This window comes from Kitasatospora sp. NPDC048239 (assembly GCF_043202015.1).
Taxonomy (GTDB): domain Bacteria; phylum Actinomycetota; class Actinomycetes; order Streptomycetales; family Streptomycetaceae; genus Kitasatospora.
Genome location: NZ_JBICZP010000012.1, coordinates 85,471 through 197,239, shown reverse-complemented (window position 1 = coordinate 197,239; position 111,769 = coordinate 85,471). Strand labels below are relative to the sequence as shown.

The following is a 111,769-nucleotide window of genomic DNA, read 5'->3' as shown; positions in this document are numbered from 1 at the left end:
GGACGAGCTGCGCCACGTGCTCACCCGGGCCGGCTTCGAGCCCGGACAGATCCGCCACTGCGCCTACCGGCAGGGCCTGCGCGCCGACGTCGCCGACCTCGACACGGCCCTGCGCACCGACGAGACCATCTACGTCGAGGCCGACCGCTGACCCTCCGGCCTCCGCCGCCGACCGTCCGGTGCCCACCGCCGGCACCCCGCACCGATGGGACCTTCATGCCACTGCACCCCCAGGCGGAGGCGCTGCGCGCGCAGCGCGCCCGCGCGGGCACACCCCCGCTCTACACCCTCGGCCTCGCCGAGGCCCGCGCCGCCGACCTCGCCGACATCCAGGCCGCCGCCGGCAACCCCGAGCCGGTCGGCGCGGTCGAGGAGCACCGCATCCCCGGCCCCGGCGGCGAACTCACCGTGCGGATCTACCGCCCCGCCGGAGCGGCCGGCCGACTCCCCGCGCTGCTCTACCTGTTCGGCGGCGGCTGGACCCTCGGCTCGCCCGACACCAGCGACGCCATCTGCCGCAGCCTGACCAACGCCGTCGGCTGCGTCACCGCCTCCGTCGGCTACCGGCTCGCCCCCGAACACCCCTTCCCCGCCGCCGTCCACGACTGCCGCGCCGCCGCCCGGTGGCTGGTCGAACAGGCCGACAGCCTCGGCATCGACCCCGCACGGCTCGCCGTCGGCGGCGACAGCGCGGGCGGCAACCTCACCGCCGCCCTCACCCTGATCGCCCGCGACGAGGGCGGCCCGGCCCTGCGCCACCAACTGCTCGTCTACCCCAACACCGACCACCGCGCCGACACCGCCTCACTGCGCGAGCACGACGACCCGGCGCTGTTCAACCGCCGCTCGGTCGCCTGGTACTGGGGCCACTACCTGGCCGACCCCGCCGACGGCGACCACCCGCACGCCTCCCCGCTGCGCGCCGCCGACCTGTCCGGCCTGCCGCCCGCCACCGTGATCACCGCCGAGTACGACCCGCTGCGCGACGAGGGCGAGCAGTACGCAGAGGCCCTGCGCGCCGCGGGCGTGCCCGTCGAGGCCCGCCGCTACGCGGGCATGCCGCACGGCTTCTTCGCCATGGCCGGAGTGCTGGACGCCGGGGGCGAGGCCCACGAGTACGCCGCGCAGCGGCTGCGCGAGGCCCTCCGGTGAGCCCGGCGGACCCGCACGCACCGGTGCACCCGCACGCGTCGGCGGACCCGCACGCGCCGGCGGACCGGCCCGCGTCGGCGGATCGCCACGCACCCGGGGAGCCGTTGCGGCTCGGCGACCTGCACGCCTCCCTCGCCGACCCGCTGCTCGACGCGATGACCTTCCTCAACGAGGTCACCACCCGCTACCCCGGCGCCCTCTCCTTCGCCCCCGGCCGCCCCTACGAGGGCTTCTTCGAGCCCGAGGACGTCCACCGGCACCTGGACGCCTACCTCGCCCACCTCGCCGAGCGCGGCCTCGACCGCGACGCCGCGCGCACCACCCTGTTCCAGTACGGGCCGACCAAGGGCATCATCGCCGACCTGGTCGCCCGCACCCTGGCGAACGACGAGGGACTCGACGTCGCCCCCGAGGCCCTGGTGCTCACCGTCGGCGCGCAGGAGGGCATGCTGCTCGCGCTGCGCGCCCTGTGCGCCACCCGGGACGACGTCCTGCTGGTCAGCTCGCCCTGCTACGTCGGCGTCACCGGCGCCGCCCGGCTGCTGGACCTGACCACCGTCCCCGTTCCCGAGGGCCCCGACGGCGGGCCGGACCCGCAGGCCGTCCGGGCCGCCGCCCGCGCCGTCCGGGCCCAGGGCCGCCGCCCGCGCGCGCTCTACGTCGTCCCCGACTTCGCCAACCCCTCCGGCACCAGCATGCCGGTGGGCGCCCGCTCCCGGCTGCTGGACACCGCCGCCGAGGAGGGCCTGCTGGTCATCGAGGACAACCCGTACGGCTTCTTCGCCCGCGACCCCGGCGAGCGGCCGACCCTCAAGGCGCTCGACCGCCGCCGCCAGGTCGTCTACCTGGGGTCCTTCGCCAAGACCTGCTTCCCCGGCGCCCGGCTCGGCTACGTGGTCGCGGACCAGGAGGTGGCCGGGCCCGGCGGCCGGCGCACCCTGCTGGCGGACGAGCTGGCGAAGCTCAAGAGCATGACGACCGTCAACACGCCCGCGCTCAGCCAGGCCGTCATCGGCGGCATGCTGCTGCGCGGCGACTGCCGGCTGCGGGCCGCCAACGCCGGTGCGACGGCCTACTACGCGGCCAACATGGAAGCCCTGCTGGAGGAGTTGGAGCGGCACTTCCCGGCCGCCGAGCGCCGACTCCTTGGCCTGTCCTGGAACCGGCCGGAGGGCGGCTTCTTCGCCGTGCTGACGGTGCCGTTCACGGCGGACGAGGCGGCCATGGAGCGCTGCGCGGGCGAGCACGGGGTGCTCTGGACGCCGATGGCGCCGTTCTATCCGGGCGGCGGCGGGGAGCAGCGGCTGCGGCTGTCGGTGAGCTCCCTGAGCGGACCGCAGATCAGGGACGGCGTCGAGCGGCTCGCCGCGTTCGTGAGGGCGGAGTGCGCCGCGGCCACGGTCGCCGAGCCCGAGCCCGAGCCCGCGGGTGCGGGCGCGCGGGGCGCGTAGCCCCTGCGCCGGGCCTCCCCGGCAGCGCCGCCACCGCGGCGCCGAACGGCCGATGGCGGCCGGTCCCCGTTTCCCGGGACCGGCCGCCATCGTCATCTGGGCGTCCGCGGCTGTCTGTTGCGGCTTCGTGCGGGGGAGGACGCCGGGTGTCGGTCCTCAGGTGCTGCAGTGCTCAGCGGGAGGCACCCGGCCGCGGGTCCGCGGCGGCGGCCTTCATCGGGGGCTTGGCGGCGACGACCTTCATGGGCGGCTTCGCGGCGACCTTCATGGGCGGCTTGGCAGCGACCACCTTCATCGGGGGCTTGGCAGCGACCACCTTCATCGGGGGCTTGGCGGCGACGACCTTCATGGGCGGCTTCGCCGCGACGACCTTGGCCGGCGGCTTCGCCGCGACGACCTTGGCCGGCGGCTTGGCCGCCACGCTGGCGCTGACCGCGACGGGCTCGGCGGAGGCCGACCCGGCGGCGAGGAGACCGACCACCGGCAGCGCCGCGACCGCCCCGCCCGCCAGGGCTAGCCGCGCACGGCGGCGTCGGGCGGGTGCGACGTCACTGCCGCCGGTGGCGGTCTCGTTCCCGGAGCGCGGACTCATAGCGGTTCCTCTCGGCAGGCCTGGACGTGCACCGTCGACGACGATAGGTCCTGGCAGGCCGACCGGCAAGCAACTCTCGTGTCAGCGGCAAGAGTTGACAAGTGCCCGAGCGGACCGGGCCGACCCGCCCGAGCGGGCCGCGAGCCCTGCCCGGAAGGCCCGGCCCGGAGCGCCCTGGCGGGCACGCTTCAGCGGACCCGGGTGGAGAACAGCCGGGCCGAGAAGTACACCGAGACGACGGTCATCACACCCACGACCAGCAGCCCCTGCCACACCGCGTTGTCCCCGGCGTGGCCCGAGAACAGCGCCCGCATGCCCTCCACGGCCCAGTAGAAGGGGTTCCACTTGGCCATGGACTGCAGCCACATCGGCGCGAGCGCCAGCGGCAGCAGCACCCCGGAGAGCAGTCCGATCGGCTGCGCGATGGTGTTCACCACCGGGGCCATCGCCTCGGGGGCCGGCAGCACCAGCGCGATGCCGTAGGAGATCGCCGAGGTCATCAGGGCCAGCAGGCCGAGCAGCAGATAGGCCAGCAGGAGGTCCCCCACGCCCACCCGCAGCCCGAAGGGCAGCGCGATCAGCGTGATGATGACGGCCTGCACCAGCAGCGCCACGGTCTCGCGCAGGGCCCGGCCGAGCAGCAGGGCCAGCCGGCTCACCGGCGTCACCCGGGACCGTTCGATGATGCCGGCCTTCAGCTCGCCGAGCAGGCTGAACCCGGTGTACAGGCCGCCGAAGATGCACAGCACCGCCAACAGGCCGGGCACGTAGATCTGGTAGGCCTCGGCGTAGGTGGTCGCGCCCATCGGCGCCAGCACCTTCTTGAGCAGCGGAGCGAACAACAGCAGATAGAAGACCGGCTGGATCACCCCGACGGCGATCCAGATCGGTGTCCGCCACATGAGCAGCAGCTGCCGCTGGAAGACCAGCCAGGTGTCGCGGGCGAGCTTCATCAGGGCCCTTCGGGATCGCGGATGGTCAGGACTGCTCGATCGAGCGGCCCGTGCGGGCCAGGAACACGTCGTCCAGGCTGGGCCGTTGCAGCTGGACGGTGCCGGGTACGACGCCCGCCGCGTCCAGGGCGCGCAGCAGCCGCGGTATCGCGGCGGCCCCGTCGTCCAGGTAGAGCCGCAGGCCGTCCTCGCCCTGGACCTCCACCCGGTGGAGGTAGGTCTGCTCCTGCAGGGCCTTGGCCGCGCGTTCGGCCTCCCCGGCCGCGAGGCCGACCAGGACGACGTCGCCGGAGATCTCCCGCTTCAGCGTCTCGGCGGTGCCCTCGGCGACGATCTCGCCGTGGTCGACGATCGCCACCCGGTCGCAGAGCGCGTCGGCCTCCTCCAGGTAGTGCGTGGTCACCACCACGGTCATCCCCTCGGTGCGCAGGCGGCGGATCTCCGCCCACACGTGGCCCCGGCTGGCCGGGTCGAGGCCCACCGTGGGCTCGTCCAGGAACAGCACGCGGGGCGAGTGGATGACGCCGAGTGCGATGTCCAGCCGGCGGCGCTGGCCGCCGGAGTAGGTACGGCACGGGCGGTCGCCGAACTCGGTGAGCTCGAAGGCCTGCAGGGCCTGCTCGGCGCGTTGGAGCGCCTCGGCCTTGCCGGTGCCGTGCATCCGCGCCTGGAGCACCAGCTCCTCGCGGGCGGTGACGGTGTCGGTGGTGCCGCCGCCCTGGGCGACGTAGCCGATGCGCCGCCGCACCTCGGCCGGGTCGGCGCGCAGGTCGGCGCCGGCGATCAGGGCGTCGCCGCCGTCGGGCCGGATGAGCGTGGCGAGCATGCGCATGGTGGTCGTCTTGCCGGCGCCGTTGGGGCCGAGGAAGCCGAAGATCTCACCTGCAGCCACGTCCAGGTCGATGCCGCGTACGGCGTCGACAGCGGCCTGGCCGCGCTTTTTGGACGGATAGGACTTGCGAAGTCCCTTGGTCTCGATCAAGCCAGAACTCCCGTACGGGGATGGGCTGCCGGAGCGCCTGGGAAAGTGGTGCCGTTCGCCACCCTAGGGTCTCCGGCACCCCGGAAACAATGGCCTAGACCAATGGATTCACGTGTTGTTCCCCTGCTGTGACCAGCGCCTCAAGCCGATCGGCGGCCGCGACCGCCCCGCCGCCCGCCCGCAGTGCGGCCCCCGTCCGAACCGCCGCCTCCCGGTGGGCGTCTGACTCCAGAACGGTCCGCAGCGCGGCCGCCAGCCGATCCGGCGTCACCCGCGCGAACGGCACCCGCAGGCCCGCGCCGGTCGCCGCGAGCTGCGCCGCCACGAACGGCTGGTCGTGCCGGATCGGCGCGGTGACCAGCGGAATCCCGTGGGCGAGGGATTCGCCGACGGTGTTCATCCCGCCGTGGCAGAGCACCGCGTCCAACGCGCCGCGCCGCATCAGCTCCAGCACCGGCACCCGCGCCGCGGCCACCGTGTCCGGCGCCAGAGGCGGCAGCAGCTCGGGCGGCGCGGCGACCACCGCCTGCACGTCGCGGCCGCACAGCTCCAGCGCCCGGACGGCCCTGGCGAGGAAGTCCGCACCGAGCTCCCCGGCCAGCGTGCCCATGGTGACCAGCACCCGCCGCCGCCCGGGCTCCAGCCGCTCCCAGGGGAAGGCCGGGTCGGCCGGACGCTCCGCCAGAACCGGCCCCACCAGGGCGTAGTGCTCCGGGAACGGCGTCGCGCCGGTCAGCGCCGGACCGGTCAGTGCCAGCACCAGCCGCGGCGAGAACCGCGGGTCGGTGTACTCCTCCTCGGGCAGCCCGGCCCGCCGCCACAGCCCCTGCAGCAGCCCGGTCATCCAGGCCTCCACCTGCGGCAGCGCCCGCAGCGGCCGCCCCAGCTCCATCGCACCCGGGGCCAGGCTCGCCCACGGCAGCCCGTGCCGGTGCGCGACGAGCGCGCCCGCCGGCGTGTGCTGGTCGACCAGCAGGGCGTCCGGCCGGTACTCCCGCACCGCCGCGTCCAGCGGCTTCGCGGTGAACCGCGCGTACGGGACGATGAACCCCTCCCAGAGCGAGCGCAGGGCCGCCAGCCCGTGCCCGCCCTGCGCGCGGAACGCCCGGGTGCCCGTCCCGAGCACCTGCGCCCCGGGGGCGAGCAGCGGGCGCAGCACGGACTCCGTCCCGGTCCAGGCCACCTCGTGCCCGCGCGCCCGGAGCTCCCGCGCGATCCCCACGGTCGGATTGACGTGCCCGGTCAGCGGCGGCACCACCAGCAGGAAGCGGCTCATCCCCGCACCTCCTCAAGCAGTCGCTGGACCCGTTCCACCGTCAGTTCCTCCAGGCCGGCCAGGTCCAGTCCGGCGCGCAGCGCACCGAGATCGGCCGCCGGGCCGAACCGTTCGCGCAACAGCTCCGCGAGTTGTTCGAGTTCGATTTCGTCCAGCAGCAGGTCACCGTCCAGGCGGGCCCGCGGGGTCACCAGCGCCGCCCACTCGGGAGGCGCCTCGGCCGCTCTGACCAGCAGTTCCACCAGTTCAGGGGACACCGCGTCAGGAAAATCCGGAGGTATACGATCGGTCATCAGGAGAGCTCCACCTGCTCGACGGCACGGGGGCGGATGAGGTGCGCAACGGCCCGAGATCACTTGTGCGACCCGTCGGGCGTCGGAATACTAGCCCGGGTGACAGCACTGGAGGCAGTGGCCGTTCACCTTCCCCACCAGACCGTGCCCATTGAGGCGGTGGGCGAACGCATCGGCCTGACCCCACGTCAACTTCGACTCTTCCGCCGCTTCCACGGCCTGGACCAGCTGCGCCTGGACCCGGACGGGACGCTGCTCGACCTGCTCGGCTCCGCCGTCGAGGCCCTGCCGGAGCTGCGCGGACGCGAGCACCACGTACGGTTCGTGGTGCACGCGCGCAGCATGCCGGTGGCCGAGCCCTATCCGTTCAACCCCCTGCACCAACTGCTCGACCGGTACGGGCTGGCCCACGCCCGGGCCTTCACCGTGACCCACCACGCCTGCGCGGTGGGCCTGCTGGCCGTCGACGTGGCCGGCCGACTGCTTGCCGCCGATCCGGACCCGCAGGCGCTGGCCCTGGTCCTGGCCGGGGAGAAGACCTTCACCAAGGACGCCCAGGTGGTGCCCGAGACGGGGATCTTCGCCGAGGGCGCTGCCGCCTGTCTGGTGAGCGCCGCCGGCGAGCGCAACCGCGTGCTCTCCTACGCCGTCCGCCACCGGCCAGAGTTCGACGGCCGGCTGGCCGAGGATCCGGATCTGCTCGCCCGCTACCAGCGGGAGTACCCGGCGGTGATGATCGAGGCCGTCGAGGCCGCCCTCGACCAGGCAGGTCTGGACCTCTCGGACCTCGCCGCGATCCTTCCGCACAACGTCAACCAGGCCTCCTGGCGGATGATCTCCAAGCGGATCGGCTTCCCGCTGGAGAAGGTCGTGCTGGACAACGTGGCCGCGGTCGGGCACAGTTTCGCTGCAGACAGCCTGATCAATCTTCACACCGCCACCACGCGGGGGCTGCTCCAGCCCGGCGACCGCTACCTGATCGCCGCCGCCGGCATCGGGGCCACCTTCTCCGCCATGGCCGTCGAACACTGACGCACCGCCGGACCGGACGGCCCCCGAGGGCGATCGCCGCCGCCTGCCGCACCCAGCCACTTCCTTCGCACGACGGGACGGGACACCCATGTCAGACCCCGCGGTCCAGACCACTGATGTCGAACTTCGGGACCGGATCCTCCGGAGCATCGGCGAGCTGTTGCCGCGCGTACTGAAGCGCGAGCTCCCCGAGATCCCCGAGAACGCCTGCCTCTTCGACGACCTCGGACTCACCTCGGCCGGCACCATCGAGCTGATCCTGGAGATCGAGGAGTCCCTGGACATCCAGGTCGACGTCGAGCAGATCGGCGAGGACGACCTGCGCTCGGTGACGAGGCTGGCCGACTTCGTCGCCGCGCACATCATCCCCGAGGACTGACCGGGGTGCCCGCCGGTCTGCGCATCGCCAAGGCCGTGACCCGCTACGTCGACGGCAGATCCGAGACCTCCCTCGACCCGGACCTGCGGGTGTTCGTCTCGGACCTGGTCCGCCCGCACGGGCTGCCGCTGCGCGAGGACCTGCTCGACGAGGGTGTCGGACACTCCTACGGCGAGATGGCCGAGGGCCCGCTGCGCGAGGCGGTGGCCGACGGCAAGCCCGTCGACCTGCTGATCCTGGCCTTCGACTCGCCCGACGTCCGACCCGGGGCGCCCGCCTCGATCCACCTGAGCCGCTTCTGCCCGGGCTCGCCGCTGGCCTTCGCCGTCTGCGACGAGGGCACGGCGGCGGCCTTCACCGCACTTCAGCTCGCCGCCGACTTCACGTCCGGCGGGAGCGGCTTCGACCGGGTGGTGGTGGTCCTCGCCGAGCAGACCGCGCTGCACTACCGGCCGGCCGAGCCGGTCGACCTGCCCGACCGGCACTGCGTGGTCGTCCTGGTCTGTGAGAAGGATCCGGACTGCGAACTGACGATCCGTCAAACAAAGCCCGCCGACGAGGAGTCCGCCTCGAAGCAGCTCGCCGCCGAGGCCGGGGAGCTCGGCTCCGGGACGCTCGTCCTGGTCGGCCCGGGCCTGCCGGACGTCGCCGGTGCGCAGCCTCCGATCGCCGGGCAGCCCTTCACCGGGGTGTGGACGCAACTCGCCGAGCACCTGTCCGACCGGTCGCCGCAGCCGCCAAAGTCGCAGCCGCCGCAGCCCGATCCGCCGCAGCCCGATCCGACGCGGTCCGATCCGCCACGGCCGGGCCCCGTCCTGGTCGCCGCCCTCGACCGCCGGCTCGGACTGTTGAGCACCCTGACCCTCCGGGCCGGGCCATGACCCCGGACCAGGTGGATCTCTGGGTCATCCCGACCGACCAGCCCGACCCCGTGGTCCACCGACTGCGGACCGTGCTCGACCCCGGCGAACGCGCCCGCGCGGACAAGGACGTGCTGATCGGGCGCCGTTTCACCGTGGTCCACGGCGTGGTACGGCTGATCGCCGCCGAACGACTCGGCCTGCACCCCGCCGAACTCGCCTGGCGGTACGGCCCGCACGGAAAACCCGAACCGGCCGTCGACAACGGCCCGCTCCAGCTGAGCTACTCGGCCTCCGGCGCCCTTGCCGTCCTGGCGATCGCCGACGGGCGCCAGGTCGGCGCGGACGTCGAGGAGCTCCGCGACGAACGGGTCGCGGCCCGCATCGCCAACCGCTACTTCCCGCGCGCCGAAGCCGAGTTCATCGCCCGGGCCGCCACGCCGAGCGCCCGCGCCGCACGCTTCACCCGGCTGTGGAGCCGGCGCGAAGCCTGCGTCAAGGCCTACGGCGGACGGCTCGTCCAGGGCTTCGGCCTGCCGCTGGCCGGCCCGGCGCCACTGCGCCTGGACACGGTGGGCGCACTGGGGGAGGGGCCGTGCTGGGTGCGGGACATCCCCGTCCCCGGACCCTTCCACGCCGCCGTGGCCGCCGTCGGCGACCGCCCGTTCGAAGTCCGGCGGCGGTACTGGTCGGCGCACCTGGTGCCCGAACTGACGCCTCTCGCACCCTGATTGATGACCAATCAACTGATGGCCCGTCAATCGGCGAACCATCGGCAACAGGGCTTCACGCCCCCCGTTCCATCCCAGCTTTCTGGCGTAGACCAATCTTCCGGGCCGCCGGTAGCGTCCGGACCGGATCCACCGCACCCCGCTCAGGCCCGGCGACCCGAAGGACGCGTGCCACGTGACAGACCCCCGACGGATCACGGTCCGGTTCGGCGGCGCGAGCAGCGGCTCAGGACCGCTCACGCTCGGCCAGGACAACATGATCCGCTGCATCCGGAGCGACGCCCCCGAGCAGATCAACAAGGAATCCGTCTGGCCCGTGCCCGACGGCACCACCCTCCCCGCGGCCCTCGACGCCCTGCGCGCCCTCGCCGAGCGCCACGAGTCGCTGCGCACCGTCTTCCCGCCCGGCCCCGACGGCTTCCCCGACCGCCAGGAGGTCCGCGGCGAGGGCGAGTTCACCGTCACCGCGATCGACGCCGGCTCCCGTGAGGGTGCCGAACTCGATCAGCTCGCGGACGAGTTGGCGCGCGCGGACGTCGCCGTCCCGTTCGACCTCACCACCGGTGTCCGGCTGCGCTTCACCCTGCTGACCCAGGCCGACCTCGTCCTACGACTGATCGTGGTGGTCTGCCACGCCGGGGCGGACGGCGCCGCCGCCACCCTGCTGATCCAGGACTGGACGGACCTCGCCGCGGGCAAGGAGCTGCCGCCCTCCACCGCCCGCACCCCGCTGGAGGTCGCCGCCCAGGAGGCGACCGCCCAGGGCCGGCGCAAGGCCGCCGCCTCCCTCCAGCACTGGGAGCGGCTGCTCACCACCGGACCGCAGGCGGTCTTCGCCGACTCCCGCATCACCGGGCCGGCCGAGGCCGTCGGCGTCGCCCTGCTGCGCTCCCGGTCGGCCGCCGAGGACCTCGCCGCGGCCTCCGTGCGCACCGGCAGCAGCCCGTCCGTGGTGCTGCTCGCCGCCTTCTCCGCCCTGGTGGCGCAGCGGGCCGGCCGGTCCGACCTGCTGTTCGCCGCACTCTCGGCCAACCGCCAGCGCTCCGTGATGGCCGACCACATCGGTACCCTCGCCCAGGACGCGCTGATCGCCCTGGACACGGATGCCACCGACCTGGACGAGCTGATCGGCCGGGCCAAGGCCGCCTCCTTCACCGGCTACTGGCACAGCACCCTCGACGCCGGCAAGGTCTGGCAGCTGATCGAGGACGTCGCCCACCGGCGCGGCGCCCGCTTCGCCCGCCAGGTGGTGGTGAACGACCTCAGCCTGACCATCCCCGAGGCCGTCTCGGAGTCCCGCCCGGCCCCGCAGAGCGACCCCGAGCTGTTCTGGCTGCCCGACCAGCGGATCCCGGTCCGGATCATGTTCAACATCCTGCGGATCGCCGGCCGGCTGGAGTTCGTGCTGGTCGCCTGCCCGCAGGTGCTCGACCGGGCGGAGGCCGAACAGTTCGCCCACGGGCTCCTGGCCGTGCTGAAGGCCGCCGCGCTCGGCCCGGTGCCGCTCGCGGAGCTGCCCGCGCTGACCGGGCTGCGGCCGGTCGGCCGGGACGGTGACTGGCACCGGATCGACGGCTGCTGGATCGACCTGGCCGCCGTCCGCGCGCTGGTCGGTGACGCCCTCGGCCCGGGCGTCGCCGTGCAGGTGACGGTGGCCGACGGGCGCCTGACCGCCCGTCTCGCCACCGCGGACCCGGCGCTGACGCCGGCCGCCGCGCACCGCGCGGTGATCGCCGAACTCCCCGGCCACGACACCGCGATGGCCCCGCACCACTACCTCGTCCACCGCGCCCCGGCCGGCACCCCGCAGCCCGGGGAGGCACCTTCCTGGGACGCGCTGCCGCCGGCCGCCGAAGGCGACGGCCGCGAGACCGAAGCCGGCTGACCCGGGTCGGACCGGCGGCCGGCAGGCCGGCCGGGGGAGCGGAGCGGGCTCACCTGAAAGAGGGGCGCGGCCCGCTCCCCGGGCGGTTCACCCCGCCGGGTCCCAGGAACAACCGGAGGTCGTATCCGAGGTGAGGTCCCACGGGCAGGGCACCTCGTCCTCCGGCGCACCCCGGTCGTCCGCACCTCCGCCACCGTGGTCGTCGCCCGCACCGCCGCCACCGTCCTCGCCGTCACCGACCGGCAGCCGGTCGATCACCTCCACCAGGGCCGGGGGCAGTTGCGGCGCCAGCCCCCGGTGGCAGCGGGAGAGGATGTCACGGCGCACGTCGTCCGGCAGCAGCGGCGGACCGACCCGAAGCGGGCGCAGGCCCGGCGGACGGGCGGTCGCGGCGAGCTGGTCCGACCACGCCCGCCAGTAGTCGGCGTCGTCCGCCTCGCCGAGCTTGAGGTGGTACAGGTGCAGGCAGTACGCGGCGGTCCGACTGCCGGAGCCGGCCGCGAACCGCCACCAGAACTCGGCGCCGTCGGCGCGCCCTGTCGCGTACAGCAGCGCGCCGAACACCTCGGCGCCCTCGGGCTGGATCCGACGCGCGTTGACCAGCAGGTCCAGGCCCCGGGAGGCGTCCGGCGCACCCAGTACCAGGGCGACCACCAGGCCCAGCTCGAACGCCGCCTGCTCGTGTTCGGAGGGCAGATGCGCGGGGGCCGCGGTGAGCCGCGCCCGGCGCAGCGCCGCGATCCGCAGGGCGTGCGCGCGCTCCGGTCGCGGGACCCGCAGCGGGGCAAGGCCGTCGCCCGGCGGCCGCTCCCGAACCGCTCCCGCCTCAGCCTCCGCCTCGGCCTCAGTAGGCGCGGGAGCCGCCAGGATCTCGGGCGGGTTTCCCGGGATCACGGCGCGCCCCCGTGGTCCGGCAGGTCCGGGACGCCGAGCCGCCGGCCCAGCCGCTCCCGGGCGTGCCGGAGGTTGGAGTGGACGGTCGCCACCGGCCGGTCCAGATAGGCGCCGATCACCTTGACGTGCAGGCCCAGCAGATAGCGGAGGATGACCACATCCCGCTGTCGGTCCGGTAGTTCGAGAATCGCCGCGTAGAGCCTGACCTCGTCCGCCTCGTTGCGGAGCAGGCCCTTGGCGACGTCCTTGAAGGCGCCGATCACCGCGGCGAAGGTGACGGCCTCCACCTCCACCGGCTCCGACCCGGCCACCCGGTCGGCTACCTGACGGTTCGCCAGTCGCCAGGCGTAGGCGGCGGGTTCCTCGAACCGCAGCACATGCGCCCAGGAACGGGCGAGGTCGTCCTTGACCGCCTCGACGACCGCCGTCACGTCCGCCCGGTTGCCTATCCGGGTCAGTGCCAGCGACCGCCAGGCCGGTTCATGGGTCTCGCAGAACGCCGTGTACGCCAACCCCATCCGGACGGCCTCGGCCTGCTCGCCGTTGTCCTCCACCGCCGGGCCTCCCCGGCGCCCGTAGGAGTGGGCACCCCTGTCGATCGTCATCGGGCCTGCTTTCTGCGACCGCCGGCTGTGCGCCGGGCCGCGTGGGCGGGAGCTGTGTGCCCCCCATCCTCAGTCCCCCCGTCCTGTCACTCCAGGCTTCCTTCCGAATACAGATTGTCATCTCATCCGGTGCTGCTACCGGCCTGCGACCAGAACTGGCCGGAGACGAACGGTGATTGGCTCACCGGTACCGTGGGCAGCAATCGAGGGGTGCGCGGGGCGGGAGGGGCAAGGATGAACGAGTACGACGGGGTGGACCTCCGCCTGAACGTTCCGCACTCGGCGCGGATGTACGACTACTTCCTCGGCGGCTTCACCAACTTCGCCGCCGACCGCGAGGCCGCCGGCCAGGCACTCGCCGTCGTCCCCTGGATCCGCGCCGCCGCCCGGGCCAACCGGGCCTTCATGCACCGCTCCACCCGGGCCCTCGCCCTCGCCGGCATCGACCAGTTCCTCGACATCGGCACCGGCATCCCCACCTCGCCCAACCTCCACGAGATCGCCCAGCGCATCAACCCGCGCGCCCGGGTCGTCTACGCCGACAACGACCCGATCGTGCTCGCACACGCCCAGGCCCTGCTCACCGGCACCCCCGAGGGCCGCACCGCCTACGTGGAGGCCGACGCCACCGATCCGGCCGCCCTGCTCGCCTCCCCCCGGCTGCGCGACACCCTCGACCTGGACCGCCCCGTCGGCCTCTCGCTCAACGCCCTGCTGCACTTCGTCCCCGACGCGCGCGGCGCCTACGAGCTGGTCGACCACCTCAAGTCCGCACTCGTCCCCGGCAGCGCCCTGGTGATGTCCCACGCCACCGCCGACTTCGCGCCCGGCCGGATCGCCCGACTGGTGAGCATCTACGAAGCGGCCGGCACCGCCCTGCGGGTCCGCAGCCGACACGACTTCACCCGCTTCTTCACCGGCTGGGACGTCATCGCCCCCGGGCTCGTCCCCACCCCCCGCTGGCGCCCGGACCACCCCGACGACACCGCCGTCACCGACATCGAGTCCTCCGCCTACGCGGCCGCCGCCCTCAAACCCTGACCCCCGGCCCGGGGGCACCCCGGGTGCCGTCGTGCCGTCGTGCCGTCGTGCCGTCGTGCCTCCGTGCCTCCGTGCCTCCGTGCCTCCGTGCCGTCGCGCCGCCGTGCCGCCGGGCAGAGACTGGTGGTGGATCCTGCCCCCGAGGCTGGGAGAGCCATGCTGCTCGGACTCACCACCGCGCTGGTCGCGACCGCCTGCTTCGGCTTCGGGTCGGTCCTCCAGGCACGCGGTGCCCGGTCCGCCCCCCGAGCGGACCGGGTGCAGGTCGGCCTCCTGGCCGCGCTCCTGCGGTCCTGGCAGTTCCTGCTCGGCACCGCCCTGGACATCGGCGGGTTCGCGCTGAGCATCGTCGCACTGCGCAGGCTGCCGCTCTTCCTGGTCCAGGCCGTCACCAACGCCAGCCTCGCGGTGACCGCCCTCGCCGCCGTCTGGCTGCTCGGCGCCCGGCTGCGCCGCGGTGACCTGCTCGGGATCGCCGCCGTTGTCGTCGGCCTCACCCTGCTCGCACTGGGCTCCGGCCACGAGGGCCGCGAACAGGCCGGTCCGGTGTTCCACTGGGCGCTGCTCGCGACCACGGTCCTGATGCTGCTGCTCACCGTCCTGCTCGCCCGCCGGGCCGGCAACGCCGCGGCGGCCGGCCTCGGTCTGCTCGCCGGGGTCGGCTTCGGCGTGACCAGCCTGGCCGTCCGGGTCCTCGACATCGCCGGGCCCGCCGACCTGTTCACCGACCCCGCCGCGTACGCCCTCGCTCTCGGCGGCCTCGGCGGCTACCTGGCGTACGCGCTGGCCCTGCAACGCGGCACGGTGACGGCGGCGACGGCCGCCGGGACGGTCACCGAGACCTTCGGTCCGGCGCTGGTCGGCGTGGCCGCACTCGGTGACGCGGCCCGGCCCGGGTACGCCTGGTCGGCACTCACCGGCTTCGCCGTCGCAGTGGGCGGGACGTTCGTACTCGCCCGCTTCGGCGAGGTGGAGGCCGAGGTGGCACCGGACCCCCGGCAGCCGCTGGCGGCGGCCACCGAGGCGGCGGCCCGGCCCCGGTAGCCCGGCCACCAGAGCCATGGGATGGTGACATTCCGGAGGAAACCACCCGGACGGCACGGCTCCGATCAGGCGCCCTACACCGGGGACCTCGGACCGTTCCAGACCGGGAACCCCGGACAGATCGTGCCGGACGGCCCGTCCCCGACCCCGTGGACGGCGAGGCGCCCGGAGAGCGGTAGGAGACCATGGCGGACGAAGCCCCTCAACGGTCCCGGCGGTCGGCACACCCGCAACCGCCGGTCGCCCTCGTCACCGGAGCCTCCTCAGGCATCGGCGCGACCACCTCGGACCGTCTCGCGGCAGCCGGCTGGCGGCTCCTGCTCTCCGGCACCGACCGCGGCCGCCTCGACGACGTCGCCGCCCGCACCGGCGGCCACCCGCTGCCCGAGGACCTCGCCAAACCGGACGGCGCGCAACGCCTCGCCGAGGCCGCCCTCGCCACCGCAGGCCGGGTCGACGCACTGGTCGCCAGCGCCGGCCTCGGCTGGCGCGGGCCCTTCGCCGAAACCCCGTCCGACGCCCTGGACCGGATGCTGGAGGTCAACCTGGCAGCCCCGCTGCGCCTGGTCCGGCTCCTGCTGCCCGGCATGCTGGAGCGCCGGCGCGGGCGGATCGTCCTGCTCGGCTCGGTGGCCGGCCAGGTCGGCGTGCGCGACGAGGCCGCCTACGCCGCCACCAAGGCCGGGCTGGCGATGTTCGCCGAGAGCCTCTGGTACGAGCTGCGCGGCACCGGCGTGGGCGTGCGGATCGTCCTGCCCGGCCCGGTGGACACCCCGTTCTTCGCCCGCCGAGGCACCCCCTACCAGCGCGAACGCCCGCGCCCGGTCGCCGTCGAGCGGGTCGCGGACGCCGTCCTCGCGACCATCACCACCTCCTGCGACCGGCCCTTCGTCCCGCGCTGGCTCGGCCTCCCCGCCCGCATCCACGGCGCCGCACCGGGGGTGTTCCGGCGGATGGCGTCCAGGTTCGGCTGATGGACCGGGAGCGCGCAGCCTGCTCTCCCGGCCGCCCTACCGCCCGTCCTCTCAGCCGCCCTCCCGCCCTCCGCGGCGCACTACGGGCCACCGGGTGGGCCGCCACGGCCGGGGCGGCGGTCCAACTGCTCCACCTCGCCCCGGCCGCCGTCCGGCTGGACCTCGTCCGCCACACGGTCGCCCGGCGCACCGCCGGCTACGGATCGGCCCCGCACCACGTCGCCCTGACCTTCGACGACGGACCCGACCCGCGCAGCACCCCGTCCGTGCTGGACGCCCTGGACGCGCTCGGCGTGCGGGCCACCTTCTTCCTGCTCGGCGACATGCTGGAGCGTTCCCCCGCCCTCGGCCGCGAGCTGGTGGACCGCGGCCACGAGGTCGCCGTCCACGGCTGGCGACACCGCGAGCAGTGGTACCCGGCCCCCGCCCGCGATCTGCGTGAACTGCGCCGCACCGCCGAGGCCGTCACCGAGCTGTGCGGCGCCCGCCCGCTCTGGTACCGCCCTCCCTACGGCGTCCTGACCGCCGGGCTCGCCCACGCCGCCCACCGTCTGGGCCTGCGCACCGTCCTGTGGACCGCCTGGGGCCGGGACTGGACGGCGGACGCCTCGCCGGACTCCGTCCTCGCCACCGCCCGCCCCGGCCTCACCGCCGGCGGCACGCTGCTCCTGCACGACTCCGACTGCACCTCGGCCCCCGACTCCTGGCGTTCCACCCTCGGCGCCCTCCCCCTCATCACGGCCCACTGCCGCGACCGCGGCCTCGTCCTCGGCCCCCTGCACGAGCACGACGTGCCACTTCGGCACGGCGCGCCACCGCGCACGGACGTGGCACGTCGTGCCGAGACGGCACATCGTGCCTGACCTGCCGTGCCCGGGAAGCCTGCGCGACACACCAGGCCTGGCGCGCCATGCCATCAGGGCACGTCATGCCACCGAGGCGCGACGTGCCAGGCATGACGTGCCAGGCGCGACACGCAGACACAGCGCGCCAGGCACGTCATGCCGGAGCGACCTGACGCGCCACCCGGACGCGACGCGCCACGCCGACACGACATGCCACCCCGACACGACGTGCCAAGCAGCGGACCCCGGCTCCGCGGTCAGGCGCCCACGTAGTCCGCGAGGTGCTCGCCGGTGAGCGTCGACCGGGCGGCGACGAGCTCGGCGGGCGTGCCCTCGAACACCACCCGGCCACCGTCGTGGCCGGCCCCCGGGCCGAGGTCGATGATCCAGTCGGCATGCGCCATCACCGCCTGGTGGTGCTCGACCACGATGACCGACTTCCCCGAGTCGACGAGCCGGTCGAGCAGACCGAGCAACTGCTCCACATCGGCGAGGTGCAGGCCCGTGGTCGGCTCGTCGAGGACGTAGACGCCCCCCTTCTCCGCCATGTGGGTGGCCAGCTTGAGCCGCTGGCGCTCACCACCGGACAGCGTCGTGAGCGGCTGCCCGAGGCTGACATAGCCGAGCCCGACATCGGCCAGCCGCCGGAGGACGGCGTGCGCGGCCGGCGTCTTCGCCTCCCCGGAGCCGAAGAACTCCTCGGCCTCGGTCACCGACATCGCGAGCACCTCGCTGATGTCGCGCCCGCCGAGGCGGTACTCCAGCACCGACGCCTCGAACCGCTTCCCCTCGCACTCCTCGCAGGTGGTGGCGACACCGGCCATCATCCCCAGGTCGGTGTAGACGACCCCGGCACCGTTGCAGGTGGGACACGCACCCTCGGAATTGGCACTGAACAGGGCCGGCTTCACGCCGTTGGCCTTCGCGAACGCCTTGCGGATCGGATCGAGCAGGCCGCTGTACGTCGCCGGATTGCTCCGCCGCGAGCCGCGGATCGCGCCCTGGTCGATCGACACCACACCCGTCCCCGCCGCCCCCGAGCCCTTCACCAGCGACCCGTGCACGAGCGAGCTCTTCCCGGAGCCCGCCACCCCGGTGACGACCACCAGCACCCCGAGCGGGATGTCGACATCGACCTTGCGCAGATTGTGCGCCGTCGCGCCACGGATCTCCAGCGCACCGGCCGGCGTGCGCACCTCCGCCTTGACACCCGCCCGGTCGTCGAGATGACGGCCGGTGATGGTGCCGCTGGCCCGCAGCCCCTCCACGGTCCCCTCGAAGCAGATGGTGCCGCCCCCGGTACCGGCAGCCGGGCCGAGGTCGACGACGTGGTCGGCGATCGCGATCGTCAACGGCTTGTGCTCCACGACCAGCACCGTGTTGCCCTTGTCCCGCAACCGCAGCAGCAGGTCGTTCATCCGCTGGATGTCATGGGGGTGCAGACCGATGGTCGGCTCGTCGAAGACGTACGTGATGTCGGTGAGCGCGGACCCGAGATGACGGATCATCTTGACGCGCTGCGCCTCGCCACCCGACAGCGTCCCGGACGGCCGGTCCAACGAGAGGTAGCCCAGCCCGATCTCCACGAACGAGTCGAGGGTCTGCTCCAGCGCGGCGAGCAGCGGTGCCACCGACGGCTCGTCCAGGCCGCGGACCCACTCGGCCAGGTCGGTTATCTGCATCGCGCAGGCGTCGGCGATGCTGATCCGCTTGATCTTCGACGACCGGGCCCCCTCGCTGAGCCTGGTGCCCTCGCACTCCGGGCAGGTGGTGAAGGTGACCGCCCGCTCCACGAACGCGCGGATGTGCGGCTGCAGCGCCTCCTTGTCCTTGGACAGGAACGACTTCTGGATCTTGGGGATCAGCCCCTCGTAGGTGAGGTTCACACCCTCGACCTTCACCTTGGTCGGCTCCCGGTAGAGGAAGTCGTGCATCTCCTTCTTGGTGAACCTGCAGATCGGCTTGTTCGGATCGAGGAACCCCGACTCGGCGTAGACCCGCACGGTCCAGAAGCTGTCGGACTTCCACCCGGGGATGGTGAACGCGCCCTCGGCGAGCGACTTGGAGGCGTCGTAGAGCTGGGTGAGGTCGATGTCGGAGACGGAGCCCCGGCCCTCGCAGCGCGTACACATGCCGCCGGTGCGGCTGAAGGTCGCCTTGACCGCCTTCTTGGCACCGCGCTCGACGGTGATCGCACCGGTCGCCTGGACGGAGGGGACGTTGAAGGCGTACGCGCCGGGCGGACCGATGTGCGGCTCGCCCAGCCGGCTGAACAGGATGCGCAGCATCGCGTTGGCGTCGGTGGCGGTGCCGACCGTGGACCGCGGGTCGCCACCCAGCCGCTGCTGGTCGACGGTGATCACGGTGGTCAACCCGTCGAGGACGTCGACCTCGGGCCGCGCCAGCGTCGGCATGAAACCCTGCACGAAGGCGCTGTAGGTCTCGTTGATCAGCCGCTGGGACTCCGCGGCGATCGTGTCGAACACCAGCGAGCTCTTGCCCGAGCCGGAGACGCCGGTGAACACCGTCAACCGGCGCTTCGGGATCTCGACGCTGACGTCCTTGAGGTTGTTGACCCGCGCGCCGTGCACCCGGATCATCTCGTGGCTGTCGGCGGCGTGCGGCACAGGCGACGGCGAGTCCGTCCTCGTGGCCTTGCTCATCGTGTCTCCATCTGTCGGGCGGGGCCGCCCTCGCGGCCTCCGTCGGTGTCGCCTCGCCTGATCATCCGACCGGCCTCGGTCGGTACGTCCGGTACCGCTCCGCCGGTGCGACCCCACAGACGCCCGCCGGGGTCGCACTCAACGCGGCTCTGCTGCCGTCCGCGCCCGCCAGGCGGCTCAGCGCACCTCGTTGATGCGGATCAGGTTGCCCGCAGGGTCGCGGAAGGCACAGTCGCGCACCCCGTACGGCTGGTCGGTCGGCTCCTGGACGACCTCGGCGCCCTTGGCCACCAGCTGCTCGAAGGTGCCGTCGAGGTCGGCGGTGGCCAGGACCAGACGGGCGTAGGTGCCCTTGGCCATCATCTCGGTGACGGTGTGGCGCTCGTCGTCGGTGATGCCCGGGTCCGCGGCCGGCGGCTCCAGGACGATGCACGTACCGGGCTGGTCGACGGGGCCGACCGTGATCCAGTGCAGCCCGCCGTACCCGACGTCCTTGCGGACCTCGAAGCCGAGGATGTCGCGGTAGAACGCCAGCGAGGCGTCCGCGTCGTCGTGCGGGAGGAACGTGGTGTGAATGGTGAGATCCATGACGATCACGCTAGCCGCGGCCAGCAGGGGGCGCTTCTCGATTCCTGACCGGTCTGGTCACCTGCTTCACCACGCACGACGGCATCCCCTCCGTCACGCCCCCCGCCTGCTGCCGGTACACGCTGGGCGGCATGCCGACGAGCTCCGTGAAACGCGTGCTGAACGTGCCCAACGACGAGCAACCGACCGCGAAACAGACCTCGGTGACACTGAGGTCGCCACGGCGCAGCAGCGCCATCGCCCGCTCGATGCGCCGCGTCATCAGGTACCCGTAGACCGACTCGCCGTACGCGGCCCGGAACGCGCGGCTGAGGTGCCCGGCCGACATGTGCGCGCCGCGGGCCAGCGCCTCGACGTCCAGCGGCTGTTCGTACTCCCGGTCGATCCGGTCACGGACACGGCGCAGCCGCGCGAGATCGTTCAGCCGCTGCGATTCACTGGCTCTGCTGGTCACCTGCGGATCGTGCCACACGGCACCGACAGCCGCGAGCGTGGCCTGGGGTCTCTCCTTCGGATCTCGCCCGCGCCGACCGGACGGCGCCTCCCAGGATCACACCGGCCGAACACCCCGAGCCCCGTCCCGAGACTCCCCCTGACCCACAGGAACCGCAACCGGCAAGGGAGTTCGGCCCGCGGACGCAACCCGGTGCCACCCGCGACCCGACGCCCCTACCCCTGCACTTCGCCCGCCGTCCCCAGGCCGACCCGATCCAGCGCCGCCGCGAAACCCGTCCGCCACCCCAGCGGGGACGCGCCCGCCGACAGACCGGGCGGCGGCCGGTGCAGAGCGGCCAGCGCATTGCGGACCACCTCCTCCGGGCGGGCGGAGGTGACGTCGGCGTGGCCCAGCTCCAGTTCGTGCTGCAGGTTGTCCCGGCCATGGCCCTGGACCACGTCCAGCAGCAGCAGACGCCGACCCAGCGCGCGCGCCTCGCTACAGGTGTCCCCGGAACTGGTCACCACCAGGTCCGCCGCCGCCATCAGCGCCGGGATCCGCTCGGTGTAACCGAAGGGGTGCAACCGCGGCCGGCTCCCCGCCGCGTGCCGCAGACGGCGCTCCAACTCCCGGTTGCGCCCCGCGACAGCCAGCACGTGCGGCCCGGCATCCGCCAAGGCCGCCGCCGTCCGGGCGAGCGGGCCGAGCCCCCAGGACCCGGACATCAGCAGCACGCACCGCGCACCCCCCGGCACCCCCAGCTCCGCCCGGGCCTGCGCCCGCCCCGGCGGCCGGTAGAACGGAGCCCGCAGCGGGGCGGGCACCACGGCGATCGGCGCATCCGGCCGATAGCGCCGCACCGCACAGGCCGCCACCTGGGAGGTGACCAGGAACAGATCGGTACCGTCCTGCACCCAGAGCCGGTGCGGTGTCACGTCCGTACAGAGCACGAGATGCCGGAAGTCCCGCGCCCGCAGCCCGTTCACCGCCGAGGTGGCGGTCGCGAACACCGACACCACCAGCTGCGGCCGCTGCGCCGCCACCAGCTCCCGCAGGGCCGGGCCGAGCCGCCGCCGCGCGGCCGCGTCCGCGAGCAGCGCGAGCCGCGCGCCGGGCCGCAGCGCCGAGAAGTGGAAGGCGTCGTAGACCCCGGGCAGGTCCAGCAGGTGCCGGAAGACGGCCTCCCCGGCCGCGCCGGCCCGCTGCCCCAGCAGGGCCATCGCGTCCACCGTCGAGGTGGTCCAGCCCCGCTCCTGCAACGAGTCCGCGCAGGCCCGGGCCATCACATCGTGCCCCTGGCCGAGCGAACCGGACACCAGCAGTGCATGCGGCACGACGGGTCCCGGCCGCTCAGGACCCGCCGGACGGGCGGCCGGAAGCGGCCCGGTACCAGTCCGCGTACCGGCTCACCCCGTCCGCGAAGTTGGTGTGCGGGGACCAGCCGAGCAGCCGCTTCGCCTGTGCGTGCGAGATGCGGCGCCCGGCGTAGTCGGCGGCGCGGGCCTTGATGTGTTCGATGGTCACCGGGCCGAGCAGCCGGTCGACGGTGTCGGCGATGTCCCGGACGGAGACGGCGGTCGAGCCCTCCAACGCGAAGGTCTGGTCCTCGGCGGCGGGGGACAGCGCCCGGACGTGGGCGTCCGCCAGGTCCTCCACGTAGACGAAGTTGCGGCTCTGCCGGCCGTCGCCCGCGATGGTGATCGGCCGCCCGTCGAGGGCCGCCTGGACGAATCGGGCGACCACCAGCTCGTCGCGCATCCGCGGCCCGTACGGGATTCCGTAGCGCAGGATGGTGAAGTGCCGCCCGTACAGCTCCCGGTAGCTGTGGACCAGCATCTCGGCGGCGAGCTTGGTGGCGACGTACAGGTGGCCGCTGTGGTCGAGATCGATCGGGACGTGCTCGTCGAGCTCCTGCTCCTCGCCGTCCAGGTGGTTCTCGGCGAGCGCGGCGCCGTACACCCAGACGGTGCTGGCCAGCACCGTCCGGCTCAGGCCGCTGCGCCGGGCCGCCTCCAGGACGGTCTCGGTGCCGTCGATGTTCAGCCGTACGGCCCGGACCGGGTCGGCGGCGACCTGTTCGACGTCGGCCATCGCGGCGAGGTGGAAGACCACCTCGCTGCCGTCGAGGGCGGAGGTCAGCGCGGGCAGGTCGAGGATGTCGATCCGGGCGTGCTCGGCGTCGGTGTTGAGGTACTTGTCGGTGGTGTCCACCACGAGCACCTCGTGCCCGGCGGCCAGCAGCCGGTCCACGACGTGTGAGCCGATGAATCCGCACCCCCCGGTGACGGCTACGCGCACGTTCTCACTCCTTCTCCGGAGCCCCGGGTCGGGGCTGCTCTCTGGTCGGGGCCGCCGTCCGGTCGGGGCTTGCGGTGACCCTTCTTGCCGTGGCTCCTCGCCGGGGCCGCCCGTTTGCAGCGACCCTCTGCAGCGACCTCTCTGCAGTGACCGCCTGCTGCAGTGACCGCTTGCCACGACTTTGCAAACAGTGACTTTGCAAAGTCACCAGGCCGGCGGCCCTTGTACGGCTGGCTTGCCGAATCGATCCGCCACCGCTACCGCTGCGCGCCCTCCGACTTTGCAAAGTCACTGTTTGCAAAGTCGGAGGGGGGCGGCGCGGCCGTCCGGCAGGCTCAGCCGGCGAGTCGGCCGTGGACGGCCGACACCGCCGAGATCACCTGGTCGGTCTCGTCCTCGGTCATGTCGGAGTGCACCGGCAGACAGACCTGCCGCGCGCAGACGTCCTCGGCCACCGGCAGCGGCGCGCCGCGGTACGGGCCGAACACGGGCTGGTGGTGCAGCGGCAGGTCGTACACCTCGCCGGACAGCCGTACGCCGAACTCCTCCGCCACGGCGCGCTTGAACGCGGCGCGGTCGACACCCGGGGGCAGCAGCGCGACGTACTTGTAGTAGTTGCTGCGGCAGCCCGCCGGTTCGAGGACGGGCCGCATGCCGTCGAGGCCGACGAGCGCGGCGTCGTACCGCTGGGCGACCCGGCGCCTGGTCTCGACGAACTCCTTCAGCCGCCGCAGGTGCACGGTGCCGACGGCGGCGTTCAGCTCGCTCATCCGCCAGGACGCCCCGAACCGGACGTGGTGGTTGGTGGTGAAGGAGCCCTTGCCCTGGTCGCGGTAGATCCTGGCCTCGTCGCGGAGCTCGGCCGACTCGGTGAGGATCATGCCGCCCTCGCCACTGGTGGTGACCTTGGTCGGGTAGAACGAGAACGCGCCGGCCAGGCCGAACGAGCCCGCCGTGCGGCCCTGGTAGCCGCTCCCGTGGGCGTGGGCGGCGTCCTCGACCAGCGGGATCCCCCGGCGGTCGCAGACCGCGCGCAGCCCGTCCACATCGGGGGTGATCAGGCCCCCGATGTGGACCAGCACCACGGCGGCGGTGTCCGGGGTGAGCGCCGCCTCCAGCGTCTGCGGGCTGAGCGCGAGGGTCTCCGGATCGACGTCCGCCAGGACGGGCCGGCCGCCGGCGTGCAGGACGGCGCCGGCCGTCGCGTAGAAGGTGACGGCCGGTACGACCACATCGCGGTCCCGGACGCCGACGGTGCGCAGCACGATCTCCAGGGCGGCCGTGCCGCTGGCGACGGCGACCGCGTGCGAAGCGCCGTGCTCGGCGGCGAAGGCCTGCTCGAAGCGCTCCGTCCACGGGCCGAGCGTCAGCGCACCGGTGGTGAGCATCTCCGTCACGGCGTCCGCGACGGCCGTACGGTCACTCTCGTCGAACACGATGCGAGCGGCTGGAACCCCCATCGGCCACCTCCGGCTGCGGGATGAACAAGTCATCTCTGGCGATACCCGTCCAAAGCGGTCGGGTCAGGCACATCACGCTACTTCCCCGGACCGCCCCCGGCCCGTCGTCGCCACCGCCCGGGTGACCCGCCTGCTCGGGGCTCCGCGCCCGGCGCCCGGCCCGGCGGCCATGGCCGCGGCGGCAGAGGCCCGCGCCTAGGGCTGCGGCGGAAGGGGAAGCGGGATGACGACCAGCTGGTCGGCGTGGTGGTCGGCCACGTACGCGCGGGTGCCGTCCGGGGCGATCGCCAGGGCGCTGGCATCACCCGACCAGCGGACGGGGGACTCGGCGACCCGGTCGGTCGCGGTGTCGATCGCGATCAGGTTCTGCGCGGCGCTCTCCCCCTGCCGCTGGGTGACGTAGGCCCGGCGTCCGTCCGGCGCCATCGCCACATCCGTGGTGAGGCCCGTCGTCTCGGCGGCGCCGGCGGCCTGGAGGGTGGCGAGGTCCACCGCGAACACGTCCGTGTTGTCGGTGCGGACGACGTACGCCCGGGCGCCGTCGGCGGTGACGGCCGTCCTGAACTCGCTGGAGAACGGGAACCCGAGGCGGCGGGTGACGGTGCGGGTGGAGAGGTCGACCTCGACGCCGTCGTCGCCGGAGATGCTGACGTAGGCGCGGCGCCCGTCCGGGGTGACCGTGATGCCGAAGGGGTCGAGGCCCACGGCGATCCGGTCGGCCACCGTCCCGGTCGCGGTGTCGACCACATGGAGGGCGCCCGAGGACCGGCCGGGCCCGGGGACCGTCACCACGTAGGCGAGCGCCCCGTCCGGGGACAGGGCCACGCCCGTCGGCGGGGTGGTGTGGCGGCCCAGGACGACCCTGGCGACGACGGTGTCGGTCGCGGTGTCGATCGTGTTCAGCACGCTCTCGCCGCGGAGCGGGTCGACGGAGGGCACGTAGACCCGGCCGCCGTCCGGGGAGATCGCGATCCCGCGGGGGTTTCGGCCCAGGTCAAGGGTCGCGGTCACGGTGTCGGTGGCGGTCTCGACGACGGTCACGCCGCCGAAGTCGAGGCCGTCCGGGTGGAGGTCGAGCACGGTCAGGTAGACCCGGCTCCCGTCCGGGGTGACCGCCACCCCGGTGGGCCGGTGGGCCAACGCGACCATCGTCAGGTCGGCGGTATTGGTCCGCTCCGCCCCGCTCCCGGTACTCGGTTCGGTCTCTCCGGACACGGTGCACTCCCATGGCTGGCGGGTCCGCCTCGCAGGCGGGCCGGGACGGTCGACGGCTTTCCACCATCCTGCTCGCGGCGGATCCCCTCCCGCCCGCCCGGTGCCGCCGGATGGCCGGTGCCCGGCAGCATCGCGGCACCGCATAGTGGTCTGGACCACTATGCGGAATGCTGGTGACAGCGCCCGGCCCCGCATGTGATCGTTTCCCGCATGCCGACCTTCCCCTCGTACGACAGCAGCCGGATCTGGTACGAACTCGCCGGGGACGGCGAGCCGTTGGTCGTCCTCCCCGGCGGCCCGGGGATGGACGTGCGGTACCTGGGAGACCTCGGCGGACTCGGCCGACGACGCCGACTGGTACTGGTGGACGCGCGGGCCGCCGGCCGGTCGGCGGTACCCGAGGACCGCGCCACCGTCTCCTTCGTCGAACAGGCCCGGGACCTGGAGGCCCTGCGCCGCCATCTGGGGCTGGAGCGGTTCGACCTGCTCGCCCACTCGGCGGGCTGCCTGACGGCCCAGGAGTACCTGGCTGCCCGGCCGGGACGGGTGCGGCGGGCGGTGCTGGTCGCACCCGTCGGCCGGGCCGGCCGCGAGCCCGACCTGGCCGAGCTGGCCGCCCTCCGGGCCGCGCGCTCCGGCGAGCCCTGGTACCGGGACGCCGCCGAGGCCGACCGGCTGCTCACCGGAGGAGGCGCCGGCGGCACCGGGTCGGCGGCGCTCCAGCAGCGGATCCTGCCGTTCTTCTGGCACACCTGGACCGAGCAGCGCCGGGCCGAGTACCGGCCCGAACACGCCACCGCCCTGCCGTGGTTGCGCGAGGCCTTCTACGCGGGCTCGGCCGAACCGGCGACGCTCGCGCACCGGATCGCCCGGCTGGGTGCCGCCGCCACCCCCGTCCTGGTCCTGGCCGGAGCGGCGGACGGCATGATCGGCACCTCCCCGGCCCGAGCGGTGGCCGCCTGCCAGCCCGGCGGCCGCCTGGAGGTGATGGCCCGGTCCGGGCACCGGCCGTGGGTGGAGGAGCCGGAGCGGTTCGTGGACCTGGTGGACGGGTTCCTGTCAGCCGACTGACCAACCCGCTCCGGCTCCGCGCACCGGTTCGGCTCCGCGGGTCACTCCGTCTCCGCGGGTCACTCTGGTGACGCGAGCCGCTCCCGCTACCCCGGCTCGCGGGCGGCCGAGGCCTCCTCCGCCGGATCCGGCCCGACGCCGAGCGCGGTCAGCAACTCCGTGCGCAGGGCGGTGTGCGAGGCGGCGCGCTCGTCGGAGGCGTGCCGCGCCGGTCGCAGATCGTGTGAGATCCGGCCGTCGGTGAGCACCAGGACGCGGTCGGCCAGCGCGAGCGCCTCGTCGATGTCGTGGGTGACCAGCAGCACGCACGGCCGGTGCCGCGCGCACACCTGCCGCAGCAGGGCGTGCATCCGGGTCCGGGTCAGCGCATCCAACGCTCCGAACGGCTCGTCCAGCAGCAGCAGTTCGGGCTCCCGCACGAGCGCCCGGGCCAGCGCCGCACGCTGCGCCTCGCCGCCCGAGAGGTCGCGGGCCAGTCCCGCTCCTGGGCCGCCAGGCCGACCTCGGCCAGGGCGGCGCGGCCGGTCTCCCGGGCGTCGGACCCGCGGAGCCCGAGCAGACGTCAGGCCGACGGGCGTCACGTCAGCAGACGTCGGGCCGGCGGAGGTCAGGCCGGAGTGCGGCGCCATGCCAGCGCCCTCCTTTCGAGCAGGCGGACCAGGGTGTCGGAGAACAGGCCCAGCAGCCCGTAGACGACCAGGCCGACCAAGACGACATCGGTCCTCCCGAAGGTGCGGGCCTGGGTCATCAGGTAGCCGATGCCGCCGGAGGCGTTGATCTGCTCGCTGACCACCAGGACCAGCCAGGAGATGGTCACGGACATCCGCAGTCCGGTGAGCGTTCGCCGGCGGCTCCGCCGGTGTTGAGGGCGGTGTCGGCAGGGGCGAGGACAACCCGCGAGGCGTGCGTCAGGGCGGGCGATTCGGTAACCGCTGGCCCATTCCCCAGGGGCGGGGTGACGGCGGGCGGGGGATTCGCTGCGGGGGTGGTGGCCGCGATCGTGCCTGGGACGCGGATGCGGTGTGGACGGGCAGCAGGCCGGCGAGGGCGCGAAGGGGCTGATGGCACCGGGGCGTTGGCGCGGGCATGGACGGAGGTCCTCCCTGGGGCAGGCTCCACTTGCGTGCCCGCCGGGTCACGGGCGGGCGGGGGAGCCGTCGGGATGTCGGCCCGCGTCTGCGTCCGTGCCCGGCCGCACCGCTGCGAGCGCGCCGCGCACCTGGCCGCCGGCCGCCGCCAGTGCGGACCGGGCCGCCTCGGGGGTGGCGCCGGAGAGCAACACCACCAGCGCGGGCTTCAGTTCACCACCGGCCGCGTCAAGTGCGGCCCGGCAGGCGGCCGGTTCGGCGCCGGAGGCCTGGCCGAGCAGCGTGAGCGTTCGTGCGACCAGCTTCCGGTTCCCGGCGGCCACATCGGACATCAGATTGGAGTACGTGCGGCCCAGCCGGACCATCACCGCGGTCGAGAAGCCGTGCAGGACGAGCTTCTGTGCGGTGCCGGCCTTCATCCGGGTCGAGCCGGTCACCACCTCGGGACCGGTCGGCACGCAGACGTGCAGATCGGCGAGCGCCGCCAGCGGAGCCTGCGGATCGGCGCTGACCAGGACGGTCACGGCCCCGGCGGTGCGGGCGGCGGCCAGCGCGCCCGCCACGTACGGGGTGCGCCCGCTGGCCGCCAGCCCGACCACGACGTCCCCCGCCGCCACGTCGGCGAGCGCCTCCCGGCCGGCCTGCTCGTGGTCCTCGGCACCCTCGGCCGCACGGGTCAGCGCGTCCGGGCCGCCGGCGAGATGGGCCCGGAAGCGGCCCGGTTCGAGCCCGTACGTGGGCGGGAGCTCGGCCGCGTCCAGGACGGCGTAGCGGCCCGAGGACCCGGCGCCGACGTAGTGCACGGTCCCGCCGGCCCGTAGCGCGTCCACCGCCGCGTCCACGGCGCGGGCCAGGACGGGCAGCGCGGCGGCGACGACGGCGGGGACGGTGGCGTCCTCGGCGTTGACGAGGCGCAGGATGCCCAGCGAGTCCAGCCGGTCGATGTCGGTGCTGCGCGGATTGCGGCCCTCGGTCGGTGGCAGATGGTGCACGGGTCCTCCCCGGGGTGTGGTGCGGATGGTCCTGGTGACGGCTTGGTGCAGCGGCGTCGGCGTGATGCGGCTCGGCTCGGGCACAGGCACGGGTGCGCACCTTCCGGTGGTCCGGTCCCTCCTACCGGTGGTTTCGGCCGCGCACGGCAGACGGTCGGGACCTGCAGCCCTCGGCGGCAGTTACGGCAGAATCCGGCCCGCATCGCCCGCCGCGGCATCGAGTCCTCCCCACGCCTCGGCCGCCGCCGACGGGCGATCGAGCGCACCGTCGCCTGGCTCGGCGGTTCCCGCCGGCTCCAACGCCGTTACGAACGCAGGGCCGACCACTTCGCCGCCTTCGCCGGCATCGCCGCAGCCCTCATCTGTCACCGCAGACTCTGCGAATGCGAAGCTGTCCCCGGGCGTGCTCGGCGAATCAGGGCGGTAGCCGTCGTAGTCGTTCCATCCTGAGGATCGGGCAAGTTCTCTCCACGTCGGCCAGACGCGGCCGGTCACCTGGCGGACGAGCTCGCCTGGCATCGTGAAGAGCGGTGCCTTGTGCGGCTTGGCCAGTGCCTGGCCGACAATGCTGTCGTGGAGGACCGCTGCCGCGTGCAGACGGGGCAGCACCCGGTGGATGCGTTCCGCGTAGCCGTCCGGGAGCGTGCTCGGGTCACCGCCCAGATCGAAACCCGCGCCGAGGGCGACCAGCGCGATCTCCGGCCGCTTCCGCAGGGCAATCTCACGGTCCACGTGCAGGGCGATCGCGTCCCACACGACTTCCGTTCGGTCCGGTGACACTCCCTGCTCGGTCAGAAAGCCGACCGCCAGGTCAGCACCGTCCAGCTCGAACCGCTGGTCACCGTTGCCCTCGATACTGAGCCCGCAGTCGTGCAGGACGCATCCCAGGAAGAGTAGTTCGTCATCGTAGTCGCGGTCCGGCTGCAGACCACGCCGTTCACCGAGAAGGCGTCCGTAGAGGTAGGTGCGCAGGCTGTGATTGAAGATCGCGGCTGGGACCAGAGCCTGAGTGTGGCGCACCGTGTCGCGCGCAAGCTCGGTGGTCGGGAAGACCGGCTCGCCGTCCTCGTTGTTCACGAGGCGGTCCGCACTCGTCCGTTTGGGTGCGGCCGGGGAAAGTCGTGCTTCCGCAACCCGTCGGGCGCCAAGCATTCGGTGATGATCACACCTTCGAGGCTATCAAGGGGCCACATGAGATGACCTCCAACTCCTTCTCGGCGCGGCGATGGCACACTTCGGACACACCCGAGGTTGACACCCGTCGGGATGTCGAGGGTTCCCGCACAGAACTCCTCCGAGATCATTCGATGTGAAGAGCGATATGAAGGCATCGCGCGGGGCTCGGTCGGGTCGTCGCGCCCGGGCGCCAGGTCGGCGCAAGGCCCGTGGGAGGGGGACGCTGTGGACGGGACATCGGCCCAGGCCTTGATCGTCCGACTGAGGGGCACGCTGCCGCCCCGGTCACCGGTGCAACGGGCGTTCGCCGGTCGGGAGAGCGATCTGCGGGCGGGTGCCACCGTCAGCCGGACCGCCCGACTCGCCGTCGTGGACTGCCTGTACGTCGGTCTGGCCCAACGGCTGGAGGATCGCGCCGTCCAGGCTCTGCACCGCACCCGGCAGGCCGTGAGCGGGCGCGACGTGCGGGCGTCGGACCCGGCGGCCGGCGGGCGGTCCCGACATGTCTGACGACACCTGGGTGGTCGGAATCGACGTCGGCGGCAGCGGCATCCGGCTGGCGCTCGCCCCCGAGGCCTGGCCGACGGACCTGGCGTACGCGCACACCGTCGAACTCGCCGCCCCGGCAAGGATCTCCGGCAGCGGCCACGACGCGGACGCCCTGCTCGACCGGCTGCTGCCCGCACTCGACTCGTTGGCCGCCGCGCTGCCGCCGCGCGGCCGGATCGGCGCGGTCGCCGTCGGCGCCACGGGCATGGCCCTGCTCGGCCACGACCTCGCGGCCAGGCTGCCGACCCCGCTGGTCCGCCGCACCGGCGCTGTCCGCCTGGTGCTGGCCGGTGATGCGATCGCCGCCTACGTCGGCGCACTCGGGACCGGGCCGGGGGTGGCCGTCGCCGCCGGGACCGGGCTGGTGGCGATCGGGTACCACCCGGAGCGCGGCTGGCAACGGGCGGACGGTTGGGGCCAGTTGCTCGGCGACTGCGGAGGCGGCAGCTGGCTCGGCCGGGCCGGCCTGGAGGCCGCGCTACGCGCCCACGACGGCCGCAGCGGCGGCTCGACCGCCCTGCTCGACCTGGCCGAGCGGCACTACGGCCCGGTCACCGGCCTGCCCGCCGCCCTTCAGCCCCGCCCGGACCGTGCCGCCCTCCTGGCCGCCTTCGCCCCCGCCGTCGCCGGGGCGGCCGCGGACGGCTGCCCGGTGGCGGCCGGGATCATCCGCCGGGCCGGCACGGAGATCGTGGCGAGCGCGGCCGCCGCAGCGGCGTCCGCCGGACTGGACCGCCCCGATCTCGCCCTGACCGGTGGCCTGTTCAACCTCGCCCCGCTCCGCGAGGCGGTGCACGCGGCCGTGGCCGCCGACCTCCCGACCGCGCGCCTCACACCGCCCGACGGCCCGCCGCTGCTCGGCGCCCTGCGCCTCGCGGCCGCGGCGGCCGCCCCGCCCTGGCCCGTCGACCCGCCGTTGCTGGCCGTGTACGAGTGGCCCGCACCTGCTGCCGACGGGCCGCCGCCAGCAACAGGCTGACCGGGGCCGAAGCCCCCTCCGGTCAGGCGTTCTTGACGGTGATGCGGCCGTTGGAGGTGGTGAGGTCGAGCTGGTAGCGGCCGGCGGGGTCGTTGGTGACGCCGATCTCCTTGCGGCCGTTGCCGGTCTGGGCGGCGACCTTGTAGGTGGCGGCCGGGACGGTGAGGGAGATGGCGCCGTTGGAGGTCTTGGCCCTGACGTCCTGGGCCTTGGCGGGGGTGAGGTCGATCTGGCCGTTGCTGGTCTGGGCCTGGATGCGGTCGCCGTTCAGGCCGGTGCCCCTGATGGCGCCGTTGGTGGTCTGCACCTCGACCGGTCCGGCGACGCCGTCCAGGGCGATGCCGCCGGAGTGGGTGGTGACCTTGACCGGGCCGACCCGGGTGAGGCTGACCGCGCCGGAGGAGGTCTGGCCGTCGACGGGGAGCCCGGCGGGGACCTCCAGGGTGTAGTTGACCGAGCAGTGCTGTCCGCAGCCGCCGAGCACCAGTACGCCGTTCTCCACGCGGGTGGTGGTGCCGGGCCGGTCGTCCTGGTAGTCGATCGAGCGGTGCACGGAGATCCTCCCCGCGCCCTCCCGGCCGTTGATGGTGACGCCGCCGGAGCTGCTGTCCAGGCGCACCGAGGTGACCTTCTCCGACACCTCGGCGTCGTCCTGCGCGTTCGTCCCCGGCGTGCAGGCGCTGAGCCCCCCGGCGGCGATCCCGGCGATTCCGACGAGCGCAAGCGCCCGGACGTACTGGCGTGGCTGGCGCATCTCATGACCCCACATCTGAGAACGTCGCTGGTGGCAGGCCCGTGGTCGGAGCCTGCCTGACGACGCTATCCGCGCCGCGGTCGCGCCTGCCATGGGGCTAACCCCCCGATCCCCACGGGGGCACGCCGCCGTCCGGGCCTCGCACCACAGGGCCTGCGCACGTCGGAACCGGCGGAACAGCCGGCCGTCAGCCGTCAGCCGCTGAGTCGGCGTCCGCCTGGGCGGCGGCGCTCTCGGCGGCGTCCAGCTTCTGCTGCATGTCCTGCACCTGGCCCGGGGCGCTGTCCGGCGCGCCGCCGCTTCCGGCCTGGCCGGAGCCCGGGCCGCAGGAGGTGAGCAGGGCCGCCGCGGCCAGAGCGAGGGCCGCGACGACCGCGCGGGCCGGGGCCGGGCGGCGGGTCACTTGGTGGACCCCTGGTTGTTCGCGGCGCACCAGGTCGCGACGGCCTTGAGGTCGCTCTGGCGGGTCTGGAGGGTGGCCAGGAGATTCCTGCGGGCGGTCAGCCGGTCGTTCAAGTAGGTCGCGATCGGGGTGTGCCCGGCGGTCTTGGCGTCGGTGGCGCGCTGCTGGAGACGGGCGATGGAACCGACCACGCCCGCATCGCCGTTGAGCCGGTCCACAGCCTTGGCCACCCGCTCCTCGGTCTTGGGCAGCCGCTTGCAGATCCCCTTCGCGCCGTCGCCCTTCGGGGTCTGCCGGGCCGACGGCGCCGCGGAGGCCGCCGCGGACGGTGAGCCGGTACCGTCGGCGGCCTGCGCGGGCGCGGCGGCGAACAGCGAGCCGGCGACGGCGAGGGCGCCGAGTGCGGCGGCGGCCCGGCGGCTCACGGTCGGGTTGACGGTCATGATGCGTCCCTTCTCCGGTGGGGCCGGGCAGGGCACCTCGGGAGCACGGCCCGCCCTGGCCCCCTCTGGCCTGGTCGACAGGGAGCGTAGGGCGGCTTCTTGTGGATTCCCTGTGGGCGTCCCACAGCCTGCCGCACTCCCACAGCGGCCGTCTCCCGGCCCGTGAACCCCGGATGGAAACACGGGCCGGACACGGCGGGCGGCCTTCCGGAGTGGGTGAGCGCAGAGCCCGAAAGCGGGGGACCGCGCGAGCCGCCGATCAGGCGGGGACGGCGCGGCGCTCCGGCTCCGCGCGGATGCTCCACCAGACCGACCCGAGCAGTAGGGCGCCCGGGGCGATGCCAGCCACCGCCGCGATCGGGGCGACGGGCGAGCCGCAGGCGGCCAGAACCAGCCCGGCGGCGCCGCAGGCGGACATGGCCGCGGCCAGCAGGCGCAGCGATGCCATCCGCCAGACGACCGCCAGCCCGAAGAAGTGCAGTCCGACCACCAGGGTGATCCAGGGGGCGGTGGCACGCGGGGCGTGCAGGAGGTTGTTGATGACCAGGATTCCGGCCAGACCGACCGTCACCTCGACGGCCACCACGAGGCGGTAGCCCCGGCCGAAGGTCCTCGGCGCAGGGCCGTCGGCAGGAGCGGCCGCCTGCGGCGTGCGGCTCCGGCGCAGTGCCATGAACAGCCGGAGGAACGAGGCGATCGCGAGCACACGCAGGGGGATGCCGACGGCCGGGGGCAGGGTGCCGGCGTTCGCCAGGACGAAGGCGAGCCCGAATATGGCGCCGATGAGTCGGCCTGTCTGGTTCGATGTCACGGCGCACGGTCTCATCGATGATGATCATTGGGCAAATGACGGGCACTCACCACGAACGGGACGGCGGTCCGGGAGCAATCCACCCCCCGCCTCACTCGTGGTGCCGGGTCAGCGGGCGTGCGGGCCCCGGCGCGAGGAGCCGACCGCAGGCGCGCGGCTGCACCGCATCCGGTTGGGGGGACGAGCCCGGGACGATGATCGCCACCCCATGCGGCGGGGACGGACCCGCAGTGGACAATTTCGCCATGCACACCTTCGAGATCGACGAGAGCCTGGTCCGGTCCCTCCTGCACGACCAGCACCCGGACCTCGCGGGACTGCCGCTCCGTCAGGTGGCCGCCGGGTGGGACAACCGGGTGTGGCGCCTGGGGGACGAGTTGGCGGTGCGTCTGCCGCGAACCACGCGCGGTCCGGCCCTGCTGCGCAACGAGCAGCGGTGGCTGCCGGTCCTCGCCCCGCGCCTTCCGCTGCCGGTACCGACTCCGGTGCGGATCGGCGAACCCTCCGACCGCTTCCCCAGGCCCTGGAGCATCGCGACCTGGGTCCCCGGCGAGCCGGCCGACCGCACCCCGATCAGCCGTGGCGATCATGCGGCCGACACGCTGGCGGGGTTCCTCGGGGCGCTCCACCAGGAGGCGCCCGCCGGGGCTCCGGTCAGTACGCACCGCGGGATTCCCCTCCAACTGCTCGCGGAGGAGTTCGAGCCGCGCATTGACGAGCTCGTCCCCGGCAGCGCCGCCGCCGACGTCCGGACCGTCTGGGCCGACGCCGTCGCCGCTCCCACGTGGCAGGGCCCGTCGATCTGGCTTCACGCGGACCTGCACCCCGCGAACGTCGTCGTCTCGGAGGGGACGCTCTTCGGCGTGATCGACTTCGGCGATCTCTGCGTCGGCGATCCGGCGACGGACCTCGCGGCCGCGTGGCTGCTCCTTCCCGCAGGTGCCGCATCGAGGTTCCTCGACGCCTACGCGACCGTGGGCGTGGCGGTGGACCCGGCCATGGTCCGACGGGCCCGAGGATGGGCCGTCCTGCGCGCCGTCGGCCTCATCGCCATCGGCAGGGCCTGGGACCGCGGCCTGCCCGGCGGCCAGCCCACCTGGGGAGCCGCCGGCCGCGCGGCGCTCGACCGCGCACTGGCATTCGGCTAGGCCCTGTCCGGTCGATCATGTGTGTGGCTGTGTTGGGCTTCGGGTGGGGGCCGTACACGGTGTGGGTCCTGACGTGGGACCGCCCCGCCGGCTTTGTGGGTTCGGCGGGGCGGCGGCTGTGTGGCAGGGCAGGTCAGAGACCGGCGGTGTACAGCAGCGCGTTGGGGCTGGACTTGCTGACCTTGGTCAGGACGTCCTTGGTTGCTTCGGTGTCGAGCCACTCGTTGATGTCGGCGGGGGTGGCGTCCGGGTGGCCGGCGAGGTAGAGGGCGACGGTGCCGGTAACGTGCGGGGCGCTGAAGGAGGAGCCGTCCAGGGTGGCGCTGCCACCGCCGAGCTTGGCGGAGGTGATGCCTTCGCCGGGCGCGTAGAGGGACAGGCAGGGGCCGAAGTTGCTGAAGCTGGTCTCCTCGTCCCACTTGTTGGAGGCGCCGACGGTGAGGACGCGTTGGGCGGCGGCGGGGGAGATGAAGCAGGCGTCCTTGGCGCTGTTGCCGCCGGCGACGACGGGCAGGACGCCCGAGTCGGAGAGCGCGGTGGCGGCCTTGTCCAGCGCGTCGTTCCTGTCCCCGCCGAGGGAGAGGTTGGCGATGGCGGGCTTCTTGGCGTTGGCGGTGACCCAGTCGATACCGGCGATGAGCTGCTCGAAGGTGCCTGTGCCGTCGCAGCCCAGGACGCGCACGCTCACCAGGTTCACCTTCCGGGCGATGCCGTAGGTCTTGCCGCCGACGGTGCCGGCGGCGTGGGTGCCCTGGCCCTGGCAGTCGGCCCCGTCCTTGCCGTCGCCGACGGTGTCGGTGCCGAAGGTGGCGCGGCCCTCGAACTCGTCGTGGCCGTACTCGATGCCGGTGCCGATCATGTAGGCGGTCACACCGGTACCGTCACCCTTGACGTTGAACTCCCCGTCGCCCTTGCCGTTGACCGGGTCCCATGTCTGCTGGTCGATGCGGTCCAGGCCCCAGCTGGTGGCCGCCTCCCGGTGCTTGGAGGCGGGCGTCGTGGTGGCGTCCGGCGCGCTCACGACGCCGTTCTCCTCCACGGTCTCCACCCCGGGCAGGGCGCGCACCTGCTCCAGCTGGGCGGCGTCCAGGCGGGCGGAGAACCCGTTCAGGGCGTGCCGGTAGGTGTGCAGCGGCTCGACGCCCCCGACCCTGGCTGCCACCTGGGCCGGATCCAGACCCTTGTCCACCGTGACGATGTACTCGCCGGGCACAGCCGAAGCCGTCCTGTGCAGGGGGGCCGGAACGGCCCGCCCGGACGGGCCGTCGGCTGCCGCACCCTGCGTGGCGACCAGCGGAATGAGAAGGATGAGAGCGGCGGACGCGCAGCGCGCGGACAGTCGCATCAGATCTCCGTTCACGAAAAGGGACCGCCCCGGGGCAGGGACAGCCCCGCGCATGACGGTCACCTGATGCTTCGTCCGCCTGCGCACGTTCCTTGAGTCCGGCGCGCCGGAGGAGCTTGTCCGGTTTCCGGTTGGCGGAGTGGTCGTTGATCCGGCCGTGGAGGACAGGGGCAGGGACGATCTCACGGATGCGCAGTGGGAGCGGCTTCGGCCGTGCCTGCCGGCGGGCACCGGGCGGTGCGGCAGGTGGCGTGACCACCGGCAGGTGATCAACGGGGTGCTGCACCGGATTCGGACCGGGGTGCCGTGGCGTGACCTGCCGCGCCGCTACGGGCCGTGGAAGACCGTTTCTGAGCGGCATCGGCGGTGGTCGGCGGGCGGTAACCGGGCTCTGGTGCTCCGTCGGCTCCAGGCCGAGGCCGATGCGGAAGGCGACATCGACTGGGAGATCGCGGTCGACTCCACATCCGTGCGCGCCCACCAGCACGCCGCTGGTGCCCACCGTGCTGTGCTGATGCCATTTCCGTACGGGTGTTCGAGGCGGTGATGAGCGGCATCCGGGTTCCTCGCACCGGTGCTGGCCGGCCTCGGAGCACCCCGTCGAGCGTCAGCGCGGACAAGACACCCTCCGGGGACCTGTCCGCGGATCACGCGGCCGGTGCTCCGCGCGGAGCACCGCGGATCCCGTAGATAGATCAACGCCTCGGCAGCACCGCCCCGATGAGGGACTCGGACGCTCTCGGGGCGGTGCCGCCGAGCAGAGTCCATCTGACCGGGGAAGGCGGCGGGACTGTCAGCGTTGCCTCGATCCGGCTCCGGTCCGGCTCCGTGGATGGATCAAGTATCCCAATGTCCGGACGTGTCTGTCACCGTCCTCTGGAAGGAGATTTTGAGGTGATTTGCACACCTAGAGTTTGCGGATGACCAGCGAGAACCTCGATCTGACTTGGAGTTGGGATGGCATCCGACGTTGCCGCAGTGGCCAGGGAGCTCACCGACATGGCGGCGGCAGATCACCAGGCCGCGCGCCACGCGAACAGCGATGACCCGGCGGAGCGTTTGGCGTGGCGCCGCTTGACCGCGCAGCACGCGGACCGTCTCGGCGAGATCATGGACGCGCACGGATGGCCGACCGCGGAACTGCTCGGTGAGGACGCGGCCCGGGCCGCATGGCTGATCGCGCAACACGCCGACCGACAGCTCGACGTTCAGCGGCGAGCGCTGCGGCTGATGGAGCAGGCGGTGGCCAACGGCGCCGCCAGCCCGCGAGACCTTGCCTTCCTGCGGGATCGCACCCTTGTGAACGAAGGTCGGAAGCAGATCTACGGCACACAGATCGCCGGGGTGAAGGACGCCTCGCCTATCCCGTGGCCCTGTGAGGACCCCGAGCGCATGGACGAGCGCCGCGCGGAGGTTGGCATCCCGCCGTTCGACGAATACGTCGCTCAGTTCTCGCAGGCCTGACTCGTCCGGGTATCCGGTCAGGCCCCCAAAGCCCCAGGGGCCTGTCCGGCCGATCAGGCACGGAGTCGGCTGACGAGGGCCGCTGCGCTGTTGGCGGGTCGCTACCGCTCCGGCGTGCGTGAGCCGCGCCGGCGCCCTCCGGCCCGCACCAAGAGCAGATTCCGTCGGCCACAGCGCCTGTCAGGCCGCCGAACTCGGCGAGTCGAAGGGCGGGCCTTCCAAGGCGCCGGCAACGGCGGCCGAGCTGTACACGGCCGCAGTGGCCGTGTTCCAGCCGCCGCCGGTGTCGAAGAGGACGCCGCGCCGCGCCCGTCAGCGGCCGCCTGAGATCCAGTCCCGCCGGGCCGGCAGTTCGACGGTCGGCGCGTCCGGCTGCGGCAGCGGCAGGCGGACCTCGACCCGGCAGCCGACGCCGTTCGGAGGGGTGGCGATCCCGACGGTGCCGCGGTGGAGTGCGGCCTGCTGGGCGACCAGGGTCAGCCCGAGCCCGGAGCCCGGGCTGTCGCGACGGCGATGGAAGCGGCCGAAGACCGCCGCCCGCTCGGTGGGCGCGATACCCGGCCCCTCGTCGTCCACGGTGAGCAGGGCCGCCCCGCCCTCCGTCGTCAGCCGTACGGTGATCCGTGCCTGATCCGCGGTTCCTTGGCCGCGGCCGTGGACGGCGGCGTTGCCCAGCAGGTTGGCCAGTACGATCCGCAGCCCCGGCTCCCAGCCGAACACCCTCAGCTCCTCGGGTACGTCGGCCTCGATCACCGCCTGCCGGTGTCGCCGCCGCGCTTCGGTGACCGTCGAGTCGACCAGGTCGGCGAGGTCCACCGGGCCGAAGGACTCCACCTCGACCAGGTCACCGCGTGCCAGCGTGCTGAGCGCGGTCAGCAGGTCGAGCAGCCGGGTGTGGTCCTCCCGCAACTCCGTCACGACCTCGGCCCGTTCGTCGGGCGCGAGGTCCGGATGGGCGGCCAGTACGTCCAGATTGGTCCGCAGGCTCATCAGCGGCGTGCGCAGCTCGTGCGAGGCCGCGGAGGAGAACGAGCGCGCGGTGTCCAGGGCCTGGGCGGTGCGCCGGGCCTGTTCGTCGTAGCGGGAGAGCAGCAGGGCGAGGGCGGCGGAGAGCTCGTCCACCTCGGCGGTGCCGGTGCGGCCAGGAGAGAAAGGCGTGCTGCCCGCGTCGGCCGGGTCGAGTTCGGCGGCACGGCGGCCGAGCCTGCGCAGCGGTGCGGTGGCGTGCTCCGCGAGGGCGAAGGCGATCAGCGCGGAGCCGGGTGCGGCGATCGCCGCCACCAGCAGGACCCGTCGGCGGACCGCCTTGACCTGGCCGTCGGCCTCCCCGGCGGGTGTGACCACCCACAGCGTGCCGCTGCCCGCGTTCGCCCCGTTTCCGTTGACCCGGACGGTGAGGATCCGCCACGCCGCGCCCTGCTCGCGGACGGTGACCGGCCCGCCCGGTTCGGCGGGGAACAGCCGGTCGGCGGCGGGCTGCGGACCGACGGTCAGCAGAACGGAGCCGTCCTGGGCGGCGACCCGTACGCCCGCGTCGAGCGCGGAGTCCAGCACCTTGCGCTGCTGGTTCTGTTCGACCTTGGGCCGACCCCGGCTGTCGGCCGCGACCAGTGCGCGGACGCCGGGCAGGACGGCGGCGGCCCGGTCGTTGAGCCGGGTGTCCTGCTGGTGGCGCAGATCCCGCCCGACCAGCGGGAGCAGCAGCAGTCCGGCCAGTACCACCAGCAGCGGCACCAGGACGGCGGCGCCGACGGCGATCCGGGTGGAGAGCTTCATCGGGCGCGCTGCCCGTCCTCGTCCCACCGGGGCGGGGTCGTGATCGAGGTCGTGATCGGGGTCGTGATCGGGGCCGGGGCCGTGGGAGACGCCGGGGCCGTGGCCTGCGGCAGCCGCAGGATGAAGCCGACGCCCCGGACGGTGTGGAGCAGCCGCGGCCGCCCGTCGGCCTCCAGCTTTCGGCGCAGATAGCTGACGAAGGTGTCGACGGCGTCGCTGCGCACCTCGAAGTCGTACCCCCACACCCGCTCCAGCAGCAGCTCGCGGGAGAGCACGATTCCGGCGTTCCGGGCGAACTGGGCGAGCAGTTCGAACTCGCGCCGGGTGAGGCGGAGCTCGCCGCCGTCCAGGTACGCCTGGCGGGTGGACGCGTCGAGCACCAGCGGGCCGGCCACCACGCGGTCCGTCGACTGCGGGGGGCGGCGGCGCAGCAGCGCGCGCAGCCGCAGCACGAGCTCCTCCAGGGCGAACGGCTTCACCAGGTAGTCGTCCGCTCCGGCCTGTAGCCCGGCGACCCGGTCGGCGGGCTCGTCGAGGGCGGAGAGCATCAGGACGGGTATGTCGTCGCCGCGCGCCCGCAGCGTCCGACACACTTCGGCGCCGCCGATCCCCGGCATCGACACGTCGAGCACCAGCACGTCGGGCGCCGGCGGCGGGGGAGTGGCGGAGGCCGCCGGGAGCAGCCGGCCGAGCGCCGCCTCGCCGTCCTCGGCGAGGGACACGCTGAAGCCGCTCAGCCGCAGCCCGCGCTCCAGGGTGCGCCGGATCGCCGCGTCGTCGTCCACCACCAGGACCCGACCGCCGGTGCTGCCGTTGCCCCCGCTCGTGAGCCCGGCTCCGGTTCCCGACCCGCTCCCGTACATCGGCGCCTCCTCGCATTCGGGCCGCCGACTCTCTCACACCCGCACCGGGCACCCGGCAGAGGGGCGCCGGCTGGCGCGGGTGGCCGGAGCGACGGCCGGGGCGGTGGCCGACCCTGGCCCCCGACCGACCCGCTGACCGCAGGCCGCCGTGCCGCCCGGCCGCCGACCCGCTCAGCCCTTGCGCGCCACGGCGCCGTACATGCTGACCCGCTCCGCGCCCGGGCCGGGCGCGTCCTCGGGCCGCCAGAGCGGGACGGTCACCACGCCGGGCTCCAGGACCTCCAACCCGTCCAGGAACGCCCGCACCTGCTCCCGGCTGCGTCCCACCAGCGGGGCGGTGGCCCTGTTGTACACCCCGGTGACCCGGTCGCGGACCTCGGCGGGGATGAAGTCGGCGGTGCCGTGCGACAGGATCAGGTGACTGCCGGGCGCCAGCGCGTCGAGCAGCGTGTTCAGCACCTCGTACGGCTTGTCCTCGTCCGGCAGGAAGTGCAGGACGGCGGCGAGCACCAGGGCCACCGGACGGTCGAAGTCGAGCAGCCTCTCGGCCTCGGCTGCGTCGAGGACGCCGGCCGGGTCGCGCAGGTCGGCCTGGAGGACGGTGGTGCGGCCGAAGCCCGTCCCGGCCATCAGGGCGCGGGCGTGGGTCAGCACGATCGGGTCGTTGTCGACGTAGACGACCCGCGCGTGCGGATTGACGGCCTGCGCGATCTCGTGGGTATTGCCGGCGGTGGGGATGCCGGTGCCGATGTCAAGGAACTGGTCGATGCCGAGGTCTGCCACGAACCGGACCGCCCGGTGCAGGAAGGCCCGGTTGGCCCGCGCGGTCGACCGGAACTCGGGGTTCGCCGCCAGCGCCCGCTCGGCCGCGGCCCGGTCGGCGGGAAAGTTGTCCTTTCCCCCCAGGTAGTAGTCGTACATCCGCGCCGGGTGCGGTATCTCGGGGCGGAGGTCGGCGGGAACGCCGGCATCCCCGGGCTCCCACATGCTGTCGTAGCCCACCGCTGCCTCCGCCTGCCTATGATCCGATGATCTATTGGCGGACAGCCTAGGCGCTCATTACCGCTGTTGTAGACGGGTGGTCAGTTCGCCCCCTGATGACTGGAATAGAGAGGTTCCTCGTGGCTGACGCACCTTCGGCGGCCTTCAGCGGCGTCGGTTTCCGTTCCGTTCACGCTCCCGAAGGTCCTCGGAGCGGTCCCGGCCAATCTGGACCGTCAGGGCGCCCGCACCGGGGCGCCGGGCCGCAAGGTGGCACAGCCGTCGGCGGGCGGGAACCCGAAGGCCCGGTAGAGGGGTGATCCCTCCTCGCCGACCCGGAGCCCGATGCTCCGACAGCCATGCCGGCGCAGGGCGACTGCCGGGCGGACGGTCGGGGCGGTGCTGACCGAAGTGATGCCACGGGTGGTCCTCCCTGTTGATCCGGATGCGTGTTCGGGTGACTCAAGGTAGCCCGATGCTCGCACTGTGCGCACGCGATTTTTCCGCTTTCACCCGATCCGGTGAACGGGGCCCATCGGGCGGGCCGGGCCCACCGGTCGCAGGATGGAGATGCTCGCGGCACATGTGGACACGGCATCTGCGGACACCGCACCCGTGGATACGCCACCTGTGGCCGCGGCACCCCTGGACACGACAGCCGGACATTGGGAGGTCGCGGTGATCGCTTCCGCTGACATCAGGGAGTGGCGGGGCCAGTCCGTGGTCGACGAGAAGGGCCACCGGATCGGCTCGCTGGAGGCCGTCTACGTGGAGACCGCCAGCGACGAGCCGTTCTTCGCCACCGTCACGGTCGGCCTGCCCTTCCAGCACCGCCTGGTGTTCGTGCCGCTCGACGGCGCGGTGGTCGGGCCCGGCTATGTGAAGGTGCCCTTCCCCAAGGGCCAGGTCAAACAGGCACCGTCGATCGGCACCGACGACATCCTCCCCGCCGAGGACGAACCGGCGGTGTTCGCCCACTACGCCCTCACCTACGCCGTGGGTTCCGGCGGCGAGCGCAGGCTCGCCCGGCGCTGACGGCCACCGGACCCGCGGGCCGCTCGGACCCCACGCCGCCCGGACCCTGCACCGCCGGAAACCGTCACCGCCGGAAACCCTCACCCCACCCCTGTGCGGCCATTCGGGTGAACCCGCCTCGCATCGACATCCGCACGCCCTTGGCCTCCGAAGAGCCGGTGTCCGCCACCCGGCGCTGTGGGAGGCGCCGAGGCGGGCGCGGGGCGGGAGCGCACCCCCTTGTGTCGGCGTCCCCGCCCCTCCCCGCCCCCCCGCCGCGCCGAACCGCACCCGCCGACGCGACCGCGCCCGAGCCAAGACCCACCTCCAGCTCCGCTCCCCTCACACCCATCCGTACCGTCCGCAGCTCCGAACACCCCCGGACCGCGCCGACGGCCACGCGCCGACCCGGCGCGCCGCACGCCCGCGCAGCGCTCCGAAATGGGAGGCTCACCCCTTCCGTCAGCCGCCGATCCGCCGTTGCCGCCCCCTCCAGAGCCGCCACCACAACCGCCACCACAACCACCGGGCCACCACTGATGACCGTTGCCATCGCCCTGCTCACCCAGGACCTGCGCCTGCACGACAACCCCGTACTGAGGGCCGCCGCCGACGCCGCAGACCAGGTCGTGCCGCTCTTCGTCCTCGACCCGGACGTCGCCGCCACCGGCTTCGCCCCGCCCAACCGCGCCGCCTTCCTCGCCGACTGCCTCACCGACCTGGACACCGCACTACGCGCCCTCGGTAGCCGACTGATCCTCCGCCCCGGACCGGCCCCCACCGCCACCGCCCGCCTCGCCGCCGAGGTCGACGCCGTCTCGGTGCACGTCGCGGCCGGCGTGAGCGCCTTCGCCCACCGCCGCGAACAGGCACTGCGCGAGCTCCTCGGCGCCCGCCTGCACGTCCACGACGGCTCGCTCACCGTGGCGGTGCCCGGCGCCGTCACCCCCGCCGGCAAGGACCACTACGCCGTCTTCACCCCGTACTTCCGCGCCTGGCAGCAGGCCCCGCGCCGGACCGTCCAGCGCGCCCCCCGAGCGCTGCACACCCCCGAGGGCATCGCCGGCGAACCCGTTCCCACCGCCGCCCCCGACTCACCGGCCCTACCGAAGGGCGGCGAGCGCATCGGCCGTCGGCTCTGGAAGGGCTACGCCCTCGACCAGTACGACGAACTCCACGACGACCTCGCCGCCGACGGCACGTCACGTCTCTCCCCCTACCTGCACTTCGGCTGCCTCTCCGCCGCCGAGCTGGTCGCCTCCGCCGAACGGCACGGCGGCAGCGGCGCCGAGGCGTTCGTCCGACAACTGGCCTGGCGGGACTTCCACCACCAGGTGCTCGCCGCCCGCCCGGAGGCGGCCCACCACGACTACCGCCCCCGCGGCGACCACTGGTCCGCCGCACCCGGGGGCGAACCGCCGCTCGAACCCCCGGACGACGAGGAGTGCGAGGCCTGGCGCCAGGGCCGCACCGGGTTCCCGCTGGTGGACGCGGGCATGCGACAACTCGCCCACGAGGGCTGGATGCACAACCGCGCCCGGCTGGTGACCGCCTCCTTCCTCGCCAAGTCCCTGTACAAGGACTGGCGGATCGGAGCCCGCCACTTCCTGCACCTGCTGGTCGACGGCGACCTGGCCAACAACCAGCTGAACTGGCAGTGGGTGGCCGGCACCGGCACCGACACCCGGCCGAACCGGGTCCTCAACCCGCTCACCCAGGCCGACCGGCTCGACCCGGACGGCGCCTACGTACGCCGCTGGGTCCCCGAACTCGCCGACCTCCCGGGCCGCACCGCCCACCGCCCCTGGCGCCTGGACCGCACGCCCCCCGACTACCCGGCCCCGATCATCGACCCCGACACGATCTCCACCCGGCTGCGCCGCGGCCGCGGCCTCGACTGAATCCCGCCCGGTTGACCGGCCGCGTGATCCGGCACGGCGACTCAGCCCGCAGAGACGACCCGCTCGACAAGCCGGACGGACGGCCACATCCGAGCCCGCAACCAAACTGCTCGACCCAGTCGCCGGATCTACGAGGGGAGTCCACTCAGAGCCGCATGAGACCAGCGGCGGTCGGCCGGAAGCCGCACTGGCCGTAGAAGGACTCCAGGTGCGGCTCGTAGTCGACGTGCAACCACTCGGCACCACGCGCCTTCGCCTCGTCGGCGGCCGCCTGCACCAGCCGGATCCCGAGTCCCTTGCGGCGCTCCTCCGGGTGCACGGTCGTGTCCAGAATGAAGGCGTGCGCGCCCCCGTCGCCGACGACGTTGACGAACCCGACCAACCGGCTCCCTCGACGCGCTGCGATCCACGCCAGACTCCGCGACAACATCGGCGCGAACGAGGTCGGACGATGCGTCGGCCACGACGCACTGAACAACTCGTTGAGCTCGGCGTCCGTCAGATCAGGACACGCCACCAAAACCTCGTCGCCGACCTGCGACGAACTACTGATCACCATGCCTGACAGCCTGCCATGCACCCACGGCTGTGATCATCCCCCCACCACGATTTCCAGCGGAGCGGCGCTAGGGTCCGTTGCGAAAGTGGATCAAGGTCTTCCTTCGGGAAGTGCCCGATCCGTCCAACCTCGTGACAGCCCGAGAAGGCCTGACCGCAAGACCTCGCGCTGGTTGGCAATCCAAAGCTCCACCTGGTCGGTGGAGTCCGCGACGGACCGGTCCGTGGTGTCAATCAGATGGGTGGACCATCGTCGGTCACCGACGGTCCAGTCGGTCCAGCGGTTCCAGACCATCTCGGACCAGCTGCCGTCGGTGATGGCATCCGGCCGGTACCGGGGGTCCTGGGCGTGCTTGCGGTGCCAGTCGGCCCAGCCCAAGAAGGCTTCGACGGCTGGCGTGTCCCACCGGCCCGGATCGCGTTCGGTGAGTCTGCGGCCCCGGATCCCGTCGGACACGTCGACCAGACATACCGCGATTCCCTCCAGTAGCGGTGCCGACGGAACGGCCAGAACCTCACCGAGCGGAGACTGGCCGGTGAGCAGCAAATCGAGTCCGCGCCGCTGGTAGTCCAGTGCACGGCGCACCCACATCTCGGTCGTTCGGTTCCGCCAGATCCGGTCCGCGTCGTCCGGAACGCCGAGTTCGTCGAAGTCGTGCACGACGATCCCGCCGATCCGTTCACCGATGGCACGGGCGATGGTGGTCTTCCCCGAGCAGCTGGAACCCGTCAGTTTGAGCAGCACCCGGCCAGAGTGGCAGGTCACCGCGGGACATTCCATGGGTGTTTCCCGGCTCCGCACCGTCCTGCTCACAGCCATTCGTTGATGACCGCGACCAGGACCGTCGCCTCGTAGCGCACGGCGAGCTTGTCGTACCGGGTGGGTGCGCCACGAGGCGCTATGGAGTCGAGTGAGGTGAGAGACCTGCACTGCCGGGTTGTCGCAGCAACCCGGTTGAAGCTGGGGGCAGCCGTCGACCAACTGCCGACGCGTCCACGTACGCGGCCTCCCCGGCTTCTTCCCTATCGGCAGCAACGGCTCCGGCCGAGCCCACTGCCGGTCCGTCAGACCCCCTCGCGCCACACCATGATCATCGCAACTCGAGATCCACTTTCGCAACAGGCCCTAGTCTGCTGCGATGACGAACAACGAGTTGGTCGTTGACCTCCGAGGCCGACCGGTCGAATCACTCGACGACTTCTGGGACGCGGTCGCCGGGCCGTGCGGGCTGCCGACCTGGTTCGGCCGGAACCTGGACGCGTGGGCGGACACGATCGGGGCCCGTGGCATCTCGGAGGTGATCGACAGCCACGAGCTCCTGGTCGTGCACGTCGACGAACGGGGGCTCTTCGCGGGGAGCCGCCCGGAGGCCCGGGCCCTGGCCGACACCTTCGACGGTGAGCGGAACCGGCTCGTCGTCCACGCGGTGGCCTGACGCGCCCGTTCGACGCCCACCGTCTGCGGCGGCTCAGCCGGACGCGGGCACCTGGTCCAGCACCGCCAGCCGGGCGTTCGCCGTCCGGATGCTGCCGCAGACCACCTGTGCGCCGCCGATCCGGTACTCGTCACCGCCGCCGGTGGCCTTGAGCACCGCGCCCTGCAGCGAGGTGTGTGACTTGTCCGCCAGGTCGGTCTTCCGCAGGTCGCGGACCACGATCAGCCGGCGCAACAGGTCGCTTGCGCCCGCCTGGGTGCCGAGCGCCTTCCGCTGCTCCTCCGGCAGCTTGGCGAAGGCCGCGTCGTTCGGCGTGAAGACGGTGACGTTGTCCATCAAGTCGAAGAGGTCCTTGGCCTTCGCCGTCTTGATCAGCGCGGACATCGTGGTGAGGTCCTTGGTCTGGTCGATCGCGGACAGCACCGGGATGCCGCCGATCGCGCTCAGACTGCCGGAGCCGTCGGGGCGGTCAGCGGCGGCCCCGGCGGAGCGTCACCAGCACGCCGCCCGCGGCGAGCAGCAGGAGGGCCGTCAGACCTGCCGGCGGCATGGCCGTCGATCCTGTGTGCGGCAACGGGCCGCCGGTGTGACTGGGCGAGGGCTTGGGTGACGGCTTGGGTGACGGGCTGGGCGGGTACGACCTCACCGGGCGCACCGGCGCCTTCTCTCGCGACCACGCGTCAACACACGTGCGCGACCAGGAATAGCCCGGGCAAAAGCCACTTAACGATCAACAGGCCACAGCCCGCGGATTTGCTCCGCGAATTCCCCGCGTTCGGCCCAGTGTCGGGAGTGTGCGAATCTCCGGAGCCGCCGGCCCGCGGGTGCGCAGGAGGCGCAACCCGCAGGCCGGCGGCCGTCGCGGCGGTGGTACGGCTACGGTCGCCGGGAAGACCGGGCCGTCAGGGGCTCGCGGCCCGGGCCGCTACGCCTCCGACGGGTCCGGCGGCGGCTGGTGGGAGTCCAGGCGCTGGACGAGCTCGCGGAGCGCCCGCAGCTCCCGGTCCAGGGCCTGGGCGCCCGGGGCGGTGAGGGTGACCCAGGTCCGCGGGCGGCGGCCGGCGTAGCCCTTGGCGACCGCGATCAGGCCCGAGTCCTCCAGCACCTTCAGGTGGCGGGAGAGGTTGCCGTCGGTGACGCCGAGCTGGCCCTTCAGGAAGCCGAACTCCACGCGGTCGGCCTCCCGGGCGATGGTCAGGACTCCGAGCCGCACCCGCTGGTGGACGGTGTCGTCCAGCTCCTGGGTCGGGTGTCGGCCCGCACTCCCGTCCTCGTCCTCTGCGCCGCCCCGTCCCTCGGGCGCGTCCACTGCGTTCATGCGCCGACCGTACTCGACGCGCCGGGGCGCACCGCCGCCCGGCGGCGGGCCGCCGCCAGCTGGGCCAGCCCGGCGGACAGCAGGATCGCGGCGAGCAGCAACGCCTTCAGCTGCGGGCCCGCCGACCACCCGGTGCCGGCCGCCTGCACCCACGGGATCCAGCCGCTGTCCCAGGAGGCCCCCAGGTAGGCGGAGAGCAGCGCGGTGTGGGCGAGTGCCGCGCCCGCGACGACCGGGTCGCGCTCGACCAGCCCGAGGACCAGCAGTCCGATGCCCACCACGTACCACGGTGAGGCGTAGGAGTTCTCCAGCAGGGTGATCGTGAACGGCTGGTCCCGCAGGACGAGCAGGGCGAGCAGCCCCAGCGCGATCACGGCGGAGGCGCCGAGGGCGGCGGCGATCCAGGACGTGCGGCGGGGCACGATGCCCCGGTCCTCGCCGCGCAGCCGGTACCAGCGGGCGAGGGCGAGCCAGGCCAGCGGGAGCACCGCGAACCAGATCCCCCAGCCGGCGAAGCGGAGCGTCGCCCCGTCGAACTCGCCTGCCAGGCACGGGGCGTCCGGCGCGTGCGGGACGCAGAGGCCGGTCAGTTCGGCGTAGGCGAAGGCCGGGTAGGAGCCGATGCTGCGCGCGTTGGCCCCGAAGTTGAACGCCTGGTGGGCGAAGGGTGCGGCGGCCAGCCCGAGCAGGCCGAAGGCCAGCAGGGGCACCCCCGAACCCCCGAGCCGGGTGCGGGCCCGGGCGCGGAGCCCCTGCGCGTCGGCCAGCAGCCGTGCCGGATCGGCCTGGCCGCCGGGCCCTGTGGTGATGCTCGTCTCGGACGTTCCCATGACCCACCCCTTGCCTGTCGCGCCAGGGGTGCCGTCCGCGACGCCGTCCGGGGCCGCGCCCCCGACAGCGTCTGGAACGGCACCCCGAACGACAAGCTGAACAGCGCCCGGAACGGCGCCGAGAAGACGGGCGCTCCCCGGCGCCCGGGTTAACTTTGCATCGCAAAGTACATGGCGGTCAAGAGCTGATGGTGCGGCAAAGTCCATCCGGGACGGGCAGTTGCGCCAGCAGGGACTCCGGGCGCACCGGAAGCTCGCGCACCCGTACACCGGTGGCGTGGTGGACGGCGTTGGCGATGGCGGCGGCGGTGCCGACGATGCCGATCTCGCCGATCCCCTTGGCGCCCATGGGGTTGAGCCGGGTGTCGTGCTCCTCGATCCAGTACGCCTCCACGGCGGGCACGTCCGCCTGGACGGCCACGTGGTACGAGGCCAGGTCGCGTTCCGCGTGATCCCCGAACTCCGGGTCCAGAGTGCTGTGTTCGAGCAGCGCCATGGAGAGCCCCATGATCATCCCGCCGACGAGCTGCGAGCGCGCGGTGCGGGCGTTGAGGATCCGGCCGGCCGCGAACACCCCGAGCAGTCGGCGCACCCGCACCTCCCCGGTGTCCACGTCCACCGCCACCTCGGCGAACTGGGCGCCGAACGCGTGCCGGGCGTACTCCCGCCCGGCCCGGACGGCCTCGGCGGTGTCCGCCCGGTGGCACAGCCCCTCGGGCGGGAGCGGACCGCCGCCCCGGCCGGCCAGCTCGGCCCGCAGCCCGGTGCAGGCCTCGTGCACCGCCCAGCCCCAGGAGGCCGTCCCGGCCGAACCGCCCGCCATCGGGGCCCGCGGCAGGTCGCTGCGCCCGATCTCGACGGCGACCCGGTCGAGCGGTACGGCCAGCGCCTCGGCGGCGACCTGCGCCAGCACGGTTCGGGCACCGGTGCCGATGTCGGTGGCGTTGGTGCGCAGCAGGAAGGTGCCGTCGGGGCGGGCGATCGCCTCGGCGCTGGACGGGCCGACGAGGACGGGATAGGTCGAGGCGGCGACCCCGGTGCCGAGCAGCCGTCGGCCGTCCCGGCCCCGGGCGCGGGGGTGCCGCCAGTCGAAGCGGCGGGCGCCCTCGCGCAGGCACTCCACCAGGTGGCGGCTGCTGAACGGGCGGCCGCTGTCCGGTTCGGCGGGCGGCTCGTTGCGGATCCGCAGCGCGACCGGGTCCACGCCGCAGGCCTCGGCGAGTTCGTCCATCGCGCACTCCAGGGCGAACATGCCCGGGGCCTCGCCGGGGGCCCGCATCCAGGACGGGGTCGGCACGTCCTGGCGCACCACCCGGTGGGCGGTGCGGCTGTGCGGCGAGGCGTACATGACGCGGGCGGGCACCGCGGCCTGCTCGACGAACTCCCGGAGGGTCGAGGAGCGGGTGGTCACCTCGTGGGACAGGGCGGCGAGTTCGCCGCCGGCGGCGGCGCCGAGGCGGACCCGGTGCACGGTCGGCGCCCGGTGTCCGGTGAGGGCGGACAGCTGCGAGCGGGGGAGCGCGAGGCGTACGGGCAGGCCGGTCTCGCGGGCGGCCATCGCGGCCAGGACGACGTGCGGGCGGGCGGTGCCCTTGCTGCCGAAGCCGCCGCCGACGTGCTCGCTGACCACGAGGACGTCCGCGAGGTCGAGTCCGAAGAGCGCGGCCAGGGACTCCTGGACGGTGGTGGTGCCCTGGCTGGAGTCGTGCACGGTCAGCCGCCCGTCGGCCCACTGCGCGGTCGCGGTGTGCGGTTCCATCGGGTGGTTGTGCAGCGGTCCGACCCGGTAGGTGCGGTCGATCCGGACGACGGCCCGGCGGTAGGCGGTGTCGAAGTCGCCGCGCTCGCGGACGGCCGGGTGGCCGCCGTTGGCCAGCTCGGGCGTGTACAGGCCGGGGTGGTCGTCGGTCAGGACGACGTCGTGCGGCTCGGCGGCGTAGCCGATCCCGACCGCCTCGGCGCCGGCCCGGGCGTCCTGCGGGGTCCGGGCCACCACCAGGGCGGCGATCTGGCCGCGGTGCGCGATCCGGGGGGACTGCAGCACGGCCAGCGTCGGGTCGCCGTCCTCGGGGAGGCGCAGGACGGGGGCGTTGCGGTGGGTGAGCACCGCGAGGACGCCGGGGAGCGCCAGGGCGGCCTCGACGCGGACGGCGGTGATGTCGCCGCGGGCGATGGTGGCCGGGACGGGCCAGGCGTGGGCCAGCCCGTCGGGCAGGTGGTCGCCGGCGTAGCGGGCCGCGCCGGTGACCTTCTCCCAGGCCTCCAGCCGGACCGGGGCGGCGGCGAGGGCGGCGCCCGGTTCGGCGCCGGTGCCGGTCTCGCTGCCGGTCTCGCTGCCGGTTGCGGAGTCGGTCGCGGAGTCGGTGCTCATCGGGTCTCCTGGGCGTCGGTGAGCCGGACCAGCTCGCGCACCGCCAGCCGGCGGGCCAGCGGCAGCTTGAACGCGTTGTCGCGCAGTGGTCGGGCGGCGGCCAGCTCGGCGTCCAGCGCGAGGCCGAAGGCCTCCTCGTCGGCCGGGCCGCCACGCAGCGCGGCCTCGGCGGTCAGGGCCCGCCACGGTTTGGGAGCCAGCGCGCCGAAGGCGAGCCGGACCGTCTCGACCCGGCCGTCCCGCACCGCCAGCAGTGCCGCGAGCGAGGTGGTGGCGAAGGCGAAGGAGGCTCGGTCGCGGACCTTGCGGTAGACCGAGCGGACGGCCGGCGGCGGCGGGGGCAGCTCGACGGCGGTGATCAGTTCCGCGGGCGCCAGCTCGGTGTCGAGGTCGGGGGTGTCGCCGGGCAGCCGGTGGAAGGAGGTGAGCGGCAGCGTGCGGTCCCCGTCGGGGCCGGTCAGGTGCAGGACGGCGTCCAGCGCCACCAGCGCCACCGCGAGGTCGGACGGGTGCGTGGCGACACAGTGCTCGGAGGTGCCCAGTACGGCGAGGTCCCGGTGGACGCCGGTGCGGGCGGGGCAGCCGGAGCCCGGGCGGCGCTTGTTGCACGGCTTGGTGACGTCCTGGAAGTACAGGCAGCGGGTGCGCTGGAGCAGGTTGCCGCCGGTGGTGGCCACGTTGCGGAGCTGGCCGCTGGCCCCGGCGAGCACGGCCTGGGAGAGCACCGGGTAGCGGTCGCGGACCAGCGGGTGGGCGGCGAGGTCGCTGTTGCGGACGGTCGCGCCGATCCGCAGACCGCCGCCGGGCGTGGGCTCGATCCGGTCGAGCGGCAGGCGGGCGATGTCCACCAGCAGCGTCGGCCGCTCGACGCCCAGCTTCATCAGGTCGACCAGGTTGGTCCCGCCGGCCAGGGCCCGGGCGTCCGGCGCGGCGGCGAGCAGGGCGACGGCGGTCGCCACGTCGGTGGCCCTGGTGTAGCCGAGCGGCCTCATCCGGCGGCCCCCGCCCGGCCGTCCTGCACCTGTCGGACGGCCCGGACGATTCCGCCGTACGCCCCGCAGCGGCAGATGTTGCCGCTGAGCAGTTCGCGGATCGCCGCCTCGTGGGCGGCCCCGTCGGCCGCGTCAGGGCCTGGACTCCCGTCCCGGCGGACGGTGCCCCCGTCCGTGCCCGCCTCGGCGAGTTCCGCCAGCAGGCCGACCGCCGAGCAGAGCTGGCCCGGTGTGCAGAAGCCGCACTGGAAGGCGTCCTGTTCGACGAACGCCCGTTGCAGCGGGTGCGGCCCGTCCGGCCCGGCCAGCCCCTCCACGGTGGTGACCGCGGCGCCGTCCTGGGCGACGGCCGGCAGCAGGCAGCTGTTGACCCGCCGCCCCTCCACCAGCACGGTGCAGGCGCCGCACTGGCCGTGGTCGCAGCCCTTCTTGGCGCCGGTCAGGCCGAGCTGTTCGCGCAGGACGTCCAACAGGGTGGACCGGTGGTCCACGGTCAGGGTGTGCGGCCGGTCGTTGACCGTCAGCGCGATGGCGCTGCTGGTCGGCACGGTGTCGGTGGCGTTCATGCGCCCACGCATTCCACCCCGGGCCCGCCCGGACACCCGGGGGCCGGGAGGACCACCGTTTGGCCGCAGACCCGACCGGGCCGTGGCATCGACCGGATCGCAGACCCGACCGGGCCGTGGCACCGGCCGGATCGTGGGACCGGTAGGGCCCCGCCCCCGGGGTGACCGGAGGCGGGGCCCGTGGTGGCCCGTGGAGGCTCGTGGCCCCGGAAGGCCATGGCGGGCCGGTGACCCGGTCGCCCGCCCCGGCGTCCGGATCACCGCCCCCGGGGTCAGGCGGCGGAGTACACCAGCCGCCCGCCCACGTAGGTCTGCTCGACCCCGGCCGACGCGATCTCCGCGGCCGGCGCGGCGAAGAGGTCGCGGTCGAGCACCACCAGGTCGGCGAGGTTCCCGACCCGCAGGCTGCCCGCGTCGTCGAAGCCGTTCACATGGGCCGAGCCGGCGGTGTAGGCGGCGATGGCGGTGGCCAGGTCCAACCGCTGCTCGGGCAGGAACACCCGGCCGTCGGTCGCCTCGGGCTCCATGCGGTTGACGGCCACGTGGATGCCCGCGAGCGGGTCCGGGCTGCTGACCGGCCAGTCGCTGCCCGCCGCGAGGGTGGCCCCGGCGCGCAGCAGGTCGCCGAATGGATACTGCCAGGCGGCCCGCTCGGGCCCGAGGAAGGGGATGGTGAGCTCGTCCATCTGCGGCTCGTGGGCGGCCCAGAGCGGCTGGATGTTGGCGATCGCGCCGAGCCGGGCGAAGCGCGGCAGATCGCTCGGGTGGACGACCTGGAGGTGGGCCAGGTGGTGCCGGGTGCCGCGGTGGCCGTTGGCGGCGCGGGCGGCCTCGACGGCGTCCAGCGCCTCGCGCACCGCGCGGTCGCCCAGCGCGTGGAAGTGCACCTGGAAGTCCAGCGCGTCCAGCTCGGTGACGAAGCCGCGCAGGGCGTCCGGGTCGACGAAGCTCAGGCCGCTGTTGGCGGTGGCGCAGCCGCAGCCGTCCAGGTAGGGGGTGGTGAGCGCGGCCGTGAAGTTCTCGGCGATCCCGTCCTGCATGATCTTCACCGCGCCGGCCCGGAACCGGCCTGCGTTCAACTCCTCCCTCCGGGCGACGAGTTCGGGGATCTGCTCGGCGCCGCGGGAGCGGTCCCACCAGAGCGCCCCGATGACCCGGGCGGTCAGCGTGCCGGCCCGGGCGGCCGCGAGGTAGGCGTCGGACGGGTCCGGCTGGCCGTTGAACTCGCCGAGCAGGGCGTCCTGCCAGCCGGTGACGCCGAGCGAGTGCAGCAGGTGCTGCGCCCGGAGCAGCCCGGCCAGCCGGTCGGCGGCGCTGGTCGGCGGGACGAGCCGGGAGACCAGCGCTGTGGCGCCCTCCTGCAGCATCCCGCTCGGGGTGCCGTCCGGCTCGCGCTCGATCCGGCCGTCGGCGGGGTCGGGGGTCTCCCGGGTGAGGCCGGCGAGCTCCAGGGCGCGGGTGTTCGCCCAGGCGCCGTGGTGGTCGCGGTTGACCAGGTAGACCGGGCGGTCGGCGACCACCGAGTCGAGCAGCTGCCGGGTCGGCAGCCCGCCGTCGAAGCTCTCCAGTGACCAGCCGCTGCCGGTGATCCAGGGCCGGTCGGGGTGGGCGGCGGCGAACTCGGCGACGCGCTGCAGGTAGTCGCCCACCCCGACCGTCTCGCTGAGGTCGCACTCGGCGAGCTCCGCCCCGCCGTAGACCGCGTGGACGTGCGCGTCCTGGAAGCCGGGGATCAGCAGCCGGCCGGCCAGGTCGACGACCTCGGTGCCGGGGCCGATCAGCTCGCGGACCTCGTCGTGTCCGACGGCGGTGATCCGCTCGCCGGTGACGGCGAGGGTGCCGGCGCGGGTGCGGGCCGGGTCCCCGGTGTGGACGGGACCGTTGGTGAAGACCAGGTCGGCCTTGGGCATGGGTGGTGCTCCTGGGGGTGTCGGTGGCCGGTTTCGCGGCCGGGGTGCGAGCGGTGTGCGGTACGGTCGGCCGGCCTATCCGGCGCCGCCGGGGTCGGTGCCGATGCGGGCCCCGACCGCGGCCCCCGCCCCGACGCCGGAGCCGGCCCCGACGCCGGACCCGGCTCCGAACGCGGTGACGGCCTCGGCGGCCGGGGTCCGGAGGAAGTACGGGGACCGGCGGTACCAGCGGGCCCAGGCGGCGGCGACCAGGCCGGTGCCGATCATCAGGGCCGGTACGGCCAGCTGGAACCAGCCGTTGTCGGCGGAGAGCTCGAAGTGGTCGGCGGAGTCGTAGCACGTCCAGGCGAGGTAGCCGCCGACGGTCAGCAGGACGACGGCGCCGAGCAGCGGGGCGACCACCGCGCGCAGCCCCTCCAGCGGCGCGGTGCGCAGCAGGTGCCGGAAGCGCACGGCGGCGGCGAGGGCGACGAGCGCGTAGTAGAGCGCCACCACGATGCCGATCGCGTTGACGGTGGCGGAGATCAGGTCGTTGACGGTGGGGATGACCAGGGAGAGCACGGCGAGCACGACGGCCGCACCGGTGATCAGCATGGTCCCGATGGCGGGGGTGCCGTGCCGGGGGTGGATCCGGGTCCAGACCGGGCCCAGCGTGCCGTCGCGGCCCATCGCGTACATCCCGCGGGCGGTGGGGATGACGGAGGCCTGCAGCGAGGCCGCGGCCGAGAAGGTGAGCGCGACCAGCGGCAGGGCGGCCAGCGGCTGGTGGGCGATCCGCTCGCCGAAGTAGGTCAGCCCGTGCGCTCCGTTGTCCGCCAGCTCGTCGAGGGGCAGCACCCGTTGGAACGCGGTGCCGGCGAGCAGGAAGAGCAGCAGCATCGAGATCAGGGCGATGAACCCGCCGCGGGAGGCGTCGCGCGGGTTGCGGACCTCCTCGCCGACGCTGAAGACCGACTCGAAGCCCCAGTAGCAGAAGACCGCCAGCACCATGCCCTGGGCCAGCGCCGCGAACGAGGGGATGCCGAACGGGTTGAACCACTCCAGCGAGAACGGCTGCCCGCCGACGAACAGGCCGTAGCCGCAGAAGCCGAGCAGGACGGCGTACTCGAAGACCAGCAGGTACTTCTGCAGCCGGGCCGCGAGGTCGAGGCCGCGGACGGCGACCAGGGCGGCGGCGATCAGGACGCCCAGCCCGAGCAGGGTGGACTGGAGGGTGGAGTCGGCGTCGAGCCGCAGGCCCGCCACGGTGCGCAGGCCGGCCTGGTCGGCCAGCTGGATCAGTGCCGAGCCGGTCACGGTGGTGGTGTAGGCCATGAACACCACGGTGCCGACGGTGTTGACCCAGCCGGTGAGGAAGCCCAGCCAGGGGCTGAGCACCCGGCCGACCCAGGTGTAGCTGCTGCCGGCGTCGGGTTCGACGGCGTTGAGGCGCCCGTAGGCACCTGCGATGCAGAGGACCGGGAGGAAGGCCAGCAGCATGATCGCCGGCAGGTGCAGGCCGACCACGCCGGCCATCAGACCGAGCCCGATGCCGATACTGCTGGTGGCCGCCGTGCTGGAGGCGGCGAGGGCGATGCCGCCGCCGACCCCGAGTGACCTGCGCATCGCGCCGGAGGAGTCGGACACGCCTGTTCTCGGGGTGTCGCCGGGGTCCTTGACCGTCGATGCCAACGGATCACCGCCTTGATCGTGGGGGGATGAGGGGTGTCGGCCGTGGAGGCCGTGGCGGCCATGAAATCGTCGACCCCTTCACACGTCAATGGTGTTGTCATAAGCTCCCGGGTCATGACGGAACGCGTGGTGCCCGAACCGCAGCGGCGGCGCAGGAAACCGACCAAGCAGGGCATGGTGCTGTCCGAGCAGGTCATCGTCGAGACCGCGCTGCGGCTGATGGGCCAGCACGGGGCTGCGGCGCTCACGGTCCGCCGCCTGGGTGCCGCCCTGGGCGCCGATCCGAGCGCCCTCTACCGGTACTTCCGCAACACCGACGACCTGCTGCTGGCCATCGCCGACGAGCTGATCGGCCGCGCCCAGCAGGGCTGGCGCTCCACCGGGGACTGGCGCGCCGACCTGCGCGACATCGGGATGCGCATCCACACCGCCTACCAGGCGCACCCCCAGGCCGCGATGCTCGCCGCCTTCCGGACGACCGGGCGGGACAACGAGGTGCGGGCGGTGGAGAGCATCCTCGGGGTGCTGCGCGGCGCGGGCTTCCCGGACGAGGAGGCGGTGCGGATCTACCACGCCTTCGTCGACCAGTCGCTGGCCTTCGCGGCCCAGGACGCGGCCGCGCTCGCCCTGCCGGCCCCCGCCCTGGCCGCCGACGCCGGGGTCTGGCGGGTCCGCTACGGCCGCCTGGGGGCCGACACCCACCCCAACATCGCCGCCACCGCCGGCCTGCTCATCGCGGACATGCGCGGCAGCGGCTACCCGTTCGCGCTCGAACTGCTCCTGGAGGCCGTCGCCGCCCGGCGGCTGGCCCTCTGATCGATCTCCGGTGATGGTCGGTGCCGCCCGGGCCGGCCGGTCAGCCTGCGGGGGCGGGCCGCCGGGCGTCGACCTCCGCCCAGACCGCCTTGCCCCGGGCGTGCCGGGCCGCGCCCCAGCGGTCCGCGGCCCGCTGCACGATGAACAGGCCGTGGCCGCCGGCCCGGCCCGGCCGGTGCGGCAGCCGGGGCTCGGGCAGGGCGGCTCCGCCGTCGCTCACCTCGATCCGCAGGCGCTCGGCGGAGGCGTCCAGGACGAGCTCCAGCGGGCCGCCGCCGTGCACGACCGCGTTGGCCACCAGCTCGGCGACGAGCAGCACCACGTCGTGGACGACAGCCGGACCGGCGCCGTCCTGCGGCGCCGGCCACGACCAGTCGGCCAGGGCCTGCCGGGTGAACGCGCGGGCCCTGGTCACCGGCGTCGGGAGGCCGGCCAGGGGCAGCCGCCGGCGCCGCCCGGCCGGCCGCGGGCCGACGTCGCAGCAGTGGCCGTCCGCGGCACCCAGGCCCGTCCTCATCTGCGGTTCACCTCTTCACACTGGTCGCGGTGGCATGTTGTCCGATCGGGTGCCCGGGCGGCGCCGGGTTATTCCTGCGGAGGGGCCTCCGTGGCCGCGGCGGTGGCTGCGGCCCCCGCCTGCGGTCGTGCCCGGGGCGGGCTCGGTCACTCCTGTTCCATGCCCTCGCGCAGCCGCGTCAGGAGCGGCTCGGCAGCCGGGAGACGTGCATCCGGGTGACGCCCAGCCGGGCGCCGATGGTCGGGGCGCGCTGCGCCGGGCGTCAGCGCGGCGCCGACGGCAGCCGGTCCAACCCGATGCCGAACACCGACCGGTAGGCCTCCAGCGCCCCGGCCTCGTCCAGTTCGCGCTCCTCCCGCCCGCCGTCGGCGGCCGTCCGGATCAGCCTGGTCCCGCTGAGCGTGACCCGCCCGCCGTCGGCGGTCGGCAGCGAGCAGGTCGTCGACCGGGTGAAGTGCGAATCCGGCGAGGTGGTCTGCCACCAGCAGGTCGGTACGAAGTCGGCCAGCGCGTAGGGCCGCAGTCCGAGCCGGTACTCCGGTCGGCCGTCCATGGCCACGTCGAGCTCGTCGCCGTACGGGGTGAGGGTGAACACGTCGGCGCCGTCGGACTGCTCCCCGTACGTGTGCAGGCGCAGCGGCCGCAGGCTGAACCGTCCGAAGCCGACGTCGACCAGCCACGGCTCGTCCAGGTCGACCCGCAGCGCCAGGTGGTCGAACGGCGGACCGGCCTTCGCCCCGTCGAACACCCGGGCGGCGAGCAGCGACACCCGGAAGCCCAGCGCCCGCAGCAACTCGGCGAAGGATCCGTTGAGTTCGTAGCAGAAGCCGCCGCGCCGACGGGTGACGACCTTCTCGAAGAGCGCCGCCGGCTCCAGCACCACGGGCTCGCCCAGGTGGATGCTCAGGTTCTCGAACGGCACCGATTCCAGGTGCGCGCGCTGCAGGTCCACGAGGGCCGCGAGGTCGGCCCGCCCGGGCCGTGCGGCGCCGATCCTGGCCAGATAGGCGTCGACCTGACGGCTTGTCAGACCTTCGGCGGGCGTCGGGGTCGACGGAGATGAGTGATCCACACCGCCCATTCCACCACCGCCGGGGGCCGTCCGCCCATCGGCCGATCGACCGAGAGCGGGTCGGGCGGTAGTCGGAGGTCTCCGGCGCGAGGATGCCGGGCCGCCCGGGCGCCGCCCGCACACCGTCCGGTGTGGGGCGGGCACTTGGAGGGAATCCTTGGCATGCACGCCTGGACACTCACGTCGACCGCGACCGGTACCGAAGTGACCACCGAGGAGTCCCGGGCGGGCCTGCCGGTCGAGGACGACCCGGAGGAGCACACGGGCCGTCCTCGAAGGCTCGGCCCGGGCCTGGCTGGACGCCCTCGGACACGCCGCCGGGCGCACTGGCCGCTGCGTCGCGTCCGGGACCACCACCCGACGATTTCCGCGAGTTCGACGACCCCGGTCGCGCCCGCCCGCGCCCGGACCCCTCCCGCCGGCCTGCCCGCGTGATCGATCCCGCACCGAGGAGACCCCCATGAAGCCCCTGTTCTTCGCGGACGACCCGCAGTTCTGGTTCGAGACCCTGCGGGCCCTGGGCCACGCCGCGTACGGCGGTGCCGAGCCCGGCGAGGTGCTCGCCACCGCCGAGCGCATCACCGCGGGCGACTACGACAGCTGGTACGACGAGTGGTCCGCCACCGCCGCCCACACCGCCCGGGCCGCCGCGACCGCCCTGGCCGCCGGCCACCCGGTCACCGCGCGGGACGCCTACCTGCGCGCCAACAACTACTTCCGCGTCGCCGAGTTCTTCCTGCACGGCGACCCCCGCGACCCGCGCATCGCCACGGCGTACGAGCAGGCGGTGGGCGCCTTCCAGACGGCGGCGGAGCTGTTCGAACCGCGCGTCCAGCAGGTCGCGATCCCCTTCGAGGGCCACCTCCTGCACGGCTACTACTACCGCGCACCCGGCGACGCGCCGGCCCCGGCGGTCATCATGCACAACGGCTTCGACGGCTCGGTCGAGGAGATGCACTTCTTCGGCGCCGCCGCCGCCCTCGAACGCGGCTACCACGTCCTCACCTTCGACGGTCCTGGCCAGCCGTGGGCGCGCTTCCGGGACGGCCTGCCGTTCCGCCCGGACTGGGAGAACGTCGTCACGCCGGTACTCGACTGGCTGATCGCCGGACACCCCGAGGTCGACCCCGGGCGGGTCGCCCTGCTCGGCCTCAGCATGGGCGGCCTGCTGGCGCCCCGGGCGGCCGCCTTCGAGCACCGGCTGGCCGCCGTCATCGCGGTGGACGGGGTCTACGACCTGGGCGAGGTCAGCCGGGCACTGCTGCCCTCACTGACGCCCGAGCAGGCCGAGGCGAGGCTGCGCGCGGAGGAGGCGCCGGAGGTGGACGCCGCCATCGAGGCCCTGATGAAGGTCAACCCGACCGTCCGCTGGGCCGTCACCCACGGCTCCTACGTGATGGGCGTGCAGACGCCCCGCCAGTTCGTGGCCGCGTACCTCGACTACTCGCTGGCCGACGGCATCGCCGAACGCATCACCGCCCCGACCCTGGTCTGCGACGCCGAGGAGGACCTCTTCTTCGCCGGGCAGGCCCTGCGGCTCTACGAGCACCTCACCTGTCCCCGGACGCTGCTGCGCTTCACCGTAGCCGAGGGCTCCGGCGCCCACTGCCACGCCGGAGCACAGCGGCTCGCCTTCGGCCGGGTCTTCGACTGGCTGGACGCCGTCGTCCGGCCCTGACCCCGGCCGCCGCGGCCGCCGCGGCCGGCGGTGGCCGGGGCCGGGCGTGCCGACAGCGGAGCTCCCGTGGTGAGGACGTCCAGGAGGGACGGACCTCGTCCACGGCAGCTCCGCTGTTCACCGGACGGTGCTACCGGGCCGTGTCAGGCGGTGCCTAGCAGTCGTCGCGGTCCCGCTTGTTGGTCAGGGTCACGGTGACGCAGTCATCGGCGTCCAGCGTGTACGGGCCGGTCACCGCGTCGTGAGGGAGCTGGTAGCCGGGGGGTGCGACGGTCTCCCGCAGGTAGTACTCGCCGCTCTGCAGGTGGGTGAAGGCGCACCCGCCGTCCGCCCTGGTGGTGCAGTCCGCACCCGTGTGGGTGTCGGGGTTCGGGCCGGAGGTCTGCAGGCCGGGGACACCGTTGGTCTCCCGCCAGAGCTGGAACTTCGCTCCGCCCAGCGGCTTGTCGGTCCAGGCGTCCTTCTTGGTCAGGTGGATCGAACCGCCGGCCGGCGGCTTCGGCGACGGGCAGTCCCGGGCCGTGACCTGGATTCCGGTGGTGGCGTTCTGGGGAGTGAGGGCGAGGGGGCCGAAGACGGGGTTGGTGGGGAGGTCGTAGCCGGTGGGTGGGGTGGTTTCGCGCCAGTAGTAGGTGCCGGTTTCGACGGTGCGTCGGCAGATGCCGTCGGCGGGGGTGGTGCAGGTGGTGCCGATCCGGGTGTCGGGGTTGATGCCGGTGGTCTGGAGGCCGGGGGTGTTGTTGGTCTCCTGCCAGAGTTCGAAGACGGCGCCGGGTAGGGGTGTGCCGGTGTTGGCGTCGGTCTTGAGGACGCGGACTTCACCGGTGACGGGGGGTTGGACGTGGGGTTGGTCGGGTGCGGTGATCTGGATTCCGGTGGTGGCGTTCTCGGGGGTGAGGGCGAGGGGGCCGAAGACGGGGTTGGTGGGGAGGTCGTAGCCGGTGGGTGGGGTGGTTTCGCGCCAGTAGTAGGTGCCGGTTTCGACGGTGCGTCGGCAGATGCCGTCGGCGGGGGTGGTGCAGGTGGTGCCGATCCGGGTGTCGGGGTTGATGCCGGTGGTCTGGAGGCCGGGGGTGTTGTTGGTCTCCTGCCAGAGTTCGAAGACGGCGCCGGCGAGCGCTGCGCCGGTGTTGGCGTCCGTCTTCAGCACCCGGACCTCACCCGTCACCGGGGTGGTGCCACAGGTGGGGAGGTTGCCGTTGAAGGGCCACGAGTGGAACTCCTGGCCGCCGCCCCCGACGGGGAGGCTGGTGTGGGTGAGCGAGCCGGTGGTGAAGAAGCGTCCGTTGACACCCGCGAGGGTGACCGTGGTCAGCGAGGCCTGCTCGCCGATCAGGAAGCTGCCCTGGAACTGGCCGGTGCCGGCCAGGGTGACGGCGGTGGAGTCGGGGAAGTTCCACAGCAGGTGGTCGCGGTAGCCGTTCAGCGGGTCGTCGGTGTCGTTGATGCCGCCGCTGAAGGTGTTCAGGGTCCGGGCGGCGCCGAGCACGTTGACCAGGATCGTGGCGCCCGAGGGGATGTTCGCGAAGACGATGCCCTGCTGGCCGCCGGTGGGCCCGGTGAGGTCGAAGTCGACGTTGAACACCTGGAGGGCCGAGGCACCGTCGCCGGTGAACAGGGTCTGCCCGCCCTGGTTCACCGCCGTACCGGTCGGCGTGCGAGGCATGCCGTTGACGCGGGCGTAGCAGTCCGAGGCGGCGGTGAGCTGGTCGCGCAGGCCGCTGTAGGGCTGGACGGCGTTGGGGTCGGTGACCAGGGTGCCGGTCACGGTGCCGGTGACCGCGCCGGCGTGCCGGACCACACCGCCCTCGGCGACCAGGCTCTGGCCGGGGGCGATGGTGATGCCGCCACCGGTGGTGAGGAAGTCGGCCCCGTCCGGCGGGGGCACCCGGGAGCCGACGCCGGCGATGCCGATGTTGTAGATGGAGCTGACCCCGGCCTCCTTGGCCTGGGTGAAGCCGTCGAGGACGACCACCCGTCCCTCGGCCTCGGCGGCCCGGCCGGTGACCAGGAACTGGTTGCCGACGAAGATGTTGATGCCGTTGTCCCGGCCGGCGAACGGGCCGTTGTTGATCGAGCTCGGGAAGGGGTCCGGGCAGCTGCCCGGGACGCACGGCCCGAGGCCGCCGGGCAGCGGTGCGGCTATCGCCTGGACGGCGCCCGGCCCGAGGGCGAGGACCGGGACGAGCGCCGAGATCACGGTGCAGGGGAGGGCCAGTGCTCCGGCGCGTCGGCGGACGCGGGTGAGCAGCCGGTTGAAGGAAGCCATAGTCGAAGCGTCCGGCAGCCTGTGCGAATCGGGTCACCGCTGGACAGCCTGCCTACGCTGATGCGGTGACCGGGCGTACCCGCTCAGACCAACCGTCACCTGGGCGGCGGACAAAGGCGGACAGCGGCGGCCGCCACCGGCCGCCGCTCCCCGGACGACCCGGCCGGCCCGGCCCTACGGCGCCTTGAACAGCAGCGGGAACCCCAGCGCGAGCCAGGGCCGACGGCCCCAGGCGAGGACCTTGCCGCGGGCCAGCGCGGCGAGCGGGTTGCACCGGCCGAGGGCGAGCAGCAGGAACGCCACCGGCTCGGTGAGGATCGTGCAGTCGGGCCGGGCGGCCGGCCCGGGGGAGACCTCGACGGCGCCGTCGCGGAAGGTCACCGTGAAGCGGGAGCCGCCGCGCAGCCGGAGGTCGTAGCAGGCGGTGTGGCCGGCGGAGGTGCGGGCGTCGAGCACCCGGGGCATGACGGCCATCAGGAACGGCAGGGTCAGCTCCACCCGGTGGCGGTCGACCATGTGCGGCCGCCGCAGCGCGACGGCCAGGTCGTACCCGTGGCCGAGGATGTGGGTGAGCAGGTACGAGGCGAACGTGTCGAGGTCCATCGGCCCGAGCGGGGTGAGCACCGGCTCCGACGCCGCGCGGTCGGCGCAGGCCTCGGTGAAGGCGCGGGCGTGCCGGACGATCGCCTCGGCGAGGACCGCCGCGTTCCGTTCGGGGAAGGCGGCCAGGGCCACTTCGTTGGCCGCGGCCAGGCTGCCCGGCGTGCCGTCCCCGTAGGTCTGCTGCCCGCCCGCGGCCAGGTCGGCCATCAGCTCGTTGACCAGGGCGAGATGGGCGGCGGCCTCGCCCACGGTCCACTGGGCGCCGGGGATCGGCGCGCCGGTGTCGGGGAGGTCGCGGAGCAGCGCCGCGGTGTCCTCGGCCGCGCCGACGACGGCGTCGAGGAGCGCGGTGTGCACGGAGTCCAAGGGGACCAGGGGAGGGGTCATGGAGGTGAATCGTGGACCAGTCCAGCCCGGCTGTCCAGGGTGCGGACGGCGCCCGGACGGCGCCCGGGCGCCAGGTCGCTCCGGTGCGGCGGGTCGCCGAGTTCCCGAACCGCCCGATGTCCCGTCATGCGTCGTTCATGTCCCGGTTGCTGGCTTTCGGATGAATTGGGGCGCCCCCAGTTGTACAGCCAACTGTGGGAAGCCAACCCCTCAACCTCCGTGACCAGCCGCGGACGGAGCCCGGCCCCCGACCCCCCGCGGACCGGCTCCCGAGCGCGGCGGACAGGACAACCGTGGCCGCAGGCAGCGCCCTGACGCTCTCCTCACCCGCCAACCCCGCCGAAGGCGACCGCCTCACCTTCCACTGGAGCACCGACGCGCCCGACGCCAAGAACTGGGTGGGCGTCTACGACGGCGCCCGCCAGCCCGGCACCGGCTCCTCGCTGGTCTGGAAGTACACGCCGGGCGGCTCCGGTGACATCCAGCTCGACACCTCCGCACTCACCGGCGGCCCGTACACGGCGTACCTGCTGGCCAAGGACGGCTACGGCATCCTCGCGCAGACCGAGCCGTTCTCCTTCCGCCCCAAGCCGGCCGTGGTGCGCCCGCACAGCGCCGTCGACGCGCTCACCGCCACCCCCGTCGCGCCCGGCGCCGCCGTCTCCGTGAAGCTCGGCGGACTCTGGTGCCGCCCGGCCGGGAACCCGGCGGGCACCGCGGCCTTCCGCAAGATCAGTGGCCCGGCCTGGGCCGCCGTCAGCGCGGACGGCCAGGTGACCGGCACGGCGCCCGCCACCGCGCCGAAGAACCCCGAGACCCTCGTCGTCGGCGTCAAGGACGGCGCGGGCGCCACCGACACGGTGACCGTGCAGATCCCGGTCGTCGACCCGGCCGCCCCGGTGCGGCTGAAGGCCGCCGCCTGGAACCTCGCCAACGCGGGCGCCGCCTTCACCGACGCCCGGGAGAAGCAGCTGCGGGTGGTGCTCGCCCAGGGCCTGGACGTCCTCGCCCTCCAGGAGACGGCTGGCGCCGCCGCCCAGGAGCTCGCCGACGCGCTCGGCTGGTACGCCTACCAGAGCGCGGGCAGCGTGGGCATCCTCAGCCGCTACCCGCTGAGCGCCGTCACCCCCGTCACGGCCGCGCTGCCGGCCGCCGGGGCCACCGTCCAGCTGCCCGGCGGCCGGACCGTCCGCTTCTGGGCCGCCCACCTGGACGAGGCGAACTACGGGCCGTACGCCGTCCAGGACGGCCTGAGCGCCGCCCAGGTCGAGGCCGCCGAGCGGGCCTCCGCGCGGTTCCGGCAGGCCGAGGCGCTGGCTGCCGCGATCAGGGCGGACTCCGCCGGGCGCACCCCGGTGGTCCTGGCCGGCGCGCTCTCCTCGCCGTCCCACCTGGACTGGACGGCGGCCACCGCCGCCGCGCACGGCGGGGTCGGCCCGCTCGCCTGGCCGGTCACCACCGCCCTGCAGGCCGCCGGGCTGACCGACAGCTTCCGCGAGGAGAACCGCAACCCGGTGAAGGCCCCCGGCGCCACCTGGTCGCCGGTCCGCAAGCAGCGCGGCGCCAAGCCCGAGCCGCAGGACCGCATCGACTACGTCCAGTACACCGGCCCGCTGAAGCTGGTCGAGGCGCACACGCTCGTCGCCGACTGGCCGGCCACCGGAGCCGACCCGGACGCCGTCGCCGCCAACCAGTGGCCGTCCGACTGCGCCGCCGCCGTCGCCACCTTCCAGCTCTGAGAGGTCCGTTCCCCATGTCCGAGCTCTCCCGCCGCACCTTCGTCGGCGCCACCGCGGCCGTCGGCGCCGCCGCCCTGACCGGCCTCCCGGCCACACCGGCCACCGCCGCACCCGCCGCCGACCGGCTCACCGGCACCATCAAGGACGTCAGGCACGTGGTCGTCCTGATGCAGGAGAACCGCAGCTTCGACCACTACTTCGGCACGCTGAACGGCGTCCGCGGGTTCGGCGACCGGCAGGCGCTCCAGTTCCCGGACGGCACCGACGTGTTCCGCCAGCCGGACGGCCGCCGCAGCGACGGCGGCGCGATGCTGCCGTACCGGATGGACACCTCGAAGTACAACGCGCAGAACGCCGGCGGCCTGCCGCACGACTGGGCGACCGGCCACCAGGCGATCAACAACGGCGCGATGAACAAGTGGATCGCCGCCAAGGGCGAGCGCACCATGGGCTACTTCACCCGTGAGGACATCCCCTACCAGTACGCGCTGGCCGACGCCTTCACCCTCTGCGACGCCTACTTCACCTCCCTCGCGGGTCCGACCGACCCCAACCGCCTCTACCTCTGGACGGGCACCGCGGGCCCGGGCCGGGACGGCACCACCGGCCCGTGGATCGACAACACCCCCGTCACCGACAACCCGGTCGCGGACTGGACCACCTACGCCGAGCGCCTGGAGCAGGCCGGCGTCTCCTGGCGGGTGTACCACAACCCCAGCAAGGACGACCGCACCGGCGACTACGACGACAACGCGCTCTCCTACTTCAAGCAGTTCCACAACTTCCCCGCCACCGACCCGCGTTACATCAACGCGATGACCAAGTTCGACCCGGCCGCCTTCGACGCCCACTGCAAGGACGGCACGCTGCCGACCATCTCCTGGCTGGTCGCGCCCTACCTGTTCTCCGAGCACCCGGAGGCGGGCCCGGCCTACGGCGCGCACTGGGTCAACACCGCGCTGCAGTCACTGATGTCCAACCCGGCCGTCTGGCAGCACACCGTCTTCCTGGTGATGTACGACGAGAACGACGGCTACTTCGACCACATGGTCCCGCCCACCCCCGAGCCGGGCACCCCCGAGGAGTTCACCCAGGGACGCGCCATCGGCCTCGGCAACCGGGTACCGCTCTGGGTCGCCTCACCCTGGTCGCGCGGCGGGTACGTCAACTCCCAGGTCTTCGACCACACGTCGGTCCTGCGCTTCATGGAGCTGGTCACCGGCGTCGCCGAGCCCAACATCTCGGCCTGGCGCCGCTCGGTCTGCGGCGACCTCACCAGCTGCTTCGACTTCGCCGCGCCGGACCACACGATTCCCGGGCTGCCCGACACCAACGCCCTGATGGCCAGGGCGGACGCGGGTACCAAGCTGCCCGGCGTCCAACTCCCCGCCGTCGGCGCCCAGTCCATGCCCCTCCAGGAGCGCGGCGATCGCCCGCACCGCCATCTTCCGTACCAGCCCTGGGCCGACGTGGAGGTGGACCGCAGGACCGGCAAGGTCACCTGCACCATGACCAACGACGGCACGGTGGCCTTCCCCTACACCGTCTATCCGAACATCCTGCTGCCGTTCGCCGGCACGCCCTACACCGTGGCGCCGGGCGCCACCGCGAGCCACGTCTGGGACGCCGCCCGCACCAACGGCCGCTACGACTTCACCGTCCACGGCCCCGACGGCTTCGTCCGCCGCTTCGCCGGCACCGTCATCCGCGACGGCCAGGACGGCCAGAACGACATCGGCGTGCCGATCGTGACCGCCGATCTGAGCAACTCCTCCCGGTTGACCCTCCAGCTGGTCAACGACGGCCTCACCGACCTCGGCTTCACCGCCGCGCCCAACGACTTCGCCGGCACCGCCCAGACGGTGTGGGTCAAGCCCGGCAAGCAGGTCAACCTGGCGTGGCCGCTGGACCGGCAGGGCCGCTACGACGTCGTCGTGACGGCCGGCACCGGTCTGCGCTTCACCCAGCGCTACGCCGGCTGGGTGCACTGACGCGGTGCACTGACGCGGTGCCCTTGACGCGGTGCCCTGACGCGGTGTCCTGACGCGGTGTCCTGACCGCAGGCCGCGGCCGGGGCGCCGAACCGGTGACCCCCGGCCGTGGCGCCACCGCCCGGCCGGGGGCCCGCCGCTACCGTCGGCTCCATGCAGAACATCACCCCATGCCTGTGGTACGACGACCAGGCCGAGGAAGCCGCCCGCTTCTACACCTCGCTCCTCCCCAACTCCCGGATCACCGGGATCACCCACTACGGCGACGCGGGCCCCGGCACCCCCGGAAAGGTCCTGACCGTCGCCTTCGAGCTCGACGGCCGGCCGTTCGTCGCCCTCAACGGCGGCCCGCTGTTCCCGTTCACCGAGGCGGTCTCGCTCCAGATCGAGTGCGACGACCAGGCGGAGGTCGACCGGCTCTGGAGCGGGCTGATGGAGGGCGGCGGCGAGGAGAGCCAGTGCGGCTGGCTCAAGGACCGCTGGGGCTTCAACTGGCAGGTCACCCCGCGCGTGCTGCTCGACCTGGTCGCGGACCCGGACCGGGCCAAGGCCGACCGGGTCTTCGCCGCCATGATGCAGATGCGCAAGATCGACATCCAGCAGCTGCTCGACGCCGCCCGGGGCTGACCGCCTCCGGCCTGCCCACCCGTCCGGTCCGAGGGACCCGACGGGTCCGGCCGTTCAGCCTCGCCGGCGGCGCAGCCAGGAGGGCCGCAGCCGGTCGGCCCGCAGGCGCTCGCCCCGGGCCAGCCGGCGCAGCCGGGCGAGCCGGGTGAACCGCTCCCGGCTCGCCACCGAGGCCCGGTCCAGCTCCTCCATCAGCCGCCGGCCGCGGTGTTCGAGGTCGAGCTCGTCGAGGATCCGGTCCACCTCGGCCAGCAGCGCGCCGTGCAGCTGCCAGGCCTCCGGATGCTCCTGCACCCGCCGCAGCAGCAACTGGGCGACGTTCTCCCGGCTGGCCCAGGCCGCCGCCAGCTCGGCGGTCAGCCGCTGTTCGGCCTCCTCGGCGTTGCGGCTCACCTGTGTGGTGACCAGGACCGCGAAGCTCACCAGCGCACCGCCGATGTGGCCCAGCAGCTCCTCCAGCGCCACCGCCACGTCCGGCGGGAACAGCCGTTCGCCCGGGGCGCGCCGCTTGGCCAGGTCGGTCAGTGAGCGGGCCAGCACCCGGATCACCACCACGCAGATCTCCAGCGTGTCCAGCCCGGTCCGCAGCACCAGCCGGGAGAGCAGCCCCTCGCTGATCCGGGGGTTGAACCGCAGGCTGTCCTCGGCCTGCCGCAGCGCCCCGTCCACGTCCGCGATGGCCTGGTCCAGCCGGCGGGCCTCGTGCAGCCGCTCGGCGGCGCGCTCCACCGGGGTGGGCCGGCCCAGCTCCTCGGCGATGCCCAGCAGCAGGTGGCGGGCCCGCCGGGCCAGGTCCTCGATCGACTCGCCCGCCGTGTCCACCCAGACCGGCGGGGCGAACAGCAGGTTGAACAGCAGGCCGACGACGGCGCCGATCAGCGTCTCCAGCACCCGGTCCCAGGCCTGCGAGGCCACCTGGGTGACGCCCAGGATGAGCATGGCGCTGATCGCCACCTCCTGGACGAACTCGTCCACCCGGACGAACTGGCCGATCGTCAGCGAAGCCAGGATGATCAGCCCCAGGCTCCACCAGGACAGTCCCATCACGGAGCTGAACCCGATCGCGATCAGCACGCCCACCACCACCGAGTTGACCCGGCGGATGCTGGTGGTGAGCGTCGAGTAGAGCGTGACCTGGACGACCAGCAGTGCGGTGAGCGGCGCGGTCAGCGGGGCCGGCTCACTGCTGAGCTGCAGTGCCACCGCGTAGGAGAGGGTCGCGGCCACCGTGGCCCGGATCGTCTGGACGACGGCGGGCTCCCTGGCGCCGCGGCGCACCGTGGCCGAGAGGGACTCCGGGAGAAGGGACATGCCGCCCTTCTTTCCCCGCCGCCGCCCTTCACACCGCCGAACCGCCGGACCGGCACCCGAATGCCCCCGCCCGGGACCGCCGGGCCGACCCCCGGCCGGCCCGGACGGGCGGGCGGCCGCTACGGCTTGCGGCGGCCGTCGCGCAGCAGCTTCCAGGGCGCGAGGGCCGACTCGACCTGCACCCCGAGGCTCATCTTGGACGCGCCCTTGATCCGCTCCTCGAAGCGGATCGGCACCTCGCGGATGGTGTGGCCCCGCTTGACGGCGCGGTAGTTCATCTCGACCTGGAACGAGTACCCGTTGCTGTTCACCGAGGGCAGGTCGATCGCCCGCAGGGTGTCGGCCCGCCAGGCCTTGAAACCGGCGGTGGCGTCCTTGACCCCGAGGCTGAGGATCGTGTTGACGTAGAAGTTCGCCCAGGCCGACAGCGCCTTGCGGTGCCAGGGCCACTCCGCGGCGGTCGAGCCGCCCGGGACGTAGCGGGAGCCGAGCACGACGGCGGTGTCGCCCTCCAGGAGGGTCTCGATCATCACCGGGACGACCGAGGCCGGGTGCGACAGGTCGGCGTCCATCTGGATCACCACGTCGGCGCCCTCCTCCAGGGCCCGGGTCATGCCCGCGATGTAGGCCCGGCCGAGGCCGTCCTTCTCGGTGCGGTGCAGCACGCCGACCGTGCCCGGGGACTCCACCGCGAGCTTGTCCGCGACCTCGCCGGTGCCGTCGGGGGAGTTGTCGTCGACGACCAGCAGATGCAGGTTCGGCAGCTTCAGATCCGCGAGCAGAGCCGCGAGAGTCGGCAGGTTCTCCCGTTCGTTGTACGTGGGTACGACGACAACGACCTTGGGGGAGGCCTCGACCATGTTCAATCCCTCGCGCGATTTCCAGCCGGGCCCGCGACAGCGGCGCCCGTGTCCTGTAGGACAGTTGTCCACTTCGGTCGTGGAAGTCTAGCGGCGGTCGGCACACGCCCGTTCAGCGGCTCCGCCCTGACCGGGCGCGGGCCCCCGCTGGGCCGTCCGGGGTAGCGGACGGGTGACGCGCACCCGGTACCTGCGGTGCTCGCGCGCCACCGGCACCCCGCTCGCATAGCCTGCGCTCGGACGGCCGTCCCCCACCTCCCGCGGCCCGGTCGCCGGCCCGGCAGTCGGCCCGGCACCGAGGCGGGGGCCGCGGAGCGGACGGCCGGCAGACCGGCAGACCGCCGGACCCGGCAGACCAGAGGACAGGGGAGTACGTGGGCTCGTCAGCTTCGGCCGCACCAGGGCCCGCGCCGTCGGCCCGTCAGCGCCTGCGGGCCTGGCTGCTGGAGGGCCTGGTCGACCTGGCCAAGCAGCACCCCGGCCCGCACGCGCAGGCCCCCGCGCACAAGGGCCAGCGCTGGTGGCGGGTGATGTGCCTGACCGGCCTGGACTACTTCTCGACACTCGGCTACCAGCCCGGCATCGCCGCCCTGGCGGCCGGCCTGCTGTCCCCGGTGGCCACCATCGTGCTGGTGGTGGTCACCCTGCTGGGCGCGCTGCCGGTGTACCGGCGGGTGGCACAGGAGAGCCCGCACGGCCAGGGCTCGATCGCCATGCTGGAGCGGCTGCTGTCGTTCTGGAAGGGCAAGCTGTTCGTCCTGACCCTGCTCGGCTTCGCCGCCACCGACTTCATGATCACCATCACCCTGTCGGCCGCCGACGCCACCGCCCACCTGGTGGAGAACCCGCACCTGCACAGCGCCCTGACCGGCCGGCAGGTGCTGATCACGCTGGTGCTGGTCGCCCTGCTCGGCGGGGTGTTCCTGAAGGGCTTCAGCGAGGCGATCGGCCTGGCCGTCGTCCTGGTGGCGGTCTACCTCAGCCTGAACGTGGTCGTGGTCGTGGACGGCCTCTGGCACGTCCTGCGCGACCCGGACCTGGTCACCGACTGGACGAGCGCGCTGACCGCCGAACACGGCAACGTGGTGGCGATGATCGGCGTGGCCCTGGTGGTCTTCCCGAAGCTGGCGCTCGGCCTGTCCGGCTTCGAGACCGGCGTCGCGGTGATGCCGCACATCGAGGGCGACCCGGGCGACACCGAGGAGCGCCCCACCGGACGGATCCGCGGCGCCCGCCTGCTGCTCACCACCGCCGCGCTGATCATGAGCGTCTTCCTGATCACCACCAGCTTCATCACCACCCTGCTCATCCCCAAGGCCGCCTTCGAGCCCGGCGGCCCGGCCAACGGACGCGCCCTCGCCTACCTGGCCCACGAGTACCTCGGCAACACCTTCGGCAGCATCTACGACCTCTCCACCATCCTGATCCTCTGGTTCGCCGGCGCCTCCGCGATGGCCGGGCTGCTCAACCTGATGCCCCGCTACCTGCCGCGCTACGGCATGGCACCGGACTGGGCCCGCGCGGTGCGCCCGACCGTGCTGGTCCTCACCGGCATCGCCTTCCTGGTCACCTGGATCTTCGACGCGAGCGTGGACGCCCAGGGCGGCGCGTACGCGACCGGCGTCCTGGTGCTGATCAGCTCGGCCGCCATCGCCGTCACCATCGCCGCCCGCAAGGCGGGGCAGCACCGCTGGACCGCGGCCTTCGCCGTCATCGCGGCGGTCTTCCTCTACACCACGGCCGTGAACATCGCCGAGCGGCCGGACGGCGTCAAGATCGGCGCCTGCTTCATCGCCGCCATCATGCTGCTCTCACTGCTCTCCCGGCTCAAGCGGGTGTTCGAGCTGCGCGTCACCGACGTGTTCCTGGACGTGGTCGCCGAGCGCTTCGTCCGCGACTACGTCCACCGCCCGATCCGGCTGATCGCCAACGAGCCCAACAGCCGCGACCTCGCCGAGTACCGCGACAAGGCCCGGCAGATCCGGGAGGACAACGACATCCCCGCCGAGGACGACCTGGTCTTCGTCGAGGTGACCGTCCTCGACCCGTCCGACTTCGAGGCCGAACTGCGGGTCCGCGGCGAGGTGCTGCACGACCGCTACCGGGTGCTCTCGCTGGAGAGCTCCAGCGTGCCGAACGCTTTGGCCGCGCTGCTGCTGGAGGTGCGGGACATCACCGGGCAGCAGCCGCACATCTACTTCGAGTGGACCGAGGGCAACCCGCTCGCCCAGTTCCTGCGGTTCTTCCTGTTCGGCCACGGCGAGGTCGCCCCCGTCACCCGGGAGGTGCTGCGGGAGGCCGAACCCGACCGCACGCTGCGCCCCCGGGTCCACGTCGGCTGAGCGCCGCGGGGCGGGCGGCGCCGAGGCACCGCCCGCCGCGCCGCCCGGTCCGGTCTACCGGCTGGTGTGGGACCTGCTCCAGGCGGGGGCCACGAAGGCCACCAGGGCGACGGCGAAGCCGAGCTGCAGCGCGTGGCGGATCCAGTCGATCCCGCTGGTGTGGGCGACGCCGATCCAGCCGGCGACCGCGTTGCCGAGCCAGGCGCCGGCGGCACCGAGCAGCATGGTCAGCCACCACGGGATCGACTGCGGTCCGCGCAGGATCAGTTTGGCGAGCAGACCCAGTACGAAGCCGATGAGCAGAATCCACAGGAGCTGGAACATCGCGGTCGACCTTTCCGTGGGCGGGGCGCCGGCCGCACAGGGCGCGGCCTCCCCATGATCGCCCCAATCGGCCGAACGGGCATGTCGGGAGCGCGCCGGGTGCGGCTCAGCTGCCCGGGTGGGTCAGGTTGGCGCCGGAGGCCGGGTCGAAGACGTGCAGCCGGTCGGTGTCGAGCCACAGCTCCAGCGGCGAGCCCTCGGCGGCCCGGGTGGCGGTGCCGATCCTGGCCACCACCTGCCGCCCGCGCGCGCCGGTGTCCGCCGCCCCGCTGTCCACCGCGAGCTCCGCCAGGCCGCCGGCGGCCGGTACCGCCTCGCCCTCCACCGTGAAGTGCACGAAGACGTCGGAGCCCACCGACTCCACCACCTCGATGCCCACCGTCGCCGTCCGGCCGCGCTGCGGCCGACCGGCCTCCGGGGGCGGGAGCAGCGCCGCGTCCTCGAAGTCCTCCGGCCGGATGCCGACCACCAGCCGGCGCGGCGCGTCGGCCCGGGCGAGCCGCCGGCGGGCCCGGTCGTCCAAGGGCAGGTCGCCGAGGGCGGTGCGCAGCACGTCCTGCTCCAGCGAGGCGTCCAGGAAGTTCATGCCCGGCGAGCCGATGAACCCGGCGACGAACAGGTTGACCGGCTCGTCGTACAACTGCTGTGGCGAGCCGACCTGTTGGACGACGCCGCCGCGCATCACCACCACCCGGTCGCCGAGCGTCATGGCCTCGACCTGGTCGTGGGTGACGTAGACGGTGGTGGTGCCGAGCCGGCGCTGAAGGCGGGAGATCTGGGTGCGCATCTGCACCCGGAGCTTGGCGTCCAGGTTGGACAGCGGCTCGTCCATCAGGAAGGCCTTGGGGTCGCGGACGATCGCGCGGCCCATCGCGACGCGCTGGCGCTGGCCGCCGGAGAGGTTGGCGGGCTTGCGGTCCAGGTGCTCGGTGAGGTCCAGGATCCGGGCCGCCTCCTCGACCTTGGCCCGGATGACGGACTTCTCGGTCCTGGCCAGCCGCAGCGCGAAGCCCATGTTCTCCCGGACGCTCATGTGCGGGTAGAGCGCGTAGCTCTGGAACACCATGGCGATGTCCCGGTCCTTGGGCGCGCGGTCGTTGACCACCTGGCCGCCGATCCGCAGGGTGCCCGCGGTGATGTCCTCCAGGCCCGCGATCATGTTGAGGGTGGTGGACTTGCCGCAGCCCGAGGGGCCGACCAGGATCACGAACTCGCCGTCCGCGACGGTCAGGTCGATGTCGTGGACGGCGACCGAGCCGTCCGGGTAGCGCTTGGTGATGCCGTCGAGGACGATCTCGGCCACGCTCTGCCTTCCGCTCTGCCCGCCGGGGGCGGGCTCCGTCGGTGGACCCGCGGTGCGGGTGCCGGGTCTGTCCAACCCTTGTGGGTCCGTCCAACCCTTGTGGGTCCGTCTAGCCCTTGACCGCGCCGGCGGTCAGGCCGGCCACGATGCGCCGCTGGAACAGCAGCACGAACACCACGATCGGCACCGTGATCACCACGGCGGCCGCGGCGATCGAGCCGGTCGGCTGCTGGAACTGCGAACTGCCGGTGAAGAAGGCGATCGCCGCCGGGACGGTCCGTGCCGCGCTGGTGGAGGTCAGCGAGATGGCGAACAGGAAGTCGTTCCAGCAGAAGATGAAGACCAGGATCCCGGTGGTGAACACACCCGGCGCCGCCAGCGGCGCGATCACCAGCCGGAACGCCTGGGCGGGGGTGGCGCCGTCCACCTTGGCGGCCTTCTCCAAGTCCCACGGGATCTCCCGGAAGAAGGCCGACAAGGTGTAGATCGCCAGCGGCAGCGAGAAGGTCATGTACGGGATGATCAGACCGGGCCAGGTGTCGAAGAGGCCGAGCACCCGCTCGATGTTGAACAGCGGTGAGACCAGCGAGATCGGCGGGAACATCGCGATCAGCAGGGACATCCCGATCAGCAGCCGTTTGCCGGGGAAGCGCAGCCGGGCCACCGCGTAGGCGGCCATCGTGCCGAGCACCACGGCGATGGTGGTGGCGATCACCGCGATGCCGATCGAGTTGACCAGGGCGCGGGTGAACTCGGAGGTCCGGAAGATGCCGCGGTAGTTCTCCAGCGTCCACACGCGGGGGACGAAGTTGCCGTCGGAGAGCGTGCTCGGGTCCTTGAAGGAGAGCGCGGCGATCCACCAGACCGGGAACAGCGCGTACAGCACCACCAGCAGGTTGACCACGGCCCAGCCGCTCGCGGCGCGGGTCTGTCGGGCGGTCATCGGCGCTCCGTTTCGCCACCGGGCGCCGAGGCGCCGAACACCGTGATGAAGACCAGCGCGATGGCCGCCACACAGAGGAAGATCAGCACCGAGATCGCCGAGCCGATGCCCAGGTTGAGGGCCGTGAACAGGTTGTCGTAGCCGAGGATCGACACCGAGCCGGTGTTGTTGGAACCGCCGGTCAGCACATAGATGTTGTCGAAGATCCGGAACGCGTCCAGGGTCCGGAACAGCAGGGCCACCAGGATCGCCGGCTTCATCAGCGGCAGGACCACCAGGCGCAGCCGCTGGCCGAAGGTCGCGCCGTCCACCATCGCGGCCCGGACGGTCTCGCCGGGCACCAGCGCCAGCCCGGCCAGCAGCAGGAGGGCCATGAACGGGGTGGTCTTCCACACCTCGGCGAGGATGATCAGCCCGATGGCCTGCCAGTGGTCGGTCAGCGGCGCGCTGCCCTCCGGCAGCAGGGCCGCGAGGTAGCCGGTGCCCGGGGTCCAGGCGTACTGCCAGGAGTAGGCGGCGACGACGGTGACGATGCCGTACGGGACGAGGACGGCGGTGCGCACCAGGCCCCGGCCGAACACCGCCCGGTGCATCACCAGGGCCAGCGCCAGGCCGAGCACCAGCTCGATCGCGACCGAGACGGCCGTGATCACCACCGTCACCCAGAGCGCCTGCCACCAGTACGGCGAGGACAGCACGGCGGCGTAGTTGGCGAACCAGACGAACCTGGCCTGCTGGGGGAAGCGCAGGTCGTAGCGCTGGAGGGAGAGGTAGACGGCGTAGCCGACCGGGTAGGCCGTCACCGTCGCCATCACCAGCACCGCCGGGGCGCAGAGCAGCCAGCCGAGCCGGCGCTCCTGGCGGGAGCCCGCGGAGAGCGCCTTCGGCGCCATCCGGACGGGGGCGGACGGACCGGCGGTGGGTGGGCTGCCCTTGGGTGGGCTGCTGTCGGACGGCCCGGTGCCGGACGGACTGGTCACGGGATCAACCCCTTCGAGCCGAGTGCGTCCCTGAGCTGGCCGCCGAGCGAGGAGACGGTGCTCTCCGGCCGGACGGCCGAGGGCGGGGAGAGCGCGTGCGAGACGGCGATCGAGACGTTCTGGTAGGCGGGGGTCTGCGGGCGCACGGAGGCGGTGTCCAGGGCCGCCAGCACATCGGCGGCGAAGGGGTAGCTCGCCGTCAGCTCGGCGGCTGTGTACAGGCTGCGCAGCGAGGGCGGCAGGCCGCCCTTGAGGGCGTTGACCAGCTGGTTGTCGCGGTTGCGCAGGCAGAGCGCGGCCTCCTGGGCGAGCTCGGGGTGGCGGCTGTAGGCGCCGACGGCGAGGTCGATCCCGCCGATCGTGACGGTCGCCGGGCGGTCGGCGGTCACGGCCGGGTAGGGCGCCCAGCGGAAGTGCGGGAGGAGGTCCGGCCGGTTGGCCTTCATGGACGGGTAGACGAACGGGTAGTTGAGCTCGAAGGCGGCCGTCCCGGACTCCATCGCCAGGCGGTTCTGGTCCTCCATCTGGTTGGCGAGCGAGGGGTCGGCGGCGGGGGAGTGCGCCAGGTCCCTGATCACGCCGGCCGCGGCGACCGCGGGCGGGCCGAGCGAGGGGGCGGTGGCGTCCGGGGTGAGCACCGACCCGCCGGCACTGGTCACCAGGGTGTTGAACCAGACCGTCAGCCCCTCGTACTGGGCGCCCTGCACCTCGACGTAGTGCGGCCTGCCGGCCTGGGCCAGGGCGTCCGCCTGGGCCAGCATCTCGGCCCAGGTGCGGGGCGGCACGGGCACCAGGTCGTCGCGGTACCAGAGGAGTTGGGTGTTGGAGTTGTACGGGGCGGCGTACAGCCGGTCCTTCCAGGTGGCCGTCCGGACGGCGGCCGCCAGGGTGTCGGTGGTGGCCTGCTCGCGCATCGCGCCGGTCCACTCGCGGATCCAGCCGGCCTCGGCGAACTCGGGGGCCCAGGTGACGTCCAGGCCCATGATGTCCACGCCCGCGTCGTGCGCGGCCAGCCGGCGCACGAGCTGCTGGCGCTGGCCGTCGGCGGTGCGCGGCAGCCTGTCGTAGCGGATCGTGTAGCGGCCGCCGGAGGCCCGGCCGCAGGCGTCGGCGGCCTGCTGGAGGGCGCCGGAGTCGTCGGGGAAGTTGTACCAGTCGAGGGTGGCGGGGCCGGTCGACGCCCCGCCGCTGCCGCAGGCGGTGAGCGCCAGTGCCAGCACCAGTGCGAGCGCGGCGGTCCGGACGGTCCGGCGGGGACTTCTGCGGCTGCTGCGTCTCCTCGGCATCTCACTCCTGAACTCGCCGTCCGCACGGCCGGATTCGGGGCCCTGAGGCTGGACACGCTAGGGGGTCGTCCGGGTGCGGAGTGTGACCAAGGGTGCGACACGCTGGGCCGCACCCGGGGAGGGTGACCTCGCGGTCGGCCGGTCCATCGTCACCCGACCGTGAAGATGTCCATACAGCTTCGGGTCGACGGCCCGTCACCGACCCGCCATCCAACACCCGGACGCCGTCCATCTGGGCCACGTACACATAACTGGTCTGGGCCACCTCAGCCCCCGCCCAGCGCCCGTGACCAAGGAGCCACCCCCCGATGAGCCCGATGCCCGAACTGTCGCGCCGCACCCTGCTCGGCGGCGCGGCGGCGGCCGCCGTACTGTCCGCCCTCCCGCTCAGCGTGCGCGAGGCGCTGGCCGCGCCGGCCCGCCCCGGCAAGCTGGCCGACATCCAGCACGTCGTGGTGTTCATGCAGGAGAACCGCGCGTTCGACCACTACTTCGGCACGCTGCCCGGCGTGCGCGGCTTCGGCGACCGGACGGCGGTGCGCGGGGTCAACGGGCGCTCGGTGTTCCACCAGCCCGACCCGGGCCGCAAGGAGGGCCACCTGCTGCCCTTCCCGATGAACGCCGCACACACCAACGCCTACCAGCAGGGCGCCCCCGCCTTCGGCTTCGTCGACTCGATGAACGCCTGGAACGACGGCCGCGCCGACGGCTCGGTCACCCGCCGCTCCAGCGGCTGGCTCGGCCAGGGCTACTACGAGCCCGCCGACATGCCCTTCTACCACGCGCTGGCCTCGGTCTTCACGACCTGCGACGCCTACTACGCGTCGGTCCAGTGCAACACCAACACCAACCGCGAACACCTGATGACCGGGACCAGCGGCGGCACGGTGCGGGACACCCCGGTGACCGACAACACCGAGATCCCCGGCGGCTACGAGTGGACCACCTACGCCGAGCGGCTGCAGAAGGCCGGGATCAGCTGGAAGACCTACCAGGCGCTGGACAACTTCGACGACAACGCGCTCGCCTGGTTCACCCCCTTCGTCAAGTCCAAGCCGGGTGAGCCGCTCTACGAGCGCGGCATGCGCGCGGTCGGCGACCCGGCGAAGAAGAACGACCCCTTCGCGATGGGCGACGCCCTGGTCGAGGCGTTCACCGCCGACATCCAGGCCGACCAACTGCCCCAGGTCTCCTGGCTGATCGCGCCCGCCGCGCTCTCCGAGCACGCCAACTACGCCCCGCCGAACGGCGAGCACCTGACGGCCCGGCTGCTCGCCGCGCTCGCCGCCAAGCCGGAGGTGTGGGAGAAGACCGTCTTCATCCTCAACTACGACGAGCACGGCGGCTTCTTCGACCACAACCTGCCGCCCGTCCCGCCGCTGGCCGCCGGGCGCGGCAAGTCGACCGTCTCCGTGGACGGCGAGGTCGTCGTCCGGGTCTCCAAGGGCGGTTCGACCTACCACCGCGTGGTGAGCCAGGACGGCAAGTACCGGGTGAAGGCCGCCGACGGCTCGCTCACCTGGTCCGACACCCTGCCCGCGGGCGAGACGGTCGTCTCCGGCCCGTACCCGATGGGCCTGGGCGTGCGCGTCCCGATGGTCGTCGTCTCGCCGTGGACGCGCGGCGGCGTGGTCGACTCCACGGTCTACGACCACACCTCGGTGCTGCGCCTGCTGGAGCAGCGCTTCGGCGTCGAGGAGCCCAACATCAGCCCGTGGCGGCGCGCCGTCACCGGCGACCTCACCAACGTGTTCGACTTCTCCGGCCGCGACCCGCTCTGGCCGCAGCTGCCCGACACCAGCGGCAACCGGCAGAAGGTCGTCGACACCGGCAAGCTGCCCGCGCCCACCGTGCCCAACCCGCAGGTGTTCCCGCAGCAGCAGCGCGGTACCCGGGCCGCCCGGATCAGCCCGTACAACCTGCTGGTCAAGCCGAGGCTGAAGGGCGACGAGCTGACCCTCGACTTCATCAACCAGGGCCGCCAGGGCGCCGTCTTCGCGCTCTACCCGGCCCCCGGGTCGGCGCCGCGGTACTACACGGTGGGCGCCAAGAGCCGGATCTCCGACGTCTGGAAGGTCGGCGCCGAGGGCTACGACCTGCGGGTGCACGGCCCGAACGGCGCGCTCTGGCACCTGCGCGGCGACGCCGCCTCCGCCTACGAGGTCTCGCTCTCCGAGGAGCAGAACGGCAAGGTGCTGGAGGTGGACGTGATCAACCGCTCGCGCACCGCCCAGACCTTCCTGGTCGGCGACCTCGCCTACGGCGACGGGCTGCGCGAGGTGCGGGTCGCGGCCGGCGACGACAGGACCGTCAACGTGAAGGTCGGACCGGAGGGCTGGTACGACGTCGCGGTGGGGGTCCGCGGCGAACTCGGGTTCCGCCGCCGGATCGCCGGGCGCTTCCCGTGGGACGGCGAGCACCTGCTGACCGACCCGGCGATGGGCCTGGCCGACCCGCTCGCCCTGGACGTCACGCTCAAGGCCGCCTCCACCACCATCGACGAGGCGATCCTGCTGCCCGGCCGCCCGGCCCGGGTCGCCGCCCGGTTCACCGCGACCGCCGCGCTGACCGCGATCGAGGCCCAGCCTGCCGTGCCGGCCGGCTGGACGGCCACCGCCGTCACCCCGCCGCCCGCCTCGCTCGCCGCCGGCGCCACCGCGACCGCCGAGTGGGAGGTCACCCCGCCCGCCGTGCTGCCGGACGGCGCCACCCACCGGATCCTGGTCACCGCCCGCGCGTCGGCCGGGGACCGCTTCGCCCTCGCCGACGGCGAGATCGCGGCCCGCACCGCCCCGGTGATGGCCGGTCACCTGCTCGGCGAGGACTTCGAGTCGCTGGCCGGCGCGCTGCAGCCGATCGGCGGCGTCCTCGGCTGGACGCCGCAGGCCCCGCAGGGCTGGTCGGTGGTCAACGCCCCCGGCATGCCGCAGGGCACCGCCCGGCTCCAGGGGTGGACCTTCCACACCAAGCGCGCCTGGTCCACGCCGGCCGGGCAGGACCGCGGCAACTTCGCCCGGGGCCTGGGCATCCTCGCGGTCGCCGACCCGGACGACTGGGACGACACCGGCGCGCCGTCGGGCAAGGGCAGGTTCGACTCCACGCTGGTCTCGCCGGTGGTCCAGATCCCGGCCGGCACGGCCACCCTGCACCTCGGCTTCGACTCGCACTACCGCCAGGAGGCCCCGCAGAAGGCGGCCGTCACCGCCGTGTTCGACAACGGCACCGAGACCCGCCTCGTCTACTACAGCAGCGACGCCACCGGTAACGACAACGCCGGCAAGGACGTCCAGAACACCTTCGTCACCCGGCAGTTCGCCGTCCCGGCGGGCGCCCGCTCGGTGACGCTGAAGTTCCGGATGTTCGACGCGGGCAACAACTGGTTCTGGGCGGTCGACCACGTCCGCCTGGACGTGCGGCCCATCGCGGGCTGATTCCCCCCGCCTCCGCCCGGTCCCGTCGGGGGAGGGGACCCGGCGGACGGGCCCGGCTCTCCCCGGGCGCACCGGCCATGATGTGATCTGCTGTCAGCAGTGATCATCCGATGGTCGGGGCGGCCGGGTGGCCGGGTGGGGGAGTGCGGGGATGTCGGCGGATTTCGAGCGGGCGGCACGGCGGGACGGCCTGGTGCTGGACGAGGGGCAGCAGGCGGTCGCGGCCAGGCTGGCGGAGCTGGGCGAGGCCCTGGCCGCGGCCGGGCAGCCGGGCCGGCGGCGGTGGTTCGGGCGGGCTCAGGCCGAGCCGGTGCGCGGGGTCTACCTGTGGGGCTCGGTCGGGCGCGGAAAGAGCTGGCTGGCCGACACGCTGTTCGACGCGGTGCGCGTGGACGGCAAGCGGCGGCTGCACTTCCACGACTTCTTCCGGCAGTTCCACGCCGCCTACGCCCGGCACCGGCACGAGCCGCGCGCGGGCGAACTCGCCGTCGCGGAGCTGCTGGGGGAGAGCCGGTTCCTCTACTTCGACGAGTTCCACGTGCACGACGCGGGCGACGCGATGCTGATGGGCCGGGTCGTCGAGGCGCTGCTGGCGCGCGGGACGGCGCTGCTGGCCACCTCCAACTACCCGCCGGCCGGCCTGCTGCCCAACCCGGTCTTCCACCAGATGTTCGAGCCGACCATCGCGCTGCTGGAACGCTCGCTGGACATCGTCGAGCTGACCGGCGGCCGCGACTACCGGGCCGCCCGGGACCCTCAGGCGGCGCGCTCCGGCTTCGCGGCCGGCCGCTACCTCTGGCCGGGTGACGAGCGGCAGCTCGCCGAGGAGGGGCTGCGCCCGCCGGCCCCGGCCGAGCGGCGGACCGTCCCGGTCGGCCACGGCGGGGTCGAGGCGCTGGCGGTCCGTGAGGAACTGCTCTGGTTCGACTTCGAGGCCCTCTGCGACCGGCCGAATTCGACCATCGACTACCTGACCCTCACCGACGGCGGACGGCCCTGGGTGGTCTCCGGCCTGCCCCGCCTCGCGGACGCGGGCCGCGACGCCGCCCAGCGCTTCGCCAACCTGGTCGACGTGCTCTGCGACCGGGGGGTGCGGCTCACCCTCATCGGCGGGGCGCCACTGGCCGAGGTGCTCTCGGGTGACGGGCTCCCACCGGACGTCAACCGCACCGCCAGCCGGCTGTCGCTGCTCGCCCAGGGCGCCGCCCCGGCACCCAAGCACTGAACGGTCGCCGGCCCCGGGCGCGGGTGCCCGGGGCCGGGCTCTGCAAGGGGGAGATTCGCGCCGGGCGCCCGGTCGATCGGGCCGGAAACCTCCTGTGCGCTGACGATCCGCCGCGAAAGGATGGCATTGGCGCGGACATGCCGCGCCGGTGAGAGGAGCTGATCCCGTGACCCGTCTCCGGAACGTGGCCCTGACCCTCGGCTGTACCGCCGCGGCCCTGACCCTGTCGATGACGACCGCCCAGGCCGCGCCGGGCGACACGACCGCGATCTGCGCAAACTCGCTCACCCCGAGCGGCTGGGCCGACGTCCAGTGGTGGAACGACTACAGCTGCGGCTCCGGCTTCAACCCGAACATGAAGCGGATGATGCAGCTGACCGGCTACCCGGTCGGCACGGTCGTCAACGTCTGCGCCTCCTCGCTGCCGCCGGCCGGATGGCAGGAGGTCAGCACCTTCTACAGCTCCGGCTGCCGCTACTCCGCGGTGCCCAGCTTCAACAACAACTCCTGGCAGATCAAGCGCGTCTACTGACGGCCGCTCAGCCGGGTCGGCCGGGCGGTCAGGCGGGCCGGGCGGTCAGGCGGGTCAGACGGGTCATGTTGGCGGTCAGTCCTGCTCCGGGTCCTCCCGGAGGTCCGCCACCGCCTCCCGCACCGCCGGATCCGGATCCCCGGCGAGGGTGTCGACAAGCGCGGCCGTCCCCGGGGTCGACCACCGGGCGACGGCCCACACCAACTCCTCGCGCACGGTGGCGTCCGGGTGGCCGGCCAGTCGGGCCAGTGCGTCGACCGGCCCCCTGCGGCGGCGGGCGAACCACCGCAGCGCGTCGACGAGGGCGGCCGGATCGCCCGGATCGCCCGCCGCGGCGATCCGGGCGAGCAGCACCGCTACCGGGGGCGGCGGCCCGTCCAGCGGATCCGGGTGGCGCTCGCGCAGCCGCCGCCCGCCGTACTCGCCGCGGATCCGGCAGCCGGCGCAGGTGCAGGGACGGGTGCCGTGGACGTCCGGGCGGTAGCGCCAGCCCGCCACCTGCGGAGCGCTGCGGATCCGGTGCACCTCGCGGGCCGCGACGGCCCGCGGCACGAACACCTCCCATCCGCGCGGGTCGTCCAGCGCGCCCACCAGCCGGACGGCCTCGGCGGCCCGGACCCGCTGCTGCCGCAGCAGCGCCCGGTCCCGATAGTGGCCGACCAGCACCGGCTGCTCGTCGTCGAGCCGGATGTGCACCGCGACCAGCCCGCCCCGGGTGCCGAACCGGGCCAGCTCACGCAGCCACTGATGGGTCAGCGGGTAGGAGGGCAGCACCGGGAAGCAGTAGACCTCGCAGGTATCGCCCTGCCCCCGGCTGACCGCCCGGACTCCGCTCCGGCGGATGCGTGCCGAGCCGCCCGAGGAGGTCAGATGAACGAACATCGCCATGGGTCGGCATCTAGCCAGGCCCGGTACCCCCCCGGTCGCGCCGGACCAGCCCCTCCCGTACCCGCCGCCGCCCGGGAGGACCCGTCCGCTCCGGGCGTGGCTCCGAACCACCGGTGCCACCGACCCGGGAGACTCCCCCCATGCACCCGCCACTGCTGCGCCTGACCGGCGCCGCCACCGCCCTCTACGGCCTCGCCGTCACCCGGCGCCCCGCCCTGCTGGCCGCGCCCTCCGGACTCAACGGCCCCGACGGCTCGCTGCCCGCACCGGTCGCCGCCTGCCTGCGCCCGCTCGCCTTCCGGGACGCCGCCTGCGGCCTGGCCATGCTCCTCGCACCCGACGACTCCGCGCTGCGGACGGCGACCGTCCTGCGGATCGCCGCCGATCTGGGGGACGCCGTTCTGCTGGCCACCGTGCTGCCGAAGCGCCGACACCGCGTCATGGCGGTGTCGGTCTCCGTCGGGTGGGGAGCGCTCTCGGTCGCCGGGTTGCTCCTCGGGCGCAAGCGGCCGAGCGCAGGGACGGCCGTGACGTGCCCTGACGTGCCCTGACGTGCCCTGACGTGCCCTGACGTGCCCTGACGTGCCCTGACGTGCCCTGACGCGCCCTGACGCGCCGCACCGGCCGTGTTCGGCCGCGTCCGGCTGCGGAGGCGACCGACGGCTCGCCGGGTACCTCCCTCACGGGATCTCTCAATCATTGAGAGATATGATCCGGCTGTCCGTCACCCGCCCCGCTACGAAGGGCGCTCCACGATGCTCACCGGCAGCCCCACCGCCCGGCGCCGCACCAGGTTGCTGATCCCGCTCGCCCTGCTGGTCGTCTGGCTCGGCCTGGGCGGCGCCTTCGGCTCGTACGCGGGCAAGCTCTCCCAGGTCTCCACCAACGACCGGGCCGCCTTCCTGCCGCGCAGCGCCGAGTCCACCGAGGTCGCCCGGCTCGGCGAGGGCTTCCAGACGGCCGGTGCGCTGCCGGTGATCGTGGTCTGGGAGAGCCGCGGCGGCGCCGTCGGTGCCGAGCAGCGCGGCGCCGCCGAACGGGCGCTGCGCGCGGCCGCCGGCGTCCCGGGCGCCACCGGACAGGTGTCGCCCGTCGTTCCCGCCGCGGACGGGCGGGCCCTGCAGGGCGTCGTCCAGCTCCGCTCCGACCTCGGCCGCGGAGTGGGCGACAGCATCCGGGACATCCGGCAGCTGGCGCAGCAGGTGCCGGACACCACCGTCGGCCTGACCGGACCGGCCGCGATCGGGGCCGACCTCGGCAGCGCCTTCGCCGGGATCGACGGACTGCTGCTCGGGGTCGCCCTCGGCGTGGTGCTGCTGATCCTGCTCGCCGTCTACCGGGCGGTGCTGCTGCCGCTGCTGGTGATCCTCGGCGCGGTGTTCGCCCTCGGGATCGCCTGCGCGCTGGTGTACGTGCTGGCCGACCACGGCGCCGTCCGGGTGGACGGACAGGTCCAGGGCCTGCTGTCGATCCTGGTGATCGGCGCGGCCACCGACTACGGCCTGCTGCTCTCGGCCCGCTTCCGCGAGGAGCTGCACCTGCACGGCGACCGCTACGCGGCGATGCGCACTGCCTGGCGGCAGTCCGTCGAGCCGATCGCCGCCTCCGGGACGACGGTCGCCCTCGGCCTGCTCGTGCTGCTGCTCTCCGACCTGACCAACAACCGGGCGCTCGGACCGGTCGGTGCGATCGGGATCGGTTGCGCGGTGCTCTCCGCACTCACCTTCCTGCCCGCCGCGCTGGTGCTGCTAGGCCGGACCGCGTACTGGCCGGCCCGACCCGCCGCCGACGGCAGGGCCCCGGTGCACGGCGTGTGGCGGCGGGTCGCCGCACTCGTCGGCCGGCGGCCCCGCGCGACCTGGGCGGCGAGCCTCGCGGTGCTCGCCGCCCTGGCGGCCTTCGCGCCCGCCCTGGACTCCGGCGGGGTGCCGCAGACCGAGCTGTTCATCAAGGAGCAGCCCTCGATCGTCGGCCAGCGGCTGCTCTCCGCACACTTCCCCGGGGGCTCCGGGAACCCGGCCGTGGTGGTCGCCTCGGCCGACCACGCCGAGGCCGTCGCGGCGGCCGCCGCCGTCCCCGGGGTCGCGGGCGTGCGTCCGTACACCGGTGGCGCGCCCGGCGGACCGCCGAAGGTGGTGGACGGGCGAATCCGGTTGGACGCCACGCTCGACGACCCGGCCGACAGCGACGCGGCCGTCGCCACCGTGCGGCGCCTGCGGGCCGCGGTGCACGCCGTCCCGGGGGCGGACGCGCTGGTCGGCGGGTACACCGCGCAGCAGGGCGACACGAGGGCCACCGCGGAGCGCGACCGGGCGCTGATCGCGCCGGTCGTGCTGCTCTGCATCCTCGCCGTGCTGGTCCTGCTGCTGCGCTCGCTGCTCGCCCCGGTCCTGCTGGTGGCGACCGTGGCGCTCTCCTACCTGGCCACGATCGGGGTGAGCGCGCTGGTCTTCCCGCACGTGTTCGGCTTCAGCGCCACCGACCCCTCCGTCCCGCTGTACGGGTTCGTGTTCCTGGTGGCGCTCGGGGTGGACTACAACATCTTCCTGATGACGAGGGTGCGCGAGGAGTCGCGGCGGGTCGGCACCCGGGAGGGCGTGCTGCGCGGGCTGACCGCGACCGGCGGGGTGATCACCTCGGCCGGGGTGGTGCTCGCCGCGACCTTCGCCGCGCTCGGGGTGATCCCGCTGGCGTTCCTCGCCCAGATCGCCTTCATCGTCGCCTTCGGCGTGCTGCTGGACACCCTGCTGGTGCGCTCGCTGCTGGTGCCGGCGCTGGTCCGTGACCTGGGCGACCTGGTCTGGTGGCCTGCCCGGCCGCACCCGGTGACGGTGCGTCCGCCCGTCCCCGAGCCGGTGGGCGATCATGTCTGAGCCGCCGCCCCGGTTAGGCTGAACGGGTTAGCAGCGCCGTACGCGACCGGAGAAGGTGACCTTGTCGGAGCAGTCGGAGCAGTCGGAGCAGTCGGAGCAGGAGCGGCACCCGGCCCCGTCCACTCCGGGGCCGCCCGGGACCCAGGCGCTCGGCCGACTCCTGCAGGGCCTGGCCTCCGAGATGAACCTGCTCGGCCACGGCTTCGCCGCCGCCAGCGGGCTGCACGCCACCGACGTCCAGGCGCTGCTCGCCGTGATGCGGGCAGCGCCCGGCGGGCCCGGCGACCCGGGCGGGACCACCCCGGGCCGGCTGCGGGAGGAGCTCGCCCTCACCTCGGGGGCGGTCACCGCGGTGCTGGACCGGTTGGAGCGGGCCGGGCACGTCCGGCGCAGCCGGGACGCCGTGGACCGGCGCCAGGTGCTGGTGCACTACCAGCCCGGGGCCGGGCGGATGGCCGCGCAGTGGTTCGCGCCGGTGGCGCAGCGCACCGAGGCGGTCCGCGGCGAGTTCACCGTGGACGAGCTGGACGCGGTGGCGCGCTTCCTCGGGCGGATGACCGGTGAGCTGGAGGACCTGCGCCGCTCGCGCTGAACCGGGCGCGCAGGCCTCCCCCGGCTTCTCGGCCCGACGGCTCCTCGGCACGACGGCTGTTCAGCGCATCGGCGTGATCCTGCTGCCGCCGTCGAGTACCGCCTCCACGCTGACGGTCGCGCGGGCCGGCCGCTCCACGGCGAGGGTGCGGTCCGGGGTGGGGCGGTCGGCGGACCAGTCCGGGCCCTTGACGGCGATCCTGGTCACCCGGCGGCTGCCGGCGGCGAGCAGGAACTCCGTGCCCTGCGGGGAGCGCCACCAGGTGAACCCGAGGGTGTCCTGCTCGAACCGGCTGCACGCCCGACCCGGTCCGCCGCCGGTGCGCTGCGGAGCCCGGGCGCCCGGCAGCAGCACGGCGCCCACGGCGCTGCCCTCGCCGTTCCAGCGGTCGGCACGCAGGCAGACCCAGGACGCCGCGCCCGCGTTCTGCGGGAGCTGCTGCACGGCGAAGGCCCACAGGTTGAGCTGCTTGACGCCGGGCGTGCCGTCCGGCACCGTGCAGCCGCCGCGGGCCCAGGCCTGCAGCGCGTCCGGCCCGACCGCCTCGCGCGGCTCGCGCGGCGGCTGGGCGCGGTCCGGCGGCGGGGTGTAGGTGAGGTGGGCGGGGACGAGACCGCCGAGGTCGGCCAGCAGGAAGGCGTGCTTCTCGGCGACGACGGGGGAGGAGCGCAGCTGGAGCACGGTGGCGCCCCGGCAGTCCGAGAGGGCCCCGACGGGGGCGGCGGCCGTGACGCCCTCGGCGCGGTCCAGCGGCTTGGCCGGTGCGTCCGGCTGGTCGATCCGGCGGGTCTCGGAGCCCTCGACCCACGGCGCGAGCAGGTAGCGGGCGGCCGTGCCCTGACGGCGCAGCACCACCGCGGCCGCCGTGGTGACGTCGGAGTCGTCGGCCCGGGCGAGGTCCAGCCCGCCGCCGGGCCCGTCCGTGTAGCGGGCGAGCCGCTGTCCGTCGTACAGCACCACCACGGCCGTGCCGTCGACCGTCCCGGCGAACAGCAGCTGCGGCGGTCCGGCGGGCGGTGCGACGCCCGCCCCGGGCTCGGCCCTGGTCTGCGGACCGGCCTGGGCCCACGCCGCGAGGGCGCGGCCGAGCAGCGCGCCGTCCGTGCGGCGGTCGCCCCGGGCGGGCCAGGCGGCGAAGCCGAGCCGGGCCGTGTGCTGCCACTGGTCGGCGGCCACCCGGACCAGCCCCGCCTGGTCCGCTGCGGTACCGGCAGGCGGGGTGGGGCGCGGGTGGACGGCGCCGGGGGCGGGCGCACCGCCGTCCGCGCCGGCCAGGACGGCGGCCGTGGTGGTGAGCGCCAGCGCGGCGACCGTGAGCGAGGCGCCGAGGGTGCGGCGGCGGCGCAGCAGGTCGGTCGGCTGGACGCGCACCGCGCAGGGGTCGAAGGCGGGGAGCGCCGGATCCGGACCGGCGGACAGCCGGGCGGCCTCGTCCACGGACTGGTCGGGGTACGCCACCCCGGCCTGCTGCAGCACCCCGGCGGCCCGGCCCGGCGGCAGCCGCTCGACCGTCAGCAGGGCGAAGGCGGCCCGGCCGGGCGGGTCCAGCGCGGCCAGCGCCCGGTCCAGGGCCGCGTCCTCCTCGCCGCCGCCGGGGGTGAACAGGCGCAGCCCCCAGACCCGCGGCGCGAGCAGCCGGTGGACCGGCCGCGGCCGCAGTGCGGCCCGCAGCACCCGCAGCCGCAGGGCCGCGTACACCGGATCCTCCTCGGGCTCCGGCGGTCCGGCCGCTCCGGGCCCGTCCGCCGGGATCCGGTCCGCCCGCAGCCGGTCCGCCCGCAGGCCGTCCGCCCTGGTCCAGCGGGACGGCAGGGACCGCTGGACCACCGCGTGCGCGGCCAGCACCCGGCTGTGCCGGTCCCGGTCGGCGGGCAGCGCCAGGTAGGCCAGCCGGACCAGTCGGCGGTAGTGGCGGACCAGTGCCGCCTCGGCCCGCGCCACCGGACGCACGGCCTCGGCCCGCTGCGGTGATCCGCCGCCGGTCTGTCGCGCCAACGGGACCTCCCCTGATCCGTGAGTTGAGTGATGGCGGACAGTCCAACGAGTCGATCATGTGATGGTTGCGCCGTCCGGGGCGCGCGTCGGACCCGGGCCCAGGGCGGGGCGCCAGGGCGGGGCGTCAGTGCGCGGGCTCAGTGCACGGGCTCAGTGCGCGGGCTCTGCCAGGGCGCGCTCGCTGATCCGGCGGGACATCCCGCCGAAGACGACGGCGTGGAACGGCGCGACCGACCACCAGTAGGCGTGTCCGGCCAGCCCGTGCGGGTGGAACAGCGCCCGCTGCCGGTAGCGGGCGCCGCCGCGCCCGTCGGGGGCGACCGACAGCTCCAGCCAGGCCAGGCCCGGCAGCCGCATCTCGGCGCGCAGCCGCAGCAGCCGGCCCGGCTCGATCTCCTCCACCCGCCAGAAGTCCAGCGAGTCGCCGACCCGCAGCCGCTCCGGGTCCCGTCTGCCCCGGCGCAGGCCGACGCCGCCCGCCGCCCGGTCCAGCCAGCCGCGCAGCGCCCACGCCAACGGGAAGGAGTACCAGCCGTGCTCGCCGCCGATGCCCTCCACCACCCGCCACAGCCGCGCCGGATCGGTCTCCACCGCCCGCTCGCGGACGTCCTGGTAGAGGCTGCCGCCGGCCCAGTCCGGGTCCGTGGGCAGCGGGTCGCTCGGCGCGCCCGGCAGCGAGGCGGACGACCAGCGGGTCGCCACCTCGGCGTCCCGGATCCGGCGCAGCGCCAGCCGCACCGCCTCGTCGAAGCCGGTCTGCCCGCCCGGCGGGTCCGGCACGTAGCGGGCGATGTCGTGCTCGGAGCAGACCACCTCGTGCCGCAGCGACTCCACCAGCGGCCGGGCGAGCGCGTTCGGCACGGGTGTCACCAGGCCCACCCAGTGGCTGGACAGCCGCGGGGTGAGCACCGGCACCGGGACGATCAGCCGGTGCGGCAGCTCGGCGACCGCGGCGTAGCGCTCCATCATGTCCCGGTACGTCAGCACCTCCGGCCCGCCGATGTCGAAGGTCCGGTTCACCTCCGGCGGCAGCGACAGCGCCCCGGTGAGGTAGCGCAGCACGTCGCGGACGGCGATCGGCTGGATCCGGGTGCCGACCCAGTTCGGGGTGACCATCACGGGCAGCCGCTCGGTCAGGTACCGGAGCATCTCGAAGGAGGCCGAGCCCGATCCGATGATCACTGCGGCGCGCAGCTCGGCGGTCGGCACCCCGCCGGCGCGCAGCACCCGGCCGACCTCGGCGCGCGAGCGCAGGTGCGGCGACAGCTCCTCCTCCGGGACCCCGGCCGGGGTGAGGCCGCCCAGGTAGACGATCCGGCGGACCCCGGCCCGGGCCGCCGCCTCGCCGAAGGCCTGCGCGGCCGCGCGGTCGGTGGCCTCGAAGTCACGGCCGGTGCCGAGCGAGTGGACCAGGTAGTAGGCGGCGTCGATCCCCGCGAACGCCCCGGTGAGGGTGTCCGGCCGGGTGACGTCCCCGGCGGCGGCCTCCACCCGGGCCCGCCACGGGTGGTCCCGCAGCCGCCCCGGGTCGCGGGCCAGGCAGCGCACGGTGTGCCCGGCGGCCAGCAGCTCCGGGACGAGGCGGCCGCCGAGGTAGCCGGTGGCGCCGGTGATCAGGCAGTTCAGGGCGGCGGCGGGGGTGTTCGGGCTGTCCATGGCCGCTCCAGGGGCGCATCGAGGCTGGTCGGGTGGACGGCCGCGCCCGGTCGGCCTGCCGACCCTCTCGCAGGATGCCGGGCGAGCGGCCGGGCTGCACCTCGGCGGGCTGCACCTCCGAGGCGCGGGCCTGGGCCGGGTGGGCCTCGGCCCGGCGCGGTGCCGCCTGTGCGAGGCTGCGCCCGGCAGTGCGGCAGCGGCCCGGACTGTGGCGGCAGCCCGGACTGCGGCCAATCCGGCGGGGCACCGGCTCCGAACACCCGGTGCCCGTGCCCGTACGACTCCCCGGTGCGCACCGCCGCCCGGGGCGCTGGAGGACCGCATGTCAACGAACCGCCCGCCCGGGAGGCGGCCCGCCTGCCCCCGTCGCCGGGTCCGCGCCCTCCGCCACCGGGGGGCGCCGGTATGAGCAGCGTGGTGCACCTGGCCGCGCCGCAGCGCCGCGGACCGGACCTCAAGGACCTGGTGGCCAGGACGGCGTTCGGCGACCAGGACGCGTTCGCGGCCCTGTACGACGCCGTGGCCGGCCAGGTGCTGGGGCTGATCCGCCGGGTGCTGCGCGATCCGGCGCAGTCCGAGGAGGTCGCGCAGGAGGTGATGCTGGAGGTCTGGCGCACCGCCGCCCGCTACGAGCCGGCCCGCGGTGAGGTGCTGGCCTGGGTGCTGACGATGGCGCACCGCCGGGCGGTGGACCGGGTCCGGGCCGCACAGGCCGCGGTCGACCGGGACCAGCGGGCCGCCGCCAAGGCGCACACACCGGTCTTCGACGAGGTCGCCGAACAGGTCGAGGGCCGACTGGAACGCGAACAGGTCAGACGGTGCCTGCGGATGCTCACCGAGCTCCAGCGCGAGTCGGTCACCCTCGCGTACTACCGCGGTTTCTCCTACCGCGAGGTGGCCGACCTGCTCGCCACCCCGCTCGGCACCGTCAAGACCCGGATGCGGGACGGCCTGATCCGCCTGCGCGACTGCCTGGGGGTGGCGTCATGACCATCGCACCCGATCTGCACACGCTCACCGGGGCCTACGCCGCCCACGCGCTGCCCCCACCCGAGCGGGAGGCCTTCGAACGCCACCTCACCCAGTGCGGGGCCTGCGCCCAGGAGGTGGCGGAGTTCGCCGCGACGCTCGCGAGGCTCGGCGCCGCCGAGGCCGTCACCCCGCCCGCGGTGCTCAGGGCCCGGGTGATGGCCGGGATCGGATCCGTGCGACAGCTCGCCCCGAGCGGCTCGGCCCCGGACGGCACCGCGTCCACCGGGCGGACCGGCCGGCGCGGCCGGCTGCCGCGCCGGTGGCCCGGGATCGCCCTGGCGGCCTCCGTCGCGCTCGCCGCCGCGCTCGGCGGCCTCGCCGTGCAGCAGCACGACCAGGCCCGGCAGGCCAGATCGCAGACGGCCCGGCTGCAGGAGCAGCAGGCGGGCCTCGGCGCGCTGATCACCGCCCCCGACGCCCGGACGGCCACCGCGGCCTCCGGGACCGGCGCGGGCGCGGTGATCTGGTCGGAGAGCAGGGACCAGGCCGGGTTCCTGGCCACCGGGATGCCCGCCCTCGCGGCCGGCCGGACGTACCAGCTCTGGTTCGACGACGCGGGCACGATGCGACCGGCCGGGCTGCTCCCCGGTGGCGACGGCGCAGTCCTGCTGACGGGCCGGATCAACGGCGCCGCGGGCGTCGGGGTCACCGTCGAACCGGTCGGCGGCTCGCCGCACCCGAGCGGCCCGCCGGTGATGCTCCTGCCGTTCGGCTGACGGCTCCGCCCGCCGGTCCGCGCCGGCCACCGGCGGCGGGTCAGCGGCCCGCGCCCAGCACGATGTCCTCGTGCCGCTGCAGCTCCCGCCAGCGCTCCGGCCCCGGTTCCGCCCCCGGGGCCGGAGGCGCCGGAACGGGCGGGGTCGGCAGCCGGTCGACCGCCGGGAGCGGGCCCAGGTCGAGGCCGGAGATCTGGGCCACGTCGTGCACCGGCACCTGGAACGTCCGGTACGCACCCAGCGGCGGCGGCTGGTCGGCGGCCTCCGCCGCAGCCAGCGCGGCGGCCGCGTCCGGCAGGTCCGGGCTCTGGTCCAGCACGTACGCGGTGGAGGCCAGCGCACCGTCCTGGAGGAAGCCCGTCACCTTCCAGAACGCCAGTGGGATCTGCACCCCCCGGTACCGCGGGTCGTCCGGCCGCAGCACCGGGCCGGTCAGCACGACCAGCCGCCGGTCGGACTGCGCCGCGTTGGCCAGCAGGTAGTCCTCCAGACCGGCCCAGAGCCGCTTGCCCTGGTTGAAGGCGGAGTGCTGCGGGGCGGCGTTGGTGAAGTGGAAGGTGTCGGCGTTGGCGCTGCGGACGTCGGCGTCGGCGCCCCAGACCGGGTCGAGCCGCCGGACCAGGTGGCCGCGGTCGAAGTCGTTGTCGGCGTAGAGCTCCTTGCCGGCCTGCTGCGCCTTCGGGACGCGCGGGTCCAGCCGCCACTCGCCCTCCCGGTGGAGGTCGACCAGGAGGGCGCCGTCGATCGCCACCGCCGTCGCGGCGGCCAGCCTGCGGTCGGGTCTCAGCAGTACCGTGAAGTGCGTGTACGGGAGCGCGACCACGGCGATGCCCGGGTCGACGGGGAGCGGCAGCGGGACGACCGGCCCGAGGAACGCGGGGTCGTATCCGGCCCGCCCGTCCAGTTGTTCCGGAGCGGGTTCGGGAGAAGGGGTTGCCATGTGTCGATCTGTACCGGCCGTGGGCCCGGCGCGCCGCCGCGCCTACGCCGTCCGGGCGGCGGGTCCGGCGGGTCCGGCGGGTCCGGCGGGGCGGGCCGGGGTCGGCGCCGGGGGCCGGTCCGTGTGGTGTGTGTTTCCCGGCAGGGCCGTTGGTCCCGGGGATCCGGCCCCTTGGCCTCTGGCGGCGTCGGCCCCGGCGGGAGATGCTCCAGAGACCCGGCCGGACGACAGGTGCCCGGTCGGACGACGATCGTGGACGAGGTGAACGGCGTGCACCATGCCAACGTCGAATCGGTGATGACCAGCCCGGTGGTCGGGGTCGCCCCCGAGACCGGCTTCCGGGAGATCGTCGCGCTGCTGGCCGAGTACGACATCACCGGCGTCCCGGTGCTGGACGCCGACGGTCGGCCGCTCGGGATCGTCTCCGAGGCGGACCTGCTGCGCACCCTGGCCGCCCAGGAGGACCCGGGCAGCCTGCTGCCGGCCCCCGAGCTGCCGCAGAGCGGCCCGGACGGCGCCGTCACCGCCGCCGACCTGATGACCGGACCGGCCGTCTGCACCACGCCGGACGTCAGCGTGGTGGGCGCGGCCCGGCTGATGAGCCGGCACGGCGTGAAGCGGATGCCCGTCCTGGACGACGAGGGCCGGGTGTTCGGCATGGTCAGCCGCGGCGACCTGCTCCGGGTGTTCCTGCGCGAGGACCGGGTGATCCGGCGGGAGATCGTCGAGGAGGTGCTCGGCCGGATCGAGGGCGTCAGCCCGGCGGAGGTCGGAGTCGAGGTCGACCAGGGCCGGGTGGTGCTCAGCGGGACGGTGCCGGAGCCGCACCTGGTGCCGATCGTACTGAACCTCTGCCGCTCGGTGGACGGCGTGGTCTCGGTCACCGACCGTCTCGGCGGCAGCGGCGCGCCGGTGCCGGTGGCCTGACCCCGGCGCGCGGCGCCGGGCCCGCGCGGATCCGGAGGGTCCGGTTCGCATACTGCTCAGTGTGGCGGGTAAGTCACCCTGCGTGTGCGTCGGCGTCGGGCCGACGGCACGCAGGGGCACCCGGGGAGGCGGCCGTGGCAGTCGTATTCGATGCGGACTTCACTTCGACCAGGCAGTGGGTGGCGGGCCGTAGCAGCGCCTATCCCCGGATGGGGCCGACCAACCGGGGCGACCACAAGCTCGACTTCCTCAGCCGCGCGTACTGCCCCGGCGGCGTGTTCACGGCCACCCGGCGGCACGGCGGTGACCTGTGGACGTGCAGTCTGCTCACCACCGAGGGCAGCCCCGAGGGCTTCCAGGTGCGGACGGGGGACGCGCTGTCCGCCCGGATCACCCTCCCCGTGGAGCTGGGCGCGTGGCCGGCCATCTGGACCTGGCGGGACGGCGGCAACGAGGTGGACGTGTTCGAGTACCACCCCAACCACCCGGACCTGCTGGAGGTCTCCAACCACGTGCGCGGCGGCTTCCGGTACTGGCACGGCGCCGACTTCGGGATAGCCCCGGGCGCGACCTTCGACCTGCGGACCGTCCTGGGCGCCCGCTCGGTGAACTGGTACGTGGACGACACCCTCATCCACGCGGACCGGCGCGGGGTCGGCCAGGACTGGCACGCCTACCTGATCGTCAACCTCTCGGTGTCGGACGGCACCTACCACGACCGCCCGCCGCAGGACGGGCCGGACCGGCTCAGCTGGGCGTGCCACAGCCTGCAGGTCGAGCGCTGAGCGGCCCGGTGCGGGAGTGGCGCGGCGTGGGCTCGGCGCGGGCTCGGCCGCGGGTCAGTACGGGGCGGGTCCGGCGGAGTCGGGCGGGAACGTCGCCGTGATGCTCCCGCGCGGGCCCGTCCGCTGGAACCAGACCACCCGGCGGTGCGAGCCGATGTACGCGGGGTACGCCACGTAGAGGTCGTTGCGCGGGGCCCGCTCGTTGCCGGGGGCCAGGGCGGCGTCGACGGCGTCGGAGGCGATCTGGCGCAGCAGCGCGGTCGCCGTCGCGGTGGCCGCGGCCGGTGCGATGGCCAGGGCGGTGAGCTCGGCCCAGAGCCGCTCGGAGACGAAGGAGACCGGTGAGTTCCCGAGCGCCGGGTGCGGGCGCGGGTCCACGTACCGGCGCAGCACACCGGCCGCGACCAGCTGCTCGCGGTCGTCGGCCGGCGGGTGGGGGTCCATGCCCGCAACGCTACCCCGGTGCGGACGGCGGCCGGGGTGGTCACACCGTCCGGGCGTCCTCCTCGCGGCTCTTCACGCCGACCGTACCCCCGGAGGCGCACGATGGTGGTAAGGCCCTGCCCGGCCGATCCTGCCGGGCGCGATCGACCGGACGGGACCTGAGGCGCTGATCCCCTCGGCAGGCCCGGTCGGCCTGCGCTCCCTGCGGAGGAGGCCGTGATGAGGAACTGGTACGGGCGTGGCCACGGCCACGGCATGAGCGGCTGGGGCTTCGGCCTGACGCTCGTCCTGATGCTGCTGGTCCTGACGGTGCTGGTGCTGGCCGCCGTCGCCCTGTTCCGCTACGTCTCGCGTCCGCCGCGGCACGGTGGACCCGGTTCGCCCGGGAGCCCTGGGGCTCCGGGGCCTTTTGGAGCTCCTGGGGTGTCCGGGACTTCCGGGGCGCACGCCGGGTACGGTGCGCCGGTCGGCGCGCCCGGATGGCCCGGCGCACCGATGCCGGAGCAGGTGCTCGCCGACCGGTTCGCGCGCGGGGAGATCGACGCGGAGGAGTATCGCCACCGGCTGGACACCCTGCGCTCCGCGAACGGCCCATGGCCTGGACCCGCCGGGCCTGGACCGTCTGCGCCTGGACCTTCTGCACCGGGACCCGCCGGGCCCGGGGCTGCGGGGCCCGGGGCGTCCGGTCCCGGTTCCGGGGTGGGGCCGGGCGAGGGGTGACCGCGGGCCGGGTCCGCCACACGAGCGTGCGGCGGACCCGGCCCGGAAACCACCCGATGCGGGGGTCTACTCGACCACGAGCTCCACGGGGATGTTGCCCCGGGTGGCGCGGGAGTACGGGCAGACCTCGTGCGCCTGCTTGACCAGCAGCTCGCCGTTCTCGCCCGCGAGGGAGTCGGGCAGCTCGACCCGCAGCACGACCGCCAGGCCGAAGCCGGCGCCGTCCTTGCCGATGGAGACCTCGGCCGTGACCGAGACCTCGCTGGTGTCGACCCGGGCCTGCCGGCCGACCAGGCCCAGGGCGCTCGAGAAGCAGGCCGCGTAGCCGGCCGCGAACAGCTGCTCCGGGTTGGTGCCCTGCCCGCTGCCACCGAGGGCGGGCGGCATCGCCAGCGCCAGGTCGAGCTGACCGTCGGAGCTGACCGCCCGGCCCTCCCGGCCGTTCGCCGTGGCCACCGCGGTGTAGAGCGCGTCCATAGGTCCGTTCCCTTCGATCCTGTCGTCGGCGGCCACCCGGGCCGCCCTTCGAGAGCAATTAGAGCACGCAATTCAATTGCGCACAACTGAATCGCGTGCAGGGTGGTCGGTACGATGGGGGCATGACCACGCTCCCGCAGCTGCCCGACGAGGAACTGCTCCGTCTCGACCAGCAGATCTGCTTCTCGCTGAACGCCGCCTCGCGCGCCTTCGGCGGTGTCTACCGGGTGCTCCTCAAGGACCTGGGGCTCACCTACCCCCAGTACCTGGTCATGCTGGTGCTCTGGGAGCACGGTGAGCTGCCCGTGAAGCGCATCGGCGAGCGCCTGCGACTGGACTCCGGCACGCTCTCCCCGCTGCTGAAGCGGCTGGAGGCGGCCGGCCTGGTCCGCCGGGAGCGCAGTCCCGAGGACGAGCGCTCCGTCACCGTCAGCCTCACGGTCGAGGGTGCGGCGCTGCGCGAGCGCGCGGGCCAGGTGCCCCGTCGGCTGCTCGCCGCCACCGGGCTGCCGGTCGAGGACATGGCCGCCCTGCGGGTCCTGCTGGACCGGGTGACGGGCGCCCTGGACTCGGCCCTGCTGGAGCCCCCGGCCGTCGACTGACTCCGGGTCCGTCCGGCGCGCGGGCCGCCGGTCGGGCGGGTGGGGGCGTGCGGGCGGCCGACGGGCACGGGTCGCCGTCCGCCGTCAAATCGAGCCGCCGCGACACGGCCGGCCGGTGTGATCTGCGTCACTCCGCCGCGCCTCGCGGGGCGGGCGCCCACTCGAATCCGCAGGTCGCCGCGGGTGGGCGGAAACGGGCAGAAGCGGTCATTTTTTGCTCCCGGGATCCGGTCAACAATCCCCGCCCGCAGGACGGTTACACCACGAGCCCCTCCAGGGGCCGCCGGTGCGCCGCGCGGTGCGCCGGCCAGCTGACCCACGGAAGGGGGAGGCGTGTGGTGAACACCCCCGGGCCGGGCGAGGAGCAGGGCCTGCGAGCGGACCCGCTCGACGGACTGCCGGTCGACTTCGCGGTCTTCTTCACCCAGGAGAACCCCGGCTACCTCCGGTACGCCCAGCAGCGCCTGCGGCACCGCGAGGACGCGCAGGACGCCGTCCAGAGCGCCGGCGCCGTGCTGTACAAGAACTGGCGGCGCGCCCTGTCCAGCGCCGACCTCAAGGCCTTCGCCTTCAAGATCGTCAAGGACGCGGTGACCGACGTGCTGCGGGAGCGGCGCCGCACCGAGCGCAAGCGGCTGCGGGTGATCGCCCAGTTCCGGCCCGACACCGGCCACGGCGAGCTGGACGAACTCGCCGAACTCGACGCCCTGGACTGGGCCATGGAGGAGCTCGCGCAGGCCTCGCCGGTCCAGGCGGACGTGGTGCGACTGCGCCAGGCCGGCCTGTCCTACCCGGACATCGGCCGGGCGCTCGGCATCGCGCACACCACCGCCCGGACGTACTACAGCCTCGGCCGGCGCCACCTGGAGTACCTGCTGGAGACCGCGGACCGGCTGCCGGAGCCGGCCGCCGGCGAGAACGAACAGGGGAGGCCCGAGTGAACCTCGCCGAGCTGCTGCGCACCGATGTCGACGCGCTGGCACTTGAGTTCCGAGACCATGACCCGGTGGCCTTCACCCGTCGGCTCGCCGAACGGATCGGAGGCGGGTCCGGGGCCCCGGGTCCGCCCGCGGCCGGCCCGTCCGTGCCCGCTCAGCGCACCGCCGCCGGCCGGGCCGAACGCCCTCCGTCGGCGGCCCGGCGGCAGCCGCCCCCCGCGGCCCCGGACGGCCACCCCCGGACGCGCACCGAACCGGCGGCCCTGGCCGCGCTGACCGCCGCCGGCCGTGCCGAACTCCGTCGCGACCTGCGGTACCTGTGCGGCGGGATCGCGGCGGCGGCGGACGTGAGCGAGCTGGCGCTCGACCTGGAGCTGGCCGAGAAGGCCGCGTTCCGCACCCTCGGCTGTGTGCTCTACGGCATGGGCCGGGCGGCGGACGGGGTCTTCTGGTGGCGGATCGCCGCCCAGCTCGGCGACCAGCTGGCCGTGCACTGCCTCGCCGTCCACTACGCGGCGGAGGGCGACCAGCGCGACGCGGCGCACTGGGGGGCGCTGGCCGAGGATCTCAGCGCCCCCGACCGGTTACCCGCCGTCGCCCTCGGTACCTGTCCGGGCAGGCCCGCCGACATGGTGCGGGCGCTGGCCCTGGAGTGCGACGGCGAGATCGTGCTGACCCTGCGGGAGGCGGTCGCCGGGACCCGCCCGGTCGCGGTGCAGACCGCCCCTCGGCCCGGTAGGGGCCGGGCCCCGGCCACCCGCCGTCGCCCGGCCCGCTCCCGCTGAGGAGGGGGCGATGGCCGCCGGGGCCCGGTTGGAACGTCCCGGCGGCCCTCGCCGCGGTCCGGGCCCGCCTGCTCCGGATGGGTGAGGCGCGGGGCCTGCGCCGACCGTTCCGGCACGGGCCCCGCGTCAGGCGAGGCGCAGCCCCGCGTCAGGCGAGCAGCTTCTCCTTCGCCTTCCGGAACTCCTCCTCGGTGATCGCGCCGCTGTTCCTGAGATCCGCCAGCTTGGCCAGCTCGTCGACGTGACCGCCCGCCCCGCCACCACCGCCGGGCTGGGTGTCTGCGGCCTCCTTGATGTACGCCTTGAAGGCGGCATCGGCCTGCCGCGCCTGCTCGACGTCGCGCTCGCCCATCGAGCGCCCGCGCGCGATCAGGTACACGAAGACACCCAGGAAGGGCAGCAGGATCACGAAGATCACCCAGCCGGCCTTGCCCCAGCCGCCCATGTCGTGGCTTCGGAAGATGTCCGAGATGATCTTGAACAGCAGAAAGAACCAGAGGACGAACAGGAAGAACTCCAGCATCGTCCAGAACAGGCTGAGCATTGGATAGTCGTCCACGATGCCCTCCTCATGGCGGCCGGCCGAACACCGTCAGCCGCACGGCGACCCGCGGCGCCCGGAAGTGGACGGCGGTCAAACGAGTCATATCACCGCAATTCGCCGTCCGCGCGCCGGGCCTGCGGGGTTCGGCGGGTAGGACCGGACACGCCCTGGCGCCGACCACCTGACCTGGGTTGTCGCCGAGGTGATCACCCGTACTACCGTTGCGCGGTGGACAAGGCTCAGGAGTTCGAAACCCATCGACCCCGGCTGTTCTCGCTCGCCTACCGGATGCTCGGGTCGGCGGCCGAGGCCGAGGACGCCGTGCAGGACGCCTACCTGCGCTGGCACGGCGCCGAGCGCGAGCAGATCGCAGCTCCGGGCCCCTGGCTCGCCAAGGTGCTCACCAACCTCTGTCTCAACCGGCTGACCTCGGCGCGGGTGCAGCGCGAGGAGTACGTCGGGCCCTGGCTGCCGGAGCCCGTACGGACCGAGGGCGGTGCGCTCGGCCCGATGGAGACCGCTGAGCAGCGGGAGGCGGTGTCGATGGCCGTCCTGGTGATGATGGAGCGTCTTACTCCGGCCGAGCGAGCCGTGGTCGTCCTCCGCGACGCCTTCGACTACGGCTACCGCGACATCGCGGGGGTGCTGGACTCCACCGAGGCGAGCGCCCGGCAGCTCTACCGCCGGGCCAGGCTCCACCTGGCCGAGGGGCGGTCCAGGTTCGAGACCTCCGAGCAGCCGCGCACCGACCTGCTGACGCGCTTCCTGGAGGCCGCGGCCCTCGGGTCGCTGCAGCAGTTGGAGGCACTGCTCGCGGACCAGGTCGTCGCGTGGTCCGACGGCGGCGGCAAGGTCCGTGCGGCACTGCGCCCGGTCAGCGGCCGGGACAAGGTGGCCCGCTTCGTCCTGGGCCTGTTCACGCGCTGGGTCGGGGAGATGGAGATCGAGGTCGCCGAGGTGAACGGCGCGCCGGTGGTCCTGGGCTGGGAGGCCGGGGGGCTGGTCGCGGTCGGTGTCGTCGAGGGCGGCGAGGACGGGATCACCGGGATCCGGATCATCCGCAACCCGGAGAAACTGAGATTTCTCGCGAATCAGTCCCGGGGACTGTCACAGAACGCGTAGCCGGCCGGTTCTTCCTCTGTGACAGGACGAACGACACGGAGGACTGCAGCGATGGACAACGTGATCATGGTGACCGGGGCGACCGGCGTACTGGGCCGCGAGGTGCTGGAGCGGGCGCTCCGAACCGGGCTGCCGGTGCGGGCGCTGACCCGCCGGACGGACCTCCCCGCCACTCCCGGCGTCTCCTGGTTCACCGGCGACCTGACCACCGGCACCGGTCTGGCCGAGGCCTTCGCCGGAGTCCGCACGATCATCCACTGCGCGACCGACATCCGCAGGTTCAAGAACGACATCCCCGCCTTCCGGCAGCTGCTCGCCGCCGCGGAGCGGGCCGGGGTCGAACACGTCGTCAACATCTCGATCATCGGCGTCGACCGGATCCCGTACCCCTACTACCGGATCAAGCTGGAGGGCGAGCGGCTGCTCGCGGAGTCGGGGATCGGCTGGACCAATCTGCGGGCCGGCCAGTTCCCCGACCTGCTCAACACGGCGCTGCGGGTGATGTCCAAGTCCCCCGTCATCCCGATGCCCTCCGGCACGGCCTGCCAGCCGGTGGACCAGGGCGAGGTGGCCGACCGGCTGGTCGAGTTGGCGCAGGGCGGGCCGGCCGGCCGGGTGCCGGACATGGCCGGGCCGACGGTGTACTCGGCCGTCCGGCTCGCCAGGGACTGGACGAGGGCGGCCGGCAAGCGCCGGATCGTCCTGCCGGTCTTCGTTCCCGGAAGGATGGGTGCGGCGTTCCGCACCGGCGCGCTCACCGCGCCGGACCGGGCGGTGGGGGTCCGTACCTGGGAGGAGTACCTGGCGGCCGAGGTCGCCCGCTGAGCCCGCCGGACCGGGGGCGCCGGCGCCCACTCGTCGGCGCGCCGCTGGTCACCAGGCCGACGACACGTCCGCGCCGGGCCGGTGGGGCCAGTGCCGCCGCGAAGGCCACCAGCGTCTGGGTGACCACTGCGAGAAGCCCCATCGCGGCCATGCCCGGGCGGAGAACGCACGGGCCTCGCCGCTTCCGACGGGGAAGAGGCGAGGCCCCCGGAGCCGCACGCTTCGACCGGCGGTCGAAGCGTGCGGCTCGCGGTGTTGTGGCGGTGTCCTGGCGGGCGGGTCAGCGCCGCAGGGTGAGGAGGCCCGGCCGCCAGGGCAGTTGGTCGTAGGGGCCGGTCGCGGTGGGGGACTTGCCCTGGTAGAGGAGCTGCAGGTTGCAGGGGTCGATGGTCATGGTCTGGTCGGGGTTGTTGCGGACCAGGTCGCCGTGGCTGATGTCGTTGGTCCAGGTGGCGCCGCTGTTGGCCTTGCCGGCGAAGGGGTTGCTCTCGGTGGCGGCCTGCGGGGTCCAGGAGCCGTTGAGGCTGGTGGCCGTGAACGAGCGGAAGTAGCGTCCGTTCGCCCCCATGGCCTCGACGATCATGAGGTACTGGTTCTGGCCCTGGACCTTGTAGACCTGCGGGGCCTCGAAGAGGTTGGCCGTCGTGTCGCTCATGACCGTGGTGTACGAGGAGCCGAAGCTGCCGGGGAAGTTCCCGATCGGCATGCTCGCACGGTAGATGCTGCCGTTGTCGCCGGCGAAGAACAGGTACATGTTCTGGCCGTCGGCGATCAGGGTCTGGTCGATCGGCCCGGTGGCGGAGTTGGGGATGCTACCGGTGAACAGCGGCTGCGGCGCGGACCAGCCGTTGGGGTTGGTCGGGTCGCTCGACGTGCGGTAGATGAACGGCCACGCACCCCACTGGTACGCCAGCACCCAGATGTTCTTGGGCGCGAAGTAGAACAGCGTGGGGGCCACCGCGGCCTGGCTCATCCCGCTCTGGCCGGCCGACGCCATGTCCGACCAGTTCGTGAAGGGGCTGAACATCATCGAGCCGTACGACGACCCGTTCACGTTCGACGCGTAGACCAGGTGCTTGCCGTTGACCACCACGTCGGTGAAGTCCTTCACCGACGCCCATCCGTTGGCCGGCTGCGCCAGCGCGCCCGAGGACGACCAGCGGTACGCCGACGGCAGGGGGCAGTTGCCTCCCGGCGGGGTCGTCCCGGACAGGCCGGTCCACTGTTGGTTGCCGCGGCCGTTGCAGGTCCAGATCTCCACCGCAGTGCCGTTGGCCGTGGCCGCGCCCGTGACGTCCAGGCACAGCCCGGACTCGACGCCGACGATCGTGCCGTCGGCGTTCACCCGCCACTGCTGGTTCGCGCCGCCGCTGCACGTCCAGATCTGCACCCGGGTACCGGCCGTGGTGGCGTGGCCCGGCACGTCCAGGCACTTGTTGCCGTACACGGTCAGCTGGTTCCCGGACGTCGACGTCCACGACTGGTTGGTGCCGCCGGAGCAGTCGTAGATCTGCAGGGACGCGCCGTCGCTCCGGTCGGCGTTCGACACGTCGAGGCACCGGCCGGAACCCGTACCGCGCAAGGCACCGCTGGTGTCCGCGTGAGCGGGGGTCGCGACGAGCAGCGCCGCGAGCGCCGCCACGGTCGCGACCACGGCGGTGAGCACCGCGGACAGCGGCCTGCGGCTGGAACTTCGTTTGCGCATGGGATCTCCTTCGTGAACGGATGGAGCTGCCACCCGGGTCTGTTGTCGCTCACCTGCGCGGGCGCGCGCCTGCCGTGGGCGCGCGCCCGCACGGCTCAGCTCACTTGAAGTTCCAGTGCTGGTTGGCGCCGCCGGTGGAGTCCCAGATCTGGACGGGGGTGCCGTTGGCGGTCTGACCGCCGGGGATCTCCAGGGCCCGACCGCTGGCGACGTTGGTCAGGGTGTAGGAGCCGTCGCCGTTGCGGCCGGCCCGCCAGTGCTGGTTGGCGCCGCCGTTGGAGTCCCAGACCTGCATCTTCGTCCCGTTGCCCGACTGGTTGCCCGGCTCGTCCAGGACCCGGCCGCTGGCGATGTTGGTCAGCGTGTAGGAGCCGTCGCTGTTCCGATCGGCCCGCCACTGCTGGTTCGCGGCACCGCCGGCGTCCCACACCTGGAGCGGGGTGCCGTTGCCGTTCTGACCCGCGGGCTCGTCGAGAACGCGTCCGGCGGCCATGTCGGTGAGCGTGTAGACGGTGCCGGAGACGATGCCCCCGCCCGGGTTGCCGTTGCCGCTGCCGCCGAGGGTGGTGAGGACTGCGCCGTAGGCGGCCTTCTTGTTGCCGTTGTTGTCGAACAGCAGGGGGTTCTCGCCGCCGCGCCAGGAGTCGCTGTCGCGGATGCCCCACACCGTGATGCCCGTGCAGCGGGCGACGTCGAGGCAGGCCTGGACGGTGTTGGCGTACGCGGTGGTGGACGCCTGGGCGATGTCGAGCTCGGTGAGCTGGACGTCCACGCCGAGCGCGGCGAAGCTGGACAGGGTGGTCCGGAGGTTGGACGGCGGGCCGCCGGCGCCGAAGTGGGCCTGGAGGCCGACGCAGTCGATGGGCACGCCGCGGGACTTGAAGTCCTTGACCATGTTGTAGACGCCCTGGGTCTTGGCGTCGGTCCAGTTCTCGATGTTGTAGTCGTTGTAGCAGAGCTTGGCCGAGGGGTCGACGTTGCGGGCGGTGCGGAAGGCCTCCTCGATGAAGCCGTTGCCCAGCACGTCCTGGAACACCGAGCCGCGGTGCTGGCCGCTGCCGCCGTCGGCGAACGCCTCGTTGACCACGTCCCAGGCGTAGATCTTGCCCTTGTAGTGGTTCATCTCGGTGGTGATGTGGTTGTTCATCACGCTGCGCAGGGTGTTGGCGTCCCGGATGGAGCCGACCCAGGACGGGAGCTGCGAGTGCCAGACCAGGGTGTGGCCGCGCATGCGCTGGCCGTGCGCGGAGGCGTGGTTGACGATCGAGTCGCCCGGCCCGAAGTTGAACGATCCGCGGGACGGTTCGATGGTGTCCCACTTCATCTCGTTCTCCGGGGTGATCATGTTGAACTCCCGGTCGAGAATGGTGGAGTACGTCGAGTCGCCGAGCCTGCCGGCGGCCACTGCCGTGCCGAAGTAGCGTCCGCTGTCGGCCGCTGCCGCGCCCAGCGTGGACGCCCCGGCGGCATGGGCCGCGGGGCTTGCGGTGACGGCGGTGGCCGAGCCGACGAGCAGGCATGCGGCCGCCGTCAGGGCCTTGCGGAGAATGGGCTTCGTGGTGAGCCATGGCATGACGGATCGTTCTCCTCGGGTGGGGGATGCCGGCGCACCGGTCGGGGGTCGGAGCGCCGTCTGGCGGTTGTGCGTGGGCGGCTCGCCCGAGTGCTCTTCTGCCGGGCAGGGCGGGGGCGCGTTTCCGGGAGGTGGTGCCTGGTGCTGCCTGTCGGCGCGTCTGTTAGCGCTAACAATTCACGACGGAAACGTGCCCTGACCGGAGTGTCCGGACGATCGGCTTGTCGTCAACAAGCTCGCGCCGGTGGGTGGTTGGCGCGCCAGGCCGGGGAGCCGGGGCCCCCGGACTTGTCGACGGCGACAGTGTTGGCCTGAGCTCGACAAGTTGTCAACGCTTTCGACCGAAACAGCGACAGCTTCGACCGCTGCCGGGCCCACCCCGCCGGAGAACGCGCTGGCCAGACGCTTGGCGGTCGATTGCGAGGCCCGGGAACCCGATCGGGAGCCTCCCGACGCCCCCGCGAATTCCCTGTGCGCGGGTCACAATCAACGCAGAAGAACGGCGAAAGTTTCGCAATCCCTGCTCAGGGTCGACCGGGCGCCACGGCGCTGGAGCGCACCACCAGGGTGGTCGAGAGTTCGAGGCGGGTGGGCGCTGCCGGCGCCTCCCCGGCGCGGAGGGAGAAGATCAGGCGCGTCGCCTGCTCGGCCATCTCCCGCAGGGGCTGGCGGACGGTGGTCAGCGCGGGGCTGGTCCACTGTGCGATGTCCAGGTCGTCGTAGCCGACCACGGACAGGTCCTCGGGGACGCGCAGGCCGCGGACCCGGGCGGCCTCCATGACGCCGAGCGCCTGCAGGTCGCTGCCGGCGAAGATCGCGGTGGGCCGGTCCGGGAGCTCCAACAGCCTCTCGGCCCGGGCGAATCCGCCCTCGGCGTGGAAGTCGCCGAAGGCGGTCAGTGCGGGGTCGACCGCCAGGCCGGCCATGGTCATCGCGGAGCGGTAGCCGTCCAGCCGGGCCAGGGAGCAGAGGGTGTCCTCGGGGCCGGTGACGATGGCGATGCGCCGGTGGCCGAGCTCGATCAGGTGCCGGGTGGCGGCGAGGCCGCCGGCCCAGTTGGCCGACCCCACCGAGGGAACGTCCGGGTCGGGGTTGCCGGCCGGGTCGACGATCACGAACGGGATGGAGCGTGCGCGCAGTTGGCGCTTGAACCCGGGCGGCAGGCTGGAGAAGACCAGCACGACACCGAGCGGGCGCCGGCGCAGCACCGCCTCGATCCACTCCGGTCCGGGGGCCTGGCGCGAACCGCTGTGGGTGACCACGACCGCCGCCCCGTGCTCGTTCGCCACGGCCTCGACGCCGCGGAGGAGCTCCATCGCCCAGAGGCTGTCGAGCTCGTGGAAGACGATCTCGACGAGGGGTGCTTCACCTCCGCTGCGCGCGGCTCGCCGGTAGTCGTGCTCGCTCAGGACCTGCTCGACGCGGACGCGGGTGGCCGCCGCCACGTCGGTACGGCCGTTGAGAACCTTCGAAACCGTCGAAACGGAGACCTCGGCCTCGCGCGCGATGTCCGCGAGGGTCACCCGTCCCAGTTCATCGCCCATTTCCATGGAGGCAGCATAGGGCACGGGCGGCGCAGGGCAGTTGGCGCACCACGCTCCGTCAGAAACCCCCGATCCGAGGGGTTGACCCGAGACATGTCCGCAACCTACCGTCCCGGCCATGCGCTTATTTCGAGAAACCAGTCGAAACTTTAGGGCAACCCCGATGAGGAGACGCGCTCTCGCCGTCGCACTCGGTCTGACCGCGGTTCTGGTGGGGACGACCGCCTGCGGCAGCGGCGGTTCCTCCTCCGCCGGAGGAGGCTCCGGCACGATCCACGTGCTGGTCTACGGGGATGCCGGCAACAAGGTCGAGAAGCAGCTGGTGGAGACCTTCAACAGGACGTCGAAGATCAAGGTCGTCCTGGACACCATCCCCGGCGCGGACTACCAGGCCAAGCTCAACACCGTCATCAACACCCCCCAGGCGCCGGACGTCTTCTTCAACTGGGGCGGCGGCAGCATCCAGTCCTACGTGAAGTCCGGCCTGCTGCTCCCGCTGGACGACATGATCGCCGCGGACCCGGCGCTGAAGAGCAGCTTCCTGCCGTCGGTGTTCAACACCGCGGTGATCGACGGCAAGTCCTACGGCATCCCGATGCGCGGCACCCAGCCCGTGCTGCTGTTCAGCAACAGGAAGGTGCTGGCCGACGCCGGCCTGAGCGCCCCGAAGACCTGGGACGACCTGCTGGGTGCCGTCCGGGCGCTCAAGGCCAAGGGCATCACCCCGATCGCCCTCGGCGGGGGCGACCAGTGGCCGACCCTGATGTGGCACGAGTACGTCTTCGACCGCGTCGCGGGCCCCGAACTGTTCCGGAAGGCGCTGTCCGGCGACCGGAGCGCCTGGGAGAGCGAGGACGCCAAGAAGGCCCTGGGCATGCTCAGGCAACTGGTCGACGCCGGGGCGTTCGGCTCCAACTTCGACTCGGTCAAGTTCACCGACGGCGGATCCCCGGCCCTGCTGGCCAAGGGCAGGGCCGCCTTCGAGCTGATGGGCTCCTGGGAGTACGCCACCCAGCGGGAGGCCAACCCGGACTTCGCCAGGAGCGGCCTCGGGTACAGCAGCTTCCCCGGTGTGGCCGGCGGCAAGGGCGACCCGGCCGACGTGGTCGGCAACACCAACAACTTCTACTCGGTGCTGAAGAAGAGCAAGCACCCCGAGGCGGCGGCCGCCTTCCTGAAGCTCATGTACTCCGACGAGTTCGTGAAGGCCCAGCTGGCGATCGGCAACCTGCCGACCACCACCAGCACCGAGCAGTTCCTCGCCGCCTCGGACAACCCCGACTACTCGAAGTACCAGTACGACCTGGTCAAGGCGGCCCCGTCGTTCCAGCTGTCCTGGGACCAGGCGTACCCGCCGGCCGCCAACGCGCCGATCCACACCGCCGTCCAGCAGTTCTTCAACGGCAAGCTCGACGTGGACGGCTTCATCAAGGCCATGCAGGCCCTGCCCGCCTCCTGAGACGGATTGCCATGAGTGCTTCCTCCTTGGCGTCCGGGTACGGTCGGCGCCTGCGGGCGCGGCCTCGACGGACCGGCGCCGGGGCGACCCGCCCGGGCCTCGCCTGGGCGCTGCCCGCGACCGTGTTCTTCCTGATGTTCGCGCTTCTGCCGCTGGTCCTGGTGGCGGTGCTCTCCTTCACCAGCTGGAACGGCGTCGACGCCCCCCGGTTCAACGGCCTCGCCAACTGGACCAGGCTGCTGCACGACCCGGTGATGACGCAGAGCGTCGGCCTGACCCTGGTGCTGACCGTGGCCGGCGTGGTCGTGCAGACTCCGGTGAGCATCCTGCTGGGCGTGTGGGCGGCCGGTCGCCAACGCAACCGAGCCGTGCTGTCCGCGATCTTCTTCGTCCCGCTGCTGCTGTCCGCGACCGCGGTCTCGGTGGTCTGGCGCGCCATCCTCGACCCCAACTTCGGGGTGCCATCGCAGCTTGAACAGCTGTTCGGCGACGGCAATCTGATGGGTGATCAGAGCAGCGCCGTCGCGGTGCTCACCTTCGTCGGCATGTGGCAGTGGACGCCCATGCACGCACTCCTCTACCAGGGCGGCGCCCGGGCGATCCCGCAGGTGCTGTACCAGGCGGCGTCGATCGACGGTGCGGGCAAGGTGCGGCAGTTCCTCCACATCACCCTGCCGCAGCTGCGCAACACCATGATCACCTCGGTGATCCTGATGCTGGTCGGCGGCCTCACCACCTTCGACACCGTCCTCATCCTGACCCAGGGCGGCCCCGGCACCGACACCACCAACAGCGCCTACTACATGTACCAACAGGCCTTCAAGAGCTTCGACTTCGGCGCGGGATCGGCCATCGCCCTGGTCCTCGTGGTGGTCGCAAGCCTGGTCTCGATCGCCGTCGTGCGCCTGTCCGGGTACGACAGGATGCGCAGCACCACGGAGGGACTGTGATGCGACGGCGTCCCAACCACCTCGCCGGGCTGGGCTCGCTGATCTGGCTGGCACTGGTCGGATTCCCGCTGTACGTCCTGCTGATCGCGACGTTCCGGACCCGATCCGACTACTCCACGCAGGGACCGCTCGCCTTCCCCGCGCAGCTGACCCTGCAGAACTACGTCGACGACTTCTCCAACGGCTTCGGCCGGGACTTCCTCAACACGCTCCTCGTCACCGTGAGCGTGGTCGCGATCGTGCTGCTCGTGGTGCCCCCGCTCGCCTACGCGATCGTCCGGGCCCGGGGCAGGACCATCGGCACGGTCTTCCGGATCTTCCTGCTGGGGTTGGCGATTCCGGCGCAGGCCGTGATCGTGCCGATGTTCTACGTGATCAGCAAGGCCGGCCTCTACGACAACCTGCTCGGCATCATCCTGCCCACCGCGGCGTTCTGCCTGCCGGTGTGCACGCTGGTCCTCACCGGGGCCATGCGGGACATCGCCGGCGAGCTCTACGAGGCCATGGCCATGGACGGCGCCACCCCCTGGCGGGTGTTCTGGCAGTTGGTGCTGCCGCTGTCCAAGGGCGGCCTCTCGTCCGTCGTGGTCTTCGCCGCGCTGCAGGCGTGGAACGGCTTCCTGTTCCCCCTGATCCTCACCCAGTCGGAGAGCACCAAGGTCATCACCCTCGGCCTGTACGAGTTCCAGACCGAGCACGGCGTCGACGTGCCCGGTCTGCTCAGTGCCGTCGTGCTGTCGACGCTCCCCGTCTTCATCGTCTACCTGTTCGCCCGACGCGCCTTGGTCCAAGGCCTGATGGGCGTCGGAGGAAAGTGACCGCCAACATGAACCCGGCCGTCCCGTCCGCAGCCCCGACCACCCGCTGGCACGACCGCGCGCTCGGACCCGAGGAGCGCGCCGAGGCCCTGCTCGCCGAGATGACACTGACGGAGAAGCTGGCCCAGCTCGTCGGTGTCTGGGTCGGCGCCTCCGACGAGGGCGGCGAGGTCGCCCCGCACCAGCACGACATGGAGGATCCGCCCGTCCTCGACGACCTGCTCCCCTCCGGACTGGGCCAGTTGACCCGGCCCTTCGGCACGGTGCCGGTCGACCCGGCGCTGGGCGCGCTCTCACTGGCCCGCAGTCAGCAGCGCATCGCCGCCGCTAACCGGTTCGGCATCCCCGCCCTCGCGCACGAGGAGTGCCTGGCCGGATTCGCCGCCTGGGGGGCCACCGCCTACCCGGTGCCGCTCTCCTGGGGTGCCACCTTCGACCCGGACCTGATCCGGCGGATGGCCGCGGCCATCGGTCGCGACATGCGCGCGGTCGGTGTCCACCAGGGCCTCTCCCCGGTCCTCGACGTCGTCCGCGACGCCCGCTGGGGCCGGGTCGAGGAGACCATCGGCGAAGACCCGTACCTGGTCGGCACGGTGGCCACCGCCTACGTGCAGGGCCTGGAGTCGACGGGGATCGTCGCCACGCTCAAGCACTTCGCCGGGTACTCGGCCTCGCGCGCCGGACGCAACCTCGCCCCCGTGGGCATGGGTACCCGCGAGCGTGCCGACGTGATCCTGCCGCCCTTCGAGATGGCGGTGCGCGAGGGCCGGCCCCGTTCGGTCATGCACGCCTACACCGACACCGACGGCGTCCCCTCGGCCGCCGACGAGGCGCTGCTGACCGGGCTGCTGCGCGAGACGTGGGGCTTCGAGGGGACGGTGGTCGCCGACTACTTCGGCATCGCCTTCCTCAAGGTGCTGCACGGCGTGGCCGGAGACTGGGCCGAGGCCGCCGCCCTGGCCCTGGCCAGCGGCGTGGACGTGGAACTGCCCACCGTCAAGACCTTCGGTGAGCCGCTGCGGCGCGCCGTCGAGGACGGGACCGTGCCCGAGGCACTGGTCGACCGGGCGCTGCGGCGGGTGCTGGTGCAGAAGGCCCAACTCGGCCTGCTGGACCGGGACTGGGACGCCGTCCCGGCGGCGCTCGCCGGCCGGCCGCTCGACGACCCCGAGGAGCTGCGCGGCTCGGTCGACCTGGACCGCCCGGAGAACCGCGCCCTCGCCCGGGAGATCGCCGAGCAGGCCGTGGTGCTGCTGAGCAACGACGGCACCCTGCCGCTGCGCGGGCCCCGCCGGATCGCGCTGATCGGTCCCAACGCGGACACCCCGACCTCGGTGCTGGGCTGCTACGCCTTCCCGGTGCACGTCGGCGGCCAGCACCCCGGGATCCCGGTCGGCATCGAACTGCCCACGCTGTGGCAGGCGTTGACGGCCGAGTTTCCCGACAGCGAGATCCGGGCCGCGGCCGGGGCGAGCGTCGACGGGCCCGACACGTCCGGCTTCGCCGAGGCCGTCGAGGCGGCCCGGCAGGCCGATGTCGTGATCGTCGCCCTCGGGGACCGGGCCGGCCTGTTCGGGCGCGGCACCAGCGGCGAGGGCTGCGACATCGAGTCGCTCGAACTTCCAGGCGTGCAGCAGCAGTTGCTCGATGCTCTGCTGGACACCGGCAAGCCGGTCGTGCCGGTGCTGCTGGCCGGCCGCCCCTACGCGCTGGGACGCGCGGCGAGCGAGGCGGCGGCCCTGGTGCAGACCTTCTTCCCCGGCGAGGCCGGGACCGAGGCGATCGCCGCCGTGCTCAGTGGCCGGACCAACCCCGCGGGCAGGCTGCCGGTCAGCATCCCGGCCCGGCCGGCCGTGCAGCCCTCCACCTATCTCGCCGCCCGCCTGGCCGGGCCGAGCGAGGTGTCCAGCACCGACCCGACCCCCGCGTTCGGATTCGGGCACGGCATCGGCTACACCACGTTCGCCTGGACCGACCTGGAGGTGGATCGGGCCGCCGCCGCGACCGACGGCGAGCTCGGCCTCGCCTTCACCCTGCGCAACACCGGTGCGCGGAGCGGCAGCGAGACCGTCCAGCTCTACCTGCACGACCCCGTCGCCTCCGTCGTCCAGCCGGTCCTGCGGCTGATCGGCTACCGGCGGATCACCCTCGACGCGGGCGAGCGGACCCGGATCCGGGTCCGCGTCCCCGCCGACCTCGCGTCCTTCACCGGACGCGACGGCCGACGCATCGTCGAGCCGGGCGAGTTGGAGCTGCGGGTCGCCGCCTCCAGCACCGACGTCCGGCTCACCGCCACCGTCCGACTGGACGGCCCGGTCCGAGTCCTGGACCACACCCGGCGCCTGCACGCGGACTTCAGGTGCACCTGACCCGCCTCCGCGCCAGCCGGAACCTTCCTCGCACCCCTGGCAATCCCGACGGAGAGGTCCCATGTTCCGATCCCGCTCGTTACCGTCCCGTCTCCTGGGCATCGTCGCCGCGATCGGCCTCGCGGCCGGCCTGAGCCTGCAGGCCGCGCCCCGGGCCTCCGCCGCCCCGCAGGCCTCCGCCGCTCCCCGAGCCGT

General features: G+C 73.6%; 102 protein-coding genes and 6 pseudogenes (2 of these 108 running past the window's edge). 49 read left to right on the top strand and 59 right to left on the bottom strand.

The genetic code is table 11. The features are described from left to right. The 3 genes from ACGFZP_RS28455 to ACGFZP_RS28445 all read left to right on the top strand — a co-directional run. Positions 1-151, top strand: the 3' end of a protein-coding gene (locus tag ACGFZP_RS28455; protein ID WP_392938534.1) for a class I SAM-dependent methyltransferase. 617 nt of this gene lie to the left of the window's left edge; 151 of the gene's 768 nt are visible here — the last part of the coding sequence; its start codon lies off the left edge, out of view; it ends in the stop codon at positions 149-151. Positions 152-216: 65 nt separating this feature from the next. Beyond that, a complete protein-coding gene (locus tag ACGFZP_RS28450; RefSeq protein ID WP_392938531.1) occupies positions 217-1,152 on the top strand; it encodes an alpha/beta hydrolase in 936 nt (311 codons plus the stop codon). A gap of 104 nt (positions 1,153-1,256) precedes the next feature. Next, positions 1,257-2,603: a PLP-dependent aminotransferase family protein gene (locus tag ACGFZP_RS28445; RefSeq protein WP_392938528.1), complete on the top strand. Its 1,347-nt coding sequence runs from the start codon at positions 1,257-1,259 to the stop codon at positions 2,601-2,603. Between the two features lie 172 nt (positions 2,604-2,775). On the opposite strand, the gene ACGFZP_RS28440 is transcribed toward ACGFZP_RS28445, so the two are convergent. The 5 genes from ACGFZP_RS28440 to ACGFZP_RS28420 all read right to left on the bottom strand — a co-directional run bounded on the left by ACGFZP_RS28440 (position 2,776) and on the right by ACGFZP_RS28420 (position 6,663). Further along, positions 2,776-3,195 carry a hypothetical protein gene (locus ACGFZP_RS28440; protein WP_392938526.1) on the bottom strand — a complete coding sequence of 140 codons (420 nt, stop codon included), beginning with the start codon at positions 3,193-3,195 and terminating at the stop codon, positions 2,776-2,778. A 188-nt stretch (positions 3,196-3,383) separates the two neighbouring features. Further along, on the bottom strand, positions 3,384-4,148 hold the full coding sequence (locus tag ACGFZP_RS28435) for an ABC transporter permease (protein WP_392938523.1): 765 nt from the start codon (positions 4,146-4,148) through the stop codon (positions 3,384-3,386). 25 nt (positions 4,149-4,173) lie between these two features. After that, on the bottom strand, positions 4,174-5,130 hold the full coding sequence (locus ACGFZP_RS28430) for an ATP-binding cassette domain-containing protein (protein ID WP_392938520.1): 957 nt from the start codon (positions 5,128-5,130) through the stop codon (positions 4,174-4,176). Between the two features lie 94 nt (positions 5,131-5,224). Then, positions 5,225-6,406 carry a glycosyltransferase gene (locus ACGFZP_RS28425; protein ID WP_392938518.1) on the bottom strand — a complete coding sequence of 394 codons (1,182 nt, stop codon included), beginning with the start codon at positions 6,404-6,406 and terminating at the stop codon, positions 5,225-5,227. Then, positions 6,403-6,663 carry a hypothetical protein gene (locus tag ACGFZP_RS28420; protein WP_392938515.1) on the bottom strand — a complete coding sequence of 87 codons (261 nt, stop codon included), beginning with the start codon at positions 6,661-6,663 and terminating at the stop codon, positions 6,403-6,405. The genes ACGFZP_RS28425 and ACGFZP_RS28420 overlap by 4 nt, the downstream gene beginning before the upstream one ends. A 135-nt stretch (positions 6,664-6,798) precedes the next feature. Here ACGFZP_RS28420 and ACGFZP_RS28415 point away from each other — a divergent pair, with 135 nt between their 5' ends. The 5 genes from ACGFZP_RS28415 to ACGFZP_RS28395 all read left to right on the top strand — a co-directional run bounded on the left by ACGFZP_RS28415 (position 6,799) and on the right by ACGFZP_RS28395 (position 11,586). After that, complete coding sequence (locus ACGFZP_RS28415; protein ID WP_392938512.1) at positions 6,799-7,731, top strand: 3-oxoacyl-[acyl-carrier-protein] synthase III C-terminal domain-containing protein; 933 nt, start codon at positions 6,799-6,801, stop codon at positions 7,729-7,731. 88 nt (positions 7,732-7,819) lie between these two features. Continuing rightward, positions 7,820-8,110, top strand: coding sequence for an acyl carrier protein (locus ACGFZP_RS28410; protein WP_392938511.1), 291 nt, complete (start codon positions 7,820-7,822; stop codon positions 8,108-8,110). Positions 8,111-8,115: 5 nt separating this feature from the next. Beyond that, complete coding sequence (locus tag ACGFZP_RS28405) at positions 8,116-8,991, top strand: hypothetical protein (protein WP_392938508.1); 876 nt, start codon at positions 8,116-8,118, stop codon at positions 8,989-8,991. After that, positions 8,988-9,701 carry a 4'-phosphopantetheinyl transferase family protein gene (locus tag ACGFZP_RS28400; protein WP_392938506.1) on the top strand — a complete coding sequence of 238 codons (714 nt, stop codon included), beginning with the start codon at positions 8,988-8,990 and terminating at the stop codon, positions 9,699-9,701. Before ACGFZP_RS28405 ends, ACGFZP_RS28400 begins: the two co-directional genes overlap by 4 nt. A 175-nt stretch (positions 9,702-9,876) precedes the next feature. After that, positions 9,877-11,586, top strand: a complete 1,710-nt coding sequence (locus tag ACGFZP_RS28395) for a condensation domain-containing protein (RefSeq protein ID WP_392938503.1) — start codon at positions 9,877-9,879, stop codon at positions 11,584-11,586. 87 nt (positions 11,587-11,673) lie between these two features. On the opposite strand, the gene ACGFZP_RS28390 is transcribed toward ACGFZP_RS28395, so the two are convergent. Both ACGFZP_RS28390 and ACGFZP_RS28385 read right to left on the bottom strand, forming a co-directional pair. After that, positions 11,674-12,480: a hypothetical protein gene (locus ACGFZP_RS28390; RefSeq protein ID WP_392938500.1), complete on the bottom strand. Its 807-nt coding sequence runs from the start codon at positions 12,478-12,480 to the stop codon at positions 11,674-11,676. Next, a complete protein-coding gene (locus tag ACGFZP_RS28385; RefSeq protein WP_392938497.1) occupies positions 12,477-13,085 on the bottom strand; it encodes an RNA polymerase sigma factor in 609 nt (202 codons plus the stop codon). The genes ACGFZP_RS28390 and ACGFZP_RS28385 overlap by 4 nt, the downstream gene beginning before the upstream one ends. A gap of 234 nt (positions 13,086-13,319) precedes the next feature. Between ACGFZP_RS28385 and ACGFZP_RS28380 the strand changes: the two genes are divergently transcribed. From ACGFZP_RS28380 to ACGFZP_RS28365, 4 genes are all read left to right on the top strand, one after another. Then, the gene (locus ACGFZP_RS28380) at positions 13,320-14,126 is read left to right on the top strand and encodes an SAM-dependent methyltransferase (RefSeq protein WP_392938495.1); all 807 of its coding nucleotides are present in this window, start codon (positions 13,320-13,322) and stop codon (positions 14,124-14,126) included. Positions 14,127-14,282: 156 nt separating this feature from the next. After that, positions 14,283-15,170: a hypothetical protein gene (locus tag ACGFZP_RS28375; protein ID WP_392938493.1), complete on the top strand. Its 888-nt coding sequence runs from the start codon at positions 14,283-14,285 to the stop codon at positions 15,168-15,170. Between the two features lie 185 nt (positions 15,171-15,355). Further along, positions 15,356-16,144, top strand: coding sequence for an SDR family NAD(P)-dependent oxidoreductase (locus tag ACGFZP_RS28370; RefSeq protein WP_392938491.1), 789 nt, complete (start codon positions 15,356-15,358; stop codon positions 16,142-16,144). Beyond that, the gene (locus ACGFZP_RS28365) at positions 16,144-17,007 is read left to right on the top strand and encodes a polysaccharide deacetylase family protein (protein ID WP_392938490.1); all 864 of its coding nucleotides are present in this window, start codon (positions 16,144-16,146) and stop codon (positions 17,005-17,007) included. The genes ACGFZP_RS28370 and ACGFZP_RS28365 overlap by 1 nt, the downstream gene beginning before the upstream one ends. A 239-nt stretch (positions 17,008-17,246) precedes the next feature. Here ACGFZP_RS28365 and ACGFZP_RS28360 read toward each other — a convergent pair whose 3' ends face one another. The 7 genes from ACGFZP_RS28360 to ACGFZP_RS28330 all read right to left on the bottom strand — a co-directional run bounded on the left by ACGFZP_RS28360 (position 17,247) and on the right by ACGFZP_RS28330 (position 25,649). Continuing rightward, positions 17,247-19,652 carry an ATP-binding cassette domain-containing protein gene (locus ACGFZP_RS28360; RefSeq protein ID WP_392938488.1) on the bottom strand — a complete coding sequence of 802 codons (2,406 nt, stop codon included), beginning with the start codon at positions 19,650-19,652 and terminating at the stop codon, positions 17,247-17,249. A gap of 177 nt (positions 19,653-19,829) precedes the next feature. Then, a complete protein-coding gene (locus ACGFZP_RS28355) occupies positions 19,830-20,240 on the bottom strand; it encodes a VOC family protein (protein WP_392938486.1) in 411 nt (136 codons plus the stop codon). Positions 20,241-20,250: 10 nt separating this feature from the next. After that, positions 20,251-20,694: a helix-turn-helix transcriptional regulator gene (locus ACGFZP_RS28350; RefSeq protein WP_392938485.1), complete on the bottom strand. Its 444-nt coding sequence runs from the start codon at positions 20,692-20,694 to the stop codon at positions 20,251-20,253. Between the two features lie 215 nt (positions 20,695-20,909). Continuing rightward, positions 20,910-22,010 (bottom strand): hypothetical protein, encoded by a 1,101-nt coding sequence (locus ACGFZP_RS28345; protein ID WP_392938484.1) that lies wholly within the window; start codon positions 22,008-22,010, stop codon positions 20,910-20,912. A 16-nt stretch (positions 22,011-22,026) separates the two neighbouring features. Beyond that, positions 22,027-22,974 carry an NAD-dependent epimerase/dehydratase family protein gene (locus ACGFZP_RS28340; protein ID WP_392938481.1) on the bottom strand — a complete coding sequence of 316 codons (948 nt, stop codon included), beginning with the start codon at positions 22,972-22,974 and terminating at the stop codon, positions 22,027-22,029. A gap of 335 nt (positions 22,975-23,309) precedes the next feature. Further along, positions 23,310-24,410, bottom strand: coding sequence for a DegT/DnrJ/EryC1/StrS family aminotransferase (locus tag ACGFZP_RS28335; protein ID WP_392938478.1), 1,101 nt, complete (start codon positions 24,408-24,410; stop codon positions 23,310-23,312). A gap of 219 nt (positions 24,411-24,629) precedes the next feature. Then, complete coding sequence (locus ACGFZP_RS28330; protein WP_392938475.1) at positions 24,630-25,649, bottom strand: YncE family protein; 1,020 nt, start codon at positions 25,647-25,649, stop codon at positions 24,630-24,632. A gap of 210 nt (positions 25,650-25,859) precedes the next feature. Between ACGFZP_RS28330 and ACGFZP_RS28325 the strand changes: the two genes are divergently transcribed. After that, positions 25,860-26,720, top strand: a complete 861-nt coding sequence (locus tag ACGFZP_RS28325) for an alpha/beta fold hydrolase (protein ID WP_392938472.1) — start codon at positions 25,860-25,862, stop codon at positions 26,718-26,720. Positions 26,721-26,806: 86 nt separating this feature from the next. Here ACGFZP_RS28325 and ACGFZP_RS28320 read toward each other — a convergent pair. The 3 genes and pseudogenes from ACGFZP_RS28320 to ACGFZP_RS28310 all read right to left on the bottom strand — a co-directional run. Continuing rightward, positions 26,807-27,279 (bottom strand): annotated as a pseudogene (locus ACGFZP_RS28320) (ATP-binding cassette domain-containing protein); the annotation flags it as partial. Between the two features lie 48 nt (positions 27,280-27,327). Next, positions 27,328-27,642: an ABC transporter permease subunit gene (locus tag ACGFZP_RS28315; protein ID WP_392938699.1), complete on the bottom strand. Its 315-nt coding sequence runs from the start codon at positions 27,640-27,642 to the stop codon at positions 27,328-27,330. 213 nt (positions 27,643-27,855) lie between these two features. Then, complete coding sequence (locus ACGFZP_RS28310) at positions 27,856-28,800, bottom strand: N-acetylmuramic acid 6-phosphate etherase (protein WP_392938470.1); 945 nt, start codon at positions 28,798-28,800, stop codon at positions 27,856-27,858. A gap of 192 nt (positions 28,801-28,992) precedes the next feature. Between ACGFZP_RS28310 and ACGFZP_RS28305 the strand changes: the two are divergent. After that, positions 28,993-29,250, top strand: a pseudogene (locus ACGFZP_RS28305) (hypothetical protein); the annotation flags it as partial. 267 nt (positions 29,251-29,517) lie between these two features. Here the strand turns inward: ACGFZP_RS28305 and ACGFZP_RS28300 are convergent. Beyond that, positions 29,518-29,952, bottom strand: a pseudogene (locus ACGFZP_RS28300) (HD domain-containing protein); the annotation flags it as partial. Between the two features lie 249 nt (positions 29,953-30,201). Between ACGFZP_RS28300 and ACGFZP_RS28295 the strand changes: the two are divergent. Together ACGFZP_RS28295 and ACGFZP_RS28290 are read left to right on the top strand one after the other, a co-directional pair. Then, positions 30,202-30,486 carry a hypothetical protein gene (locus tag ACGFZP_RS28295; protein ID WP_392938467.1) on the top strand — a complete coding sequence of 95 codons (285 nt, stop codon included), beginning with the start codon at positions 30,202-30,204 and terminating at the stop codon, positions 30,484-30,486. After that, positions 30,479-31,504 (top strand): BadF/BadG/BcrA/BcrD ATPase family protein, encoded by a 1,026-nt coding sequence (locus ACGFZP_RS28290; protein ID WP_392938465.1) that lies wholly within the window; start codon positions 30,479-30,481, stop codon positions 31,502-31,504. Before ACGFZP_RS28295 ends, ACGFZP_RS28290 begins: the two co-directional genes overlap by 8 nt. Before the next feature lie 22 nt (positions 31,505-31,526). Here ACGFZP_RS28290 and ACGFZP_RS28285 read toward each other — a convergent pair whose 3' ends face one another. From ACGFZP_RS28285 to ACGFZP_RS28270, 4 genes are all read right to left on the bottom strand, one after another. Continuing rightward, on the bottom strand, positions 31,527-32,258 hold the full coding sequence (locus ACGFZP_RS28285; RefSeq protein ID WP_392938463.1) for a DUF4097 domain-containing protein: 732 nt from the start codon (positions 32,256-32,258) through the stop codon (positions 31,527-31,529). Between the two features lie 187 nt (positions 32,259-32,445). Continuing rightward, entirely contained in the window at positions 32,446-32,661 is a 216-nt protein-coding gene (locus ACGFZP_RS28280; RefSeq protein WP_392938460.1) for a hypothetical protein, read from the bottom strand. Further along, positions 32,658-33,104, bottom strand: a complete 447-nt coding sequence (locus ACGFZP_RS28275) for a hypothetical protein (protein WP_392938458.1) — start codon at positions 33,102-33,104, stop codon at positions 32,658-32,660. The genes ACGFZP_RS28280 and ACGFZP_RS28275 overlap by 4 nt, the downstream gene beginning before the upstream one ends. A 259-nt stretch (positions 33,105-33,363) precedes the next feature. Further along, positions 33,364-33,915 (bottom strand): hypothetical protein, encoded by a 552-nt coding sequence (locus ACGFZP_RS28270; protein ID WP_392938455.1) that lies wholly within the window; start codon positions 33,913-33,915, stop codon positions 33,364-33,366. Between the two features lie 245 nt (positions 33,916-34,160). Between ACGFZP_RS28270 and ACGFZP_RS28265 the strand changes: the two genes are divergently transcribed. Further along, the gene (locus tag ACGFZP_RS28265; RefSeq protein WP_392938453.1) at positions 34,161-35,063 is read left to right on the top strand and encodes an aminoglycoside phosphotransferase family protein; all 903 of its coding nucleotides are present in this window, start codon (positions 34,161-34,163) and stop codon (positions 35,061-35,063) included. 133 nt (positions 35,064-35,196) lie between these two features. On the opposite strand, the gene ACGFZP_RS28260 is transcribed toward ACGFZP_RS28265, so the two are convergent. Further along, entirely contained in the window at positions 35,197-36,408 is a 1,212-nt protein-coding gene (locus ACGFZP_RS28260; protein WP_392938450.1) for a S8 family peptidase, read from the bottom strand. Between the two features lie 157 nt (positions 36,409-36,565). Here ACGFZP_RS28260 and ACGFZP_RS28255 point away from each other — a divergent pair. The 3 genes and pseudogenes from ACGFZP_RS28255 to ACGFZP_RS28245 form a co-directional block, all read left to right on the top strand. Then, a pseudogene (locus ACGFZP_RS28255) lies at positions 36,566-36,952 on the top strand (IS5 family transposase); the annotation flags it as partial. Positions 36,953-37,091: 139 nt separating this feature from the next. Continuing rightward, a pseudogene (locus tag ACGFZP_RS28250) lies at positions 37,092-37,194 on the top strand (IS5/IS1182 family transposase); the annotation flags it as partial. 171 nt (positions 37,195-37,365) lie between these two features. After that, positions 37,366-37,872: a DUF6624 domain-containing protein gene (locus ACGFZP_RS28245; protein WP_392938447.1), complete on the top strand. Its 507-nt coding sequence runs from the start codon at positions 37,366-37,368 to the stop codon at positions 37,870-37,872. 312 nt (positions 37,873-38,184) lie between these two features. Here ACGFZP_RS28245 and ACGFZP_RS28240 read toward each other — a convergent pair whose 3' ends face one another. The 3 genes from ACGFZP_RS28240 to ACGFZP_RS28230 form a co-directional block, all read right to left on the bottom strand. Next, a complete protein-coding gene (locus ACGFZP_RS28240) occupies positions 38,185-39,648 on the bottom strand; it encodes a sensor histidine kinase (protein ID WP_392938444.1) in 1,464 nt (487 codons plus the stop codon). Then, positions 39,645-40,511, bottom strand: a complete 867-nt coding sequence (locus ACGFZP_RS28235; protein WP_392938443.1) for a response regulator transcription factor — start codon at positions 40,509-40,511, stop codon at positions 39,645-39,647. Before ACGFZP_RS28235 ends, ACGFZP_RS28240 begins: the two co-directional genes overlap by 4 nt. A 171-nt stretch (positions 40,512-40,682) precedes the next feature. After that, a complete protein-coding gene (locus tag ACGFZP_RS28230; protein ID WP_392938440.1) occupies positions 40,683-41,513 on the bottom strand; it encodes an SAM-dependent methyltransferase in 831 nt (276 codons plus the stop codon). 657 nt (positions 41,514-42,170) lie between these two features. Between ACGFZP_RS28230 and ACGFZP_RS28225 the strand changes: the two genes are divergently transcribed. Both ACGFZP_RS28225 and ACGFZP_RS28220 read left to right on the top strand, forming a co-directional pair. After that, complete coding sequence (locus ACGFZP_RS28225; protein WP_392938437.1) at positions 42,171-42,527, top strand: PRC-barrel domain-containing protein; 357 nt, start codon at positions 42,171-42,173, stop codon at positions 42,525-42,527. Positions 42,528-43,045: 518 nt separating this feature from the next. Next, entirely contained in the window at positions 43,046-44,407 is a 1,362-nt protein-coding gene (locus ACGFZP_RS28220; RefSeq protein ID WP_392938436.1) for a cryptochrome/photolyase family protein, read from the top strand. A gap of 145 nt (positions 44,408-44,552) precedes the next feature. Here ACGFZP_RS28220 and ACGFZP_RS28215 read toward each other — a convergent pair whose 3' ends face one another. Next, complete coding sequence (locus ACGFZP_RS28215; protein WP_392938434.1) at positions 44,553-44,966, bottom strand: GNAT family N-acetyltransferase; 414 nt, start codon at positions 44,964-44,966, stop codon at positions 44,553-44,555. A 90-nt stretch (positions 44,967-45,056) separates the two neighbouring features. Further along, positions 45,057-45,710, bottom strand: a complete 654-nt coding sequence (locus ACGFZP_RS28210; protein WP_392938431.1) for a hypothetical protein — start codon at positions 45,708-45,710, stop codon at positions 45,057-45,059. A 394-nt stretch (positions 45,711-46,104) separates the two neighbouring features. Between ACGFZP_RS28210 and ACGFZP_RS28205 the strand changes: the two genes are divergently transcribed. Then, positions 46,105-46,401, top strand: coding sequence for a barstar family protein (locus ACGFZP_RS28205; protein ID WP_392938429.1), 297 nt, complete (start codon positions 46,105-46,107; stop codon positions 46,399-46,401). 33 nt (positions 46,402-46,434) lie between these two features. Here ACGFZP_RS28205 and ACGFZP_RS28200 read toward each other — a convergent pair whose 3' ends face one another. The 9 genes from ACGFZP_RS28200 to ACGFZP_RS28160 all read right to left on the bottom strand — a co-directional run bounded on the left by ACGFZP_RS28200 (position 46,435) and on the right by ACGFZP_RS28160 (position 56,059). Continuing rightward, complete coding sequence (locus ACGFZP_RS28200) at positions 46,435-46,824, bottom strand: fasciclin domain-containing protein (RefSeq protein ID WP_392938428.1); 390 nt, start codon at positions 46,822-46,824, stop codon at positions 46,435-46,437. Positions 46,825-46,870: 46 nt separating this feature from the next. Next, on the bottom strand, positions 46,871-47,047 hold the full coding sequence (locus tag ACGFZP_RS28195; RefSeq protein WP_392938696.1) for an LPXTG cell wall anchor domain-containing protein: 177 nt from the start codon (positions 47,045-47,047) through the stop codon (positions 46,871-46,873). 279 nt (positions 47,048-47,326) lie between these two features. Next, positions 47,327-47,719 (bottom strand): winged helix-turn-helix domain-containing protein, encoded by a 393-nt coding sequence (locus tag ACGFZP_RS28190; protein ID WP_392938425.1) that lies wholly within the window; start codon positions 47,717-47,719, stop codon positions 47,327-47,329. Next, positions 47,716-48,549, bottom strand: coding sequence for a hypothetical protein (locus ACGFZP_RS28185; RefSeq protein WP_392938422.1), 834 nt, complete (start codon positions 48,547-48,549; stop codon positions 47,716-47,718). The genes ACGFZP_RS28190 and ACGFZP_RS28185 overlap by 4 nt, the downstream gene beginning before the upstream one ends. Before the next feature lie 178 nt (positions 48,550-48,727). Then, positions 48,728-50,920: a xanthine dehydrogenase family protein molybdopterin-binding subunit gene (locus ACGFZP_RS28180; protein ID WP_392938419.1), complete on the bottom strand. Its 2,193-nt coding sequence runs from the start codon at positions 50,918-50,920 to the stop codon at positions 48,728-48,730. Further along, on the bottom strand, positions 50,917-51,912 hold the full coding sequence (locus tag ACGFZP_RS28175; protein ID WP_392938416.1) for an FAD binding domain-containing protein: 996 nt from the start codon (positions 51,910-51,912) through the stop codon (positions 50,917-50,919). The genes ACGFZP_RS28180 and ACGFZP_RS28175 overlap by 4 nt, the downstream gene beginning before the upstream one ends. Beyond that, positions 51,909-52,478, bottom strand: a complete 570-nt coding sequence (locus ACGFZP_RS28170) for a (2Fe-2S)-binding protein (RefSeq protein WP_392938414.1) — start codon at positions 52,476-52,478, stop codon at positions 51,909-51,911. Before ACGFZP_RS28170 ends, ACGFZP_RS28175 begins: the two co-directional genes overlap by 4 nt. Positions 52,479-52,750: 272 nt before the next feature. Continuing rightward, entirely contained in the window at positions 52,751-54,388 is a 1,638-nt protein-coding gene (locus tag ACGFZP_RS28165) for an amidohydrolase (protein WP_392938411.1), read from the bottom strand. A 75-nt stretch (positions 54,389-54,463) separates the two neighbouring features. After that, complete coding sequence (locus ACGFZP_RS28160) at positions 54,464-56,059, bottom strand: APC family permease (RefSeq protein ID WP_392938408.1); 1,596 nt, start codon at positions 56,057-56,059, stop codon at positions 54,464-54,466. A 114-nt stretch (positions 56,060-56,173) separates the two neighbouring features. Between ACGFZP_RS28160 and ACGFZP_RS28155 the strand changes: the two genes are divergently transcribed. Next, positions 56,174-56,875: a TetR/AcrR family transcriptional regulator gene (locus tag ACGFZP_RS28155; RefSeq protein WP_392938406.1), complete on the top strand. Its 702-nt coding sequence runs from the start codon at positions 56,174-56,176 to the stop codon at positions 56,873-56,875. A 40-nt stretch (positions 56,876-56,915) separates the two neighbouring features. Here the strand turns inward: ACGFZP_RS28155 and ACGFZP_RS28150 are convergent, their stop codons facing one another. Next, the gene (locus ACGFZP_RS28150; protein WP_392938404.1) at positions 56,916-57,392 is read right to left on the bottom strand and encodes an ATP-binding protein; all 477 of its coding nucleotides are present in this window, start codon (positions 57,390-57,392) and stop codon (positions 56,916-56,918) included. A 262-nt stretch (positions 57,393-57,654) separates the two neighbouring features. After that, positions 57,655-58,473, bottom strand: a complete 819-nt coding sequence (locus tag ACGFZP_RS28145) for an arylamine N-acetyltransferase (RefSeq protein WP_392938401.1) — start codon at positions 58,471-58,473, stop codon at positions 57,655-57,657. Positions 58,474-58,924: 451 nt separating this feature from the next. On the opposite strand from ACGFZP_RS28145, the gene ACGFZP_RS28140 reads away from it, so the two are divergent. Beyond that, complete coding sequence (locus tag ACGFZP_RS28140; RefSeq protein ID WP_392938398.1) at positions 58,925-60,142, top strand: alpha/beta fold hydrolase; 1,218 nt, start codon at positions 58,925-58,927, stop codon at positions 60,140-60,142. 154 nt (positions 60,143-60,296) lie between these two features. Here ACGFZP_RS28140 and ACGFZP_RS28135 read toward each other — a convergent pair whose 3' ends face one another. Both ACGFZP_RS28135 and ACGFZP_RS28130 read right to left on the bottom strand, forming a co-directional pair. Beyond that, a complete protein-coding gene (locus ACGFZP_RS28135) occupies positions 60,297-62,411 on the bottom strand; it encodes a choice-of-anchor A family protein (protein WP_392938395.1) in 2,115 nt (704 codons plus the stop codon). 174 nt (positions 62,412-62,585) lie between these two features. Next, on the bottom strand, positions 62,586-63,401 hold the full coding sequence (locus ACGFZP_RS28130; RefSeq protein ID WP_392938393.1) for a maleylpyruvate isomerase family mycothiol-dependent enzyme: 816 nt from the start codon (positions 63,399-63,401) through the stop codon (positions 62,586-62,588). Between the two features lie 293 nt (positions 63,402-63,694). Between ACGFZP_RS28130 and ACGFZP_RS28125 the strand changes: the two genes are divergently transcribed. From ACGFZP_RS28125 to ACGFZP_RS28115, 3 genes are all read left to right on the top strand, one after another. Further along, a complete protein-coding gene (locus tag ACGFZP_RS28125) occupies positions 63,695-65,140 on the top strand; it encodes an endonuclease/exonuclease/phosphatase family protein (protein WP_392938390.1) in 1,446 nt (481 codons plus the stop codon). Between the two features lie 14 nt (positions 65,141-65,154). Then, positions 65,155-67,131 (top strand): phosphocholine-specific phospholipase C, encoded by a 1,977-nt coding sequence (locus tag ACGFZP_RS28120; protein ID WP_392938388.1) that lies wholly within the window; start codon positions 65,155-65,157, stop codon positions 67,129-67,131. A gap of 153 nt (positions 67,132-67,284) precedes the next feature. Next, entirely contained in the window at positions 67,285-67,758 is a 474-nt protein-coding gene (locus tag ACGFZP_RS28115) for a VOC family protein (protein ID WP_392938386.1), read from the top strand. A 54-nt stretch (positions 67,759-67,812) separates the two neighbouring features. On the opposite strand, the gene ACGFZP_RS28110 is transcribed toward ACGFZP_RS28115, so the two are convergent. Together ACGFZP_RS28110 and ACGFZP_RS28105 are read right to left on the bottom strand one after the other, a co-directional pair. Further along, complete coding sequence (locus ACGFZP_RS28110; RefSeq protein WP_392938384.1) at positions 67,813-69,069, bottom strand: aromatic acid exporter family protein; 1,257 nt, start codon at positions 69,067-69,069, stop codon at positions 67,813-67,815. Between the two features lie 119 nt (positions 69,070-69,188). Beyond that, positions 69,189-69,929 (bottom strand): polyprenol monophosphomannose synthase, encoded by a 741-nt coding sequence (locus ACGFZP_RS28105; protein WP_392938382.1) that lies wholly within the window; start codon positions 69,927-69,929, stop codon positions 69,189-69,191. A 374-nt stretch (positions 69,930-70,303) separates the two neighbouring features. Here ACGFZP_RS28105 and ACGFZP_RS28100 point away from each other — a divergent pair, with 374 nt between their 5' ends. Further along, complete coding sequence (locus ACGFZP_RS28100; protein ID WP_392938379.1) at positions 70,304-72,271, top strand: amino acid transporter; 1,968 nt, start codon at positions 70,304-70,306, stop codon at positions 72,269-72,271. A gap of 54 nt (positions 72,272-72,325) precedes the next feature. Here the strand turns inward: ACGFZP_RS28100 and ACGFZP_RS28095 are convergent, their stop codons facing one another. The 5 genes from ACGFZP_RS28095 to ACGFZP_RS28075 all read right to left on the bottom strand — a co-directional run bounded on the left by ACGFZP_RS28095 (position 72,326) and on the right by ACGFZP_RS28075 (position 77,107). Beyond that, positions 72,326-72,595, bottom strand: a complete 270-nt coding sequence (locus tag ACGFZP_RS28095; RefSeq protein WP_392938376.1) for a GlsB/YeaQ/YmgE family stress response membrane protein — start codon at positions 72,593-72,595, stop codon at positions 72,326-72,328. 106 nt (positions 72,596-72,701) lie between these two features. Beyond that, complete coding sequence (locus ACGFZP_RS28090) at positions 72,702-73,898, bottom strand: ABC transporter ATP-binding protein (RefSeq protein ID WP_392938375.1); 1,197 nt, start codon at positions 73,896-73,898, stop codon at positions 72,702-72,704. A gap of 109 nt (positions 73,899-74,007) precedes the next feature. Beyond that, a complete protein-coding gene (locus ACGFZP_RS28085) occupies positions 74,008-74,841 on the bottom strand; it encodes a carbohydrate ABC transporter permease (protein ID WP_392938372.1) in 834 nt (277 codons plus the stop codon). Further along, a complete protein-coding gene (locus ACGFZP_RS28080) occupies positions 74,838-75,734 on the bottom strand; it encodes a carbohydrate ABC transporter permease (RefSeq protein ID WP_392938694.1) in 897 nt (298 codons plus the stop codon). Before ACGFZP_RS28080 ends, ACGFZP_RS28085 begins: the two co-directional genes overlap by 4 nt. Positions 75,735-75,817: 83 nt before the next feature. After that, the gene (locus tag ACGFZP_RS28075; RefSeq protein ID WP_392938370.1) at positions 75,818-77,107 is read right to left on the bottom strand and encodes an ABC transporter substrate-binding protein; all 1,290 of its coding nucleotides are present in this window, start codon (positions 77,105-77,107) and stop codon (positions 75,818-75,820) included. Between the two features lie 308 nt (positions 77,108-77,415). Between ACGFZP_RS28075 and ACGFZP_RS28070 the strand changes: the two genes are divergently transcribed. The 3 genes from ACGFZP_RS28070 (at position 77,416) to ACGFZP_RS28060 (ending at position 82,295) form a co-directional block, all read left to right on the top strand. Further along, entirely contained in the window at positions 77,416-80,538 is a 3,123-nt protein-coding gene (locus ACGFZP_RS28070; RefSeq protein WP_392938368.1) for a phosphocholine-specific phospholipase C, read from the top strand. 151 nt (positions 80,539-80,689) lie between these two features. Next, positions 80,690-81,763, top strand: a complete 1,074-nt coding sequence (zapE, locus tag ACGFZP_RS28065) for a cell division protein ZapE (RefSeq protein ID WP_392938365.1) — start codon at positions 80,690-80,692, stop codon at positions 81,761-81,763. Between the two features lie 166 nt (positions 81,764-81,929). Then, positions 81,930-82,295 (top strand): hypothetical protein, encoded by a 366-nt coding sequence (locus ACGFZP_RS28060; RefSeq protein WP_392938363.1) that lies wholly within the window; start codon positions 81,930-81,932, stop codon positions 82,293-82,295. A gap of 75 nt (positions 82,296-82,370) precedes the next feature. On the opposite strand, the gene ACGFZP_RS28055 is transcribed toward ACGFZP_RS28060, so the two are convergent. Beyond that, positions 82,371-83,183, bottom strand: coding sequence for a HEAT repeat domain-containing protein (locus tag ACGFZP_RS28055; protein ID WP_392938360.1), 813 nt, complete (start codon positions 83,181-83,183; stop codon positions 82,371-82,373). Between the two features lie 140 nt (positions 83,184-83,323). Here ACGFZP_RS28055 and ACGFZP_RS28050 point away from each other — a divergent pair, with 140 nt between their 5' ends. From ACGFZP_RS28050 to ACGFZP_RS28040, 3 genes are all read left to right on the top strand, one after another. After that, the gene (locus ACGFZP_RS28050) at positions 83,324-83,734 is read left to right on the top strand and encodes a hypothetical protein (protein ID WP_392938358.1); all 411 of its coding nucleotides are present in this window, start codon (positions 83,324-83,326) and stop codon (positions 83,732-83,734) included. Positions 83,735-83,938: 204 nt separating this feature from the next. Beyond that, entirely contained in the window at positions 83,939-86,056 is a 2,118-nt protein-coding gene (locus ACGFZP_RS28045; protein WP_392938355.1) for an MMPL family transporter, read from the top strand. Between the two features lie 61 nt (positions 86,057-86,117). Next, positions 86,118-86,648: a MarR family winged helix-turn-helix transcriptional regulator gene (locus tag ACGFZP_RS28040; protein WP_392938353.1), complete on the top strand. Its 531-nt coding sequence runs from the start codon at positions 86,118-86,120 to the stop codon at positions 86,646-86,648. A gap of 60 nt (positions 86,649-86,708) precedes the next feature. Here the strand turns inward: ACGFZP_RS28040 and ACGFZP_RS28035 are convergent, their stop codons facing one another. Further along, positions 86,709-88,643 carry a hypothetical protein gene (locus tag ACGFZP_RS28035; protein ID WP_392938350.1) on the bottom strand — a complete coding sequence of 645 codons (1,935 nt, stop codon included), beginning with the start codon at positions 88,641-88,643 and terminating at the stop codon, positions 86,709-86,711. A 150-nt stretch (positions 88,644-88,793) separates the two neighbouring features. Then, positions 88,794-90,299, bottom strand: a complete 1,506-nt coding sequence (locus ACGFZP_RS28030; RefSeq protein WP_392938348.1) for an SDR family oxidoreductase — start codon at positions 90,297-90,299, stop codon at positions 88,794-88,796. Positions 90,300-90,704: 405 nt separating this feature from the next. Here ACGFZP_RS28030 and ACGFZP_RS28025 point away from each other — a divergent pair, with 405 nt between their 5' ends. Further along, positions 90,705-91,289, top strand: a complete 585-nt coding sequence (locus ACGFZP_RS28025) for a sigma-70 family RNA polymerase sigma factor (protein ID WP_392938345.1) — start codon at positions 90,705-90,707, stop codon at positions 91,287-91,289. Beyond that, complete coding sequence (locus tag ACGFZP_RS28020; RefSeq protein ID WP_392938342.1) at positions 91,286-92,047, top strand: anti-sigma factor domain-containing protein; 762 nt, start codon at positions 91,286-91,288, stop codon at positions 92,045-92,047. The genes ACGFZP_RS28025 and ACGFZP_RS28020 overlap by 4 nt, the downstream gene beginning before the upstream one ends. A gap of 40 nt (positions 92,048-92,087) precedes the next feature. Here the strand turns inward: ACGFZP_RS28020 and ACGFZP_RS28015 are convergent, their stop codons facing one another. Further along, complete coding sequence (locus ACGFZP_RS28015; RefSeq protein ID WP_392938340.1) at positions 92,088-92,987, bottom strand: DNA/RNA non-specific endonuclease; 900 nt, start codon at positions 92,985-92,987, stop codon at positions 92,088-92,090. Positions 92,988-93,218: 231 nt separating this feature from the next. Between ACGFZP_RS28015 and ACGFZP_RS28010 the strand changes: the two genes are divergently transcribed. Next, positions 93,219-93,914 (top strand): CBS domain-containing protein, encoded by a 696-nt coding sequence (locus ACGFZP_RS28010; RefSeq protein ID WP_392938337.1) that lies wholly within the window; start codon positions 93,219-93,221, stop codon positions 93,912-93,914. Between the two features lie 134 nt (positions 93,915-94,048). Further along, the gene (locus ACGFZP_RS28005; protein WP_392938334.1) at positions 94,049-94,699 is read left to right on the top strand and encodes a beta-glucanase; all 651 of its coding nucleotides are present in this window, start codon (positions 94,049-94,051) and stop codon (positions 94,697-94,699) included. Between the two features lie 54 nt (positions 94,700-94,753). Here the strand turns inward: ACGFZP_RS28005 and ACGFZP_RS28000 are convergent, their stop codons facing one another. Further along, positions 94,754-95,143, bottom strand: a complete 390-nt coding sequence (locus ACGFZP_RS28000; RefSeq protein ID WP_392938332.1) for a hypothetical protein — start codon at positions 95,141-95,143, stop codon at positions 94,754-94,756. Between the two features lie 786 nt (positions 95,144-95,929). Beyond that, entirely contained in the window at positions 95,930-96,340 is a 411-nt protein-coding gene (locus ACGFZP_RS27995; protein WP_392938330.1) for an organic hydroperoxide resistance protein, read from the bottom strand. Positions 96,341-96,462: 122 nt separating this feature from the next. Here ACGFZP_RS27995 and ACGFZP_RS27990 point away from each other — a divergent pair, with 122 nt between their 5' ends. The 3 genes from ACGFZP_RS27990 (at position 96,463) to ACGFZP_RS27980 (ending at position 98,665) form a co-directional block, all read left to right on the top strand. Then, a complete protein-coding gene (locus ACGFZP_RS27990) occupies positions 96,463-96,942 on the top strand; it encodes a MarR family winged helix-turn-helix transcriptional regulator (protein WP_392938327.1) in 480 nt (159 codons plus the stop codon). A gap of 335 nt (positions 96,943-97,277) precedes the next feature. Beyond that, positions 97,278-97,883, top strand: coding sequence for an RNA polymerase sigma factor (locus ACGFZP_RS27985; protein ID WP_392938325.1), 606 nt, complete (start codon positions 97,278-97,280; stop codon positions 97,881-97,883). Further along, a complete protein-coding gene (locus tag ACGFZP_RS27980) occupies positions 97,880-98,665 on the top strand; it encodes a hypothetical protein (protein ID WP_392938324.1) in 786 nt (261 codons plus the stop codon). Before ACGFZP_RS27985 ends, ACGFZP_RS27980 begins: the two co-directional genes overlap by 4 nt. A gap of 148 nt (positions 98,666-98,813) precedes the next feature. On the opposite strand, the gene ACGFZP_RS27975 is transcribed toward ACGFZP_RS27980, so the two are convergent. After that, complete coding sequence (locus tag ACGFZP_RS27975; RefSeq protein ID WP_392938321.1) at positions 98,814-99,224, bottom strand: SHOCT domain-containing protein; 411 nt, start codon at positions 99,222-99,224, stop codon at positions 98,814-98,816. Positions 99,225-99,437: 213 nt separating this feature from the next. Here ACGFZP_RS27975 and ACGFZP_RS27970 point away from each other — a divergent pair, with 213 nt between their 5' ends. Together ACGFZP_RS27970 and ACGFZP_RS27965 are read left to right on the top strand one after the other, a co-directional pair. Beyond that, the gene (locus ACGFZP_RS27970; RefSeq protein ID WP_392938319.1) at positions 99,438-100,331 is read left to right on the top strand and encodes an RNA polymerase sigma-70 factor; all 894 of its coding nucleotides are present in this window, start codon (positions 99,438-99,440) and stop codon (positions 100,329-100,331) included. A 51-nt stretch (positions 100,332-100,382) separates the two neighbouring features. Further along, positions 100,383-101,156, top strand: a complete 774-nt coding sequence (locus ACGFZP_RS27965) for an SDR family oxidoreductase (protein ID WP_392938316.1) — start codon at positions 100,383-100,385, stop codon at positions 101,154-101,156. Between the two features lie 40 nt (positions 101,157-101,196). On the opposite strand, the pseudogene ACGFZP_RS27960 reads toward ACGFZP_RS27965, so the two are convergent. The 4 genes and pseudogenes from ACGFZP_RS27960 to ACGFZP_RS27945 form a co-directional block, all read right to left on the bottom strand. Then, a pseudogene (locus ACGFZP_RS27960) lies at positions 101,197-101,322 on the bottom strand (MFS transporter); the annotation flags it as partial. A 114-nt stretch (positions 101,323-101,436) separates the two neighbouring features. Further along, positions 101,437-102,861 carry a non-reducing end alpha-L-arabinofuranosidase family hydrolase gene (locus ACGFZP_RS27955; RefSeq protein ID WP_392938313.1) on the bottom strand — a complete coding sequence of 475 codons (1,425 nt, stop codon included), beginning with the start codon at positions 102,859-102,861 and terminating at the stop codon, positions 101,437-101,439. A gap of 100 nt (positions 102,862-102,961) precedes the next feature. After that, the gene (locus tag ACGFZP_RS27950) at positions 102,962-104,434 is read right to left on the bottom strand and encodes an endo-1,4-beta-xylanase (RefSeq protein WP_392938310.1); all 1,473 of its coding nucleotides are present in this window, start codon (positions 104,432-104,434) and stop codon (positions 102,962-102,964) included. 524 nt (positions 104,435-104,958) lie between these two features. Then, positions 104,959-105,984: a LacI family DNA-binding transcriptional regulator gene (locus ACGFZP_RS27945; RefSeq protein WP_392938308.1), complete on the bottom strand. Its 1,026-nt coding sequence runs from the start codon at positions 105,982-105,984 to the stop codon at positions 104,959-104,961. 157 nt (positions 105,985-106,141) lie between these two features. Between ACGFZP_RS27945 and ACGFZP_RS27940 the strand changes: the two genes are divergently transcribed. From ACGFZP_RS27940 to ACGFZP_RS27920, 5 genes are all read left to right on the top strand, one after another. Beyond that, entirely contained in the window at positions 106,142-107,437 is a 1,296-nt protein-coding gene (locus tag ACGFZP_RS27940; protein WP_392938305.1) for an ABC transporter substrate-binding protein, read from the top strand. 11 nt (positions 107,438-107,448) lie between these two features. Continuing rightward, positions 107,449-108,387: a carbohydrate ABC transporter permease gene (locus ACGFZP_RS27935; protein WP_392938303.1), complete on the top strand. Its 939-nt coding sequence runs from the start codon at positions 107,449-107,451 to the stop codon at positions 108,385-108,387. Beyond that, positions 108,387-109,205, top strand: coding sequence for a carbohydrate ABC transporter permease (locus ACGFZP_RS27930; RefSeq protein ID WP_392938301.1), 819 nt, complete (start codon positions 108,387-108,389; stop codon positions 109,203-109,205). Before ACGFZP_RS27935 ends, ACGFZP_RS27930 begins: the two co-directional genes overlap by 1 nt. Next, a complete protein-coding gene (locus ACGFZP_RS27925) occupies positions 109,202-111,574 on the top strand; it encodes a glycoside hydrolase family 3 N-terminal domain-containing protein (protein WP_392938299.1) in 2,373 nt (790 codons plus the stop codon). The genes ACGFZP_RS27930 and ACGFZP_RS27925 overlap by 4 nt, the downstream gene beginning before the upstream one ends. A 61-nt stretch (positions 111,575-111,635) precedes the next feature. After that, positions 111,636-111,769, top strand: partial view of a PHB depolymerase family esterase gene (locus tag ACGFZP_RS27920; protein WP_392938296.1) — the beginning only. 1,255 nt of this gene lie beyond the right edge of the window; only the first 134 of its 1,389 coding nucleotides appear in the window; its start codon is at positions 111,636-111,638; the stop codon falls past the right edge of the window.

What these genes read in the sequence shown, in the direction of transcription:
- ACGFZP_RS28450 (WP_392938531.1), top strand. Translation starts at nt 217, where the DNA reads ATGCCACTGCACCCCCAGGCGGAGGCGCTGCGCGCGCAGCGCGCCCGC.
- ACGFZP_RS28440 (WP_392938526.1), bottom strand. Translation starts at nt 3,195, where the DNA reads ATGAGTCCGCGCTCCGGGAACGAGACCGCCACCGGCGGCAGTGACGTC.
- ACGFZP_RS28435 (WP_392938523.1), bottom strand. Translation starts at nt 4,148, where the DNA reads ATGAAGCTCGCCCGCGACACCTGGCTGGTCTTCCAGCGGCAGCTGCTG.
- ACGFZP_RS28425 (WP_392938518.1), bottom strand. Translation starts at nt 6,406, where the DNA reads ATGAGCCGCTTCCTGCTGGTGGTGCCGCCGCTGACCGGGCACGTCAAT.
- ACGFZP_RS28410 (WP_392938511.1), top strand. Translation starts at nt 7,820, where the DNA reads ATGTCAGACCCCGCGGTCCAGACCACTGATGTCGAACTTCGGGACCGG.
- ACGFZP_RS28400 (WP_392938506.1), top strand. Translation starts at nt 8,988, where the DNA reads ATGACCCCGGACCAGGTGGATCTCTGGGTCATCCCGACCGACCAGCCC.
- ACGFZP_RS28385 (WP_392938497.1), bottom strand. Translation starts at nt 13,085, where the DNA reads ATGACGATCGACAGGGGTGCCCACTCCTACGGGCGCCGGGGAGGCCCG.
- ACGFZP_RS28380 (WP_392938495.1), top strand. Translation starts at nt 13,320, where the DNA reads ATGAACGAGTACGACGGGGTGGACCTCCGCCTGAACGTTCCGCACTCG.
- ACGFZP_RS28375 (WP_392938493.1), top strand. Translation starts at nt 14,283, where the DNA reads ATGCTGCTCGGACTCACCACCGCGCTGGTCGCGACCGCCTGCTTCGGC.
- ACGFZP_RS28370 (WP_392938491.1), top strand. Translation starts at nt 15,356, where the DNA reads ATGGCGGACGAAGCCCCTCAACGGTCCCGGCGGTCGGCACACCCGCAA.
- ACGFZP_RS28365 (WP_392938490.1), top strand. Translation starts at nt 16,144, where the DNA reads ATGGACCGGGAGCGCGCAGCCTGCTCTCCCGGCCGCCCTACCGCCCGT.
- ACGFZP_RS28360 (WP_392938488.1), bottom strand. Translation starts at nt 19,652, where the DNA reads ATGAGCAAGGCCACGAGGACGGACTCGCCGTCGCCTGTGCCGCACGCC.
- ACGFZP_RS28355 (WP_392938486.1), bottom strand. Translation starts at nt 20,240, where the DNA reads ATGGATCTCACCATTCACACCACGTTCCTCCCGCACGACGACGCGGAC.
- ACGFZP_RS28325 (WP_392938472.1), top strand. Translation starts at nt 25,860, where the DNA reads ATGCCGACCTTCCCCTCGTACGACAGCAGCCGGATCTGGTACGAACTC.
- ACGFZP_RS28290 (WP_392938465.1), top strand. Translation starts at nt 30,479, where the DNA reads ATGTCTGACGACACCTGGGTGGTCGGAATCGACGTCGGCGGCAGCGGC.
- ACGFZP_RS28285 (WP_392938463.1), bottom strand. Translation starts at nt 32,258, where the DNA reads ATGCGCCAGCCACGCCAGTACGTCCGGGCGCTTGCGCTCGTCGGAATC.
- ACGFZP_RS28275 (WP_392938458.1), bottom strand. Translation starts at nt 33,104, where the DNA reads ATGACCGTCAACCCGACCGTGAGCCGCCGGGCCGCCGCCGCACTCGGC.
- ACGFZP_RS28265 (WP_392938453.1), top strand. Translation starts at nt 34,161, where the DNA reads ATGCACACCTTCGAGATCGACGAGAGCCTGGTCCGGTCCCTCCTGCAC.
- ACGFZP_RS28260 (WP_392938450.1), bottom strand. Translation starts at nt 36,408, where the DNA reads ATGCGACTGTCCGCGCGCTGCGCGTCCGCCGCTCTCATCCTTCTCATT.
- ACGFZP_RS28245 (WP_392938447.1), top strand. Translation starts at nt 37,366, where the DNA reads ATGGCATCCGACGTTGCCGCAGTGGCCAGGGAGCTCACCGACATGGCG.
- ACGFZP_RS28240 (WP_392938444.1), bottom strand. Translation starts at nt 39,648, where the DNA reads ATGAAGCTCTCCACCCGGATCGCCGTCGGCGCCGCCGTCCTGGTGCCG.
- ACGFZP_RS28235 (WP_392938443.1), bottom strand. Translation starts at nt 40,511, where the DNA reads ATGTACGGGAGCGGGTCGGGAACCGGAGCCGGGCTCACGAGCGGGGGC.
- ACGFZP_RS28220 (WP_392938436.1), top strand. Translation starts at nt 43,046, where the DNA reads ATGACCGTTGCCATCGCCCTGCTCACCCAGGACCTGCGCCTGCACGAC.
- ACGFZP_RS28215 (WP_392938434.1), bottom strand. Translation starts at nt 44,966, where the DNA reads ATGGTGATCAGTAGTTCGTCGCAGGTCGGCGACGAGGTTTTGGTGGCG.
- ACGFZP_RS28205 (WP_392938429.1), top strand. Translation starts at nt 46,105, where the DNA reads ATGACGAACAACGAGTTGGTCGTTGACCTCCGAGGCCGACCGGTCGAA.
- ACGFZP_RS28190 (WP_392938425.1), bottom strand. Translation starts at nt 47,719, where the DNA reads ATGAACGCAGTGGACGCGCCCGAGGGACGGGGCGGCGCAGAGGACGAG.
- ACGFZP_RS28185 (WP_392938422.1), bottom strand. Translation starts at nt 48,549, where the DNA reads ATGGGAACGTCCGAGACGAGCATCACCACAGGGCCCGGCGGCCAGGCC.
- ACGFZP_RS28180 (WP_392938419.1), bottom strand. Translation starts at nt 50,920, where the DNA reads ATGAGCACCGACTCCGCGACCGACTCCGCAACCGGCAGCGAGACCGGC.
- ACGFZP_RS28175 (WP_392938416.1), bottom strand. Translation starts at nt 51,912, where the DNA reads ATGAGGCCGCTCGGCTACACCAGGGCCACCGACGTGGCGACCGCCGTC.
- ACGFZP_RS28170 (WP_392938414.1), bottom strand. Translation starts at nt 52,478, where the DNA reads ATGAACGCCACCGACACCGTGCCGACCAGCAGCGCCATCGCGCTGACG.
- ACGFZP_RS28165 (WP_392938411.1), bottom strand. Translation starts at nt 54,388, where the DNA reads ATGCCCAAGGCCGACCTGGTCTTCACCAACGGTCCCGTCCACACCGGG.
- ACGFZP_RS28155 (WP_392938406.1), top strand. Translation starts at nt 56,174, where the DNA reads ATGACGGAACGCGTGGTGCCCGAACCGCAGCGGCGGCGCAGGAAACCG.
- ACGFZP_RS28150 (WP_392938404.1), bottom strand. Translation starts at nt 57,392, where the DNA reads ATGAGGACGGGCCTGGGTGCCGCGGACGGCCACTGCTGCGACGTCGGC.
- ACGFZP_RS28145 (WP_392938401.1), bottom strand. Translation starts at nt 58,473, where the DNA reads ATGGGCGGTGTGGATCACTCATCTCCGTCGACCCCGACGCCCGCCGAA.
- ACGFZP_RS28140 (WP_392938398.1), top strand. Translation starts at nt 58,925, where the DNA reads ATGAAGCCCCTGTTCTTCGCGGACGACCCGCAGTTCTGGTTCGAGACC.
- ACGFZP_RS28135 (WP_392938395.1), bottom strand. Translation starts at nt 62,411, where the DNA reads ATGGCTTCCTTCAACCGGCTGCTCACCCGCGTCCGCCGACGCGCCGGA.
- ACGFZP_RS28130 (WP_392938393.1), bottom strand. Translation starts at nt 63,401, where the DNA reads ATGACCCCTCCCCTGGTCCCCTTGGACTCCGTGCACACCGCGCTCCTC.
- ACGFZP_RS28120 (WP_392938388.1), top strand. Translation starts at nt 65,155, where the DNA reads ATGTCCGAGCTCTCCCGCCGCACCTTCGTCGGCGCCACCGCGGCCGTC.
- ACGFZP_RS28115 (WP_392938386.1), top strand. Translation starts at nt 67,285, where the DNA reads ATGCAGAACATCACCCCATGCCTGTGGTACGACGACCAGGCCGAGGAA.
- ACGFZP_RS28110 (WP_392938384.1), bottom strand. Translation starts at nt 69,069, where the DNA reads ATGTCCCTTCTCCCGGAGTCCCTCTCGGCCACGGTGCGCCGCGGCGCC.
- ACGFZP_RS28105 (WP_392938382.1), bottom strand. Translation starts at nt 69,929, where the DNA reads ATGGTCGAGGCCTCCCCCAAGGTCGTTGTCGTCGTACCCACGTACAAC.
- ACGFZP_RS28095 (WP_392938376.1), bottom strand. Translation starts at nt 72,595, where the DNA reads ATGTTCCAGCTCCTGTGGATTCTGCTCATCGGCTTCGTACTGGGTCTG.
- ACGFZP_RS28085 (WP_392938372.1), bottom strand. Translation starts at nt 74,841, where the DNA reads ATGACCGCCCGACAGACCCGCGCCGCGAGCGGCTGGGCCGTGGTCAAC.
- ACGFZP_RS28080 (WP_392938694.1), bottom strand. Translation starts at nt 75,734, where the DNA reads ATGGCGCCGAAGGCGCTCTCCGCGGGCTCCCGCCAGGAGCGCCGGCTC.
- ACGFZP_RS28075 (WP_392938370.1), bottom strand. Translation starts at nt 77,107, where the DNA reads ATGCCGAGGAGACGCAGCAGCCGCAGAAGTCCCCGCCGGACCGTCCGG.
- ACGFZP_RS28070 (WP_392938368.1), top strand. Translation starts at nt 77,416, where the DNA reads ATGAGCCCGATGCCCGAACTGTCGCGCCGCACCCTGCTCGGCGGCGCG.
- zapE (WP_392938365.1), top strand. Translation starts at nt 80,690, where the DNA reads ATGTCGGCGGATTTCGAGCGGGCGGCACGGCGGGACGGCCTGGTGCTG.
- ACGFZP_RS28055 (WP_392938360.1), bottom strand. Translation starts at nt 83,183, where the DNA reads ATGGCGATGTTCGTTCATCTGACCTCCTCGGGCGGCTCGGCACGCATC.
- ACGFZP_RS28050 (WP_392938358.1), top strand. Translation starts at nt 83,324, where the DNA reads ATGCACCCGCCACTGCTGCGCCTGACCGGCGCCGCCACCGCCCTCTAC.
- ACGFZP_RS28045 (WP_392938355.1), top strand. Translation starts at nt 83,939, where the DNA reads ATGCTCACCGGCAGCCCCACCGCCCGGCGCCGCACCAGGTTGCTGATC.
- ACGFZP_RS28030 (WP_392938348.1), bottom strand. Translation starts at nt 90,299, where the DNA reads ATGGACAGCCCGAACACCCCCGCCGCCGCCCTGAACTGCCTGATCACC.
- ACGFZP_RS28025 (WP_392938345.1), top strand. Translation starts at nt 90,705, where the DNA reads ATGAGCAGCGTGGTGCACCTGGCCGCGCCGCAGCGCCGCGGACCGGAC.
- ACGFZP_RS28020 (WP_392938342.1), top strand. Translation starts at nt 91,286, where the DNA reads ATGACCATCGCACCCGATCTGCACACGCTCACCGGGGCCTACGCCGCC.
- ACGFZP_RS28015 (WP_392938340.1), bottom strand. Translation starts at nt 92,987, where the DNA reads ATGGCAACCCCTTCTCCCGAACCCGCTCCGGAACAACTGGACGGGCGG.
- ACGFZP_RS28000 (WP_392938332.1), bottom strand. Translation starts at nt 95,143, where the DNA reads ATGGACCCCCACCCGCCGGCCGACGACCGCGAGCAGCTGGTCGCGGCC.
- ACGFZP_RS27995 (WP_392938330.1), bottom strand. Translation starts at nt 96,340, where the DNA reads ATGGACGCGCTCTACACCGCGGTGGCCACGGCGAACGGCCGGGAGGGC.
- ACGFZP_RS27990 (WP_392938327.1), top strand. Translation starts at nt 96,463, where the DNA reads ATGACCACGCTCCCGCAGCTGCCCGACGAGGAACTGCTCCGTCTCGAC.
- ACGFZP_RS27965 (WP_392938316.1), top strand. Translation starts at nt 100,383, where the DNA reads ATGGACAACGTGATCATGGTGACCGGGGCGACCGGCGTACTGGGCCGC.
- ACGFZP_RS27955 (WP_392938313.1), bottom strand. Translation starts at nt 102,861, where the DNA reads ATGCGCAAACGAAGTTCCAGCCGCAGGCCGCTGTCCGCGGTGCTCACC.
- ACGFZP_RS27950 (WP_392938310.1), bottom strand. Translation starts at nt 104,434, where the DNA reads ATGCCATGGCTCACCACGAAGCCCATTCTCCGCAAGGCCCTGACGGCG.
- ACGFZP_RS27945 (WP_392938308.1), bottom strand. Translation starts at nt 105,984, where the DNA reads ATGGAAATGGGCGATGAACTGGGACGGGTGACCCTCGCGGACATCGCG.
- ACGFZP_RS27940 (WP_392938305.1), top strand. Translation starts at nt 106,142, where the DNA reads ATGAGGAGACGCGCTCTCGCCGTCGCACTCGGTCTGACCGCGGTTCTG.
- ACGFZP_RS27935 (WP_392938303.1), top strand. Translation starts at nt 107,449, where the DNA reads ATGAGTGCTTCCTCCTTGGCGTCCGGGTACGGTCGGCGCCTGCGGGCG.
- ACGFZP_RS27930 (WP_392938301.1), top strand. Translation starts at nt 108,387, where the DNA reads ATGCGACGGCGTCCCAACCACCTCGCCGGGCTGGGCTCGCTGATCTGG.